Annotated in this window: 105 protein-coding genes, 1 pseudogene and 1 other annotated feature (1 of these 107 only partly in view); of the genes and pseudogenes, 70 read left to right on the top strand and 36 right to left on the bottom strand. The window is 36.5% G+C overall.

Annotated features, from left to right (window positions below):
• The first annotated feature begins 758 nt into the window (after positions 1 to 758).
• The 3 genes from croR to serS all read left to right on the top strand — a co-directional run bounded on the left by croR (position 759) and on the right by serS (position 4,214).
• Positions 759 to 1,448, top strand: a complete 690-nt coding sequence (gene croR / locus FGQ66_RS02210) for a response regulator transcription factor CroR (protein WP_005875751.1) — start codon at positions 759 to 761, stop codon at positions 1,446 to 1,448.
• Positions 1,438 to 2,622: a sensor histidine kinase gene (locus FGQ66_RS02205; RefSeq protein ID WP_005875753.1), complete on the top strand. Its 1,185-nt coding sequence runs from the start codon at positions 1,438 to 1,440 to the stop codon at positions 2,620 to 2,622. The genes croR and FGQ66_RS02205 overlap by 11 nt, the downstream gene beginning before the upstream one ends.
• Before the next feature lie 57 nt (positions 2,623 to 2,679).
• Positions 2,680 to 2,892: a binding site (T-box leader), on the top strand.
• 50 nt (positions 2,893 to 2,942) lie between these two features.
• Complete coding sequence (serS, locus tag FGQ66_RS02200) at positions 2,943 to 4,214, top strand: serine--tRNA ligase (protein ID WP_138301543.1); 1,272 nt, start codon at positions 2,943 to 2,945, stop codon at positions 4,212 to 4,214.
• Between the two features lie 316 nt (positions 4,215 to 4,530).
• Here serS and guaB read toward each other — a convergent pair whose 3' ends face one another.
• The 12 genes and pseudogenes from guaB to FGQ66_RS02145 form a co-directional block, all read right to left on the bottom strand.
• A complete protein-coding gene (gene guaB / locus FGQ66_RS02195) occupies positions 4,531 to 6,015 on the bottom strand; it encodes an IMP dehydrogenase (RefSeq protein WP_005875762.1) in 1,485 nt (494 codons plus the stop codon).
• A gap of 232 nt (positions 6,016 to 6,247) precedes the next feature.
• Complete coding sequence (locus tag FGQ66_RS02190) at positions 6,248 to 6,943, bottom strand: DUF1129 domain-containing protein (RefSeq protein WP_005875764.1); 696 nt, start codon at positions 6,941 to 6,943, stop codon at positions 6,248 to 6,250.
• 85 nt (positions 6,944 to 7,028) lie between these two features.
• Positions 7,029 to 8,129 (bottom strand): redox-regulated ATPase YchF, encoded by a 1,101-nt coding sequence (ychF, locus tag FGQ66_RS02185; RefSeq protein WP_005875768.1) that lies wholly within the window; start codon positions 8,127 to 8,129, stop codon positions 7,029 to 7,031.
• An 8-nt stretch (positions 8,130 to 8,137) separates the two neighbouring features.
• Positions 8,138 to 8,329, bottom strand: coding sequence for a DUF951 domain-containing protein (locus FGQ66_RS02180; RefSeq protein WP_104660237.1), 192 nt, complete (start codon positions 8,327 to 8,329; stop codon positions 8,138 to 8,140).
• Between the two features lie 119 nt (positions 8,330 to 8,448).
• The gene (locus FGQ66_RS02175) at positions 8,449 to 9,336 is read right to left on the bottom strand and encodes a ParB/RepB/Spo0J family partition protein (protein WP_005875770.1); all 888 of its coding nucleotides are present in this window, start codon (positions 9,334 to 9,336) and stop codon (positions 8,449 to 8,451) included.
• Positions 9,323 to 10,090 (bottom strand): ParA family protein, encoded by a 768-nt coding sequence (locus FGQ66_RS02170; RefSeq protein WP_005875771.1) that lies wholly within the window; start codon positions 10,088 to 10,090, stop codon positions 9,323 to 9,325. The genes FGQ66_RS02175 and FGQ66_RS02170 overlap by 14 nt, the downstream gene beginning before the upstream one ends.
• An 11-nt stretch (positions 10,091 to 10,101) precedes the next feature.
• Entirely contained in the window at positions 10,102 to 10,815 is a 714-nt protein-coding gene (gene rsmG / locus FGQ66_RS02165) for a 16S rRNA (guanine(527)-N(7))-methyltransferase RsmG (RefSeq protein WP_005875772.1), read from the bottom strand.
• 462 nt (positions 10,816 to 11,277) lie between these two features.
• Positions 11,278 to 12,018 (bottom strand): hypothetical protein, encoded by a 741-nt coding sequence (locus FGQ66_RS02160; protein ID WP_138301541.1) that lies wholly within the window; start codon positions 12,016 to 12,018, stop codon positions 11,278 to 11,280.
• 421 nt (positions 12,019 to 12,439) lie between these two features.
• Positions 12,440 to 12,568: pseudogene (locus FGQ66_RS15765) on the bottom strand (DUF3788 family protein); the annotation flags it as partial.
• Between the two features lie 7 nt (positions 12,569 to 12,575).
• The gene (gene mnmG, locus FGQ66_RS02155; protein ID WP_138301539.1) at positions 12,576 to 14,471 is read right to left on the bottom strand and encodes a tRNA uridine-5-carboxymethylaminomethyl(34) synthesis enzyme MnmG; all 1,896 of its coding nucleotides are present in this window, start codon (positions 14,469 to 14,471) and stop codon (positions 12,576 to 12,578) included.
• 13 nt (positions 14,472 to 14,484) lie between these two features.
• Positions 14,485 to 15,882 (bottom strand): tRNA uridine-5-carboxymethylaminomethyl(34) synthesis GTPase MnmE, encoded by a 1,398-nt coding sequence (gene mnmE, locus FGQ66_RS02150; RefSeq protein WP_005875777.1) that lies wholly within the window; start codon positions 15,880 to 15,882, stop codon positions 14,485 to 14,487.
• A gap of 280 nt (positions 15,883 to 16,162) precedes the next feature.
• Positions 16,163 to 17,167, bottom strand: a complete 1,005-nt coding sequence (locus tag FGQ66_RS02145; RefSeq protein ID WP_249361091.1) for a hypothetical protein — start codon at positions 17,165 to 17,167, stop codon at positions 16,163 to 16,165.
• A 472-nt stretch (positions 17,168 to 17,639) separates the two neighbouring features.
• Here FGQ66_RS02145 and FGQ66_RS02140 point away from each other — a divergent pair, with 472 nt between their 5' ends.
• Positions 17,640 to 17,978 carry a heavy metal-binding domain-containing protein gene (locus FGQ66_RS02140; RefSeq protein WP_005875781.1) on the top strand — a complete coding sequence of 113 codons (339 nt, stop codon included), beginning with the start codon at positions 17,640 to 17,642 and terminating at the stop codon, positions 17,976 to 17,978.
• A 187-nt stretch (positions 17,979 to 18,165) separates the two neighbouring features.
• Here the strand turns inward: FGQ66_RS02140 and jag are convergent, their stop codons facing one another.
• From jag to rpmH, 4 genes are all read right to left on the bottom strand, one after another.
• Positions 18,166 to 18,924, bottom strand: a complete 759-nt coding sequence (gene jag / locus FGQ66_RS02135; RefSeq protein ID WP_005875783.1) for an RNA-binding cell elongation regulator Jag/EloR — start codon at positions 18,922 to 18,924, stop codon at positions 18,166 to 18,168.
• A 14-nt stretch (positions 18,925 to 18,938) separates the two neighbouring features.
• Positions 18,939 to 19,760, bottom strand: coding sequence for a YidC/Oxa1 family membrane protein insertase (locus FGQ66_RS02130; protein WP_005875785.1), 822 nt, complete (start codon positions 19,758 to 19,760; stop codon positions 18,939 to 18,941).
• Positions 19,757 to 20,113, bottom strand: coding sequence for a ribonuclease P protein component (rnpA, locus tag FGQ66_RS02125; protein WP_005875793.1), 357 nt, complete (start codon positions 20,111 to 20,113; stop codon positions 19,757 to 19,759). The genes FGQ66_RS02130 and rnpA overlap by 4 nt, the downstream gene beginning before the upstream one ends.
• 117 nt (positions 20,114 to 20,230) lie before the next feature.
• Positions 20,231 to 20,365, bottom strand: coding sequence for a 50S ribosomal protein L34 (gene rpmH, locus FGQ66_RS02120; RefSeq protein WP_002293121.1), 135 nt, complete (start codon positions 20,363 to 20,365; stop codon positions 20,231 to 20,233).
• Positions 20,366 to 20,896: 531 nt separating this feature from the next.
• Between rpmH and dnaA the strand changes: the two genes are divergently transcribed.
• From dnaA to FGQ66_RS02045, 14 genes are all read left to right on the top strand, one after another.
• Positions 20,897 to 22,231: a chromosomal replication initiator protein DnaA gene (dnaA, locus tag FGQ66_RS02115; RefSeq protein WP_005875795.1), complete on the top strand. Its 1,335-nt coding sequence runs from the start codon at positions 20,897 to 20,899 to the stop codon at positions 22,229 to 22,231.
• Positions 22,232 to 22,419: 188 nt separating this feature from the next.
• Positions 22,420 to 23,550, top strand: a complete 1,131-nt coding sequence (gene dnaN / locus FGQ66_RS02110) for a DNA polymerase III subunit beta (RefSeq protein ID WP_081133663.1) — start codon at positions 22,420 to 22,422, stop codon at positions 23,548 to 23,550.
• 216 nt (positions 23,551 to 23,766) lie between these two features.
• The gene (gene yaaA, locus FGQ66_RS02105; protein WP_005875799.1) at positions 23,767 to 24,009 is read left to right on the top strand and encodes a S4 domain-containing protein YaaA; all 243 of its coding nucleotides are present in this window, start codon (positions 23,767 to 23,769) and stop codon (positions 24,007 to 24,009) included.
• Positions 23,996 to 25,117: a DNA replication/repair protein RecF gene (recF, locus tag FGQ66_RS02100; protein ID WP_138301535.1), complete on the top strand. Its 1,122-nt coding sequence runs from the start codon at positions 23,996 to 23,998 to the stop codon at positions 25,115 to 25,117. Before yaaA ends, recF begins: the two co-directional genes overlap by 14 nt.
• Positions 25,118 to 27,064 (top strand): DNA topoisomerase (ATP-hydrolyzing) subunit B, encoded by a 1,947-nt coding sequence (gyrB, locus tag FGQ66_RS02095; RefSeq protein ID WP_005875803.1) that lies wholly within the window; start codon positions 25,118 to 25,120, stop codon positions 27,062 to 27,064.
• Positions 27,065 to 27,083: 19 nt separating this feature from the next.
• Positions 27,084 to 29,585, top strand: a complete 2,502-nt coding sequence (gene gyrA / locus FGQ66_RS02090) for a DNA gyrase subunit A (RefSeq protein ID WP_138301534.1) — start codon at positions 27,084 to 27,086, stop codon at positions 29,583 to 29,585.
• 174 nt (positions 29,586 to 29,759) lie between these two features.
• Positions 29,760 to 30,059: a 30S ribosomal protein S6 gene (gene rpsF, locus FGQ66_RS02085; RefSeq protein ID WP_005875806.1), complete on the top strand. Its 300-nt coding sequence runs from the start codon at positions 29,760 to 29,762 to the stop codon at positions 30,057 to 30,059.
• A 49-nt stretch (positions 30,060 to 30,108) separates the two neighbouring features.
• Positions 30,109 to 30,621: a single-stranded DNA-binding protein gene (gene ssb, locus FGQ66_RS02080; protein ID WP_005875808.1), complete on the top strand. Its 513-nt coding sequence runs from the start codon at positions 30,109 to 30,111 to the stop codon at positions 30,619 to 30,621.
• Positions 30,622 to 30,646: 25 nt separating this feature from the next.
• Positions 30,647 to 30,883: a 30S ribosomal protein S18 gene (rpsR, locus tag FGQ66_RS02075; protein ID WP_005875810.1), complete on the top strand. Its 237-nt coding sequence runs from the start codon at positions 30,647 to 30,649 to the stop codon at positions 30,881 to 30,883.
• A gap of 247 nt (positions 30,884 to 31,130) precedes the next feature.
• The gene (locus FGQ66_RS02070) at positions 31,131 to 33,104 is read left to right on the top strand and encodes a DHH family phosphoesterase (RefSeq protein WP_016177140.1); all 1,974 of its coding nucleotides are present in this window, start codon (positions 31,131 to 31,133) and stop codon (positions 33,102 to 33,104) included.
• A gap of 5 nt (positions 33,105 to 33,109) precedes the next feature.
• A complete protein-coding gene (gene rplI / locus FGQ66_RS02065; protein ID WP_138301533.1) occupies positions 33,110 to 33,562 on the top strand; it encodes a 50S ribosomal protein L9 in 453 nt (150 codons plus the stop codon).
• A 626-nt stretch (positions 33,563 to 34,188) separates the two neighbouring features.
• Positions 34,189 to 35,556 (top strand): replicative DNA helicase, encoded by a 1,368-nt coding sequence (dnaB, locus tag FGQ66_RS02060; RefSeq protein WP_005875816.1) that lies wholly within the window; start codon positions 34,189 to 34,191, stop codon positions 35,554 to 35,556.
• Between the two features lie 561 nt (positions 35,557 to 36,117).
• Positions 36,118 to 37,410 (top strand): adenylosuccinate synthase, encoded by a 1,293-nt coding sequence (locus FGQ66_RS02050; RefSeq protein ID WP_113845067.1) that lies wholly within the window; start codon positions 36,118 to 36,120, stop codon positions 37,408 to 37,410.
• Between the two features lie 283 nt (positions 37,411 to 37,693).
• A complete protein-coding gene (locus FGQ66_RS02045; protein WP_005877537.1) occupies positions 37,694 to 38,557 on the top strand; it encodes a DegV family protein in 864 nt (287 codons plus the stop codon).
• Positions 38,558 to 38,917: 360 nt separating this feature from the next.
• Here FGQ66_RS02045 and FGQ66_RS02040 read toward each other — a convergent pair whose 3' ends face one another.
• A complete protein-coding gene (locus FGQ66_RS02040) occupies positions 38,918 to 40,540 on the bottom strand; it encodes an ABC-F family ATP-binding cassette domain-containing protein (RefSeq protein WP_113845069.1) in 1,623 nt (540 codons plus the stop codon).
• A gap of 386 nt (positions 40,541 to 40,926) precedes the next feature.
• On the opposite strand from FGQ66_RS02040, the gene FGQ66_RS02035 reads away from it, so the two are divergent.
• On the top strand, positions 40,927 to 41,448 hold the full coding sequence (locus FGQ66_RS02035) for an HdeD family acid-resistance protein (RefSeq protein WP_081133668.1): 522 nt from the start codon (positions 40,927 to 40,929) through the stop codon (positions 41,446 to 41,448).
• A gap of 101 nt (positions 41,449 to 41,549) precedes the next feature.
• On the opposite strand, the gene spxB is transcribed toward FGQ66_RS02035, so the two are convergent.
• Entirely contained in the window at positions 41,550 to 43,280 is a 1,731-nt protein-coding gene (gene spxB, locus FGQ66_RS02030; protein ID WP_005877532.1) for a pyruvate oxidase, read from the bottom strand.
• A gap of 149 nt (positions 43,281 to 43,429) precedes the next feature.
• Between spxB and FGQ66_RS02025 the strand changes: the two genes are divergently transcribed.
• Positions 43,430 to 44,248: a ZIP family metal transporter gene (locus tag FGQ66_RS02025; protein ID WP_081133670.1), complete on the top strand. Its 819-nt coding sequence runs from the start codon at positions 43,430 to 43,432 to the stop codon at positions 44,246 to 44,248.
• Between the two features lie 349 nt (positions 44,249 to 44,597).
• Here the strand turns inward: FGQ66_RS02025 and FGQ66_RS02020 are convergent, their stop codons facing one another.
• Positions 44,598 to 44,795 carry a hypothetical protein gene (locus FGQ66_RS02020; RefSeq protein ID WP_113845071.1) on the bottom strand — a complete coding sequence of 66 codons (198 nt, stop codon included), beginning with the start codon at positions 44,793 to 44,795 and terminating at the stop codon, positions 44,598 to 44,600.
• A 245-nt stretch (positions 44,796 to 45,040) separates the two neighbouring features.
• Between FGQ66_RS02020 and FGQ66_RS02015 the strand changes: the two genes are divergently transcribed.
• Together FGQ66_RS02015 and FGQ66_RS15065 are read left to right on the top strand one after the other, a co-directional pair.
• Entirely contained in the window at positions 45,041 to 45,622 is a 582-nt protein-coding gene (locus FGQ66_RS02015) for a TMEM175 family protein (RefSeq protein ID WP_005877526.1), read from the top strand.
• 91 nt (positions 45,623 to 45,713) lie between these two features.
• Positions 45,714 to 45,875 (top strand): hypothetical protein, encoded by a 162-nt coding sequence (locus tag FGQ66_RS15065; RefSeq protein WP_005877524.1) that lies wholly within the window; start codon positions 45,714 to 45,716, stop codon positions 45,873 to 45,875.
• A gap of 697 nt (positions 45,876 to 46,572) precedes the next feature.
• Here the strand turns inward: FGQ66_RS15065 and FGQ66_RS15060 are convergent.
• The gene (locus FGQ66_RS15060; protein WP_171024545.1) at positions 46,573 to 46,986 is read right to left on the bottom strand and encodes a hypothetical protein; all 414 of its coding nucleotides are present in this window, start codon (positions 46,984 to 46,986) and stop codon (positions 46,573 to 46,575) included.
• Positions 46,987 to 47,374: 388 nt separating this feature from the next.
• A complete protein-coding gene (locus FGQ66_RS02005) occupies positions 47,375 to 49,156 on the bottom strand; it encodes a sensor histidine kinase (RefSeq protein ID WP_138301529.1) in 1,782 nt (593 codons plus the stop codon).
• Positions 49,157 to 49,213: 57 nt separating this feature from the next.
• Between FGQ66_RS02005 and FGQ66_RS02000 the strand changes: the two genes are divergently transcribed.
• A complete protein-coding gene (locus FGQ66_RS02000; RefSeq protein ID WP_016177146.1) occupies positions 49,214 to 49,948 on the top strand; it encodes a response regulator transcription factor in 735 nt (244 codons plus the stop codon).
• On the opposite strand, the gene citG is transcribed toward FGQ66_RS02000, so the two are convergent.
• The 3 genes from citG to FGQ66_RS01985 form a co-directional block, all read right to left on the bottom strand.
• Entirely contained in the window at positions 49,897 to 50,775 is an 879-nt protein-coding gene (gene citG / locus FGQ66_RS01995) for a triphosphoribosyl-dephospho-CoA synthase CitG (protein WP_138301527.1), read from the bottom strand. The two genes, FGQ66_RS02000 and citG, sit on opposite strands and share 52 nt — an antisense overlap.
• Positions 50,768 to 51,463, bottom strand: coding sequence for a GntR family transcriptional regulator (locus FGQ66_RS01990; RefSeq protein WP_016177148.1), 696 nt, complete (start codon positions 51,461 to 51,463; stop codon positions 50,768 to 50,770). The genes citG and FGQ66_RS01990 overlap by 8 nt, the downstream gene beginning before the upstream one ends.
• Before the next feature lie 223 nt (positions 51,464 to 51,686).
• The gene (locus FGQ66_RS01985) at positions 51,687 to 53,033 is read right to left on the bottom strand and encodes a CitMHS family transporter (protein WP_138301526.1); all 1,347 of its coding nucleotides are present in this window, start codon (positions 53,031 to 53,033) and stop codon (positions 51,687 to 51,689) included.
• 412 nt (positions 53,034 to 53,445) lie between these two features.
• On the opposite strand from FGQ66_RS01985, the gene FGQ66_RS01980 reads away from it, so the two are divergent.
• From FGQ66_RS01980 to FGQ66_RS01925, 13 genes are all read left to right on the top strand, one after another.
• Positions 53,446 to 53,778 carry a hypothetical protein gene (locus tag FGQ66_RS01980; protein ID WP_113845075.1) on the top strand — a complete coding sequence of 111 codons (333 nt, stop codon included), beginning with the start codon at positions 53,446 to 53,448 and terminating at the stop codon, positions 53,776 to 53,778.
• A gap of 13 nt (positions 53,779 to 53,791) precedes the next feature.
• Entirely contained in the window at positions 53,792 to 54,184 is a 393-nt protein-coding gene (locus FGQ66_RS01975; protein ID WP_081133675.1) for an acetyl-CoA carboxylase biotin carboxyl carrier protein subunit, read from the top strand.
• Between the two features lie 26 nt (positions 54,185 to 54,210).
• A complete protein-coding gene (locus FGQ66_RS01970) occupies positions 54,211 to 55,326 on the top strand; it encodes a sodium ion-translocating decarboxylase subunit beta (RefSeq protein ID WP_081133676.1) in 1,116 nt (371 codons plus the stop codon).
• Positions 55,327 to 55,341: 15 nt separating this feature from the next.
• Complete coding sequence (locus FGQ66_RS15545; RefSeq protein WP_016177153.1) at positions 55,342 to 55,467, top strand: OadG-related small transporter subunit; 126 nt, start codon at positions 55,342 to 55,344, stop codon at positions 55,465 to 55,467.
• A gap of 12 nt (positions 55,468 to 55,479) precedes the next feature.
• The gene (gene citC / locus FGQ66_RS01965; RefSeq protein ID WP_016177154.1) at positions 55,480 to 56,484 is read left to right on the top strand and encodes a [citrate (pro-3S)-lyase] ligase; all 1,005 of its coding nucleotides are present in this window, start codon (positions 55,480 to 55,482) and stop codon (positions 56,482 to 56,484) included.
• A gap of 5 nt (positions 56,485 to 56,489) precedes the next feature.
• On the top strand, positions 56,490 to 56,798 hold the full coding sequence (citD, locus tag FGQ66_RS01960; RefSeq protein WP_113845076.1) for a citrate lyase acyl carrier protein: 309 nt from the start codon (positions 56,490 to 56,492) through the stop codon (positions 56,796 to 56,798).
• Complete coding sequence (citE, locus tag FGQ66_RS01955; protein ID WP_138301524.1) at positions 56,786 to 57,673, top strand: citrate (pro-3S)-lyase subunit beta; 888 nt, start codon at positions 56,786 to 56,788, stop codon at positions 57,671 to 57,673. Before citD ends, citE begins: the two co-directional genes overlap by 13 nt.
• 2 nt (positions 57,674 to 57,675) lie before the next feature.
• Positions 57,676 to 59,208 carry a citrate lyase subunit alpha gene (gene citF, locus FGQ66_RS01950; RefSeq protein ID WP_081133680.1) on the top strand — a complete coding sequence of 511 codons (1,533 nt, stop codon included), beginning with the start codon at positions 57,676 to 57,678 and terminating at the stop codon, positions 59,206 to 59,208.
• The gene (citX, locus tag FGQ66_RS01945) at positions 59,174 to 59,779 is read left to right on the top strand and encodes a citrate lyase holo-[acyl-carrier protein] synthase (RefSeq protein ID WP_249361090.1); all 606 of its coding nucleotides are present in this window, start codon (positions 59,174 to 59,176) and stop codon (positions 59,777 to 59,779) included. Before citF ends, citX begins: the two co-directional genes overlap by 35 nt.
• Entirely contained in the window at positions 59,742 to 61,136 is a 1,395-nt protein-coding gene (locus FGQ66_RS01940; protein ID WP_113845079.1) for an oxaloacetate decarboxylase subunit alpha, read from the top strand. The genes citX and FGQ66_RS01940 overlap by 38 nt, the downstream gene beginning before the upstream one ends.
• A gap of 663 nt (positions 61,137 to 61,799) precedes the next feature.
• Positions 61,800 to 62,645, top strand: a complete 846-nt coding sequence (locus tag FGQ66_RS01935) for an aldo/keto reductase (protein ID WP_113845080.1) — start codon at positions 61,800 to 61,802, stop codon at positions 62,643 to 62,645.
• Between the two features lie 37 nt (positions 62,646 to 62,682).
• Complete coding sequence (locus FGQ66_RS01930; RefSeq protein WP_113845081.1) at positions 62,683 to 63,477, top strand: SDR family NAD(P)-dependent oxidoreductase; 795 nt, start codon at positions 62,683 to 62,685, stop codon at positions 63,475 to 63,477.
• 330 nt (positions 63,478 to 63,807) lie between these two features.
• On the top strand, positions 63,808 to 64,836 hold the full coding sequence (locus FGQ66_RS01925) for an FUSC family protein (protein ID WP_138301522.1): 1,029 nt from the start codon (positions 63,808 to 63,810) through the stop codon (positions 64,834 to 64,836).
• Positions 64,837 to 65,042: 206 nt separating this feature from the next.
• Here FGQ66_RS01925 and FGQ66_RS01920 read toward each other — a convergent pair whose 3' ends face one another.
• A complete protein-coding gene (locus FGQ66_RS01920; RefSeq protein WP_138301520.1) occupies positions 65,043 to 65,885 on the bottom strand; it encodes a helix-turn-helix domain-containing protein in 843 nt (280 codons plus the stop codon).
• Positions 65,886 to 66,089: 204 nt separating this feature from the next.
• Here FGQ66_RS01920 and FGQ66_RS01915 point away from each other — a divergent pair, with 204 nt between their 5' ends.
• Complete coding sequence (locus tag FGQ66_RS01915) at positions 66,090 to 67,715, top strand: ATP-binding cassette domain-containing protein (RefSeq protein WP_113845084.1); 1,626 nt, start codon at positions 66,090 to 66,092, stop codon at positions 67,713 to 67,715.
• 63 nt (positions 67,716 to 67,778) lie between these two features.
• Here FGQ66_RS01915 and FGQ66_RS01910 read toward each other — a convergent pair whose 3' ends face one another.
• From FGQ66_RS01910 to FGQ66_RS01900, 3 genes are all read right to left on the bottom strand, one after another.
• Positions 67,779 to 68,843, bottom strand: a complete 1,065-nt coding sequence (locus tag FGQ66_RS01910; protein ID WP_138301518.1) for a hypothetical protein — start codon at positions 68,841 to 68,843, stop codon at positions 67,779 to 67,781.
• 165 nt (positions 68,844 to 69,008) lie between these two features.
• Positions 69,009 to 70,076 carry a YycP family beta-propeller protein gene (locus FGQ66_RS01905; RefSeq protein ID WP_138301517.1) on the bottom strand — a complete coding sequence of 356 codons (1,068 nt, stop codon included), beginning with the start codon at positions 70,074 to 70,076 and terminating at the stop codon, positions 69,009 to 69,011.
• Complete coding sequence (locus FGQ66_RS01900) at positions 70,073 to 70,783, bottom strand: hypothetical protein (protein ID WP_138301515.1); 711 nt, start codon at positions 70,781 to 70,783, stop codon at positions 70,073 to 70,075. Before FGQ66_RS01900 ends, FGQ66_RS01905 begins: the two co-directional genes overlap by 4 nt.
• A 160-nt stretch (positions 70,784 to 70,943) precedes the next feature.
• On the opposite strand from FGQ66_RS01900, the gene FGQ66_RS01895 reads away from it, so the two are divergent.
• Complete coding sequence (locus tag FGQ66_RS01895; protein WP_130095940.1) at positions 70,944 to 71,165, top strand: helix-turn-helix domain-containing protein; 222 nt, start codon at positions 70,944 to 70,946, stop codon at positions 71,163 to 71,165.
• Positions 71,166 to 71,270: 105 nt separating this feature from the next.
• Here FGQ66_RS01895 and FGQ66_RS01890 read toward each other — a convergent pair whose 3' ends face one another.
• The 5 genes from FGQ66_RS01890 to FGQ66_RS01875 all read right to left on the bottom strand — a co-directional run bounded on the left by FGQ66_RS01890 (position 71,271) and on the right by FGQ66_RS01875 (position 77,326).
• A complete protein-coding gene (locus FGQ66_RS01890; protein ID WP_138301514.1) occupies positions 71,271 to 73,106 on the bottom strand; it encodes a beta-glucoside-specific PTS transporter subunit IIABC in 1,836 nt (611 codons plus the stop codon).
• A gap of 137 nt (positions 73,107 to 73,243) precedes the next feature.
• Positions 73,244 to 74,695 (bottom strand): glycoside hydrolase family 1 protein, encoded by a 1,452-nt coding sequence (locus FGQ66_RS01885; RefSeq protein WP_138301512.1) that lies wholly within the window; start codon positions 74,693 to 74,695, stop codon positions 73,244 to 73,246.
• Position 74,696: 1 nt separating this feature from the next.
• On the bottom strand, positions 74,697 to 75,491 hold the full coding sequence (locus FGQ66_RS01880; protein WP_138301511.1) for a MurR/RpiR family transcriptional regulator: 795 nt from the start codon (positions 75,489 to 75,491) through the stop codon (positions 74,697 to 74,699).
• 898 nt (positions 75,492 to 76,389) lie between these two features.
• Positions 76,390 to 76,863 carry a DUF6568 family protein gene (locus tag FGQ66_RS15055; RefSeq protein ID WP_161116342.1) on the bottom strand — a complete coding sequence of 158 codons (474 nt, stop codon included), beginning with the start codon at positions 76,861 to 76,863 and terminating at the stop codon, positions 76,390 to 76,392.
• The gene (locus FGQ66_RS01875) at positions 76,850 to 77,326 is read right to left on the bottom strand and encodes a hypothetical protein (protein WP_171024544.1); all 477 of its coding nucleotides are present in this window, start codon (positions 77,324 to 77,326) and stop codon (positions 76,850 to 76,852) included. The genes FGQ66_RS15055 and FGQ66_RS01875 overlap by 14 nt, the downstream gene beginning before the upstream one ends.
• A 249-nt stretch (positions 77,327 to 77,575) precedes the next feature.
• Here FGQ66_RS01875 and FGQ66_RS01870 point away from each other — a divergent pair, with 249 nt between their 5' ends.
• The 7 genes from FGQ66_RS01870 to FGQ66_RS01840 all read left to right on the top strand — a co-directional run bounded on the left by FGQ66_RS01870 (position 77,576) and on the right by FGQ66_RS01840 (position 83,554).
• Complete coding sequence (locus FGQ66_RS01870; RefSeq protein ID WP_130095935.1) at positions 77,576 to 78,034, top strand: helix-turn-helix domain-containing protein; 459 nt, start codon at positions 77,576 to 77,578, stop codon at positions 78,032 to 78,034.
• A 562-nt stretch (positions 78,035 to 78,596) separates the two neighbouring features.
• Positions 78,597 to 78,854, top strand: a complete 258-nt coding sequence (locus FGQ66_RS01865; RefSeq protein WP_138301508.1) for a hypothetical protein — start codon at positions 78,597 to 78,599, stop codon at positions 78,852 to 78,854.
• A gap of 122 nt (positions 78,855 to 78,976) precedes the next feature.
• Complete coding sequence (locus FGQ66_RS01860; protein ID WP_130095933.1) at positions 78,977 to 79,663, top strand: cell division ATP-binding protein FtsE; 687 nt, start codon at positions 78,977 to 78,979, stop codon at positions 79,661 to 79,663.
• Entirely contained in the window at positions 79,632 to 80,282 is a 651-nt protein-coding gene (locus FGQ66_RS01855) for a hypothetical protein (RefSeq protein WP_138301507.1), read from the top strand. The genes FGQ66_RS01860 and FGQ66_RS01855 overlap by 32 nt, the downstream gene beginning before the upstream one ends.
• A 1,095-nt stretch (positions 80,283 to 81,377) precedes the next feature.
• Entirely contained in the window at positions 81,378 to 81,659 is a 282-nt protein-coding gene (locus FGQ66_RS01850) for a hypothetical protein (RefSeq protein ID WP_138301505.1), read from the top strand.
• Between the two features lie 1,015 nt (positions 81,660 to 82,674).
• On the top strand, positions 82,675 to 83,220 hold the full coding sequence (locus tag FGQ66_RS01845; RefSeq protein ID WP_138301503.1) for an NUDIX hydrolase: 546 nt from the start codon (positions 82,675 to 82,677) through the stop codon (positions 83,218 to 83,220).
• Entirely contained in the window at positions 83,204 to 83,554 is a 351-nt protein-coding gene (locus FGQ66_RS01840; RefSeq protein WP_249361089.1) for a hypothetical protein, read from the top strand. Before FGQ66_RS01845 ends, FGQ66_RS01840 begins: the two co-directional genes overlap by 17 nt.
• Before the next feature lie 1,079 nt (positions 83,555 to 84,633).
• Here the strand turns inward: FGQ66_RS01840 and FGQ66_RS01835 are convergent.
• Positions 84,634 to 86,085, bottom strand: coding sequence for an ATP-binding protein (locus FGQ66_RS01835; protein WP_138301501.1), 1,452 nt, complete (start codon positions 86,083 to 86,085; stop codon positions 84,634 to 84,636).
• A gap of 208 nt (positions 86,086 to 86,293) precedes the next feature.
• Between FGQ66_RS01835 and FGQ66_RS01830 the strand changes: the two genes are divergently transcribed.
• Positions 86,294 to 88,144, top strand: coding sequence for a hypothetical protein (locus FGQ66_RS01830; RefSeq protein WP_138301499.1), 1,851 nt, complete (start codon positions 86,294 to 86,296; stop codon positions 88,142 to 88,144).
• Positions 88,145 to 88,214: 70 nt separating this feature from the next.
• Here FGQ66_RS01830 and FGQ66_RS01825 read toward each other — a convergent pair whose 3' ends face one another.
• Both FGQ66_RS01825 and FGQ66_RS01820 read right to left on the bottom strand, forming a co-directional pair.
• Complete coding sequence (locus tag FGQ66_RS01825; protein WP_171024543.1) at positions 88,215 to 88,844, bottom strand: ImmA/IrrE family metallo-endopeptidase; 630 nt, start codon at positions 88,842 to 88,844, stop codon at positions 88,215 to 88,217.
• A gap of 17 nt (positions 88,845 to 88,861) precedes the next feature.
• Positions 88,862 to 89,230: a helix-turn-helix domain-containing protein gene (locus FGQ66_RS01820; protein WP_086327796.1), complete on the bottom strand. Its 369-nt coding sequence runs from the start codon at positions 89,228 to 89,230 to the stop codon at positions 88,862 to 88,864.
• A gap of 932 nt (positions 89,231 to 90,162) precedes the next feature.
• On the opposite strand from FGQ66_RS01820, the gene FGQ66_RS01815 reads away from it, so the two are divergent.
• The 24 genes from FGQ66_RS01815 to FGQ66_RS01700 form a co-directional block, all read left to right on the top strand.
• Positions 90,163 to 90,489 carry a hypothetical protein gene (locus tag FGQ66_RS01815; protein WP_016623926.1) on the top strand — a complete coding sequence of 109 codons (327 nt, stop codon included), beginning with the start codon at positions 90,163 to 90,165 and terminating at the stop codon, positions 90,487 to 90,489.
• Between the two features lie 2 nt (positions 90,490 to 90,491).
• Positions 90,492 to 90,896 carry a DUF961 family protein gene (locus tag FGQ66_RS01810; protein ID WP_048340583.1) on the top strand — a complete coding sequence of 135 codons (405 nt, stop codon included), beginning with the start codon at positions 90,492 to 90,494 and terminating at the stop codon, positions 90,894 to 90,896.
• 223 nt (positions 90,897 to 91,119) lie between these two features.
• On the top strand, positions 91,120 to 91,350 hold the full coding sequence (locus FGQ66_RS01805; protein ID WP_138301498.1) for a DUF6906 family protein: 231 nt from the start codon (positions 91,120 to 91,122) through the stop codon (positions 91,348 to 91,350).
• Positions 91,351 to 91,363: 13 nt separating this feature from the next.
• A complete protein-coding gene (locus FGQ66_RS01800; protein WP_086327799.1) occupies positions 91,364 to 91,561 on the top strand; it encodes a hypothetical protein in 198 nt (65 codons plus the stop codon).
• 119 nt (positions 91,562 to 91,680) lie between these two features.
• Positions 91,681 to 92,736: a C39 family peptidase gene (locus FGQ66_RS01795; protein WP_138301497.1), complete on the top strand. Its 1,056-nt coding sequence runs from the start codon at positions 91,681 to 91,683 to the stop codon at positions 92,734 to 92,736.
• A gap of 90 nt (positions 92,737 to 92,826) precedes the next feature.
• Positions 92,827 to 95,016, top strand: a complete 2,190-nt coding sequence (locus FGQ66_RS01790; RefSeq protein WP_138301495.1) for a VaFE repeat-containing surface-anchored protein — start codon at positions 92,827 to 92,829, stop codon at positions 95,014 to 95,016.
• Between the two features lie 57 nt (positions 95,017 to 95,073).
• Positions 95,074 to 95,808 (top strand): class A sortase, encoded by a 735-nt coding sequence (locus tag FGQ66_RS01785; protein ID WP_230315184.1) that lies wholly within the window; start codon positions 95,074 to 95,076, stop codon positions 95,806 to 95,808.
• A 141-nt stretch (positions 95,809 to 95,949) separates the two neighbouring features.
• Complete coding sequence (locus FGQ66_RS01780; RefSeq protein WP_138301492.1) at positions 95,950 to 96,534, top strand: hypothetical protein; 585 nt, start codon at positions 95,950 to 95,952, stop codon at positions 96,532 to 96,534.
• Positions 96,515 to 97,243 carry a hypothetical protein gene (locus FGQ66_RS01775; protein ID WP_138301491.1) on the top strand — a complete coding sequence of 243 codons (729 nt, stop codon included), beginning with the start codon at positions 96,515 to 96,517 and terminating at the stop codon, positions 97,241 to 97,243. Before FGQ66_RS01780 ends, FGQ66_RS01775 begins: the two co-directional genes overlap by 20 nt.
• Positions 97,240 to 97,677, top strand: coding sequence for a hypothetical protein (locus FGQ66_RS01770; RefSeq protein ID WP_138301490.1), 438 nt, complete (start codon positions 97,240 to 97,242; stop codon positions 97,675 to 97,677). The genes FGQ66_RS01775 and FGQ66_RS01770 overlap by 4 nt, the downstream gene beginning before the upstream one ends.
• A 110-nt stretch (positions 97,678 to 97,787) precedes the next feature.
• The gene (locus FGQ66_RS01765) at positions 97,788 to 98,336 is read left to right on the top strand and encodes an antirestriction protein ArdA (protein WP_138301488.1); all 549 of its coding nucleotides are present in this window, start codon (positions 97,788 to 97,790) and stop codon (positions 98,334 to 98,336) included.
• On the top strand, positions 98,336 to 99,844 hold the full coding sequence (locus FGQ66_RS01760) for a cell division protein FtsK (RefSeq protein WP_138301487.1): 1,509 nt from the start codon (positions 98,336 to 98,338) through the stop codon (positions 99,842 to 99,844). The genes FGQ66_RS01765 and FGQ66_RS01760 overlap by 1 nt, the downstream gene beginning before the upstream one ends.
• 24 nt (positions 99,845 to 99,868) lie before the next feature.
• A complete protein-coding gene (locus FGQ66_RS01755) occupies positions 99,869 to 100,300 on the top strand; it encodes a hypothetical protein (protein WP_138301486.1) in 432 nt (143 codons plus the stop codon).
• A 291-nt stretch (positions 100,301 to 100,591) separates the two neighbouring features.
• Positions 100,592 to 101,875, top strand: coding sequence for an XRE family transcriptional regulator (locus FGQ66_RS01750; protein WP_138301484.1), 1,284 nt, complete (start codon positions 100,592 to 100,594; stop codon positions 101,873 to 101,875).
• An 18-nt stretch (positions 101,876 to 101,893) separates the two neighbouring features.
• Complete coding sequence (locus FGQ66_RS01745; protein ID WP_138301482.1) at positions 101,894 to 102,511, top strand: Phi-29-like late activator; 618 nt, start codon at positions 101,894 to 101,896, stop codon at positions 102,509 to 102,511.
• 58 nt (positions 102,512 to 102,569) lie between these two features.
• Complete coding sequence (locus FGQ66_RS01740) at positions 102,570 to 102,998, top strand: hypothetical protein (RefSeq protein ID WP_171024542.1); 429 nt, start codon at positions 102,570 to 102,572, stop codon at positions 102,996 to 102,998.
• A 132-nt stretch (positions 102,999 to 103,130) separates the two neighbouring features.
• The gene (locus FGQ66_RS01735) at positions 103,131 to 104,156 is read left to right on the top strand and encodes a conjugal transfer protein (protein ID WP_138301478.1); all 1,026 of its coding nucleotides are present in this window, start codon (positions 103,131 to 103,133) and stop codon (positions 104,154 to 104,156) included.
• Between the two features lie 3 nt (positions 104,157 to 104,159).
• Positions 104,160 to 104,378, top strand: a complete 219-nt coding sequence (locus FGQ66_RS01730) for a TcpD family membrane protein (RefSeq protein ID WP_138301565.1) — start codon at positions 104,160 to 104,162, stop codon at positions 104,376 to 104,378.
• A gap of 1 nt (position 104,379) precedes the next feature.
• Positions 104,380 to 104,769 (top strand): TcpE family conjugal transfer membrane protein, encoded by a 390-nt coding sequence (locus FGQ66_RS01725; RefSeq protein WP_138301476.1) that lies wholly within the window; start codon positions 104,380 to 104,382, stop codon positions 104,767 to 104,769.
• Positions 104,770 to 104,837: 68 nt separating this feature from the next.
• The gene (locus FGQ66_RS01720; protein WP_138301474.1) at positions 104,838 to 107,357 is read left to right on the top strand and encodes an ATP-binding protein; all 2,520 of its coding nucleotides are present in this window, start codon (positions 104,838 to 104,840) and stop codon (positions 107,355 to 107,357) included.
• 11 nt (positions 107,358 to 107,368) lie between these two features.
• Complete coding sequence (locus tag FGQ66_RS01715; RefSeq protein ID WP_138301472.1) at positions 107,369 to 109,471, top strand: CD3337/EF1877 family mobilome membrane protein; 2,103 nt, start codon at positions 107,369 to 107,371, stop codon at positions 109,469 to 109,471.
• Between the two features lie 49 nt (positions 109,472 to 109,520).
• Complete coding sequence (locus FGQ66_RS01710) at positions 109,521 to 110,600, top strand: glucosaminidase domain-containing protein (protein WP_412766603.1); 1,080 nt, start codon at positions 109,521 to 109,523, stop codon at positions 110,598 to 110,600.
• Between the two features lie 111 nt (positions 110,601 to 110,711).
• Entirely contained in the window at positions 110,712 to 111,218 is a 507-nt protein-coding gene (locus tag FGQ66_RS01705) for an EF0163 family protein (RefSeq protein ID WP_138301468.1), read from the top strand.
• 39 nt (positions 111,219 to 111,257) lie between these two features.
• Positions 111,258 to 111,296 carry the 5' end (the start) of a hypothetical protein gene (locus FGQ66_RS01700; protein ID WP_138301466.1) on the top strand. 378 nt of this gene lie beyond the right edge of the window, so 39 of the gene's 417 nt are visible here — the first part of the coding sequence; it begins with the start codon at positions 111,258 to 111,260; its stop codon lies off the right edge, out of view.

Below are 111,296 nucleotides of genomic sequence, written 5' to 3'. Positions count from 1 at the left end.
GCGTTCGTCCTGAGCCAGGATCAAACTCTCATAATAAAAGTTAGAACAATCTTGCGATTGTTAAGCTCAATTTGTTTGCTAGCATATTGCTTGCTTGTTAAAAATGTTTGTTGTCTTGAATCAATCAAGACGCCCTACACATTTGGTTTGTCTTACTTTGTTCAGTTTTCAAAGGTCTACTTGAATTGCCGTAGCAACTTTTATATCATATCAGAGTGACAAGTGAATGTCAACTGTTTTTTAAAAGTTATTTTCGATTTCGTTTTTAGAAATCTTCCAGCAACTCGTATATCATAACTTATCTTTTGTTATTTGTCAAGAACTTTTTTGAAGTTTTTCTTGATTAGATCAAGCTTTTCAATAGGTTCTTTTCAAACGACTTAGTTATCTTATCATGTGGTCACCCACACGTCAAGAACTTTTTTAAGTTATTTGTGAAGTGTTTCGCGCTCTTTCGAACACATAATAATATACCAACATCAAAATAGAAAGTCAATAAGAAAATGCTGTTTTATCAACATTTATAGCATATTCGACCATTCCCCTCTAATTGCTTTTCAATGTTCGTATTTTCGTTTTTTTTAGCCTTTATTTACCTTGATTTCCATTAAATGTTCAGGTTTTGTTTTCTTTGGTACATAGTTATTTCCTGAACCTTCTAAAATTTTTGTTAACAAAGTGTTGCTTTTATCTATTTACGCTTTTTTTTGCTAATATATATAGTAAATAGCTACATTATAATCTTGGAGGAACGATCGATGAAAATATTAATTGCTGATGACGATAAAGAAATCGTTGAATTACTAAGTATCTATATTCACAACGAAGGCTATGAAGCTGTGAAAGCTTATGACGGAAAAGAAGCCTTATCAAAAATCCGTACCATTCCCGATATCGAACTGCTTATCTTGGATATCATGATGCCTGAAATGGATGGAATGCAAGTAGTAAAAGAATTGCGTAAAGAATCACAGATCCCGATCATCATGCTTACAGCTAAAACTACAGATATGGATAAAATCAAAGGTCTGGTAGCAGGTGCTGATGATTATGTAACTAAACCATTCAATCCTTTGGAAGTAATGGCTCGTGTAAAATCATTACTTCGTCGGACAAAAATGCAAGTTACCCCTGACCAACCAGATATATTAGAAGTAAATTCTTTGATCATCAATAAAGATTCACATGAAGTAAAAACGATTGATGGTACAGAGATCCAATTAACAGCATTAGAATTTGGAATCCTCTATTTATTAGCAAGTCACCCAAACCGCGTATTCAGCGCAGATGAGATTTTTGAACGTGTGTGGAAACAGGAAAGTATTGTTTCTGCTAAAACAGTCATGGTACACGTAAGTCACTTAAGAGATAAAATTGAAGAAGCAACTGGTGGAGAAAAAGTCATTCAAACCGTTTGGGGAGTGGGCTATAAAATTGATGCACGATAAAACAAGAGGTACAGAAAAGCGTCGGCGGATCAACTTGACTTCTAAAGAAATCAGCGAATTATTAGCAGAAGGAATCATCACAGTTATCTTACTTCTTCTATTAAATGTCGCAATATTGGTTGTTCTTAGTTCAGTAATCAGTAGTTCCCCTTCATTGACAAATGCCATTTGGGATTCAAAAAACATTTTTGCTGAACGTTTGAATAGCGATTTATTTTGGAATGGCCGAAACTTTATCTTTCCTCTCTTCTTTCTTTTAGATATTGGTGTCTTATATTGGCGACTGATTCGTCGGTATCGTCAAATGCAGCTGCGACACATCATCAGTGAACTGCATTATATCGCAAATGGTAACTATGACCACCGAATTCCTTTTGAACTGAGCGGTGACCTTAGTCGGGTAGTCACTAGTATCAATGGTTTAGTAGACAGTACTGTCGCAGCCATTGAGGATGAACGTAAGATCGAAAAATCAAAAGATGAATTGATCACCAACGTCAGTCACGATATACGCACTCCTCTAACATCGATTATTGGTTATCTTGGTCTGATCGAAGACGGGCAATATCAAACAGAAGAAGATATTTTAAAATATACACACACAGCTTACATCAAAGCGAAACAAATGAAATCACTGGTAGACGACCTCTTTGAGTACACAAAGGTTCGGCAACCAGCCGTCCCTATTAATTTTTCTGCTTTTGATTTGATCCAACTAATCGAGCAATTAGCAGCTGATTTTGAATTAGAGGCTTCCAAAAAACATATTCAAATCGTTGTGACAAGCCAAGTGGATTCTCTGATCATGGATGGAGATACTGAAAAATTAGTCCGCGTCTTCAATAATTTACTGACGAACGCTTTAAAGTACGGAAAAGGTGCAACAAAAATCGTGATCGAGGTTGAAAAAATCGGTTCAGAAGTAGTTGCAACTGTAAAAAACAATGGGGCGATGATTCCTCAACAAGCGATCGATAACCTTTTTGACCGCTTTTACCGTGTTGAAGAATCACGTTCGCAAGAAACTGGCGGAACAGGATTAGGTCTTGCAATCGCCCAGAGCATCGTTGCTCTACATGGTGGGTACATCTATGCCAAATCAGATGAACATTGGACCTCTTTTATCATGCACTTGCCACTAAGAAAAAATGAAAAGTTACCCATTGAAAGCTAGGAAACCATTGACGAACGCTAAAATATCCGATATTCTTATTACAATCATGGATAATCGATGAAACACAGAACCCAGTACATTTTATTTTTTTCAAGAGAGCTGATGGCTGCTGAAAATCAGTAAAAAATAATTTGGAAGTTCCAGTTCTATGACGTGTACCTTTCGAAATAAGAAAGGTCGGCAAACAGCCGTTATCTGTTAGCAAGAGCAACACTGATCATGTGTTGAACTCGGGTGGTACCGCGAATGTTAGACTGATTCGTCCCAAGAATACATTGGGATGGATCGGTCTTTTTTATTTATACTAAGGAGGAATAGGAATGTTAGATGTAAAAATGATGCGCCAAAATTTTGACTATGTACAAGAAAAACTAATGACTCGTGGCGTGAAAAAAGAAACGTTAGCTGAATTTATGGAACTTGACGAAAATCGTAGAAAATTACTTGTCAAAAGTGAAGAACTGAAGAAATACCGTAATGATGTTTCTGGTGAAATTGCACAACTAAAAAGAAACAAAGAAGATGCTACCGCTAAAATCAATGAAATGAAAGAAGTTGGGGGAAATATCAAAGCCCTTGACGAAGAAGTCGCACAAGTAGATGAAAAATTAAAAGAAATTGCAACTACTTTGCCAAACTTACCAAATGATTCTGTCCCTATCGGAAAAGATGAAGACGACAACGTCGAAGTGCGTCGTTGGAATGAACCTCGTAACTTCTCTTTTGAACCTAAACCTCATTGGGAAATCGCTGAAAATCTTAGCATCTTAGATTTTGAACGTGGAGCAAAAGTATCAGGTAGCCGTTTTGTTTATTACAAGGGATTGGGCGCTCGTTTAGAACGTGCCGTCTATAACTTTATGCTAGATCAACATATTTATGAACATGGTTATACTGAAATGATCACTCCTTACATGGTAAACAGTCGTGCAATGTTTGGTACAGGACAATTCCCTAAATTCAAAGAGGATGTTTTCCAATTAGAGGATACAGATTTGACACTGATCCCGACTGCAGAAGTTCCGTTAACAAACTATTACAATGACGAAATTTTAGACGGTCAAGACCTGCCGATCTATTTCACTGCCCTTAGTCCAGCTTTTCGTTCTGAAGCAGGAAGTGCTGGTCGAGATACTCGTGGATTGATTCGCCTACACCAATTCAATAAAGTTGAAATGGTCAAATTCTCTGATGCAGAACATTCATATGAAGAACTTGAAAAAATGACAGCTGATGCAGAAGATATTCTTAAAAAATTGCATTTACCTTATCGTGTAGTTGCTTTATCAACTGGAGATATGGGCTTCTCAGCTGCCAAAACTTATGACTTAGAAGTTTGGATCCCAGCCCAAGATACGTATCGTGAAATCAGCTCATGTTCAAACTGCGAAGATTTCCAAGCACGTCGCGCAATGATCCGTTACCGTGATGAAGATGGAAAAATCCATTACGCACACACACTAAACGGTTCTGGTTTAGCTGTTGGCCGAACAGTGGCAGCTATTCTTGAAAATTATCAAAATGAAGATGGTTCTGTCACAGTTCCTGAAGCACTTGTTCCTTACATGGGGAATTTGAAAATCATCAAATAAAATTAGCCTTTAAGACAACTATTCAAGCTTGCACGTTCGTGTGCTACGCAAAAACTGATACACACTACGTGATCTCAAAACTACAGACAAAAAACGTCCCGCAAAAATCAGACCAAAAATCTAACTTTTGCGGGGCGTTTTAAATTATTTTCGAATGACTCACTTTTTTATTCAATTTAAGCAGTCGAACTGACTCAAGATAACAGTCTCCTACAAGTAGCTTCTCTGAAAACAAAGTCGAGATTTCACAGAAATTCAAGAGCAACGTCTGGGAAATCCTTTCTTATGTCTTGTAGCCAATCTGTTCTGTTACGACTTAAGATTCAACTGAATAGTTCGGTGCTTCTTTTGTGATCTGTACGTCATGTGGATGTGATTCTTTCAATCCGCTACCACTCATTTGGATAAATTGTGCTTCATCACGTAATTGTTTCAAATTACCTGCTCCTACATAACCCATACCAGATTTTAACCCACCGATCATTTGGAAAATGATGTCTGCAACGCTTCCTTTATAAGCTACGCGCCCTTCGATTCCTTCTGGAACCAATTTATTGGCTTCGTTGACGCTTCCTTGGAAGTAACGATCTTTCGAACCTTTTTCCATTGCGCCTAATGAACCCATACCACGATAAGTCTTGAAACGACGTCCTTGGAAAATTTCAAATTCACCTGGTGACTCATCTGTACCAGCCAACATACTTCCTAACATCACCGCATGTCCGCCAGCAGCCAATGCTTTGACGATATCGCCAGAATATTTGATACCACCATCTGCAATAATTGCTTTTCCGTATTGACGAGCCACAGAAGCAGCATCATAAATCGCTGTTAATTGTGGTACACCCACACCAGCTACGACACGTGTCGTACAAATCGAACCAGGTCCGATCCCTACTTTTACAACATCCACACCAGCATCATACAATGCCTTTGTTGCTTCGGCTGTTGCCACATTCCCTGCAATTAGCGTTGCATCTTTGAAGGTTGAACGGATTTCTTGGATTTTACGAATGACACCAGCACTATGTCCATGTGCTGTATCAATAACGATTGCATCTACACCAGCTTCTAACAATGCGCCGGCACGTTCGAAAGTATCACTTGTCACACCTACAGCAGCAGCAACTAATAAACGTCCATGTTCATCTTTCGCTGCGTTAGGAAATTCAATCACTTTTTCAATATCTTTGATGGTGATCAGACCACTCAAGCGACCTTCATCGTCAACGATCGGTAATTTTTCGATTTTATGTTTTTGCAGAATTTTTTCTGCATCTTTTAGAGAAGTACCTACTGGGGCTGTTACTAAGTTTTCTTTTGTCATCACATCATTGATTGCTATATGATAGTCAGTCACAAAGCGCATATCACGGTTCGTAATAATACCAACCAATTTTCTGTTTTCTAAAGTTTCAACGATTGGCACTCCGCTAATACGGTATTTGCTCATTAGTTCTTCTGCATCTGCTACTAGATGTTGTGGCGTTAAGAAGAAAGGATCAATGATCACACCACTTTCAGAACGTTTTACTTTACGTACTTCATCGGCTTGCTGACTGATCGTCATATTTTTGTGAATAACACCTAATCCGCCTTGTCTTGCCATGGCAATTGCCATTTTACTATCAGTAACAGTATCCATACTTGCACTGATGATCGGAATATTCAACTTAATATTTTTTGTTAATTGTACGCTCATATCCACTTCGTTTGGTAACACGTGACTTTCTGCTGGTATCAATAAGACATCGTCGAAAGTAAACCCTTTTTTCGTGAACTTTGTTTCCCAGTTGGACATTTTTAGTACCACTCCTCTGTTTTAGTTTATCTACTAAAATAATCGATTTTCTTTATTAAGTCAACAGTCTATCCGTAATCCCTAACTTTTCTAAGAAGATATTCATTATAAGCGTTTACATACCGATGGTTTATTGCTTATCTCTCAGCAGTCGGCTCTAAAAAAAACAGCCAGAATTTTCTATCCTCCCAAAAGAGGATTCAAAAATTCTGACTGATGGAATATTTTTTGTTTATCTTCTAGGTGCTGATAAACTGCCAATAATACCGTATTTCTTCTTCAAGTAGTAACGTAACGCAAGAGCGACCCCACCGATGATCACGATAACTACTGGATCTAGTAGTGGGTTCAGTACTGGTGGAAGCAACGTTGTAGCGGAAAAGGCGATAACCCAGATCAGCGTTGTTCCTCCTAAAATAAGCAATGTTTTACCCATACCTGGTTTTTTACTGCGATCTGCTCCAGGATATTCATACTGATAAATGTATTTATACATCAGATAAAATACCCAACCACCGACTGCAGAACCTAAAATAAGAGTTGAAATTCCATAAGCCGGCGTTGTTCCACGTGAAAACAATCCAGTGATCGCAACCATGATACTCAACAGACCAAGTAGTAATAATGCGTTATCTAGCCACATCAAGACTGGTTTGGCATTTACTTTTACTTCAGCTGGTTTATTGATGATTGCTTCTGTTCGTTCAGAAACAGTACCGAATAGTTGTCTCGCTGTTCTTCCGCCTTTTTGCTCAGAAACTAAAGTCGGAAGGATGTCATGAAGGGCTGTGACTTTTTCCTCTTCGGATAAGTTAGCCGCTTCTAAAGATTTTTTCAAATCAAAAATATATTGTTGGTTTCTTTTCGTCAACTTTTCTTCTAAACTATTGTTTTCTTTTACGATCTCACGTAATTGTTCTGGTTCCATGATCTAATAGTCCTCCTTAGCCGTTACTCTAACGGTTGTCACAAAAGACATTCTAACATACTATACGTACAGTTTGATAGCCCTTTTATACATTAAAACGGAATAACATAACGTCGCCATCTTGGACTACATAATCTTTACCTTCTAGACGAACGCGACCTGCTTCTTTTGCGGCATGCATGTTGCCATAATGATCCAAATCTTCAAAAGAGACTGTTTCTGCACGGATGAAGCCTCGTTCAAAATCTGAATGGATGATTCCAGCTGCTTGAGGAGCTTTGATTCCTTTTTTGAACGTCCAAGCTCGTACTTCTTGTTCTCCAGCAGTAAAGTAAGTAGCTAATCCCAATAAATCATAGGCTGCACGGATCAATTGATCTAAGCCAGATTCTTCAATTCCCAATGCTTCTAAGAATTCAGCCTTATCTTCATCATCTAACTCGGCGATTTCTTCCTCTGCACGCGCGCTAACAACGATGACTTCTGCTTTTTCTTCTGCCGCAAAGTTACGTACTTCTTGAACGTAGTGATTGGATTCTGCTTCTGCTACTTCGTCTTCCGCAACATTTGCTACATATAAGATTGGTTTTGTTGTTAATAAGAACAATGATTTAACGATCTTTTGTTCTTCTTCTGTAAACTCGATCGAACGGGCGGAACGGCCGTCTTCTAAAACAGGTTTGATTTTATCTAGTACTGCTAATTCTGCTACAGCATCTTTATCCTTTGTTTTAGCAACTTTTGCCACTCGTGTATAGCGTTTGTTGATTGAGTCAAGGTCAGCTAACACAAGCTCCAAATTGATCGTATCAATATCAGCTAAAGGATCAACTCGTCCTTCCACGTGAGTGATGTTGTCGTCATCAAAACAACGGACGACATGACAGATTGCATCTACTTGGCGGATATGACTCAAAAATTGGTTACCTAAGCCCTCACCTTTACTTGCACCTTTTACGATACCAGCGATATCTGTAAATTCAAAAGTAGTTGGAACAGTTTTCTTTGGATGAACTAATTCCGTCAACCGTTGTAAGCGCCAGTCTGGTACTTCTACCATTCCTACATTTGGATCAATCGTTGCAAAAGGATAGTTTGCTGCTTCTGCTCCAGCTTTAGTAATTGCATTAAATAAAGTCGATTTTCCGACATTGGGTAAACCTACGATTCCAGCAGTTAATGCCATAAATTTATTCACTCTTTCTCTGCATTTTTTTCAAGTATTTTTTTTAGTTTTTTTTCAAATTCTCGACGAGTCATCATCACGATATGTCCACAATTCACACATTTGATTTTGATGTCAGCACCCATTCGAATGATCTCCCAACGGTTCGTCTGACACGCATGAGGTTTTTTCATTTCAACGATATCATGTAAGTCGTACATAAAAGTCCCCTCCTTTTTGAAAAAAATATCTGAACGCTTGCTTTATTAATCGAAGCGCAATGATGGATTCTCTATTATTGAAAGAATAGGACAAAGCCTAAGATTTTTGTTTCTCAGTTTTATTCGTCAAATTGAATATTAAGAATATCCAGGATTCTTGTCAAATCATTTTGTGACAGATATTCAATTTCGATTTTTCCTTTTCCATCTTTTTCTTGGATAGCGACACTTGTGCCGAACTTATCCATTAAACGATCTTCGCTTTCACGGATATAGTAAGGTTTTTCTTTTGCTAAACGTGGAATTTTTTTCTTTTCTTTTCCATCATTTTCATTTAATTGTGACACAATTTGTTCTAATTGACGAACAGTCAGATTCTCCGTTACTGCTCGATTTGCTAATTTTAGTATCAAGCTTTTATTTTTCAAGCCTAAGAGCGTACGTGCTTGTCCCATCGAAAGGCGTTGATCTTGGACCATTTCTTTGACAAGATCGGGTAACGTCAACAAACGCAAGTAATTCGCAATATAAGGCCGACTCTTGCCTAAGCGGTTTGCCACTTCTGCTTGTGTCAATTTGAGATTTTTCATCAGCATATCATACGCTTCTGCCTCTTCTAGCGGATTTAAATCTTCACGCTGCAGATTCTCTAGAACGGCAACTTGCATCATTGCTTCTTCATCAAAGTCTCTAACGATTGCTGGGATGGTTTCTTTTTTAGCTAATTTAGAAGCTCGAAAACGGCGTTCTCCGGCAATGATCTCATAGCCTTTTACTGATGATCGGCGAACAATTATGGGTTGAAAAACACCTGATTGCTCAATTGAATTCGCTAATTCTTGTAAAGAGACCTCTTCAAAAGTTTTCCGTGGTTGATACGGATTGGGACGTAATTCATTCAATGGCAACTGGATCACGGTCTCATCTGTTACATCTACAGTTTCTAAATTTTCTAAGTCTTGGAACAATGCATCGATTCCTCGACCTAATCCTTTATTTTTCTTCACGATTAACCACTTCCTTTGCCAATGCTTGGTAGACTTCAGCTCCTCTAGAACGTGGATCATAATCGATAATAGGCATTCCATGACTTGGCGCTTCTGAAAGACGGATATTTCTTGGAATAATCGTTTCATACACTTTTTCACGGAAATATTTACGAACTTCTGCCACTACTTCATTCCCTAAGTTTGTACGGGCATCGTACATCGTAAGTAGCACTCCTTCGATCTCTAACTCAGGATTGAAATGCTTTTGGACAAGACGAACAGTATTCAATAATTGGCTTAATCCCTCTAGTGCATAATACTCACATTGAACAGGGATCAAAATCGAATCACTAGCTGTAAATGAATTGATTGTCAGATGTCCTAAAGAAGGTGGACAATCGATCAAGATATAATCATATAAGTCAGTGACTTCCGCTAATGAACCTTTTAAGCGAGATTCTCTGGCCATCATTGAGGTTAACTCGATTTCAGCTCCTGCTAATTGGAGAGTTGCTGGCACAATACTTAGATTTTCGTGTTCCGTGACAAGTGTTGCGTCAGCGATAGGTAACTCGTTGACTAACACATCATAGATATCTTGTGTCACATCAGGTTTGCGGATACCTACGCCACTTGTCGCATTTCCTTGCGCGTCCATATCTACTAATAGAACTTTTTTCCCAAGACTAGCTAGACATGCGCCTAAATTTACCGTTGTCGTTGTTTTACCGACTCCGCCTTTTTGATTTGCAACAGATATTATTTGTGCCATCTCTTCTCCTCCTACTTGATTGGTTGCTTGTTAGGCAATCCAGGTTTTCTTGGATATTTTTTCGGTGTGACCTTCTTTTTCTGAATCATAAGAATGTGCCGTTTATCCGTTACGTTAGGTAATTCAACCGTGTATTCTTTGATGAATTTACCGCCTAAAAGAGCAATTGCCTGTTTTGCTTCCATTAACTCTTCTTCACTTTTAGCTGCTTTTAACGCATAAAAATAGCCTTCTTGTTTTACTAAGGGTAAACACAATTCAGCTAGGACGTTCAATCGAGCTACTGCACGCGCCGTTACGTAATCGAAAGACGCACGAAATTGCGGATTTTGTCCAAATGTTTCAGCTCGATCATGGTAAAGATTTGCGGTAATACCTAACTCTTTCGTTAATTCCGTTAAAAAAGTAATCCGTTTATTCAAAGAGTCAACAATCGTGATCTGCAATTCTGGAAATACGATTTTTAATGGAATACTTGGAAAGCCGGCGCCAGAGCCAACATCACAAAGTGTACCATCTTTTGAAAAGTCCCCATCAAACGCTAGAGTCAATGAATCATAAAAATGTTTCAAATAAACATCTTTCTTTTCTGTGATTGCTGTTAAATTCATTTTTTCGTTCCACTCAACTAATAGTTGATAATAGCGTTCAAATTGAGTCATTTGTTGATCCGTCAACTGGATACCTTTTTCTGCCAAAATCTGATGAAATTCTTCTGGTGTCATAGTTTGTCCTTTCATTGTGAAACAGTTACATTGTTTCACGAAATCTCTTCTTACTTTAACGCAAAATGTCAGGAGTTGCAATCTTTCCAATAGAAATTTAAACAGAAAAAGGGATAGGGAAGAAAGGGGCGAGAAAAGATAAGATGCGACAAAAAAGAGTGAGATGAACGAATCCTTTAAGTAATAACATTACTTAAACGTTATACATAACTGCTCTATTACATATCCTCTTATTGCTATACTACTATTTTAGTAATAAAGATTATCCTCTTTTCCCCTAAAATATTGGTGTCTACCGATATTTAATGCAACTAAACCCTTACACGTTCCATAAAACTCCCTTATTCTTATTTCAGATACAAGTCATTTAAATAGATTCTACAAATCGAAAAAATACCTTAGATAGCTTACACTAGCTGAAGGTATTTTTCCTAAAACACGGGCAATTTATTAACAGAATAACTAGTTGCCCTTATCCATGGTTTCTAATTGCTTAATAATATCATTGGAAAGTTGTTGCCATTGCTCATCTGAGACGTTCTGATCACTGGCATTTTCTAGAGTTTTTTGAGCTAAATTTGCAACTTCTGGATTATTCCATGATCTTTGGGGCAAAGAAGCCACTAAATCATTTCTTGTGGAATTTTGTAGTGAGCTTTTAAGAGATAAAATCTCAAGCTCTTTAGTAGGCTTAACGGTGCCACTATATAAAGTATTGCCGTTTGAATCTGTGATCTGGGCTGTACCATCATGGTTAGTATACAAGTCAGCATTGTAGGTACCACTACTATCGGTTACTGTTATAGGGCTTCTTGTAAAGTGTTCTGACATATGGCTCAATTCGCCTTCTCGTGATGTAATGGTTCCATTAAACCCATCAAAATAATAATTTTGGCTAAATAATTCTATGGCTTTACTAGTGCCAGTTGCTTCTTGAGAGCTACTTTCTGAATTTGTACTACTTACTGTACCTTCGACAGCAGAATTATCCATGGAGTGATTAGAAACGCTTGTAGCGGTTTTCTTCGTCTCCGTACTATTTGGGGAACTAGATCCCTCTAGTTTTTTCTGATATTGTTCGTTACTGATTGCTAGGCTCTCCCGCTGACGGTCAAGGCTGTTCCTTTCTGCAATAGTATAAATCAGCGCTCCAGCTAACGCTACGTTCGCCAACAAGCTAACTATAAGCAGTACCTTTTTCATTCTTTCTTCTCTTCTTTCATGTTAATCAATACAATAAACTAAATAACCTTCTAAAAAACTCCTTATTGCTATCTAAAATAAAAATACTTGTACATAAACTATTATAACATTTATCCCAAATACAATTCAGACATATCTGACTTAAATGAATTCCTAAAAACGAAAAAGAAACCCGGTCTTTCTTCGAAGAATTCTCAATATCAAAATTAACAGACTCCTCATAATCTAGCAGAACTCTAAACGTACTTAAACCGTCATAAAAAGAATCTTTCAAAAGGTATCAGAATCGACAAGATGAAACAGTCCAATTATTCGATTCTTATATGAATGCCTGATAGTCGGAGTCAAAAACGGAGTCAGCGTATACTAAAAGAGCATTAGACAAAAGTGAGAAATACTTTTGTCTAATGCTTTAAAAACAAATAAACGGTGGGAGCAGAAGCAACTCCTTCGGAAATAAGCCGAAATTCACAAAAATTTGAAAAGCAATTTTCGTGAATTTCTTCTTATTTCTCGGAGTTAAACACTTCTGTCCCAACCTCTTTCGTATCAACACTTTAAGCTTCGACTTTCGCAATCTTCCCTTGTTCGATGTAGACCATCAAAATACTTAAATCAGTTGGGTTTACGCCGCTGATTCGACTTGCTTGAGCAATTGTTTCAGGTTGGATTTTTTGTAATTTTTGTTTTGCTTCGGTTGCCAAGCCATTGATGGCTGCATAATCAATATTATCTGGTATCTTTTTGGCTTCCATCCGTTTTAATTTTTCTACTTTTTCAAGTGCCTTTTTGATATATCCTTCATATTTGATCTGGATTTCTGCTTGTTCGATTTCTTTGCGTGTCAACGCTTCATTCGCAGGAATAAATTGCAATAGATCTTGGTAGCTGATCTCTGGACGTCTTAAGAAGTCACTTGCTAAAACACCATCTTTTAAGGGGGCTGCATTGATTGTTGCTAAGAAAGCTTGAACTTCTTCTGTTGGTTTGATACGAACGCTCATCAAACGTTTGATTTCTTCTTCAACAGCGGCTTTCTTTTTCAAATATGCATTGTATTGGTCTTCTTTGACCAAACCTACTTGGTGGCCCATTTCAGTAAGACGTAGATCCGCGTTATCATGACGTAAGAGCAAACGGTATTCTGCGCGAGAAGTCAATAAACGGTAAGGTTCATTTGTTCCTTTTGTGACTAGATCATCGATCATCACACCGATATAACCATCGCTTCGTTTGATTACCAACGGCTCTTTTCCTTGCACCTTCAATGCGGCATTGATCCCAGCGATCAAACCTTGCCCAGCAGCTTCTTCGTAGCCGCTTGTTCCATTTGTTTGTCCAGCAGTATAAAGATTTTCAACAACTTTTGTTTCTAGTGTTGGACGCAATTGGTGTGGTTCAACGACATCATATTCGATCGCATAACCTGTTCGCATCATCTCTACTTTTTCCAAACCAGCAATCGAGTGTAAAACATCGACTTGCACATCTTCTGGTAATGAGGTGGATAATCCTTGCACATAGACTTCTTCGGTGTGCAGTCCTTCTGGTTCCAAGAATAGTTGATGACGTGGTTTGTCAGCAAAACGAACGATCTTATCTTCGATTGATGGGCAATAGCGTGCACCCACACCCTCTACGATCCCAGTAAACATCGGCGCGCGATGTAAGTTGTCACGGATGATTTGGTGGGTCGTTTCTCCAGTATAAGTTAGCCAGCAAGATTCTTGGTCTAAATTATATGCACTGTCAGGTGTACTGAAACTAAAATGATTGGGTTCTTTGTCACCTGGTTGTTCTTCTGTGACTGAATAATCGATCGTGCTTGATTTGACACGTGGCGGTGTTCCTGTTTTGAACCGCTCAATGGCAAAACCAAGCTCTTTCAAATTGTTCGCTAAGCCAACAGAAGGTTGGGAGTTATTAGGACCAGAAGAATATTTCAATTCTCCGATGATGATTTCGCCACGTAGTGCTGTTCCGGCAGTGATGACAACAGCTTTCGCACGATAACTCGCTCCAGTAGAGGTGATCACACCGCAGCAAACACCATCTTCAACGATCAATTCTTCGACAATTCCTTGACGCAAAGTCAAATTTGGTTCTTTTTCGATCGTATGTTTCATTTCTGCGGAATAGGCATGTTTGTCTGCTTGCGCACGTAATGCTCTGACAGCTGGGCCTTTCCCAGTATTCAACATACGCATTTGAATATAGGTCTTATCGATATTTTTACCCATTTCTCCGCCTAATGCGTCGATTTCTCGGACAACGACTCCTTTGGCAGGTCCGCCAACGGACGGATTACATGGCATAAAAGCAACCATATCCAAATTGATGGTTAATAGTAATGTTTTTGAGCCCATTCTTGCTGCGGCTAATGCGGCTTCAGACCCCGCATGTCCGGCACCGACGACGATCACGTCATAGGCATCTGCTTGATAATGATTCAAAAGATTTTCCTCCTTATTTTCCTAAACAAAATTGACTAAATAATTGAGTGATCAGTTCATCTTGTACACTGTCTCCAACCACTTCACCTAAGTAATCCCAACAGCGAGTCATGTCGATTTGCACTAAATCTACAGGCATACCAGCAGCAATGCCCTCGATGACTTCCTCTAATGAAATAGCTGCTTTTTCAAGCAAAGCGATGTGACGCGTATTTGACACGTATGTCGCATCACGTTCTCCTGTTTGACCACCAAAGAATAAATCTGAAATTGCTGTTTCTAAACGATCCAAACCATCATTTTTAGTCACAGAGACAGCAAAGACTGGTTCATTTTCTACCCATTGTTCAAGTTTTTCTGTTTCTAATTTTGGTGGTAGATCTGTTTTATTTAAAAGAATGATTCGCTTCAAGCCCTTTGTGGCCTCTAGCAATTGTTCATCTTCACTCGTTAAAGGTTCACTTTGATTCAAAACTAATAAAATCAAATCTGATTCAGCGAGTGCTTTGCGGCTTCGTTCTACGCCGATTCGTTCCACCACATCTTCTGTTTCACGGATTCCTGCTGTATCGATCAATTTCAATGGTACTCCGCGGACATTGACGTATTCTTCGATGACGTCTCGCGTCGTTCCTGCGATGTCAGTGACAATTGCTTTTTCTTCTCGTAATAAGTGATTCAAGAGACTTGATTTTCCTACATTGGGGCGTCCAATGATTGCTGTGCTCAGACCTTCTCGAAGAACTTTTCCTTGTTTTGAAGTAGCTAATAACGCTTGGATTCTTTCTTGGATCATCGTGGCTTTTTCTAATAATAATTTTGTTGTCAATTCTTCTACATCATCATATTCAGGATAATCAATATTGACTTCGACTTGTGCTAATGTTTCTAAAATTTCTTGTCGTAACGAACGGATCAATGCAGACAGATTCCCATCCAACTGGTTCAATGCTAAGCCCATTGCCTTGTCGGTTTTCGCACGAATCAGATCCATCACTGCTTCAGCTTGGGATAGATCTACACGTCCATTTAAGAAGGCCCGTTTTGTAAATTCACCAGGTTCTGCCAACCTTGCGCCTTCACGCAATAATAATTGTAAGATTTGGTTTACTACAACGATTCCGCCATGGCAATTGATTTCTACTACATCTTCACGAGTAAATGTTTTGGGTGCTAACATGACAGAAACCATGACTTCATCTACTAACTGTTCATTTTTAGGATCAACGATATGTCCATAATGGATCGTATGACTTGGAACTTCAAGTAAACTTTTCTTTCCACAACTGTATACTTTATCAGCTAACGCTACTGCTTGATCTCCGCTGAGGCGGACAATACTGATGGCGCCTTCTCCAGGTGGAGTCGAAATTGCAGCAATCGTATCAAATTCTAAAGTAATTTCAGCCATTTTCTCACTTCCTCTTTCATTTTACGCACAAAAAAAGCGCCCACTTCACCCTTTGTAATAAATGGTGAACTTAGCACTTTGACTGCTTGTTCTCGATTAAATTCTGGTCATAGGTTATCACATCTAATAGAAGGAATCAAGGGTTTTTAATCGGAGACTGGCTTTATCTTTACTAGGACTTTCATGTTTTTGGGTAAAATTTACCTGATTTATCTTAGCTGATTCTTTTCATTTTTTTCGCAACGTGGAAGTGGGCTATTTCTTGAGTCGTTCTCTTTTATTACCGAGATTGCTTTATCTTTAAATCTTGTGACCTTAGTGTTTTTTGTAGCCACGCATGGTGCGTCTCTTTTCCTTTTTTTAGTTTATAAGAAATTTTTTCTTGCTGAGATACATCAGTACGTTTACCTTTTTCATCTAGGTATGTCACTAGTGCCTGTTGCAGTATTTTTAATGTTTTACTAGAAGCTCCACTGTTTTTCAAATGAACTATCGCTAACTGAGTCAATTCTTTTTTGAAATCTCCATTAGATAAATTAGGAATACTTGATTTATAAAATATTTGATTTTTTATTTTGACCTGTTTCTTGACCCCTAAAATATATTTCATTGCACCATTTAAATTATTGACCATACAATTGTCTTGGACATATTGTGAGGTTGCCAGATCATTGGAATAATATTCTTTCTTTGCACAACGACTGAACAAATGAAGCGGACGATATTCTTCAAATGGTCCTTTTATTAATTCGTTTCGTTCAAACCAATTCAGATGCAGCCGTCCTATACGCAATGCCTGAGTGATTGCCTTGACTTTTTGTGGTGAATTTTTGATTTTATAGATATAAATCGGTGTAATCTGTTTCTTTTGGTCATCTATGTAAACAGCTGCCCTTAATTTTTTTTGAATGGATTGGCTATCGGGACTAATGATGCGTATCTGTGCTTTGTCATAAGTAGCAACTTCAAAATCTCCCCTGACCTTTCTGATAATCACATCCATTCCATGATACCCATCTTCTCCATTTTGCAGTTTCATACAGACATTTATCGGGAGAAGCAAAAAGCTGTCAGGATGATCTTCTTTCAACTCATTTAGATAAAAAGGTAATAATTTTGTCTCAACGGAGCTATGCAGGCTTTTTTGTAAGGATTCTTTTAACAGAGGGATGTTTCTATCTGGAAACTTATCTGAGTGTAGATCAAGCATTTGTTGATAGATTGACATCAATTCAATCACGGCATTAGGCACTTTTTTCATTTTTTCCTGGATCGGATTTCCCATTAGATTTAAATTCTGAATAATTGTGCTGCACATGTTTTTCACGTACTCTTCACTGTTTAGGTACCTTTGACGTTTTCGCGTAACTAATCGTACAAGTTTCGCCTGCTTTCTTTCTCTAAATAAATCGTAAATACTCAATGATCATCACCTCGATCCAGTAAGAGTGTGGGACAAATCTAAAAATCAGTTTTGCTACAAGACCCACGAATAAACGGTGGGAGCAGAAGCAACTCCTTCTTAAATAAACGGCGTCCAAAAGTCAGGCTTTTCGGAAATCTCAAACCTAAACGACTTTTGTCTCGACCTCTTCTCAAGTGTAGCAGTATTATTTTTAGTTTAAAATCTGTCTTTTCCCTAACTAGAAATAATCGTTGCTCTTTCTTACATACTTCTTTATCTTTCTTTAAAAAAAAGGTACACTGAAATGGTAGCGCTATCTACATACACTTTGTTTTATCGAAAGGAGAAACTTATGGGCCAGTTTAATCCTGTTTCATTTGACGGTGAAGACGACCCGCGCATCAATGATGTCGTGTTGTCCACGGGAAATATCAACCAAAAATATATTGTACGTGATATTGTTTTTGTGGTGGAATGCTTTGAAGCTGACTTGTTTGACCCAAATTTTAATACTGAGGATCTGTTTTTAACAACGAAACGAAAGTTAAAAAAGAAAGTGCTGGAATACGGGGCAAACGCAGTGATCAATTGTCATTTTGACTATCAGCAGCGCTCACGTGGCGAAAAACAGTGCTTGGAATTATTTGCCTACGGAACGGTCATCCAGTTTGTCCAAACTACGATTGGCTGATTACCTGATACAATTAGTACATCTTAATGAAAAAAAAGCACATGAAGCGAGGCTTCATGTGCTTTTTCTATCAAAGTAAGACTACTTGAACATCGTATACTCCGATAAGAATGATTTCTAATAAAATATACTTGGTTTAAAAAAGTTTGTCAACGAGTATTCATTATTTCTAGAAATCATCCTTCTGTTACAAGCGTTTTTTCACTGGCTCAACGACCAAATAACGATAAGGTTCATCACCTTCTGAATGAGTTTGGACAGCTTCATTTTTACTCAATACCGCATGGATCTGTTTTCGTTCAAAAGCAGGCATTGGTTCTAAAAATACCGGTTGTCCCGTACGACTGACTTTATCCGCTGTACGTTCTGCAAGTCGTTGGATGATCTCTTGGCGTTTCTCCCGATAATTGCCTACATTCACTACCACAGAAAGCTTATTTTCAGCTACACGATGAATAAATACTTGGGCTAAATATTGTAAGGCATTCAGCGTTTTTCCATGTTTCCCGATCAATAGCCCTTGTTTTTGAGTATCCAATTGAAAAACGATCATGTTTGCTTCTCGTTTGATTTTTACTACAGCTGGTGCATCCAATTGTTTCGTAATTTCAGTGAGATAAACTGCTAATTCCGTTAAAGCTGCTTCATCACCTAATTCACTTAGTTCTTTTTTAGGCACTTCTGCTTGAGATTCTTCTTCGTAAACAATTTCTGTTATTTCAGGTTTTTCTTCTAAAACTTCTTCCACTGTTTCTTCGATCGTCTCTGAAACAGTTTCACTGATTGAAGGCTTGATCATCAAACGGGCATTCTTTTTTCCTAGACCTAAGAATCCTTTTTTACCTTCATCAAGTATCTCGATCTCTACGTTGTCTTTTGATAGACCCAAATCATCCAGTCCGAGTTGGACCGCTTCATCTATTGTCGCAGCTTCATAAATTGGCATTAGCATTACCTCCCTTATTTTCTACGTTTTTTCTTAGGATTCATTGCTTTCTTCATTGCTCGTTCTTTTTCACGAATACGTTGTGCTTCTTCTTCACGTTCTTTTCTGATTTTAAATGGATTGTTGATCAATAGCGTTTGTAGTACTTGGAACGCATTTGAGACTACCCAGTATAATGAAAGACCACTGGCTAAATTGACACCCATCACTAAAATCATCACAGGCATCACGAAGTTCATGATCTTCATTGACGCATTCGACTCAAGTTGGCTCATACTACTTAAATAAGTACTTGCGAACGTAAAGATAGCCGCTAGAATCGGCAAAATAAATGTTGGATCAGCAGTTCCTAGGTTCAACCATAAAAAGTGTCCTTGTTTTAATTCTGGTACACGTGAAATGGATTGCCACAACGCCATCAAGATTGGCATTTGTACTAATAATGGTAAACAACCTGCATATGGGTTCACATTATTCTCTGCATATAGACGTTGTTGCTCTTCACGTAATTTTCTTTGTGTATCTGGATCTTTTGCACTATATTCTTGTTGTAATGCTTTTAGTTTAGGTTGAAGCTCTTGCGTTTTACGCATGCTCTTTGTCTGAAAATGCATCAAAGGCATCAATATCACACGGATGATCAAGGTGAATAAAATGATCCCGATCCCCACGTTACCAAATGACAATGCCTTGATCGCTTCTGCAAAATAATAAACGATGTAGCGATCCCAAATTCCTGTGCTTTGCGCACTCACTTCTCCAGTTCCACAACCGGATAAGACGACGGCAAGACCTACGATACCTGCCATCAAAAGTAAACGTTTGTATTTCTTCACTTACTCTTTTCCTCTCTATCGATTATTTTTGCAAGTTTTAAGACATGGACTAGATTGGAACGAATCTCATCGTAAGTCAACCCTTTGACACTTGGTCTGGCAATCACAATAAAATCCAATTCCGGGTCGATCTCTTCTTTTAAAGAATAAATCGCTGCACGGAGCTTGCGCTTTACATCATTGCGACATACGGCATTACCTACTTTTTTACCTACGGAAAGCCCCACACGAAAATGTGGTTGGTCCTTTTTCTCTAAGCGGTAGATGACAAATTTACGATTAGCAAATGATGCTCCTGTTTGGAACACAGCTTGAAATTCTCGTTCTTTTTTAACACGATACGCTTTTTTCATTCGTTTTCTTTCCTTTTCTATCTCTCACTTACGTCAATAATCATACCATATTTCATGTCACTCTTTTACCCTTTCGCAAAAAAAGGGCATAAAAAAAACCACTGAAACCCCAGTGGCTTAAGCTGAAAGAACTTTTCTTCCTTTACGACGACGGCTTGCTAAAACACGACGACCATTTTTAGTACTCATACGTTTACGGAATCCGTGAACTTTTTGACGTTTACGTTTATTTGGTTGGTATGTTCTTTTCATGTATTCCACCTCCAAAATTTCTTATCTACTGATTAAACACAGACATACTTTGATAGTATAACGACAACTAAGGTATTTTGTCAATATAAAATAGAACGATTCTTGTTAAAATACGTGATCTATTTTTCCACAGAACTATTTTTTGCAATGTGTTTTATATGTGGAAAAAGTTATGCACACGAATTATCCACAGCATTTTTCATGCCCTTTTTACACAGAATAAACACCTGTAAAAAAATAATCCACAGATAGAGCAAAACTTGTGAATTGATTGCTGAACAAATTGATAAATATAGATTTATTATCCACAGATGCTTCTGGAGAATTTCTCCAAAACACCACTTATCCACCTGTTGATTACTCATGTGGATAACTAATTTTCCCACTTGTGTTTTTTTCTTCTCATTCACCTCTTGATTTTGTGGATAAACGTAAAATAAAAATTTTTTCTTTTCTTTCTGTGGAAAACTTCAGCGAAAAATGATAAATTAGTACTAGTTATTCACTTTTTAATGAAGGAGGAGGCCTTATATGGTATCCCTCGATGCTTTATGGAACGAATTAAAAACCACTTACCAAAAAGATTTATCGCCTGCAAGTTATAATACTTGGATCGAAACCGCGCAACCAAGATCGTTGGATCAAAGCCAGCTAGTTGTAGAGGTTCCTAGTAAAATTCATAAAGAATATTGGGAAAAAAACCTAGCGACAAAGATCGTCGAAGTCGGTTATATGCTGACAGGTAAAGAGATCATCCCGCGTTTTGTTACCGGGGAAGAAGCAGAACAAGAAATCATTGAAGAAGTCCAAAGTCCAAAAATACCTGTAGCAAATCCCATAAAAAAAGCGATGTTGAATCCTAAATATACCTTTGACACGTTTGTTATTGGGAAAGGAAACCAAATGGCGCATGCTGCGGCATTAGTCGTTGCAGAAGATCCGGGCTCTATTTACAACCCGTTATTCTTTTATGGAGGCGTTGGTCTTGGTAAGACCCATTTGATGCATGCAATTGGTCATCAGATGCTGTTGAGCCAACCTGATGCGAAGGTCAAATATGTTAGTAGTGAAACATTTGCGAATGATTTCATCAACTCGATCCAGAACAAAACAGCAGAAGAGTTTCGTCAAGAATACCGAAACGTTGATCTTTTATTAGTTGATGACATTCAATTCTTTGCAGAAAAAGAAGCTACACAGGAAGAATTTTTCCATACATTCAATGCACTTTACAATGAAGGAAAGCAGATCGTTCTAACAAGTGATCGCTTGCCAAACGAGATACCAAAACTGCAAGAACGTTTAGTATCACGCTTTGCATGGGGGCTTTCCGTTGACATCACGCCACCTGATCTAGAAACACGAACAGCGATTTTGAGAAAGAAAGCCGCTGCTGAGCGGTTAGAGATCCCCGACGATACGTTAAGTTATATCGCGGGCCAAATCGATTCGAATATCCGTGAATTAGAAGGAGCTTTGGTACGTGTCCAAGCATTTGCTGCGATGAATAGTGAAGATATTTCAACAAGTCTAGCTGCTGATGCACTGAAAACACTGAAATCTGGCAAAGGACACCCGCAACTTTCGATCCTACAGATCCAAGAAGAGGTTGCAAAGTATTACCATATTCAATTAAAGGATCTAAAAGGGAAAAAACGAGTGAAATCGATCGTTGTCCCACGTCAAATCGCAATGTATCTAGCAAGAGAGTTGACTGACAGTTCGTTGCCAAAAATCGGAGCCGAATTTGGCGGAAAAGATCACACCACAGTCATCCATGCGCATGAAAAAATCCAACACTTAGTTGATTCAAGCGTAAGCATGCAGAATGAAGTATCGGAAATCAAAAATTTTCTTTTAAATTAATCAAACCAAAGGAAAAAACGCTTTGTGGATAAAAGTGAAAAAAACAAAAAAGTTATGCACACCTTTTCCACAACTGTTTTTTCTTTTCTTTCTTGCATTTTTTTAGTTTTCCACAGAATCAACAGTACCTAATACTTTTATTATTTTATATTAACTAATAATAAATACATGTCTAAAGGAGAAACATCATGAAAGTTACCTTAAATCGAGCAAGTTTTATGCAAGAGTTGCAAACTGTTCAACGAGCTATATCAAGTAAAACAACTATTCCCATTTTGACAGGGGTCAAAATCACTCTGACACAAGAAGGATTGACGTTAACTGGTAGCAATGCAGATATTTCAATCGAAACACTTTTATCGGTCGAAAATGAAAAAGCACAAATGCAAATTGAATCTACTGGATCAATTGTTTTACAAGCTCGTTTCTTTAGTGAGATTATTCGCCGTTTACCAGAAGAGACATTCACTTTAGAAGTTTTAGAAAATAAACAAGTGGCGATCACTTCAGGTAAAGCCAACTTTTTAGTGAATGGGCTAGATGCAGACAATTACCCACATCTACCGGTAGTAGAAAGTCATAACCAAATGAAATTACCTGTGCATGTCTTGACGAAACTGATCAACGAAACAGTTTTTGCTGTCTCACAACACGAGAGCCGTCCAATTCTTACTGGAGTCCACTTTGTTTTAAAAGACAATTCTTTACTAGCTGTCGCAACAGACTCACATCGGTTGAGTCAACGAGTGATCCCAGTTGAACAAGCAGTAGATCAATTCGATATTGTCATTCCTGGTAAAAGTTTGACGGAACTTTCTCGTTCACTAACAAATGAAGAGGAAATCGTTGAAATCAGCATCATGGAAAATCAAGTATTGTTCAAAACAGAAAATATGTACTTTTATTCACGCTTGTTAGAAGGGAACTACCCTGATACGAATCGTTTGATCCCTTCAAGTTTCAATACAGAAGTTGAATTTTCAGTGCCTAGTTTCTTAGCAGCAATCGAACGTGCTTCTTTATTATCACATGAAGGACGTAACAACATCGTTCGTCTATCTATCACTTCAGATTCTGTTGTTCTTTACGGAAATTCTCCTGAAATTGGTAAAGTCGAAGAAAGTTTGAACTATGTGACAAGTAGTGGCGATCCTTTAGAAATCTCTTTCAACCCTGATTACATGAAAGCTGCATTGCGTGCTTTTGGCGATATGAGTATCAAAGTGAAATTTATTTCTTCTATTCGTCCATTTACTTTAGAACCAACAGAAGACGGTGTGCAATTTATCCAATTGATCACACCTGTACGTACAAATTAAGCAAATTTCTTGATAGATTGAAAAATTAGATGAAAAGAAATAGAAAAGAAGCAAAAAGCCCTAAAATCAATTTTAAGGCTTTTTGTTTCTTTTTGTTTAAAACACCTTTTTTTGCTTAAATCGTCTTATATGGAAAAATATATGGATAAATTTGTTTTATTGATCAAAAAAAGGTATAATAGAGTATACATTTATAATGAAAATGAGGGATGAAGAGTGAAACAACAAGTCATTCTAAAAACAGAATTTATGACGTTGGGTCAAATGCTAAAAGAAGTCACGGTGATCAGCAGTGGTGGGCAAGCAAAATGGTATTTAGCTGAGAACACTGTCTTAGTAGATGGCGAACCTGAGAATCGCCGCGGACGAAAACTTTATCCCGGTATGATGGTTGAAGTTCCAGAAGTAGGAACTTTTTTTATGGTAAAAAAAGGAAAAAAAGATAATGAGGCTGAATAAGCTCTATTTAAAAAATTATCGTAACTATAAGGAATTACAAATAGAGTTTTCGAAAAATCTCGTCATTTTCTTAGGTGAAAATGCGCAAGGAAAGACGAATCTTTTGGAAAGTATTTATGTTTTAGCTATGACTAGAAGTCATCGTACAAATAGTGAACAAGAATTGATCGGTTGGAATGATGACCAAGCATTGATTCAAGGAGAAATCACGAAAGGTACATCTAAAATCCCTCTAGAAATCTTACTTTCAAAAAAAGGGCGCAAAACAAAAATCAATCATATCGAGCAAAAGAAGTTAAGCAGTTATGTTGGACAATTGAACGTCATCTTATTTGCACCGGAAGACCTTTCTCTAGTCAAAGGTAGTCCTCAGATAAGACGAAAATTTCTTGATATGGAATTAGGCCAAATCAATCCGATCTATCTTTATGATCTGGTTCAATATCAAGGAATCTTAAAACAAAGAAACCAATATTTAAAACAATTGAACGAAAAAAAGCAAACAGATCTACTTTACTTAGATATTTTATCTGAGCAGTTAGCCGAATTTGGCAGTAAAATCTTGAAAGCTCGTGCGCAATTTGTTCAGCGATTAGAGTTTTGGGCAAACACTTTGCATCAACAGATCACACATCAAAAAGAACAATTAGAGATTGAATACGTAACAGCGATTTCTTCTTTGCATTCACAAACACAAGAAGAGATCCAAACACAGTTTTTGGCATTGCTAGATCAGAATAAAAAGAAAGATTTGTTTCGAGGGACAACAACGATAGGGCCCCATCGTGATGACCTTTCTTTTTTCGTCAATCAAAAAAACGTGCAGAATTATGGGTCTCAAGGACAACAGCGAACCACAGCTTTGAGCGTCAAATTAGCTGAAATCGACTTGATCAAAGAAGAAACAGGGGAATATCCAATTCTCTTGCTTGATGATGTGATGAGTGAATTAGATGATAATCGCCAACTGCACTTGCTAGAAACGATTGAAGGTAAAGTCCAGACTTTCTTGACAACAACCACACTTGATCATGTAAAAAATAAAATGACCGTTGAACCTGAGATTTTTTATGTTCAGCAAGGAAAAATAGAAGGAGAAGAAAGTTAAATGACAGATGAGAGAAGTTTAATTGAACGCGCTAAAGAATATGATGCCAGTCAGATTCAAGTCCTTGAAGGATTAGAAGCCGTTCGAAAACGTCCAGGAATGTACATCGGATCTACTAGTTCTGAAGGATTACATCACTTGGTATGGGAAATCGTCGATAATTCGATCGATGAAGTGTTAGCAGGATTTGCTACTAAGATCCAAGTCGTAATTGAAGAGGATAACAGTATCACTGTAGTCGATGATGGCCGTGGGATTCCCGTAGATATCCAAGCAAAAACTGGTCGTCCAGCTGTAGAAACTGTTTTTACCGTGCTTCATGCAGGGGGGAAATTCGGCGGAGGCGGATATAAAGTATCTGGTGGACTGCATGGTGTTGGTTCATCCGTCGTTAATGCGTTATCGTCACAATTAGATGTAAAAGTTTATAAAGACGGCAATGTTTATTACCAACAATATCGTCGTGGTGCCGTCGTTGATGATTTAAAAATCATTGAACAAAGTGACCGCCACGGAACAACTGTCCATTTTATTCCAGATCCAGAAATTTTTACAGAGACAACCGTTTTTGATTTCAATAAATTAGCGACTCGTATTCGTGAATTGGCTTTCTTGAATCGCGGCATGCACATCTCGATCGAGGACAGACGTGAAGAAAAAACAGTAGTAAAAGAATACCATTATGACGGCGGGATCAAGAGCTATGTCGAGTATTTAAATGCAAACAAGGCAGTACTTTTCCCAGAGCCAGTTTATTTAGAAGGCGAACAGCAAGATATCGCGGTCGAAGTTTCGATGCAATATACTGATGGTTACCATTCAAACATCATGAGTTTTGCGAACAACATCCACACATATGAAGGTGGGACACATGAGTCTGGATTCAAAACAGCATTGACTCGTGTCATCAATGATTATGCGCGTAAACAAAAGCTGATGAAAGAAAACGATGATAATTTGACAGGGGAAGATGTAAGAGAAGGCTTGACAGCAGTCATTTCTATCAAGCATCCCGATCCTCAATTTGAAGGACAAACCAAAACAAAACTGGGAAATTCAGAAGTTCGTACTGTAACTGACCGTTTATTCAGCGAGCACTTCATGAAGTTCTTGTTAGAAAATCCAAGTGTCGGACGCCAAATCATCGAAAAAGGATTATTGGCTTCTAAAGCCCGCTTAGCTGCCAAACGTGCAAGAGAAGTGACAAGACGAAAAGGTGCGTTGGAAATCAGTAATCTGCCAGGTAAATTGGCCGATTGCTCAAGCAATGATCCTGAAAAATGTGAATTATTCATCGTCGAAGGAGATTCTGCCGGTGGTTCTGCAAAACAAGGACGAAATCGTGAATTCCAAGCGATTTTACCGATCCGCGGGAAAATCCTGAATGTTGAAAAAGCCAGCATGGACAAAATTTTAGCGAATGAAGAAATCCGTTCTTTATTTACAGCGATGGGTACCGGTTTTGGGGAAGATTTTGATGTTTCTAAAGCCCGTTACCATAAATTAGTTATCATGACAGATGCCGATGTCGATGGCGCACATATTCGGACATTGCTGTTGACACTATTTTATCGTTATATGCGACCTATCGTGGAAGCAGGGTATGTTTATATTGCGCAACCACCATTGTATGGCGTAAAACAAGGGAAAAAAATCACGTACGTTCAGCCAGGTAAAACTGCTGAAGAAGATTTGAAAGAAGTTGTTGCTTCTTTACCAGCGACACCAAAACCTAGTGTACAGCGTTACAAAGGGTTGGGAGAAATGGACGATCATCAATTATGGGAAACAACGATGGACCCTAGCAATCGAATGATGGCTCGCGTCAGCGTGGATGATGCAATTGCAGCCGATCAGATTTTCGAAATGCTGATGGGTGATCGTGTTGAACCACGCCGTGCGTTCATTGAAGAAAATGCCCATTACGTGAAAAACTTAGATATTTAATCATGAAGGAGGAATAAAGATGAGTGAAGAAATCAGAGAGAACATCCATGATGTCAATCTAACTAGCGAAATGAAAGACTCCTTCATCGATTATGCGATGAGTGTTATTGTAGCTCGTGCACTACCGGATGTTCGAGACGGCTTGAAGCCTGTTCACCGCCGTATCTTATACGGAATGAATGAATTAGGTGTGACGCCAGATAAAGCACATAAAAAATCAGCCAGAATCGTTGGGGATGTCATGGGTAAATACCATCCTCACGGTGATAGTGCGATCTATGAATCCATGGTCCGTATGGCACAGCCATTTAGTTACCGCTACATGTTAGTAGACGGTCACGGAAACTTTGGTTCAGTCGATGGAGATGGGGCTGCTGCGATGCGTTATACCGAAGCGCGTATGAGCAAAATCGCCACAGAGATGCTCCGTGATATCAATAAAAATACAGTCGATTTCCAAAGCAACTATGATGATACAGAAAAAGAACCTGTTGTGTTACCAGCCCGTTTCCCTAACCTTTTAGTGAACGGCACAACTGGTATTGCTGTAGGGATGGCAACAAATATTCCACCTCATAACTTGTCAGAGGTCGTGGCGGCTATTGACCTGTTGATGGAAAATCCAGATGTAACAACGAATGAATTGATGGAAGTACTTCCTGGACCAGATTTCCCAACAGGCGGTTTAGTTATGGGTAAATCAGGTATTCGTCGTGCCTACGAAACAGGTAAAGGATCAATTACAGTTCGTGCGAAAGTGGAAATCACAGAGATGCCAAACGGTAAAGAACGTATCCTTGTGACGGAACTACCATATATGGTCAATAAAGCCAAATTGATCGAACGTATCTCTGAATTACACAGAGATAAACGGATCGAAGGAATCACTGATTTGCGTGATGAATCTTCTCGTGAAGGCATGCGGATCGTCATCGATGTTCGTCGTGATGCAAGTGCATCAGTTATTCTAAATAATTTGTATAAATTGACTTCTTTACAAAATTCATTTGGTTTCAATATGTTAGCCATCGAAAAAGGTGTTCCTAAAGTATTAAGCTTGAAGCAAATCCTTGAAAACTATGTTGAACATCAACGTGAAGTGATTACACGTCGTACGATTTTCGAAAAAGAAAAAGCCGAAGCACGTGCCCACATTCTAGAAGGTTTACGTATTGCTTTAGACCATATTGACGAAATCATTGCAATCATCCGTGGCTCTAAATCAGATGATGAAGCAAAAACAACGATGATCGAACGATTCAAACTTTCAGATCGCCAAGCACAAGCGATTTTAGACATGCGTTTACGCCGCTTGACCGGTTTGGAACGTGAAAAAATCGAAAATGAATACCAGGAATTGTTAAAACTGATTACTGATTTAACAGATATTCTTGCTCGTCCAGAACGGGTAACTGATATTATTAAAACAGAATTGGCAGACTTGAACCAACGTTTTGGTGACAAACGCCGTACGGAATTATTGGTAGGCGAAGTATTGAGTCTGGAAGACGAAGACTTGATCGAAGAAGAAGAAATCGTGATCACACTAACAAATAATGGGTATATCAAACGATTAGCAAATAACGAATTCAGAGCACAACGTCGTGGCGGTCGCGGTGTCCAAGGGATGGGTGTCCACAATGACGACTTCGTCAAGAATCTGGTTTCTTGTTCGACCCATGATACGTTGCTTTTCTTCACAAACAACGGAAAAGTATATCGTGCAAAAGGCTATGAAATCCCAGAATATGGCCGTACAGCCAAAGGGATTCCAATCATCAATCTATTGGGAATCGATTCAAGCGAAAAGATCCAAGCAATCATCGCTGTAACTGGGCAAGCAGAAGAAGGACATTATCTATTCTTTACAACGCGCCAAGGAACGGTAAAACGAACCACTGTGACGGCATTCGCTAATATCAGAAGCAATGGCTTGATTGCGATCGGTTTGAAAGAAGATGATGAATTAGTCAATGTTCTGCTAACGGATGGTCGATCCAATATCATCATTGGTACACATAATGGGTATTCTGTAACATTCTCTGAAGAAGCCGTTCGCGATATGGGACGTACAGCTTCAGGTGTGAGAGGGATTCGTTTACGTGAAGAAGATTATGTAGTCGGTGCAGCTTTGATGAATGAAGATCACGAAGTACTGATCATCACAGAAAAAGGATACGGCAAACGAACAAAAGTTTCTGAGTATCCAGTAAAAGGCCGTGGTGGTAAAGGAATCAAAACCGCCAATATCACAGAAAAAAATGGTCCACTAGCTGGTCTAGCGACTGTTGTTGGAGATGAAGACATCATGTTGATCACTGATAAAGGGGTCATCATTCGTTTCAACGTGGCAACTGTTTCTCAAACAGGACGTGCAACTTTAGGGGTACGCTTGATCAAGATGGAAGCTGATACGAAAGTAGTAACGATGGCGACAGTCGAACCTGAAAGTCCAGAAGAGCCTACAAGTGAAGAAGTAGATGCCTCAACGGAAACAACGAACGATCAGTCGGAAGAATGATCACTGAGATGAAAAAGCAGCCAAGAGAAATCTTGTCTGCTTTTTCTTTTTGTCCTCTTGCTTTAACTGTTTATTTCGTGTATAATCAAGGATTGTGAGTAGTCTAATTTATTAGAAAACTCTCCTTGCTCTTGGGAACCTAAGAGCCGAAAGTCCATAGGGAGGTGAATATCAATGGAAAATACGAAATATGAAATCATGTATATTATTCGTCCAAACATTGATGAAGAAGCAAAAACTGCTTTAATCGAACGTTTCGATACAATCTTAAAAGATAACGGAGCTGAAGTTATCGAATCTAAAGATTGGGAAAAACGCCGTTTAGCGTATGAAATGAACGGTTACCGTGAAGGTATCTATCACATCGTTAAAGTAACTTCTCCATCATCAGCAGCTGCTGTCAATGAATTTGACCGTCTTGCTAAAATCAACGACGATATTATTCGTCACATGATTGTTAAAGAAGAAGCTTAATCATTGTTTCATGTGGAACAATGGAAAACGATGAGAGGAGATGACAATTTTGATTAATAATGTTGTACTAGTTGGACGTCTAACGAAAGATCCAGATTTACGATATACATCAAGTGGCACTGCAGTTGCAACGTTCACTTTAGCTGTCAATCGTAATTTTACTAGCCAAAACGGCAATCGTGAGGCTGACTTTATCAACTGTGTGATTTGGCGTAAATCAGCAGAAACATTAGCAAACTATGCTCGCAAAGGTACCCTTTTAGGTGTTACCGGACGTATCCAAACTCGTTCTTATGATAATCAACAAGGACAACGTGTATATGTAACAGAAGTAGTTGCTGAAAATTTCCAATTATTGGAAAGTCGTTCTGCATCTGAAAATCGTCAACAAAGCGGCGGTTCTCAAAGTTCTGGTCAATCGGCAAATAATTTTGGCGGAAGTAATAACTATAATCAAACATCTCAATCATCCAACGGTATGCCTGATTTTGATCGTGACAATTCTGATCCATTTGGCTCAAGTTCAACGATCGACATTTCAGACGATGATTTACCATTCTAAACGAATTTGATAGGAGGGAAATAGAATGGCACAACAAAGAAGAGGCGGACGTAAACGTCGTAAAGTAGACTATATCGCTGCTAACCATATTGAATATATCGATTATAAAGATATTGAATTACTAAAAAGATTTATCTCAGAACGCGGTAAAATTTTGCCACGTCGTGTAACAGGTACTGGCGCTAAGAACCAACGTAAAATTACGATTGCTATCAAACGCGCACGTATCATGGGCTTACTACCTTTCGTAAGCGAAGACTAAGAATAAAAATCAGACGACAGTCGCTAAGACTGTTGTCTTTTTTTACCCCTGAAATTTTGGTAAAGAGCCTCGATTCAACTACAAAGGATCGATTTTCTGTAAACTTTTTCCTTAAAAGGACAAGGGACATAAAAATAAGATCGTTTAAACATACTAAAATTAGAAAAAAATCCTTACCCATTTGTTTAATCGCTTGAATGACGAAAGTTATGGTAAAATTAAACTAATCAAGTATGGGAGGAAGACGATGGAAAAAGAAAATACAAACTTAACCCCTAGACCTCTCTTCATTATTTTATTTATATTAATCGAAGTACTGGTTATCTTATTTATGCCATTTCGGTTTGTTAGCGCTTTGGTTGTTTTAGTTTTGAATATCTTGTGGCTTCGCTACTGGCTGAAGGTGAAACGCTGGCTGACACTGCGAAATCGTGAAAAGATCCAACAAGCTTCAACGGTTGCCGAAACACACTTAGCTTATGTTTCAGAGATCATGCCAGTCGGGATCATTTCTTACCAGCCGATGACTCAAAAAATCGATTGGATGAATCCTTTTGCATTAGGGATCAAGGATCAAAGTGCGTTATCAGAAGATGAACTACTGGATGCGTTTTTTGCTGCAAAAGAAAAGAAAAAGAATCAGCTGTACTTAGCGGATAAAACATTTCAATTCGATCTAGATACTGTTAAGGGCGTAGTCTATTTTAGTGATGTCACGCAAACACAATTACTGAAACTGCACCAAACCAACAGCCAGCCGGTAATTGGCATACTATCGATCGACAACTACGCCGATGCGATCGATAAACTGGATGACAAAGAAATTTCTTACCTGAATTCTTTTGTGACAACGTTGGTTTCAGATTGGATGAATGAGTACCATGTTTTCTTCAAACGAATCAATTCAGAACGTTTTTTCTTTTTCACTCAATTGAATGTGCTAAAGAAAATGATGGATAAGAAATTTGATTTGCTGGATCGCTTACGTGAAGAAGCGGAGAAACAAAATCTGCCGATCACTCTTAGTATGGGGATTGCCTATGGTCAAGATCCACTCGATGAAATTGGTGCAGAAGCACAAAACAATCTGGATGTAGCGCTAGTTAGAGGGGGCGACCAAGTTGTCGTCAAAGAGATGCGTGAAGGAGCGAAACCGGTCTATTACGGTGGAAGATCAGCAAAAACAGTGAAGCGGACACGGGTGAGATCCAGAGCAATGAGTACGGCTTTACGAAGAATTTTTGATGAAACAGGCGATGTATTTATCATGGGTCATAAGTTTCCAGATATGGATGCGATTGGCTCAGCATTTGGCGTAAGTTGTTTAGCACGCTTTAATCAGAAAAAAGCGTATGTGGTCATAGATGAAACAGAAATTATTCCAGACGTTGAACGTTGTTTGGAAGAAATCCATAAACATCCAGATTTGGAAGCACAATTGATCTCGCCTAAACGAGCGATGGAGCTGAAAAAAGACGAGGACTTACTTGTGATGGTCGACTACCATAAACCTTCACTATCGATCTCTCAGAGCCTTTATGAGCAGTTTGATAAGATCGTGATCATCGATCATCATCGACGTGGGGAAGAATTCCCAAGTAAACCATTATTGACGTACATTGAATCCTCAGCTTCTTCAGCTTCAGAATTAGTCACAGAGCTAATTCAGTATCAAAGCAGTCGAGCCAATCGTTTAGATCGGTTTGAGGCTACATTGTTGCTTGCTGGGATGACGGTCGATACGAATAGTTTCAATGTTCGGACGACCGCTCGAACTTTTGATGTAGCAAGCTATTTAAAGGCTTGTGGAGCTGACGCTTCCCTAGTACAATATTTATTGAGTTCAGATTTAGAAACTTACTTGGAGATTAGTGATTTGATTGCCCAAAGTGAGTATGTGACATCAGATATTGTGGTAGCGACAGGGACAGATGAAAAAGAGTATAATAGTGTCATAGCCGCAAAAACAGCGGACACACTCTTATCAATGATCAATATCAATGGTGCATTCGTCATTACGAAACGAACGGATGGATTAGTCGGTATCAGTGCACGCAGTACGGGCACGATCAACGTACAATTGATCATGGAGTCGCTAGGTGGCGGTGGACATTTCACGAATGCTGCTACGCAATTGGAAAATGTCACAGTTGAAGAAACCAAACAGCGTTTATTAGCTGTAATCAACGAGAACATGAATCAACTATATGATAAGGAGTAATTGCTATGAAAGTCATTTTCTTACAAGATGTAAAAGGTAAAGGAAAAAAAGGTGATGTAAAAGAAGTTCCGACAGGATATGCTCAAAATTACCTATTAAAAAACAATCTAGCAAAAGAAGCAACAAAAAGCAGCATCAGCCAATTAGCTGGTCAGAAAAAAGCACAAGAAAAATATGAAGCAGAAATTTTAGAAGAAGCAAAAAAACTGAAAGAGTTTTTAGAAAAAGAAGATACGGTTGTTGAATTAAAAGCAAAAGCCGGAGAAGACAGCCGCTTATTCGGCTCAATTCCTTCTAAACAAATCGCAGAAGGATTGAACAAACAGTACAAAGTGAAACTAGATAAACGTAAGATCGAACTAGAAAATCCAATCCGTACATTAGGTTACACGAATGTACCAGTCAAATTGCATCATAAAGTGACAGCAACGATCAAAGTACACGTCGTACAAGAATAAGTTAGTAAGATCAATTATGAGAGAGTTCGAAACAAAAGTCGTTTAGGTTTGAGAAATTGGAGAAAAAAACGAGGTTGGGACAGAAGTGTTTAACTCCGAGAAATAAGAAGAAATTCACGAAAATTGCTTTTCAAATTTTTGTGAATTTCGGCTTATTTAAGAAGGAGTTGCTTCTGCTCCCACCGTTTATTCGTTTTTAAAGAATGGGACAAAAGTGTTTCTTACTTTTGTCCCATGCTCGTTTTTTTTGAAATTTCCGAAAAACCTGGCTTTTGGACGCCGTTTATTCAGAATTAGAGTCTGTAGCAAAACTGATTGTTAGATTTGTCCCACATTCTCTAAACATGGATAAACAAGAAGTAGTATCTTCAAAAATAATCTGAAATCACAAAAATTTGAAAAAACATTTCCATAAATCTCTAGTTATTTCCCGGAGTGAAAGACTTCTGTACTAAACTTTTATATTTGGATAGGGAAAAAGGCAATGTTTTTGAACGATAGAGCCAACGTACAAATACAATGGAATGATTTTCTGCGTTCAGACACAATGACTTTTCCACTTTTTAGGATGACTTTTTGACTATTTTCTTGTAAAATGAAGCAATTGAAGACAAGGAGCGATATGTATGAATGAAGTGTGGCAGGATCGAATTCCACCGCAAAATATTGAAGCCGAACAAGCGGTTTTAGGGTCAGTTTTTTTAGATGCTGAAACGATCATTGATGCCATGGAGTACATAGAACCGAAAGACTTTTATCGTCGGGGACATCAAATCATTTTTGAAACAATGATCGAATTGAATGATCGCAGTGAAGCAATCGATGTGGTCACTGTCAAAGATCGTTTGGAACAAGGAAACCTATTAGAAGATGCTGGGGGCTTGAGCTATCTTTCCGATTTAGCATTAGCTGTTCCTACAGCGGCGAACATCGTTTATTATGCAAAGATCGTAGAAGAAAAATCGTTGTTGCGTAATTTGATCCAAACAGCGACAGGAATTGTTACTCGTGGATTTGAACAAGGAGAAGAAGTCCAATCGATATTAGATGATGCAGAACGTAGCATCCTTGAAGTATCCGAAAAAAGAAACCGGAGCGGATTTTTATCGATCGCAGAAGTCTTGAATTCAACGATCGAAAATATTGACCAGTTAGCACAAAACAACGAAGAAATCACAGGACTTCCTACTGGCTATCAAGGATTAGATAAGATGACAGCAGGTTTCCAACCAGAAGAATTGATCATCTTAGCAGCTCGACCAGCTGTCGGGAAGACGGCTTTTGCATTGAATATCGCACAAAATGTCGGTACCAAAACGGATCGTTCCGTAGCTATCTTCAGTTTGGAAATGGGGGCAGAATCCCTGGTTAATCGTATGCTTTGTGCGGAAGGATCGATTGAAGCGAGCCATTTGCGTACAGGTCAGCTTTCTGAAGAAGAATGGTCCAATCTGATCGTTGCGATGGGGAGCTTGTCACGGGCAAATATCTTTATTGACGATACCCCTGGGATCAAAATCTCTGAAATACGCGCAAAGTGCCGCAAACTCGCACAAGAAAAAGGCAATCTCGGCTTGATCTTGATCGACTATCTCCAATTGATTGAAGGGAATGGCAGAGAAAATCGCCAACAAGAAGTTTCTGATATTTCCCGTCAGTTAAAGAAACTGGCGAAAGAATTGAAAGTGCCTGTTATCGCATTATCACAGCTTTCTCGTGGTGTTGAACAGCGGCAAGATAAACGTCCTGTTTTAAGTGATATCCGGGAATCAGGTTCTATCGAACAAGATGCAGATATCGTTGCGTTCTTGTATCGTGATGATTATTATGAAAGAGAAGGCGGCGAAGACAATGACGGCGCTGAACCGCAAAATGACAACGTGATCGAAGTCATCATCGAAAAAAACCGTAGTGGTGCCCGAGGAACTGTTGAATTACTGTTCATCAAAGAATACAACAAGTTTTCGTCGTTATCACCAAGAGAAGAATACTAGAAGAGACGGAAGTATTTTACTCTGAGAATAAGCAGTTATAGCAGATAATGTTCATCTTGATCCTATCTCCAGCCAATGAGCATCATTTATGAAGAGAATGATCTATGATGAAGCAGTCTGCGATGTCAGTAGTTGCTGCAAAATAGCGAAATAAATCAGACAAAATGAGGTCGAGACAAAAGTCGTTTAGGTTTGAGAAATTGGAGAGAAAAAAGAACAATACGTTTTTTGTATTGTTCTTTTTTTTTTTGAAATTTCCGAAAAGCCGGACTTGTGGACACCGTTTATTTCCGAAGGAGTTGCTTCTGCTCCCGCCGTTTATTCGAGAGTCTGTAGCAAAACCGATTTTTAAATTTGTCCTACATTCTTTGTTCATCTTCTAAGTCAAGCCTTTGTTATTCCCTATACTCTTTTGAGGGAATAATTTTCCAAGCACGTTTATTGTTCGCTTTTTAAGCGTTTTTATAAAATAAATAAAAGTATCATTCGATTTTAGTTGAATAAATAGCGAGTTATTGATACAATAATTCAGGATTAAATAATATAAAACGAGGTGTTCAGATGTCATCTGTAGTAGTAGTAGGTACACAATGGGGCGACGAAGGGAAAGGAAAGATTACTGACTTTCTTAGTGAAAATGCTGAGGTGATCGCACGGTACCAAGGTGGCGACAATGCAGGACACACAATCAAATTCAATGGTGTTACTTATAAACTGCATTTGATTCCTTCTGGGATTTTTTATAAAGATAAAATCAGTGTGATCGGAAATGGCGTAGTGGTGAATCCTAAATCATTAGTGACGGAATTAGCGTATTTGCACGAAAAAGGTGTAGAAACAGATAATTTACGTATTTCAGATCGTGCGCATGTCATTTTGCCTTACCATATCAAATTGGATCAATTACAAGAAGATTCAAAAGGTGAAAACAAGATTGGTACAACGATCAAAGGGATCGGACCAGCATATATGGATAAAGCTGCTCGCGTCGGCATCCGTATTGCAGATTTATTAGATAAAGAGATTTTTGAAGAACGTTTGCGTTTGAACTTAGAAGATAAAAATCGTCAATTTGTGAAGATGTTCGATTCTGAACCATTGGTATTTGAGGATATTTTCGAAGAATACTATGAATATGGCCAACAAATCAAACAATATGTCACTGATACATCAGTCATCTTAAATGATGCTCTAGATGCAGGAAAACGTGTCTTGTTTGAAGGTGCCCAAGGTGTGATGTTGGATATCGATCAAGGAACGTATCCATTTGTGACTTCTTCTAATCCAGTAGCTGGTGGTGTAACGATCGGTAGTGGCGTTGGCCCTTCAAAGATCAATAAAGTCGTTGGTGTATGTAAAGCTTATACTTCTCGTGTAGGAGATGGTCCATTCCCAACAGAACTATTTGACGAAACAGGTCAACAAATCCGTGAAGTCGGTCGTGAATATGGTACGACAACAGGTCGACCTCGCCGTGTCGGCTGGTTTGATACAGTCGTGATGCGCCATTCAAAACGTGTATCAGGAATCACTAACCTATCATTGAATTCAATCGATGTATTAAGCGGACTAGAAACAGTAAAAATCTGTACAGCGTATGAATTAGATGGAGAAATGATCTACCATTATCCAGCAAGCCTGAAAGAATTGAAACGTTGCAAACCAGTATACGAAGAACTTCCTGGTTGGTCTGAAGATATTACAGCATGTAAAACACTTGCTGAACTACCAGAAAATGCCCGTAACTATGTTAGACGTATCTCAGAGCTTGTAGGAGTCCGTATTTCAACATTCTCAGTTGGACCTGACCGAACACAAACAAACATCTTAGAAAGCGTCTGGGCGCAAATCTAAGTCATTTTAGTAACATTCGTTGAGACAGGACATTCTTGTGCCTTAAAGAGTGAACGAATGTGCTAGAGAGTCGAACACCATGAAAGCAGGAAAGAACCTGTTGTCCTTTTGTGGTGTTCGCCTTTTTTTTGCCGTTTTCTTCACTGTGAACACCGGTAGATGGCCAAAAAGAGTGGGTGAATATTAATTATTTTCTTTTTAGATAGCTAAAGATATTTTGAACGCAAGAGATTTGCTATAATAGGGGTTAAGGGTAAAATGAATGGTGAAGGAGTTGAAGTAGGTGTATCAAATAGTAACAGACTCATGTTGTGATCTTCCTTATCAAGTACTCGCAGCGGCGAATGTAGACTTTTTGTCAATGAAGATCCAGTTAGATGAACAAGAATTAGTAGATGATCTGGGGAAAACATTTAACTATGACAAATATATGGAACAATTGAGAAACGGAGCAACGCCAACCACCTCACAGATCAATGTGGGACAATACCTTGAATTCTTCCGTACGTATGCTGAAAGAAAAATCCCAGTTTTATACGTTGCTTTTTCAAGTGCATTGAGTGGCTCTTATAGTAGTGCATTGCAAGCTGTCGAATTACTAAAAGAAGAGTATCCTGATCCTCAAATACATGTATTCGACACGAAAGCTGCTAGTGTGGGTGAAGGCGTGTTGGTATTAGAAGCTGTGCGATTGAAAGATGAAGGAAAAACATTAGAAGAAACGTTAGAGTGGTTAAAAAATAATTATTTAAAAGTACACTCTTGGGTAACCGTCGATGATTTGAAACATCTTGAACGTGGCGGACGTATTTCAAAGGCTAGCGCTACACTAGGAAGTATTCTGAGTGTCAAACCAATTATTACAGTAGATGAAGAAGGGCGTCTGACGAATGTCGATAAAGTGCGTGGCAGAAATAAATCGATCCAAAAAGTCGTAGAAGAAACGATTAAAACGATCGTCGCTCCTTTAGAACAAATCGTCTATATTGCCTATGCAGGGGACTTAGAAAGTGCCGAAAAAGCGAAACGCCTGCTAGAAGAGAACATCAAGATGAAAGAAGTGAAACTTTATCCGTTGGGTCCTACGATCGCTAGTCATACTGGCTATGGCTGTATCGCCATTTTTTCAATGGGGATCAAACGATAGAAGTGTACGATCACTAATCCAATAGAAAAAATAGGTCGCAACAGAAGTATTTCATTCTGAGAAAGAACCAGAGAATCATGGAAATTGTTTTGCAAATCCTGCGAATCTCGGCTTATCTCAAGGAGTTGTTTCTGTTCCGACGTTGTGTTTAGAAGAGGTCGAGACAAAAGTCGTTTCGTTTTTAAAGCATGAGACAAAAGTGTTTCTTACTTTTGTCCCATGCTTCTTTGTTGAGGAATTTCAGAATTATGGGTCTTGTATGTGCCCAGACAATATAAAAAGATGCTATTCGTTAGACATGTCTAACGAACAGCACCAGTAGGATTCAACGATCAATCAGTCACGAAACAATTGATCCGTTTACTTCCATAACTCATTTAATTGTTTTTGGATATCTTTGTTTTCTAAAAACTCATCATACGTTGTGTCTGCGCGATCGATGACCCCTTTATCAGAAACAGCAATGATGCGGTTTGCAAGAGTTTGGATAAACTGATGATCGTGTGAAGCGAAGAGAATAGAACCTGTGAAGGCCATTAGCCCATCATTCAATGCAGTGATCGACTCTAGGTCCAAATGGTTCGTTGGATCGTCTAAAACTAAGACATTTGCTTTAGAAAGCATCATTTTAGAAAGCATACAACGGACTTTTTCGCCCCCAGATAGGACATTTACAGGCTTCAAGACGTCTTCACCAGAAAATAGCATTCTACCTAAGAAGCTGCGTAAGAAAGTATTGTCGTCTTCTTCTTTACCTGCATATTGTCTTAACCAGTCTAAAATCGTTAGATCCGTATCAAATTCTTTCGTCGTATCCTTTGGTAAATAAGCATTGCTTGTTGTGACACCCCAGCGCACTGTACCTGTATCTGGTGTGATCTCACCCATGATTACTTTGAATAGCGTCGTAGTTGTAATATCATTTTCAGCAACGAAAGCTACCTTGTCTTCTTTGCTTAAATTAAATGATATATCATTTAAGATTTTCTTACCATCAATAGTAACACTCACGTTTTCGACTTGTAAAAGGTCGTTGCCGATCTCACGTTCTGGTTTGAAACCAACGAATGGATAGCGACGAGAAGATGGCTGGATGTCATCTAACGTGATTTTTTCTAACATTTTTTTACGAGAAGTCGCTTGTTTTGATTTTGAAGCATTCGCGCTGAAACGAGCAATAAAATCTTGTAATTCTTTGATTTGTTCTTCTTTTTTTGCATTTGCATTTGCTTGCAATTTTGTAGCTAGTTGACTAGATTCTAACCAAAAATCATAGTTACCTACATATAATTTGATTTTTCCAAAGTCTAGATCCGCCATATGTGTACATACTTTATTCAAGAAATGGCGGTCATGGGAAACGACGATAACTGTATTTTCAAATTCGATCAAGAATTCTTCTAACCAATTGATTGATTGGATATCCAATCCGTTTGTTGGTTCATCTAATAGCAATACATCTGGTTTACCAAATAGTGTTTGGGCTAAAAGGACTTTGATTTTTTGACCACCCGTAAGTTCACTCATTTGTTGGTGATGTAATTCTTCAGGGATATTCAATCCTTGTAATAATACTGCTGCTTCTGGTTCAGCTTCCCAACCATTTAGCTCAGCAAATTCGCCTTCTAATTCAGCTGCTCGGATACCGTCTTCATCTGTAAAGTCTTCTTTCATGTAGATGGCATCTTTTTCTTTCATTACTTCGTACAATCGTTTGTGTCCCATAATAACTGTTTCTAAGACTGTATATTCTTCATAGTCGAAGTGATTTTGTTTCAAGACGGCCATACGTTCATCTGGGCCCAAGGAGACAGTACCTGTAGAAGGTTGTAGCTCTCCGGATAATACTTTAAGGAACGTTGATTTACCTGCACCATTTGCACCTATTAAGCCATAGCAATTTCCGGGAGTAAATTTAATATTAACATCATCAAATAGTTTGCGGTCTGAAAAGTGCAAACTTACATCATTTACAGTAATCAATTTTTTTCCTCACTTTATCTTTTAATTGTTTTTGACAAGTCTTCTAGAATTATATAGGGGAAAAGTAAAAGTTTCAAGGTAATCAGCTATTCTTTGTGTTTCACGTGGAACAACGTAACGAAAAAGTAAGAAACAGCTGATGGATAGAAGGTGGATATCTGCATGGATTCCTGTATTTTCTAAAAAAAACACAATGATCTTGGATAGAAAAAGTGGATAAGAAATAAATAGTCTTTTCATATGTAAATTGTTTACACTCGAATGTATCAAAAAGTTCGCAATACAATATCAACAGAGCGATCAATCGTCTTTCAGCATATGTTTTGACGTTATTTAAAGAGAAAGGTAGTATGGATAGTAGATCAAAATGAAAGTAGGTTTGAAAAATGAATGAAAGAAAAACGGTAGATTGGGGTTCTTTGATCTTAGGGATATTATTTGTGATTGTTTCTCTGATGTCTTTCCAAGATCCAGTAGGTAATCTTGTGGCGATCGTGGTCGTATTTGCTATTTTTGCCTTTTTAAAAGGAATTTTTGAATTATTTGTTCGCAATCGCATGAAGGAATTGACTGGCTACAAAGGGAAGACACCATTAGTTGTAGGGATCATCGATATCTTAGTAGGAATCTTTTTCTTATTCAATATTGGAGCCGGTGTAGTGGCATTACCATTCGTATTTGCAGTGTGGTTCATCGCGGATTCCGTATTTGCTTTATTGGCTGCTGATTTGGCTAAAGGGGTAAGTAATGGCTATTATTGGTTCACTGTCATCGTAAATATCTTAGGTATCATTTTGGGGATCATGCTATTATTTAATCCCATCTCATCAGCATTGACCCTAAGTTTCTTAGTTGGATTCTATTTTATGCTATTTGGTATTACTCATATCGTTTACGCATTTAGATAAATATACGACAGTAGTTTATATAAAAAGAGGCAGGACATTATTATGTCCTGCCTCTTTTTTATGAGCTTATTCGTTTTTTTATAGTGTGCTTTTAGGATAACTTAGTCACGTTTTTCATATAGCTCATTTAATACAGGCATATCATGTACTTCATATTTTTCTTTGAAGGCATTGATTTCATCTGCGGAATATTTTCGAGGATCTAAATGCAAGTCTTCTACAGGTAATGGTCGTTTATTTTCGATTTTGACATCAATTACTACAGGACGTGTTGACTTTTGAGCTGCATCAAAGGCTGGTCGTAGTTGATGGTAATCAGTAATCGTGAAACTGTCTGCACCTAATGCTTCACTGGCCTTACCAAAATCTGCATCTTCCAAAAAGACACCGAATTTCTTTTGTTCTGTATCTTCTTGTTCTGCTTCGATAAAACCAAAGGAATCATTTGAGAATACGACGTTGATGATTGGTAATTGATATTTGACTTGTGTGATGATATCTTGCATGACCATCGCAAATCCGCCGTCGCCACTTAGAGTGAACACTTGCTTTTCTGGAAAGCTTAATTGAGCAGCAATTCCTCCAGGAACACCATTCCCCATCGTTGCGAACCAACCAGAAGTAGTATGCTTTTGGTTGCCGTTCATATCTAAAAGACGAATCGAGTGGATCGTGGTATTGCCGACATCCGTGACAAAGATTGCATCGTCTTTCGCAATACGATTGATTTCTTTATAAACTGCTTCTGGGCGGATAGGTTGCTCTTCACGATCTTCAAATGATTTCAACCAGTTGACCCAGTTCTCTTTGTTTTCTTGGTTTGCTAGATACCAACGATCTTCAGGTCGAGGTTGGCCAAGTTCTGCTAATCTTTCTAAAGTGGTGTTGGCATCTCCTAGGATTGAAAGAGAAACGGCATGTCTGCGGCCAAATTTTGATGCATCGATATCTACTTGAATAAAGGCAGCATCAGGATTGAAGAAAGCTCGACCAAATGGAAAGTCACTTCCCACGAATAAAATCAAATCAGCTTCAGCAAGTGCTTCGTTTGCAGGTTTCGTCGCAACTCGTCCAGCAAACCCAAGAAAATTTTTATAACTATCAGGAACGATTCCCTTGGCTAGAACGGAAGCAACGACAGGAACTGAAAAGTGTTCTGAAAAGTGTTTGATCTGTTCGAAGCCATTACGCGTGCCTTGCCCAACATACAATACAGGTTTCTTTGCTTTTTCAATGTAAGGAAGTGCAGCCAACAAATCTTTTTCATCAGGTAAGATATAGCCGGTTTTGTGTGTAGCTGCAGTCGTGAAATCTTGTTCTTCGATTTCAGCAAAACCTAAATCTACAGGAATCGTCACGATCGCAACACCTTTATGTTCGTAAGCAGCTTTGATTGCTTCATCGACTACATGTGGCAAACTTTGTGGCGTCATCACTGTTCGGTTATAGACGCTAACATCTGCAAAAATAGGATTTTCATTTAATTCTTGGAAAGAATTATAATTCATCGCTGCAGAAGCCACTTGTCCTAATAGCGCTACGAGAGGGACATGATCCATTTGGGCATCATATAGTCCATTGATCAAATGGGTCGCGCCAGGACCAGCAGAACCAAACACAGCGCCGACTTTGCCCGTTAGTTTTGCATCGGCAGCTGCGGCTAATGCACCGACTTCTTCATGACGAACTTGGATATATTTGATTTTTTCTTTTTCATGATATAAAGCATCCATGATGGAATTGAATGAACCACCAGGAATTCCGTAAATATGATCGACTCCCCAACTTTCAAGAACTTTTACCATAGCGACACCAGCATTGATTGTTGACATAACTTTCCACTCCCTTAGTGATAAAATTTACTAACTAAAGTATAGTGCTTTGTCAGAAAAACCCCAACTAATACGTCTTTTCGTAAAATAGTAGTCATGCTTTTTTCTATATGCTAGAGTAGTAAGTAAAGGATTGAAAGGAGAAATATATGGCTGAATGGCTATTAAGATTAGAACCATGGCAACAGGCATTGGTAGGGACTGGCTTTACCTATTTCATGACTGCACTGGGAGCTGCATTAGTCTTTTTCTTTAAAGAGATCAAGAAAGACGTTTTGAACTTGATGCTTGGTTTTGCTTCGGGAGTGATGATCGCTGCAAGTTTTTGGTCGTTGCTAGATCCCGCGATCACGAAAGCAGAAGAAAATGGCGACATTGCTTGGTTAGTGGTAAGTATCGGCTTTGGACTAGGTGGACTTTTTCTTTATATTGCGGATAAGACATTGCCCCACATGCATTTTGGGCCACAACATGAAACAGAGGGCTTACCCACCCACTTGAAGCGGACGATTTTATTGGTGTTTTCGATTACACTGCATAATATTCCAGAAGGTCTAGCTGTTGGTGTAGCCTTTGGAGCAGCAACTACCGCAGATAACCCTACAACGGCTGTTTTAGCAGCAATTTCTGTTGCACTAGGAATAGGTATTCAAAACTTTCCAGAAGGAGCTGCCGTTTCTATTCCCTTACGGCAAGAAGGATTGAGCCGTACGAAGGCGTTTATGTATGGACAAGCATCCGGTATCGTTGAACCGATTGCTGGTATCGTTGGTGCGATCTTAGTGACAAAGGTATCGATCTTGTTGCCTTACGCGTTGGCATTTGCAGCTGGAGCAATGATCTATGTCGTTGTCGAAGAACTGATCCCCGAAGCACAGCAAACATTATCAAGCAAGCGGCATTTTGCTGTATTTGGTGTGATGTTAGGATTCATCATCATGATGATCCTTGATGTTGCTTTGGGTTGAGTAAATGATATATCATTTGATAATGGATGGAAAAAACTAAAATGTGTGAAATCATGCTATAATCCATAAGATCTTATTGAAGAACATTTAATAAAGAGGTCGAGATAAAAGTTGTTTAGATTTGAGAAATTGAAGAGAAAAACCTGACTTTTGGACGCCTTTTATTCGGGAGTCTTTAGCAAACCTGATTTTTAGATTTTTCCCTCTTTTTTTTTAGAAGTGTTTCTAGAAGCAGACCTCTTAGCTTTGGATAAAAAAAGGAACAGAAAAGCAACCTCTGAAGGTTGTCTAATCTGTTCCTTTTTTTTTGTAGTAAATGTCCGAGTAATCAACTCATACGAGCATTCGATTAATAGTATTTGCGGTTTCGATTAGCCCCACTAATGGCACGAATCAGCCAAATAATGATAGCTATAGGAATCAGCAATTTGACAGCAAACCATAAGATGCTGCTCAATACACCAACAAAAAGACTGATGGCAAAACCAGCAACAACCAATACCATGATCAACATGAAGATATTTAAGAAACTATTTCTACGTTGCATAACAACCCCTCTTTTCTTATTTGCATCGACTAGCGGTTACGTTGATGTCCTTTACTGCAGCAATTGAATTGACCCGGTGCTCGATGAACAAATATGGTAACTTCTTATTGAAAAAAGTATAACAGAATGAATGAACAGCCACATCCATCGTTAGTCTGATTTTTTATTTGGTATTTAGATGTATAAAACAGTTGCTTTTTTTCGTTCTTTTCTACTAAAATAAGGCAAATAAGGAGGCGGAACTTATGTCGAAAAATCGTTTAGAAGCTTTTACCGATGCCGTGATTGCGATTATCATGACAATTCTCGTTTTAGAGTTACATGAACCAAGTTCAGATACTTGGCAAGCTTTGTCAGCTTTAGGCTCTCGTTTTTTGATCTACATTATCAGTTTTTTTACTTTAGTTATCTATTGGAACAATCATCATCACATGTTCCAAGTCGTCCATAAAGTAAATGGGAAGGTATTATGGGCAAATAGCTTTTTTCTCTTTGCTTTGTCACTTTTTCCATTTGCGACTTCTTGGATCAGCGAATACACATTTAGTTTAGTCCCTGCAATCACATATGGAGGCGTATCTTTAGGTGCCAATATCGCTTATTATTTCCTCGCAAGGGAATTGGTCAATTCTGATACAGCCCATAAGAAAGCGATCAAGGAACTATTAGGTAACTATAAAAAATCCTATTTGACCATCTCATTGAATATCATCGGAATCGTTCTAGGCTATCTAGTGACGCCCCTCGCTGTCTTGATCACTAATGGAATCATGTTATTCGGCTGGTTGATGCCAAGTAAAAAAATCGAATCCCATTACGTAGACTAAATAACAATAAGAAAAATTAAGATAAATATAAACAAAAGATAAAAAAATGATCGAAACTATAGAAGAGAATAGTATCCGAAGAGGGATGCTTATGATAGACAGGAAAAAATTAACGATTGGGTTGATTACTAGCATGGTAACGATCCTCATTTATCTGGATCAACAGAAATGCGGCTCAGTAGTCATCATTTTATCTTTGCTGCTCACGTTTTTTGTTTCACTGAAAACCAAAGACCAAAGAAAAAACAAATGATCATTTCTGAAAAGAGGTCGAGACAAAAGTCGTTTAGGTTTGAGAAATTGAAGAGAAAATAGGCTGGGACAGAAGTGTTTCTTACTTTTGTCCCAGGCTTTTTTTGATATTTCCGAAAAACCTAACTTTTGGACGCTCATGTGGAAAACATTTGGATTGGAAAATTGTTTTCCACATAAAGAGGGAAGAAGGTTAAAGGCATAGCTATAGGGGCGAAATCGATTTATACATAGATAATGTATAAATATTAATAGATTGTATGAGCTAAGAAAAAGCAAATAAAAAAATAACTTGCAGCAATGAAAATGGATGTTATTTTATAAATTTAAAATAACGAATCAAAGAAAATCGTAAAGACGTTTGTAGGAGCTAGAAGTAAATGGAGTAAATTGTGGAGATACATCAATGAGTGGGTAGAACAGATCAGTCCGGAAACTTCAAAGATGGGAAGTAAACAAAAGAAGTGTTTCATTTTGAGAAAGAAGAAGGCTATATGAAAATTGCTTTAAAAATTTTTGGTGAATACTGATTTTTTGAAGGAAATGTCTTTTTCTCCCGCCGTTTATTTGTGGTTGAAGTGGGAGGGCAAAAGAGCCCTTACTTTTGCCTTATGTCCTCTATGTATTGCACAAAAATACCGTTAGGGGGTATATTAATTGGAGGATTTCTCAATAGTGTTGCACTCAGGAGGGGGATGCTATTCTTTGTAAGCAAAATAGCGAGTATCTTTTTTTGCTAAACCAAAGGTATCTGATACATGTAGATTCTGTGGTGCGAATTGGATAGCTGGGATAATGAATGTCTTTTTATCTTTGTCTAAAATAGTGATCGTAAAGCTGATATCCTCGTGTTCTTCATTGCGCAAAGTGATATAAGGGTGATCATCAAAATTGATCTCAACAACTTCATAACTGCCTAATAGACGAAGCTGAGGGCCTTCATTTTTGACTAGTTCATTTTCAGTAGGGACGTAGTCCATCTTTGATGTTTGTGTTGGCTGCATCTGTGCTTTTGAAGAGATATCTTTTATAGGAGAGGTCAAGAAATCAACAATAAAAAATATAGCGACTATTATTAAAATACTACTAACGAGAATAATTGTTTTTTTCATCTTCCACACTCCTATATGGTGATTATGCTATAAAAACAGTTGATCATATTATAAAAAATCTTTGTGAGTGATGTTGTTAGTAATAATAAAAGCTACATTTTTAAAATGCGTTATTAATAAACTACCACAATCAAAGTATAAGTGTATTTATAGAAAAAATAAAGCATAAATTTTATTATTTTATAGTTTATTTTATTGAGGGTTAAATGAAAAATAACTAATAGAACTGTTGATGATAATTATTCTTGTTTTCATTTTGTTAGCGTTTTCGTGATAAGATATAAAAAAGCTTCAAGAAAATTCGTATTGCTTCTCTCATTCAGTAGGGAATAAAATTACAAGTAGCGAATTTTCTTGAAAATTTTTAACAAGGTCTATTTTTTGAAACTTAGTTTAACGGAATACCTAAATAAAAGGTAGTGCCTTGTGACTGGCTGACGAGTTGGATTGACCATCCATTTTTTTTGATGATGGATGAAACGATGAATAACCCTAGGCCGGTTCCGCCGACTTCTTTTTTTGTTGTAAAGAAGGGAGTAAAAATTTTTTCTCTGATTTCTAAAGGAATACCAGGTCCGTTATCAGAAATTTCGATAATTGCGAATTGACTAGGTACATTTGTCTTTTTCTTCGTCTTAGGAAGTAGCGATTGATCAAAATATGCAGATGAATCATCAGCAAAGAGTGTAATTGAAACATGTGCATCTTGTTTGGCTTGGTAAGCATTCGTGATCAAGTTGTAGATGATGATTTGCAGATCTTCTTTTTCAAAGACAGTTTTTCCTATATCTGGCAAATCCGTAGTTAAAGTAAAGCTTTTTGGCACGAGTAAAGAAAGATGATCGATGGCTTCTTGTATTACTTGTGAAAGTGCATAATTACTTTTAGGTGCTGTTTCCACTTTTGAAAAACGTAGAACATTCTTTGAAAGGTTCTGTCCTTTGATCGCAGATTGGTAAACTTCATTAAGGTCATCCACTAATAGTTCGTCTTCATGATGTTCTTCCATCAGCAACTGCAAATTACCAATGATGGGCGTTAAAAAGTTATTCATGTCATGGACGATCGTAGTGGTCAGCAACCCAATTGTTTCGAGTTTCGATTCTTGAAGAATTTGTTTTTCAAGGGCATGCTTCTCTTGGAGCAGCTGTTGATGTTTCTTTAATTGTAAATTTTCAGCATAAGTTTGGTTGCGCTTATGATAATATTTAATTGATAGACCTAATAACACGATGACAACCAATAAGATCATGAGTAAACTGATAATGATCAATCCATCTTGCAGCAACAAGCCGTTTCTTTCGTAGTAGTCTTCATTGCTGGCAAAAATGAGACGGCTATTTCCAATAGTAGTCCATTCGAATGACGTGATTTTCAATACTCTTTTAATTTTTGGTTTAGGCCACCAATAAGAGTAATAGACAGCATCCCCTCTAGATTGTGTCAATTGCTTTTTTTCTAATTTTTTTAGATCAGATAAATCAAGTGTGGGGTATTTTTCTTCTCGCCCATTTACAATAGAAAGACCTACTTGCTCACTTGAAGGATGCATGACGACTTTCATTTCTTGATTTTTGACCATCGTATAACCAGCTTGATCATCTGTATCCAATAATTCAGAATGGTAGAGGGTCTGCAGATCAGCGAGCAATACGAGTAAGGCATGCTGATTATTGTTTAAAGGCACGGTTTGATAGATATTTATGTAGGAGTGGTTATCATTGAAATAAACGGCACCATTCTGCTTGATACTACCCGATAAAGCTTGAGAAAAGTCGGGATCTTTGGCAACAAGTTTAGCTAATCCTGCAGTCGGTTGTGAGGTGTGCAAAGGTTGGCTATTTATTAAGGTTCCATCCTGCGAAAAAAGGAAAAGACCAACGAGCGCTTCTTCATTTTTTAAATTGGAAAGATTCTTTGGTTCCTCAATGAACTGTTCGTTTGTCATTTGTGGTTGGAGCAGGTTCAATGTTTGCTGATAAGAACGAAACTTTGTTTTCACTACGTTGATTGCGGAATGATTGAGGGTCGAGAGCTGATTTTCTGCTAGATCAACCGCATGCTTTTGCAATTGGTAATAGCTAGAGCAGGTAAAAATCATGCCGAGAATCGTCAGTAATGTAACGACTAGGATGAGACTATAAAGTTTCTTGTAAGTTAGCTTTTTCATCATGATCTTCCTTTTTACCGTTTCCATTATTATATAATAAAGCGAGGAGAGTTTCTTTTGCGAAATGAAAAAATATTAATCATAGACGATGAACCAAGTGTACGCCGTTTGATTTGGAAAGCACTTCAGTCAACAGGGATTCTAGTGTATCAAAGTGATTCAGTAGAAAAAGCGCTAGACATCATCACTCGAGTTGAGTTTGATCTATTTTTGTTGGATATCTGTTTGGAGCATGAAAATGATGGGTATCATCTTGCTCAAATGATCCGAGAAGCGAATCCATTTACGCCTATTTTCTTTTTAAGCGGTAAAACAAGTGAGCAAGAAATCATCAATGGCCTTGAAGTTGGCGCAGATCAATATTTGACAAAGCCTTTTTCATTGGATCTTTTACGTGCTCAAGTTGTTGCGGCGTTGGATCGTAACAAAGTGATTCGGAATCATCATTCGACAGCTGAAAAAAAAGAAATCATTGTTGGCGATTTTCGTTTTGATCAAAATCGCTACCAACTTTATAAAAATGGACAGCCTATCAAGCTTTCTTCCAAGGAAATCCAATTGATGCGTTTCTTTATGCTGAATCCGGACCAGGTTTTTTCGAAAGAACAGATCTATAGCAGCGTCTGGGAAGATGGTGAATTTGACGCAAACACGATCATGGTGTTTGTGAATCATCTAAGAAATAAAATTGAAACCGACCCCAAAAACGCGCAGTATATCAAAACGGTTTGGGGGATCGGCTATACCTTTTTACCAGAAGGGGAAAACAACTTTTCTAAAAATGAAAAATAGATCCCTAATGAGAGTAGATCTGCTGAACCACCTGGACTGAGATAGCGGGTGGTCAGTTGCTGATCATATTCTTTTAATTTTTTGACTAGTTGCACATAAGAAAGTCTAGATTTCTGTAAATCTAAGCTTTCTTTTTTTATCTCTTTTAAAGCATCTCGCCCCCCACGATGGAGGATATTGCTGTCTTCCACCTCACTCATTAAATACAGTAATGCACGTAAAAGTAATTCCTCTTGCTTGAGTTCTTGGTGTTTGCGCAAAAAACACATCAATTTTTGCAGTGCCGGATATCCGCTTGCCGCTTCCCCACGAATACCAGATATTTGGTACTTCAAATACAATTCTTCCCCATAAGACAAGTGTTGCTTGGTTGTTAATTGTTGAAAATCTTTGGCGACTACGTCTTGCGTGATATCCTGTGAAAGTGACAGTATCTTTTGAGTATCTTTAGCAGTAAAAGGGAGGTGTGTATTCGACTGCAGATGAAGCCCGGTAGCACCTAGTAAAACAGCAAAAGAAAAGTTGGCTCCTTTATGTGTATTGATCCCTTTTGTTGCTTTCAGCATAGCTGTTTCCGCCATTTTTCCAGTTTCACGTAAAGAGTCGAATAATGAAGAAGGCTGACCGCGATGTGTCAAACCTAAATAGAGATATTCCTTGAAGAATGGGCGCAGGCTTTGGATGCTCACCAGAAACGTTTGGAAATCCATGTCACGGTGGGCCCCGTTTGAAAAGCGATCTACGAGCCCAGGTTTTGGCGACAATGCAACTTCTTCGTATAAAGCCGTTTCCGCATAGCTACTGATTGTAAGTAATTGTTCATCCAATTTTTTGTCGCTCCATTTCCGCTAGTATGAATTGCAATGAATGATCTAAATGTTCCTGCGTGATCATCTTTATCTGTGCAATATTGTTTGTTTTCATCCCTCGATAGATCAACCAATGTTCGGCTAAAGCAACACTGCGTCGTTCAGAAGAACGGATCGAAATATCACGAAAATAAAGTAGATAGGAGCGTAATTCCATCACGATTCCTTTTAAACGTAACATCTGACTTTTTTCATAAATGAAGGTATTGAAATCTGAAAAATTGGCTAGCAATTCATCAACACGGTCTTCTTCGTTCAATTTGTCTCCATATGTCAGTAATTCTTTTAATTCCAGAAAATCTTTCTCATCCATTTTTTCCATTGCTTTGATCGTTGCCAATGTATCAAGAGATTTGCGTATATCAAAAATTTCATATGCATCTTTTTTACTGATTCCTTTGACTACGATCCCGATTTTAGGTACATGTTCGACCAACTGTTCATCAACTAATTGCCTTAACGCATAACGGATGGGTGTTCGACTGATATTCAAGGTATCTGAGAACTCTTTTTCATTGATTCTAGAGCCTGCAGGGATTTGACCTAAAATAATCGTTTTGCGAAATGCTTCATACACAAGAACTTTTAAAGGCTTGTTCTGCGAGAAGTCTAAGTTTTGTCTGACGTTTTCAATCATTGCATTCATTTGTCAACTCCTACTCTGATTCGTTCAAATAAACGGCATTTATTGTAAGGCACCTTTCATCAATCAAGAAGAGATTAGTTACTCAACTTTTTATTGAACAGGAACTTCGTAATAAACGCCGTCTATCTTATCTACTTATAAGGAACTAATCGGTTCATTATCGGAATCATAACGAAAAACACAACTAAATTCAATCATAAATTTTCTACTAGCTATTTTTTGTTTATTGTGGAATATAAAGTGGCATATGGCCTAAAAGTACGATCGTCACTACAAAGATGATGAAGATACCTAAGGCATATTTTGCGGCTTCTTTCTGCCATTGTCCCATGTCTAGCCCAGTCAAGCGTAAAAGCAAGTAAATAAATGCGACAAGTGGGCTTAATAAGTGGAAGGCTTGTCCCATAAGTGAAGCAAGAGCCATCTCCATATTGGTAAATCCATAGGCTCTTCCTGCTTCAGCTAAGACTGGCAAGACCCCAAAGTAGAAACCGTCATTTGAAATAAAGAATGTACCTGGAGCAGAAATCAAGGCGATGACTAATCCCCAGAAGCCTGCCAGTTGTTCTGGAATGATCGTGGTGAAACTATTCGCTAAAGCAGTTGCCATCCCTGAACCTTGGAACAAGCCCATGAAGACACCGGCTGCGAAGACTAAGATAACTACTTGAACAGCGTCCCCACCATTTGCGCCAATACGTGCAGATTGATCTTTTAATATTGGATAGTTGATCATCAACGCGATACATGTACCCACTAAAAACAGCAAAATCGGCGGTAATGCGATCGCATCGATAAACGAGCTTGCTACAAGCCAAGCAATCAAAAGGATCGTTAACAATCCATTGAAAATAAAGTTGTGTGGACAACGAATTTTTAATGTATCAGGATCAGTGATCGTGGTCATCTCTTCGATTTCCTCAGTAGTGAGTTCTGTGATCCCTAAACGTGCCCGTTCTTGTTTTCCCATTCTCCGAGCAACAAAGAAGGTAACATAAAGCAGAGAAAGAACCATACCAGGCAGAAGATAAGTCAAGATATCAGCATCTACTTCTAATACTGCCATCGCACGTGCTGTTGGACCACCCCAAGGCAAAAGATTCATGATGGTGTTTTGTAGGATGATCAGAACACCTAGATTCATCATCTTCATATTCAACTTCTTATAAATCGGAATAAATGCAGAACAGCAAATCAACGTGGTGGTTGTGCCATCGCCATTCAATGAAACGGCTGCTGCAACGACTGCTGTAGCCATCAATACTTTCATCGGATCGCCTTTAGCAAAATAAATCATTTTTTTGGTGATGGGGTCAAATAGACCCGCATCAAGCATGATTGAAAAATACAAAATAGCAAAAAGCAACATGATCCCCGTGTTAGCGGTAGTAGAAATCCCTTCTAAAACAAAATCACCAATCGAACCTTTCTCAGCGACACCTGATACCATCGCAACAAGTGTAAAAATCAACGGGATAAGGACTAAAGAAGTAAAAGGAGACATCTTCTTTTTCATAATAACGAACATAAAAACAATGATCATAGCATAAGATAAAACAGTAAGTAACATGGTGTTCCTTCCTCTCTAACTAAAATAAAAATCTGTAAGCGTTAACAAATAATCGTAAAAAAATAAGTTCTTATTTGTGATGATATAAACAAATTTGGAGCCTCTCCTTTCTTTTTAACTTTCTTTGATGTGGTTAAGAATAGTCAAAATTTTGAGAGAAGAAAAGAGGTTCCTAGAAAAAGAACAGGAAAAAAACAATCCGGAGAAACAAATCTTATCGCTTGCTTAAAAAGTTCTTAATGAAATATTAACGCTATAAAAAACGCTTCATATCAACGTTTTAACTGGTTTTTAGAAAAAATGGATAAAAAGAAACAATGAAAAAACAATTTATCCTACAATTCACACTAGCCGTATCTCGAGTAATTTTTATAATTAAGAGTAAGTCAGAAAAATAGAAAGGAGAGGAGAAATGGGGATCTTCGAAATATTGTTCAAAAAAACACAAAAAGAAGAGGAAATTGTCCAACCGAGCAATCAACAAGAAAAACAACGTATGTTGACCGACGAATGGGAAGCGGTTCCAGAATATATACCGGTTCCCCCAGAGGATTATGACTTAGTTAGTGTGATTGCTACGGCGATCGCCGCGGGTGATCGACCAGATAGTCAATTTATTATCAAAAGTATCAAGCAAAAGAATCCTGAAGTTGTCCTTACTTCCGTGATTGCGGCAAGTATTATGGCAGGGGAATCTCAGCAATCACAATTCATTGTCAAAAATATAAAGAAAAGATCAAAATAATGGAGGAAATAACATGTTGCGAAAATTTAAAATCACAGTAAATGGAACAGAATATTTAGTAGAGATGGAAGAAATCGGCGCACCACAAGTTGCTAGTGTACCGCAACCAACCGCACCAGTTCCGGCAGCAAATCCAGAACCAGTAGTTGAACCAACAGCACCTGCAGCACCAGTTCAAACCAGTGCTGCCACAGCAGATGCGATGACTGCACCAATGCCTGGTACGATTCTTAAAATCTTAGTTAATCCCGGAGAATCCGTTCAAGAAAACCAACCATTGATGATCTTAGAGGCAATGAAGATGGAAAATGAAATCGTTGCTGGAAAATCAGGAGTTGTTGCTGGCATCCATGTTTCAACGGGGGATATGGTCAATCCAGGAGATGCGCTGATTACAATCAATTAATTTAAAGAAAAGAGGAAGTGACGTTTATGGAGACTTTGTTAGAAGGTGTGATGGGGATCGGGGCTGAACCTGGTCGCTTGGTCATGATGATCATCGGTGGCGTGCTGATGTATCTGGGAATCAAAAAAGAATATGAGCCAACTTTATTAGTACCGATGGGCTTAGGAACGATCTTAGTCAATTTTCCGAACTCAGGAGTATTGAGTGCCGGAGGAGAGGCGGGACCATTCCAAGTACTCTTTGATATGGGGATCAATACAGAACTATTTCCATTGCTATTATTTATCGGGATCGGTGCAATGATCGACTTTGGTCCATTGTTGCAAAATCCATTCCTATTGTTATTTGGAGCCGCTGCTCAGTTTGGGATCTTCTTTACGATCATTATGGCGGTGTTGCTAGGATTTGATTTAAATGATGCTGCATCTATCGGGATCATTGGTGCAGCCGATGGACCTACTTCTATTTTTGTAGCGAACACACTGAACTCAAAATACATGGGAGCAATCATGGTTGCCGCTTACTCCTACATGGCGTTAGTGCCAATCATCCAGCCTATAGCCATCAAAGCAGTAACGACTAAAAATGAACGTCGGATCAGAATGAACTATCGTGCAGGTGAAGTCTCACAAACAGCGAAGATTCTTTTTCCAATTGTGATCTCGATCGTTGCTGGGTTGATTGCACCAGTATCGCTGCCACTTGTAGGTTTCTTGATGTTTGGGAATCTGTTAAGAGAATGTGGCGTATTAGATCGACTTTCTATTACTGCGCAAAATGAACTGGTTAACATTATCAGTATCCTTTTAGGGTTATCGATCTCAGTGAAAATGCAATATGAAGAATTCCTGCAAATCGATACGTTGATGGTCATTGCACTAGGATTAGTGGCGTTCATCATGGATTCGATCGGTGGGGTATTGTTTGCGAAGTTATTGAACCTTTTCCGTAAAGAAAAAGTCAATCCAATGATTGGTGCAGCAGGTATCTCTGCATTTCCAATGTCTAGTCGAGTGATCCAAAAAATGGCAACAGATGAAGATCCGCAAAACTTTATTTTGATGCATGCAGCAGGCGCGAATGTTTCGGGACAGATCGCATCAGTTATCGCTGGTGGGCTGTTATTAGCCTTATTAACTTAAGAAGGAGGAAGACAGATGACACATGATTTGTGGGTATCATTAGAACTATTACTTTTCGGTTGGGGCGGTGTTTTTGCAGTTATCTTGATCATCTACTTAGCCTCATTAACTTTAGCAAAGCTTTTCCCAGTAAAAAAATAAAGAAGGGGTCAAATGGAGAATCCAAAACGTTTGTGGTTAGCTCAAGATAAAAAAGCATGGCAACAATGGCGCGCGCTGTTAGAAAAAACAGGATTGCGTACAGATGAACCAGTGGAATACACGGTGGGCATTTATGAACAAGGCCAACTGATTGCTACAGGCTCTTATCAAGGGAAAATCATCAAATGTCTCGCTGTTTGTAAGAACTATCAATCTGAGAATCTTTTAACAAGTATCATCACACATTTAGTGGAACGATTAAGAGCGGTGGACCAAAACCATCTGTTTGTATATACAAAGCCAGAGAATCAAGCGATTTTTCATTCTTTGGGTTTCCAAGAAATCTTAACGACTCAAACAATCAGTTTCATGGAACTCGGAGCGCCTTCCTTCAACCAATATGAAGCATATTTGCGAAGTAGAAAAAAAGAAGGGCAAAACCAAAGTGCAATCGTGATGAATGCCAATCCTTTTACCAAAGGGCATCAATATTTGATTGAGACAGCAGCAGCTGAAAGTGAACAAGTCTATGTTTTTGTTCTATCAGAAGAGCGTTCTGAATTTTCTGCAAGAGATCGATTGGAAATGGTGAAAATGGGGGTTGCACATTTAAAAAATGTGGTGGTGTTGACGACCAACGAATATCTCGTATCGTCTGCCGTATTTCCTGCTTATTTTCTAAAAGAGCGTGCGCCATTAGAACTTGCTCAGCTACAGGCTACCTTTGATGCACAATTGTTCAAGCAAAAGATTGCACCAATCTTAATGATCAAAAGGCGCTATGTCGGTGAAGAACCATTTTCGCCAGTAACGAATAAGTATAACGAAGCAATGAAAGCTGTCTTTTATCCAGAAATAACTTTGACGATCATTCCTCGCTTACAGGTTGATGATTCGATCATCAGTGCGACAAAAGTTCGTGAAGCCATTCAAAAAAATGACTTGCCTCTTTTAAAAAAATTTCTGCCAGAGACGACTTACATGTATTTGCATAAATTGAAAATAATCAAGGAGTGAAACGAATGGAAATCAAAAAAATCGCTTCTGCCGGTACAGTAGAATCAAGTGATATTTTAATTACTATTGCACCAAATGAACAGGAGCAAATCGAACTTTCATTAGAAAGCAGCGTGGAAAAACAATTTGGGAAACAGATTCGTCAGATGATGACCACTACCTTACAACAATTGGGGATTACACGAGCAAAAGTAACAGCAGTGGATAAAGGTGCCTTAGATTGTACGATCGTTGCTCGTTTGATTACTGCTGTCCATCGCGCAGCGGAAGAAGAAAGTTATGACTGGAAGGAGATCGACTCATGGAACGTTTAAGAAGAACGATGATGTTTGTTCCAGGTGCAAATGCGGCAATGCTTCGCGATGCGCCACTATATGGAGCAGATTCAATCATGTTTGATCTAGAAGATGCGGTTTCGTTAAAAGAAAAAGATGCAGCACGGACACTTGTCCATTTTGCTTTAAAGACCTTTGATTATTCAGCGGTTGAAACAGTTGTGCGAATCAATGGATTAGATACTGTCGGAAAACAAGATATTGAAGCAGTCGTTTTAGCAGGTGTCAATGTCATTCGATTACCTAAAACAGAGACAGCCCAAGATATCATTGAGGTGGATGAAGCAATTACACTGGTGGAAGAAAGCAATCAGATCCCAGTTGGTACAACAAAAATGATGGCAGCGATCGAATCTGCAGAAGGTGTGTTAAATGCACGAGAAATCGCGCAAGCATCTACTCGACTGATTGGGATTGCTTTGGGCGCAGAAGATTATGTGACGAATATGAAAACAAAACGATATCCAGATGGGCAAGAACTGTTTTTTGCACGAAATATGATTTTACATGCGGCACGAGCAGCAGGAATCGCAGCAATCGATACCGTTTATTCTGATGTAGACAATGTCGAAGGCTTCCAAGCAGAAACAAACTTGATCAAACAGCTAGGTTTTGATGGGAAATCCGTGATCAATCCTCGACAGATCCCATTAGTCAATGCCATCTATGCACCAACGGAAAAAGAGATCCAACATGCAAAAGAAGTGATTTGGGCAATCAACGAAGCGGAAGCAAAAGGTTCTGGTGTCATTTCACTCAACGGAAAAATGATCGACAAACCAATCGTAGAACGGGCGCAACGAGTGATTGCACTTGCAAAAGCAGCCAAATTAATCTCAGAGGAGGGGATGTAAAGATGGTGAGAAACAAAGCGGGAAAAGAGATTCCTCAAGAAATCGCTGAACATTACGATATTTTCGAAGGAGAATTGGCGCATATCACACCATATGATGAAGCCAGTCGCAGGATCGTGCCAAGAAAACCACGAGAAACAAAATTAGTAGGCAGTCTACGTGAAGCAATCGAAAAAACAGGGTTAAAAGACGGCATGACGATTTCCTTCCATCATCATTTTCGTGAAGGTGATCGAGTGATGAACCAAGTATTGGCAGAAATCGCGCACATGGGCATCAAAAATCTGACGATTGCGCCAAGTTCCATTGCAAATGTACATGAGCCCTTGATTGAGCATATCAAAAACGGAGTAGTCACAAACATTACTTCCAGCGGTCTAAGAGATAAAGTCGGGGCAGCTATCTCTGAAGGAATCATGGAGAATCCAGTGATTATTCGTTCACATGGTGGACGGGCTCGTGCGATTGCCACTGGGGATATCCATATCGATGTGGCATTTCTAGGAGCGCCTAGTTCAGATGCTTATGGAAATGCGAATGGTACGGTAGGGAAGGCCACTTGCGGCTCTCTGGGCTATGCAATGGTTGATGCGAAATATGCAGATCAGGTAGTCATCATCACAGACACGCTTGTTCCTTTCCCGAACACCCCCATCAGCATTCCACAAACGGATGTTGATTTTGTAGTGGAGATTGATGAAATCGGTGATCCAGAAGGAATTGCTAAAGGTGCCACTCGATTTACAAAAAATCCCAAAGAATTATTGATTGCTGAATATGCAGCGAAAGTAATCACGAATTCGCCTTATTACCGTGAAGGTTTCTCCTTCCAAACAGGGACAGGAGGCGCAGCATTAGCTGTTTCACGCTTTTTGCGAGAAGCAATGATCGAAGATGGGATTACTGCAAGTTTTGCTCTTGGCGGAATCACGAATGCCATGGTCGAATTATTAGAAGAAGGCTTAGTTGGAAAAATCATCGATGTCCAAGATTTTGATCATTCTTCTGCGTTGTCGTTAGGGAAAAATGACCAGCATTATGAGATTGATGCCAATATGTATGCATCACCTTTAAGTAAAGGTTCAGTGATCAATCAGCTAGATACGGCTATCTTATCTGCTTTGGAGATCGATACGGATTATAACGTCAACGTGATCACTGGGTCCGATGGGGTGATCCGTGGAGCTTCTGGCGGGCATTCAGATACGAGTATGGCATGTAAAATGAGCCTAGTTATCGCTCCGTTAGTTCGTGGAAGAATCCCTACGATCGTGGATCAAGTCAATACAGTGGTCACACCAGGCTCAAGTATCGACGTCGTAGTCACAGAAGTAGGTATTGCGATCAATCCAAACCGCTCAGACTTATTGGCTCATTTTAATACCGTAGATATCCCACAATTCACGCTGGAAGAACTAAAAGAAAAAGCCTATCAAATCGTTGGCACGCCCGAGTCAATCGAATATGGGGAAAAAGTAGTCGCTTTGATCGAATACCGTGATGGCACGATCATCGATGTGGTCAAAAATGTCTAACGAATTATTTAAAGGGCGCACGATTACTTTAGAGCAAATGCTAACTGCGCGATCCAACAGAGCGGAAAGACAGAAAAAGTTATTAGGGCAAGAAAAAAATCAAAGTCTGGTTTGTTTGACCCTGAATATTCCTGGGCCAATCAAAAATTCATATGAATGGCAGAATGTCTTTCTCGTCTTGGTGAAAGAAATCGAACAGGCTTTTTCAGAAGAAGAAATGGGCGCAAAAGTACTCCATCATGAATGGACAGGTTCAGAGTATTATTTAAAACTCAATGTAGCGCAAAAAGAAGCGAAACAAAAAATGGTCGTGATCGAAGAGGAACATCCATTTGGTCGATTGGCAGATATCGACGTACTCGCATTTACAGAAAATATTCAACCTCTTACCCGTGAAAAATTGGGATATCCTAAGCGAAAATGTTTGCTTTGTACAGAAGAAGCGAAAGTATGCGGCCGTTCAAGAACGCATACGGTGAAAGAAATGCAGTACGCAATCCAAGCAATCGTAGACAAAGAAAGGAGACGATTTTATGAAAAAAATCCAGTTCATGGAAACCGTTTTACGTGATGGCCAACAAAGCTTGATTGCGACACGCATGCCAACAAGTGACATGTTGCCTATCTTAAAAACAATGGATCAGGCAGGGTACCATTCTCTAGAAATGTGGGGAGGGGCGACCTTTGATTCCTGCCTAAGATTTTTGAATGAAGATCCCTGGGAACGATTACGAACGATTCGTAAAGAAGTGAAAAATACAAAATTACAGATGTTGCTGCGGGGACAAAATTTATTAGGGTATAAAAATTATGCGGATGATGTCGTGCGTGATTTTGTTGAAAAATCGATCCAAAATGGGATAGATATCATTCGAGTATTTGATGCATTGAATGATACCCGCAATCTACAAACTGCGATCGTCACAGCAAAAGAAGCAGGCGGGCATTGTCAAGCAGCCATTTCTTATACGACAAGTCCGATCCATACAGTCGATTATTTTGTCCAATTAGCAAAAGAAATGGCGGATACAGGCGCGGATTCTATCTGTATCAAAGATATGGCTGGTGTATTGACACCACACACTGGTTTTGATTTAGTCAGCCGTATCAAAGAAACGATTGATCTACCTTTAGAAGTCCATACACATGCGACCAGTGGGATTGCTGAAATGACGTATCTGAAAGTCGCTGAAGCAGGAGCTGATATCATTGATACGGCCATTTCTTCTTTTGCTGGCGGAACAAGTCAGCCTGCTACGGAATCGGTAGCGATGACGTTAGCCGAAATGGGATTTGACACTGGTTTAGATATGGACAAAGTGGCGCAGATTGCTGAACATTTCAATCCTGTACGCGACCGTTTTAGAGAAGAAGGCCTCTTGAATCCCAAAGTGAAGGACATCGAGCCTAAAACGTTGATCTACCAAGTTCCAGGTGGTATGCTCTCGAACTTACTTAGTCAATTGACCGAACAAGGACTTCAAGACAAATATGAAGATGTTCTGGCAGAAGTACCAAAAGTTCGCGCAGATTTGGGTTACCCGCCACTTGTTACGCCACTTTCTCAAATGGTAGGTACACAAGCACTGATGAATGTGATCTCTGGTGAACGCTATAAATTAGTGCCCAGTGAAATCAAGGATTACGTCAGAGGGCTTTATGGAAAAGCTCCAGTACCGATCAGTGAGGAAATCAAAGAACTCATCATCGGTCAAGAAGCAGTTGTTACTGTTCGACCTGCTGATTTGATTGCACCACAACTACCGGAATTTCGTAAGGAAATTGCAGAATATGCGAAAACAGAAGAAGATGTTTTGATGTATGCTCTATTTCCAAAACAAGCCAAAGATTTTCTTGGGCGCAGAGAAGACCCATTTTACGATGTACCTCTTCAAACAGTAGAAGTGAAGATCGATTTTTCGGCATAAACATAGCACAGACGATCAATTTTCATAAGAGTCCTAAACAGTAGGGGTTCACTGAGAAATATAAAGGGATTCACGAAAAATCACTTTTCAAATTTTTGTGAATTTCGGTTTTCGAAGGTTTCTGCTTCCATCATCTATTCATCTATTCGTGCTTAGAGAGGTCGAGACAAAAGTCGTTTCGGTTTGAGAAATTGGAGAGAAAAACGAACAATACGCTTTTTGTATTGCTCGTTTTTTTTTTGAAATTTCCGAAAAACCTGAATTTTGGACGCCGTTTATTTGAGAGAGGCTGGGACAGAAGTGTTTAACTCCGAGAAATAAGAAGAAATGAACGAAAATTGCTGTTCAAATTTTTGTGAATTTCGGCTTATTTCCGAAGGAGTTGCTTTTTGCTCCCGCCGTTTATTCGAGAGTCTGCAACAAACCTGATGTTTAGATTTGTTCCATATTCTCTTTTTTTATGTATACACATATTAAAGGCATGTACTCGAATTTTCGAAAAGTGCGTGGTGCTGTGAACATCAGTCAAAAGTAAGCTGCTTGATCTCATACTTCTTCTACGGTTACTTTAAAGTGCCTATAGTACTTAAAAGTGCGTACTTCCTAACAAGGTAGATTGTCTTGTATAATTGTCAATCACAGTCCATGAGAGGAGATTCAGTGATGATTAAAAATTTACAAGATACAGTTTTATTGAATAATGGGAAGAAGATGCCTGGACTAGGTTTAGGTGTTTTTCAAATACCCAATGAACAAACAGCTGCTATCGTTTCTGAAGGCATCAAAACTGGGTATCGCTTAATTGATACCGCTGCTGTTTATGGAAATGAAGAAGGAACAGGTCAAGGGATCAAAGAAGGACTAGCTGCCACAGGTTTGAAGAGAGAAGATCTATTCATTACTTCAAAAGTTTGGAATGCTGGTCTTGATTATGAAGAAACACTAATTGCTTTTGAAGATAGCCTAAATAAGTTAGGATTGACCTATATCGATTTATATTTGATTCACTGGCCAGGAACAGATGACCAATATATCGAAGTATATAAAGCCTTAGAACACTTATATGAAGAAGGAAAAATCAAAGCAATCGGTGTAAGTAATTTTGAGATCCATCATTTAGAAAAATTACTTTCAGAAACCACGGTCAAACCCGTTGTCAATCAAGTAGAGTTACATCCTCGGTTGAATCAACAGGAACTACAAGTTTTTTGTGCGGCAAATGATATTTTGATTGAAGCCTGGTCCCCATTGATGCAAGGAAAAATCTTAAAAGAACCAGTCTTACAAGAAATCGCAGAGAATCATCATCGCTCAGTCGCCCAGATCGTCTTGCGTTGGGATATCCAACATGAAATCATCGTATTGACGAAATCAGTAAAAACGGAACGTTTGATCAGCAATGCTGCATTATTTGACTTTGAATTGACAGAAGCAGAGATGCAAATGATCGATGAATTAGACCAACACCTACGTGTCGGTCCAGATCCAGACACATTTGATTTCAAGTAGACTGCACAAGCTATTTTTGAGAAAGGAGTAATCGATCATGGAAATGGGTTTAAGTAAAAAACTGGTACTTGTCACAGGTTCGACGAAAGGAATCGGAAAAGCAATTGCAAAAGAGTTCGCAAGAGAAGGCGCCGATGTAGTCATCAACGGAAGAAAAGCAGAAGATGTCGCAAAAGTCGTTTCAGCACTGAAAGAAGAATTTCCACAGACGAATCCTCAGGCAGCACCATTTGATATAACAGACGAAACTGCACGAAACCAATTATTGGAACAATTTCCAGAAGTAGATGTATTAGTCAATAACATGGGAATATTTCAGCCAATGGAATATGAAGCAATCACTGATGCTATTTGGAATCGATTTTTCCAAACCAATGTTTTGTCTGGAAATGCATTAGCGAAACACTATCTGCCTAAAATGCTAGAGAAAGACTTTGGCCGAATCATTTTTATCGCAAGTGAAGAAGCCATCATGCCTTCAGGGGAGATGCCTCAATACAGCATGACAAAAACAATGAATCTATCACTAGCTAAGAGTCTCTCTAAATTAACAAAAGCCACGCATGTTACGGTCAACACGATCATGCCAGGTTCTACGTTAACCGAAGGGGTAGAAGCTATGCTGGAAGAGATGTACGCACAATCTGATCTGCCGAAAGAAGAATGGGAAGCTGATTTTATGAAGAACCATCGACCATTGTCACAAATCCAACGATTGATACGTCCAGAAGAAGTAGGACGTTTCGTGACATTTGTCGCTAGCCCTTATGCTTCTTCTTTTTCTGGAGAAGCTTTACGGATCGATGGTGGTCTAGTGCCAACGATATTTTAGATGCCTTGTATTTTTGAGAAACTAATCGCGTATTTTTAGGATTTCAAATAGGAGAACAGAAACTTTTTTCCACCATACGCAGAATGTACTGTGGATCCAAAGCTGTTTTGTGCTATGAAAAAGAGGTTTTTGAAACATTTTTTAATGTTTTGAAGACTTCTTTTTTATATTTGTAGCTATCCAAAAATCGTTAAACAATAAGAAGTAAGAACATAAGCAACAAGCAATGTTAAGAAAAAATAAAGAAACGTCTGTTATACTAAAGAAAGCATCTGTTTCAAGATACATAAAGTTACCATTCATTAGTTACCTTAGACAAGGAGTGATTCATTGCTTAAAACGTATTTTCGATTCAACAAAATAAAGGATAACCCTTTTAGGATCATGAATTTGATGATTCTTATTTTTTTGGTGTTATGGCTAGGGTATATCAATCATAATTTTTTGATTTCTAGCTTTTCTTCACTAGGACTTTTTACATTTTTCTATTACCAAAATATTCCATTGAAAGCTTTACTTAAACGAATGTTTCTCATTGGGTGCGGGTTACTCATTGCGTTCATGCTAGGTGTGTTATCCACCTATGTCCTATGGCTTGAACCATTTGTCGTAGCTGCGGTTGCTTTTTCGAGCCGTTTCATTTTACGATTGTTCCATATCTCCAAGCCTGGGGGGTTATTTTTTGCGATGTTGTCTGCAATGGGAACGAGTATGACCTTGCCAATTGCGCAACTTCCTCAAATCTCTCTGTTCTTCTTTATGGGTGTTGTGTTTTCTTTGATTGCGGCGATCATCACAAAATTATTAGATACTCGTCCAGAACAAGTGATCGAAACGACAACATTAAAAGAACGTTTCCACCAAGATCCGCTAGTTATAATCGATTCTGTGTTTTATAGTGCGGCCCTTTTTCTTTCAGTCTATGTTAGCCATGGCTTGAATCTGCACAATCCTTACTGGCTAACACTTTCTTGTGCATCGATCCTACTAGCAGAAAATTTAGATGCGATGAAACACCGGCAAGTCCAATATCTCATTGGTTCGATGCTAGGTTTGATCGTTTCTGCTATTTTGTCATTAATCCCTTTTACACAACTAGAAACGATTTTTTTAGTGACATTTCTTTATGGTATCTCTCAATTTTTAGTTGCAAGGAATTATGCAGTCGCAAATATTTTTCTGAATCCAATGGCACTGATGCTTTCGACCCTCATGCGAAATGTGTATTTATTTTCTTTGATCGAATATCGTTTCTTAGGTATTTTTCTGGGAAGTTTCATCGGACTAGGAACGGCATGGGTGATGAATGTCGGTTTACGCCACTACTTAGCTGTTGTGAAAAATAGCCTGAAAGAATGAAGGTAAGTAAAGGTAGTAGGTTCAAGAAAGAGATTCACGAAAGAATATTTTCGACTCTATGTGAAGGGCGTCTTTGATCCACTACATCAAAATTATTTATAAAAGCAAGAAAAAGCAAAATCTAAAATATTTTGCTTTTTCTTGCTTTTTTTGATTCAATTCAAGAGATATTCATACAGGGACTGTCCACTAAGAAATCTGTTCCATCAAGAGATACCAAAATGGATCGTGGCGCTTTCCTTGATCTTCAGCAAAGTATGACAAGTTTTTGGGTCGTATTTTTTTAAAAAAGTAATAACTTCATTCAATTGTTGCGTTTCATTGGAAAGAAAAGCAGTAAAAAAATCAAAATACAATCGAGTAGTGAGGGAAAGTTGTGCTTCAGTAAACCACTTTTGAAAAGAAAGATGCAAATGACGGGCTGAATGGATATCCTTTTTAACAAGTAAACATTGGATCATGTTTATATAAAGAAAACCAATCAATTCTTTGATTTTAGCTGGGAAGATGCCCCAAAGGTGATGGATTGACTGCCTGATTTTTGTCAACAATTCCTCAGTTACCGCATCTTCATCTTCTAAAAACAAAAATAGAGTAATGATCACTAATTCTAAGTCTGTAAGTGTAAAAAAATCCGACTGAATAAAATATGCTTTAAAGTACTCAAGTGGTGCTCGATCCAAGAATGGTTTGAGTGAGCAAGCGAGGGCATACGCAGTGGAGGCAAGGAACCGCTCATGGTTTAAATCGGATAATTTGTTTTGCTCGTAGACTGTCATCAATTTTTCCAAGGTATGCAAATCAAGTTGATAGTAGACAGATAGAAGGTCATTTAATTCGAGTGTAGAAGACGGTTTACAAAAAAGTAGAAACTCTTCAAAAGTAAGCGTCAATCGTTCCAATATCAGATGAAATTTGGTTATTTCGATGGAATACTCACCACGTTCAAATTTTGCACAAAAGCTTCGAGAAACAATTCCAGAATAGATTTCTTTTTGTGTCAGCCGTTTCTCACAGCGGATTTTCTTGATGATAGGTCCATAATGCATCGAATCCCTCCTTCTTATTTAAAGTATAGTATACTACACAATTTTAAAAATTCTAACGTTGATAGAAATGCTATATTCTTGTGAAGGGGGAATGATTATGAATAAATTCAAGATTGGAACAGAAGTAGCTACACATTTTTTTCAGAACAAATCGGCACGCTGTTTCTTTATTCTAACTGTTTTTGTGACAAGGAGGGATGCTGCATGCGATTGATCCTACAACGATATCCAACCAATGTGATCAAAATGGTTTTTTTAACTGGTATCCTTTCAGGACTGCGAGTCCTACCAAGCTACTTACTCGTCTATGCAACAAATGCTATTTTTAAATTCGATGTGAAAGCTTTTCTTTTTTGGGATGGTTTTATTTTGTTTCTATGGCTCGTCTTTATCTTATTTAACTATTTTATTGCGACATATCAAGAAAAATCGATTCAACAAATCAGTACATCCTTACGCTTAAGTGAAGCAAAGAAAATAACACAACTCTCGCCAAATCAATTTAAAACTATAACAGCCGAGGGATATATTTCTAAATTATCCAATGATATCAACCAAATCGAACTACAAGGATTGACTAGTTTATATGGAATCATCGCCAATCTATGGTTGATCTTCTTTTCTACTTTAGCACTCTGTCTGCTAAATCTGTGGTTGGCAGTTGCAGTTCTTATTTTGTCAGGCTTGGTTTTATATCTACCGAATCGATTTGAAAAGCAATTGGTATTTATTGGGAAAAAACTTTCAACTAGTAATTCACGATTCATGAAAGAAACGACTAATATCTTAAAGGGATATAACGTGTTGCGTTATAGTAACATTCTAAAAATCATCCCCGAAAAAATAAGCATATTTTCAAACAATCTTGCCGAAGATAAGGTTGAAATCGCTAAAGTCAAAAATAAAGTGACAAGTTTTCTAGTATTTTCTAGTTTAGTCAGTCAAGTTTTAGTCGATATATTGACGGGCTATCTAGTTATTATTGGTCAAACTACGCTAGGGGCGATCAGTTCTAGTGGAAATTTAGCTGCGAATATTTTTAATTCCATTTCACTAACAGGACAACAGTTTGTCCAACTGAAATCTGCTAATCCAGTTGTCGCAGATTTTTTTGAAGAGGTTGAGCCGGCAAAAGAAAAAAAGCTTTTACCAGATTTCAATACAGTGAAATTAGAACAAGTTACTTTTGGCTATAAAGAAGACAAGCCCATTTTAAAAGATATCAATCTCGTCATTGAAAAAGGGAAAAAGTATTTATTGATTGGAGAAAGCGGCGGAGGGAAGAGCACATTGCTGAAACTCATTTCTGGAGAATTGACGAACTATCGTGGAAAGATCTTATTGGATGGGAAAGAACTACAAGATGTAGATACTTCTGCTTTTCTACAGTATATTGACCAAAATACGTACTTATTCAATGCTACCTATGAAGAAAATATCACTTTGTGGCAGGATCATCCATCTGCTGCACTTGAAAAGGCAATGAAGCGGGCAGCAATTGACTTTATAACGGAACCAAGTGATTTGATCACAGATAATGGGGAAAATGTATCTGGAGGACAAAAACAGAGAATAAGCTTGGCAAGGGCGTTTATTCAAGAAAAAAACTTCATTTTAATGGACGAAGGCACTTCTTCATTAGACCGGTCGAATGCTTTAATCATCGAAAACCTATTACTAAGTGACCCAAACTTAACGGTGATCATTGTCAGTCATCATCCTTTTCCTGAAAACCAAGATAAATTTGATCAAATAATTACAATTGAACGATGGCAAGATCAACTTAAACATGAAATGACAAATGGTGATCCTAAACCTCAATCTAATTAAAAAATAGAAGCAGCCCAGAAAAGGTGATCTTAAAAGTCATCTTTTCTCGGTTGCTATATAGACTTATTTCTTCACTTGGAAATCATAGAGATGTTCATTATTGCGCCATAAAGTAGAATGAACGGTACGCTCTTTTTTTTCGTTGAAAGTCGTTAAATTCAATGTCCAGATGTCAATGTTATTTTCTTGATCATAGCTTGCAATAGCGATGTTTTGCTCATCTATAGGATCAACAAAGAAGACTCCGGTTAGATCGATAGTGATTCGGTGTTGTTTGCTGATTTTTCCGGTTTCTAAATCAATAAAATAAATGGTGCTATCACTAGCGAGATACACCAACTGATCATTATAGATAAAGCCACCATTTGAGTAAGGAAATCCTGAGTTATCGATAGTTATGTCTGGTGATAAGTCTGTAAAGGTACATTGTTTTTCTTCCATAGAATAATGAAAGAGTTTGCTTTGATAATTTTTAGCGGAATTGAAGGCAATGCCGTATAGTCCATCTTTGTAGACAACCAAGTCATAGACAAAAATGTATTCATGATTTTCATCATGTGGGAAAGAACTAGCGAATTGGGTGGTTAACTCTCCTTCAACTAAGGTATGCTGATAGAGAAGGATAGCTTCTGTGTCTTCATGTAAAGTATATATTTTTTGGGAATCATGACCGAGCCCGATAATGAATTTGTTTCTACTGACGTGTTTATCACCAACATAAAAATGATTGCCATAAGAACCATCGTCTGAATAACCATGATTGAAAATTTTGACAACCGTTTCTTCAATCACCGTTGTTTCAATACCTGTATGCTCTTTTGTGGTGCGTTTTGTTTTCATCACTTCATTTGTTTCCGGTGTATAGATATAGTCATATTGACGGTCAGAGGTGTGGATTTGATGATTCAGTTGCGTAAAGCTGCCTAACTCCAGCCCGCTAGTTTTTAACAGCATCTGATTTTTGTCACCAACTCCGATCAATCTACCAGAGGTCAAATATTTATCCATTGTTGTGGAGAAATATAAAAAGTAGTCATACGTACTATCATTTTTTTGATCGGTAGTATGAAAGGTACAGCTAGATAAAAAAAGAAGAGCACCGGATAGTAGCAGAAGGTATTTTTTCATAGAATCCCACCTTTCTGAAATGCTATTTAAGCTCTTTTGTTTGCAGCAGTGTACAGAAAAAGAAATAAGGAGTAAATTTGTTATTCGCTTCTTTTTATTATTTCCGCTTTAAGCATATTGATTGCTAATCACGTGAGTGGGTATTTTTTAAAGGATGGAGTGTGCTTATTTACTTACTTGGAAATCATATAAGTATTCATTGCTACGCCACAAAGAAGTGTCTATTGTACGTTCCTTTTTTTCTTTGAAAGTTGCTAAATCGAGTGTCCATATATCAATGTTATGTTCTGCATTATAGTTTGCGATTGCAATCATTTGTCCATCAATGGAATCAATAAAAAAGTGTCCAGTTAAATCAATATCAGTGTAATATTTTTTGTTGATCTGTGCGGTTTCTAAGTCAATAAAGTATATGGTGTTGTTTCCAGAAAAATAGACGAGTTGGTCTTTGTAAATAAAGCTACCATTTGCTGAAAAAAATCCTACGTCTTCAAATTTTATCTCTGAAGCTAAATTTTTTAAATTGTGCATATGATCCGTTAGAGAATATTGAAATAAATAGGGATTACCAGAAGACAAATCAAAAACAACAGAGTATAGGGTATTATGGTAAACTGCCAAATAATAAGAAAAATGATAACTTTCTCTTTCGGAATTAGGGAATGTGCCGATGAACTCGCTGATTAATTCGTCTTGATGGAAGTAGTGACGACTAAGAGATAATTCATTTAAGTCTGTTTCACCTAGAGTGTAAATATTGTTTAGGTCATTCCCCACGATGTAGATGTATTCCTTTATAAGATAATTTTTCTGATTCATATATATATGCGTATGATATTGTCCATTCTCCGAATACCCATGATTAAAAAGTTTAATAACTGTCTCTTCAATCGCCATTGTTTTAATGCCGGTATGCTCTTTAGTTGCTCGCTTTACTTTTTTGATTTTCCCAGTTTTAGGCGTATAGATATAATCATATTGTCGATCAGAACAATGAAGTTGCTGGTCCAATTGCGTAAAACCGCCTAGCTCCAAGCCGCTTGTTTTTAACAACACTTGGTCTTTAGCGCCAACTCCGATTAATCTGCCAGAAGTCAGATAGTTGTCCATCGTGGTAGAGAAATACAAGTAGTAGTCATAAGTAGTAGTATTTTTTTGATCGGTAGTATCAAAAGTACAGCTAGATAAAAAGAAAAGAAAAGCACCGAACAGTAGCAGAGGGTACTTTTTCATAGAATCACTTTATAGGTCCTTGTATAACTAGAGTCACGGATATCAATTGGATAAACACCTGTCCCTCCATTTCGGTCGATATCGATTCCCGCCTTTTGGATGTAAGCACTCCAAAGCAGTTTTGAACAATTTTTAGCACCAGTATGCGCAGTTTGCCGGTTAGTCACAAAGTTGTAAGAATAGGCATCTTTCCCAACACGCAAATTTGCCCAATCTGCAGCAGCATTTCTCTTTGCTTGCGTCGTATTCACAAGTTGCATGACTGCATTTTTTTCAACATTTCTACTCTTGTAAAATATTCTTCTCACGCCAGTGGAGGGGATAGATTCAACGATGGAATCTCTTGTATGATAAAGTCCTACATGCCCATGCTGAATACCTAAGGTGGAGGAAGGCGTATAAAAAATATCTCCTTTTCGATCAGCAGGAGTCAAATAACGGTTTCCTGAACTGCCACCGCGTAGTCGTGATTCTCCTTGTTCTTCTGCTATCGTCTGTTCTAATTCATTCAAGGCGAGGTCAATCACCTCTGTCTCTGATTTACCCATGCTTTTTGCTGTTTCTTCGATTCCCTCCATTAATTCTTCTCGGGATAAACCTGGCTGCAATTCCAACAACTGATCGATTTTTGTTGTTTCTGTGGCACTGACGAATGTTCCGCTCAATGCTAGTCCTAAAGTCAAACAAGCAATCAGTAGTTTCTTCATAACTCTTTCCACCTTTCCTAATTATATTTACAAAGGAAGCGTATACTATTTAAAATAAAATAAAAAGAACCAAAGAGTTGCTTTATTCTTTCAATTTCTGTTTTTTCGGTATACTGGTAATAAAAAGGGAGAAGAAAAACAAATAAAGGAGGCAAAAATGATGGAATTTGCACGTTGGTTACGTCAGAAAAGAGAAAAAAACGGCTATACTCAAGCTTTTGTAGCGAAACAATTACATATTTCCAGACAGGGAGTATCAAAATGGGAAAACGGGAATGCTCGACCGTCTTACGAAATGTTACATAAAATTTTTTGCTTGTATCAGTGTACAGAACAAGAAATCAAAGTGTTATTTGATAAAGTTGGTGAGAATAAAAAGTGACACCAATGGAAATGAAACAGGCATTAGTACCAAAAAAGATTATAGAGAACGGTCAGTCAGCCATCTCTCTATAATCTTTTCTTTGTTCTTCATGCCAGTTATTCTCTAATTGACAGAGAATAAATAATCTTCTCGTTGTACTTTTTCTTGTACAGTTTTAGCAAATGGTTCATGATCAGCTGTGTTCGTGACGATAATCGGTGTCGTTAAATCATAACCAGCAGCAGAAACATTCTCTAAATCAACAGTGATCAAAGCATCTCCTGCATGGACGTATTGGTTTTCTGCCACGTGCAGTTCATAGAACCGCCCATTTAATTCAACTGTATCCATCCCGATATGGATGAGTATCTCTACGCCATTATCTCCCCGTAAGCCAATCGCATGTTTGGTTGGAGTGGTCATGATCACATAGCTATCAATAGGGGAGCAAACTTCTCCTTCTGTAGGAAAAACAGCTAACCCATCTCCCATCATTTTATCTGCAAACATTGGATCGTTGACTTGTTGTAAGGGTACGACCTTTCCTGTAAGTGGACTTGAGATTTTTACTGCTTGAGAGGCTTGTTGCAATTTTTCTTTTTTTATCGTCTGCTTTTGTAAAAGGATCGTGACGACAAAGGATAGGAGCATTGAAAGTAGGATCGTAAGGATAGAAAACCAAAAATTACGATTCAAACCTGAACCATCTGTTGGGATAAATGTAGGGATCGCGGCAATCCCTGGCGAAACGACAGCGTATTGTTTTAATTGGACCAGCCCAGCCAAAATGCCTCCAATTCCGCCACCGATGATAGCACCGAAGAAGGCACTACTGTAATTGATCAATACTCCAAAAATCGCAGGTTCTGTTACACCCATGATCCCCGTGATACCAGCAGATAAAGATAAGGAACGTTTATCTGTGTCCTTTTCTTGAAATGAAATGGCTAGTGCAGCTGCACCAACTGCCACATTTGCTGCTAGCATGGCAGGAAGAACGAAAGAATCATAGCCATAATCTCCCATCATGGCAAAAACTAGTGGGAATAATGCTTGATTTGTTCCGGTCATTACTAGTAATGGTGTTACTGCGCCAACGATACCGACAGACAACCATCCTAGATGTTCATACATGAAGCTTAATCCGTCAGCAATGAAGCTACCGACGATGTTACCTAGAGGTCCTAAAACGATCAAAGTGACAGGTACGGTAATCAAAATCACTAGTAGAGGTTTGAGAAAATATTTGATCGCTTGTGGGATGAATCGATCACCAAGTCGGTCAACCAAAGCCATGAACAATACACCAAAGATCACTGGAATAGTGGTTGTATTATAGGTAGTAGTTGGGACAGGAATACTCAAGAAATCTAAATTTGCGATACCATCAATGGAGGCATGGACAAGAATTGCGCCCAAAAACATACCTAGCATTCCATTGATCCCCAATTTTTTCGCCGCACTGTAGCCGATAAAAATCGGTAAATAATAAAAACCAGCATTATTAACAGCATTTAAAATCGTATAAGTGCCACTTTCTGTGCCAATTCCAAAAAAAGTAACACCAATATTCAGAACCGCAGAAACCAAACCAGCTGCAACTAAGATTGGAAGGACAGGAACAAAGGTACCGCTAATAAAGTCAACAATTGCTGATCCATACGCTTTGATACTTTTTTTTGTAGGAATCTCGGCTGATGGTTCTTTTTTTTGATCTAATTGTGCAGAAAACAACGCATAGACTTTTGGAACATCTGGTCCAATCACTAATTGGATCTCATTTTCTCTTTTAACAATTCCCATGATCAACGGATTTGTTTTTAGTTTTTCTTCTTCAAGTTGAGATACATCGGCTAATTTTAAACGTAGTCGGGTTGCGCAGTGGTTGGCGCTGATCACATTATTGATTCCACCGATATTTTCAAGAATAAATTGACTCAGTTCATCATATTTCTTCATTGATTCCACCCTCATTTTCATGGATATTAAACGCTTTCGACATTGGAAGAGAAGAGGGATGGATAGCATAAGGTGTGCGTTAAGGTCTATAGAATTTTTGGACCACACGATATGCTCTCTCATCCTTATCTGTTTTTCTATTCTTGTTCTTTTGATTCACTTACTTTGGCGCCATTCGAAGCAATCACTTCTTTGTACCAATAAAAAGAATCTTTCGGAATACGTTTCAAATCAAGGACTTCTTGGTCCGTTGTATTGATATACACTAATCCATAGCGTTTAGCCATGCCGTTACCGGTACTTAACAGGTCTGTAAATGACCAAGGATTGTAGCCAAATACTTTGGCACCATCTTCAATTGCTAGGCCGATTTGATAAATTTGTTCTTTTAAAAACTTGATTCGTTCAGGATCATGGACTTTGCCATCTGCAGCTACTGATTCATGGGCACCATAGCCATTTTCAGTAATCACCATTGGTAAATGATAATGATCATCCATATAGCGCATCAAGTACCGCATACCAACAGGATCGATTTCCCAATCCCAGTCAGTCGTTTCCACATATGGATTTTGCGCTTGAGCATAGATTCCTGGATAGTTAGGATAAACAAAACCACCTTTTTCTCCAGTTTTATTCAATCCTAATGCTTGAGCCTTTGAATCAAAAGGAGACTCTTTTGCAACGTTACTACGGTAACAATTGATACCAAAGAAATCGATCTTTGCCTTAGCGACTAATTCCATATCTCCAGGGCGGATGTCAGGATCGATGTTGTATTCTTTCCAGTAACGTTTGATAAATCCATTGTACTCGCGATTTGCATTGAAATCATTCCAGATTTTTTCGGTTAATTCCTCCGCATTCATTGCAGCGATTTGATCCTCTGGTTTACAAGTTTCAGGATAGAAAGGCACCATACCAGGTACAGGACCGATTTTGCCATCTTCAACAAGTTCGTGGCAAGCAATCACCGCTTTTGCATGGCAAAGATTCATAATATGATTGACCTTCCACTTGTCTTCGAACCAAGTGTCAGGATATTTACAAACACCTAACCAGTCACCATAGACGATCTGCATATTCTGTTCATTGATCGCTAACCAATATTTCACGCGATCACCAAATTCATTGAAACATGTACGAACATATTGATCGAATGCATCAATGATTCCTCGACCATACCAGCCGTTGAACTCTTCATCTACCCAAACAGGCATATCGTAGTGATACAGTGTGACGATCGGTGTGATACCATTTTCAATTAGTTCGTTGATTAGATTGTTGTAAAAATCGATTCCTAGTTGATTAGGAACGCCAGAATTATCAGGATAGATTCTAGGCCAAGCAATTGAGAAACGATAGGAGGTGAATCCACATTCTTTCATCAAAGCCACATCTTCTTTGTAGTGATGGTAGTGATCTGCAGCAATTGAATTATCCGTAAATGGTTTTTTTGTTTGACTATTCAAATCAATGATTGCCTGAGCTCTGCCATCTTCCGCCACGGCACCTTCTACTTGCCAGGCTGCACTTGAAGCGCCCCATAAAAAGTCTTTAGGAAATGTTGGTTGTTCTTTGTAATGCATACTAGTTTCCTTCTTTCTTATACTTCAATAAGTAACCGTTGAACAATAAATCAAGAACAAAATGAATGCCGTAGGTGTAATAGAGTAGATCATTGATCTCTGCTTCGTGGTGTTGTGCACTTAGATGATACAATTTATCAAAATATTTATTGTATATCGGATTACGGTTATTCGTGAATAAAACTTTTTTTGCCTCGATCTTAGTCAGCTCATCTGCGAGTGTCGAAACGAATAATCCAGAAATCGAAAAAAGAATAAGCAATGATCGATCTTTTGAGAAAGTACTATTCGCAAGTTCTTCTTTCGAAGTAATCAAAGTGATCCGCTTTCCGAAAATAATCATTCGCTGTTGAAAAGTACTTACTGCGCCGGCAATATTACTGGAACAAACGATAACAACTTGCTGGCTTTCATTGATCATTTTAACGAGACGATTGACTTCTTGTGTGTTGAATCGAATGCTCAATTCTTCCATTAGAGAAGTGATATTCATCACTAGTTTATCTAGAAAGTGATCGTAGCCATAAAATTGTTCAAACTCAAGCACGCCATCATCAAACTCTTGTGCGTGCGCTTTCATATCTGAGAAATTTTCATAACCGAGTAATTTTCCAAAACGACGTACTGAAGCTCGGGAAACATGATTTTCTTCAGCGATTTGATAAATGTTCCACTGCTTGACGTATTTGAAATTTTCCAAAAAGTACTTTGCTAGTTCATATTCCACTGACCCTATTTCATTTTCATTCACGATACGGTTTAATTTGTAGATTAGATTCAAACGATTATTATCCATTTTTATGATCTCCCTTGGCCAAGTTAGATTCTGTCTTAACTATAGCGGAATTTATTGAGTAATGGGGTGCAGATTGTGTCCCCAATAGCAGAGGACAGACAGGTCAGACTTATTTGGATTAGTTTATCAAAGAATAATGGAATTTGCTTCTTTTTAGATGAAATTGAAGACTGGGATGGTATAGGTGGCGGGAAGGAAGTAGAGAATGAGTAAAATATAAAAATAGCGTATCATGAAAGTAGGAATCGCTTGCGTATGATAAGCCAGCGTTAGAAAAGTTCGTTCGAAAGAAAATAGTTAGGGAATAGTTTCATTCCAAGTGAGAATAGGCACCAATGGTAAGCAAAATCTGGCTTCGCGGAATAAAGAGATGAGGGAATGATAGGGGAAATGAGCGTGGGACAAAAATCAGTTTCTGTCCTACTTTTTGATTTTAATCTACATAAAAAGCACACTACCTTGCAAAATTAAAGTGTCTAAATTCAATCAAAGTCAGAGGGAGTGATTTGCCTATCATCAACATATTAGTGTTAACACTAGTAATAAGGAACATGTAGATAGCGATGATTAATTGAAGTATTTACGACTTGCGACTGTGGCACAAAAAAGTTTGGCTTAGTTTATTAATGAATATTAAAAGTCTGAGCTAGTGGTATAATGGGTATAGCACTAACTCAGACTTTTTAGTAATTTAAGAATCTGTTTCACTTGATTGAAATATTTTATTTAAAGTATTCTGTTAACGCTTTAAATCCAGTGATAATAAGGACTCCACATAAAAGAAATAATAGAATAATCAATCCCACAAAAAGAATAGTGGCTTTGATTTCTTTTGTCGAGTAAATCATAATGTATGCTAGAAAAGCTAAAATAAATAGTGATATGACTAATTTTAATTTCATTTCATGATCTCTCTTTCAAAATTGCTAATTTTAATCAATTTTATTTCTCCTGATTGATTCAAATGTATCATACTGGGTACTTCAGATACTTTTATTTCAGATAAGTAATTTATTTCTGATTTTGAACATCTGTCTGTATCTATATAATAAATTTTATAATTGGAAGGAATATTATTGTTCAATTTAAGAATAAAATTCCGACAATCTGGACAAGTAGATCGACCAACATATATATATGTTTCTTCTTCAATATTTGAGGGTATGCCCTTTTTAAGTTCTGTTACAGTGACCACAGAAAAATTTTTTGTGATTTTGACATAATTTTCTTTCTCGATATTTTCAAGTGTTCTACTTAATTCTGTATCAGATTTGTGAATTTTTATTTGATCATTTCTGCTACAGCCAGCAATACAAAAGTATAAACAAATGGGGAATACGGTAATCAAGAAAAATTTTTTATAAGAATCCATTAGCTGTACAGAAAGATTTGATCATACTATATTGTTTGTATTTTCTACAACCAGAACTAATGCCCCAAGTTAGGAAGTATTCAGTCATTTTTGTAACCACTACTGTGCCAACTATCACGCCTACAGCTTTGATTGCTAAAATCAGTAATACCGGCAGTACCCGTTTTTGAGGTCCTGTTTTACTGATATAGGTATCTTCCACATTTTTCCATAACCTACCAGCTTTTTCTGCATTTTGAAACTGCTGTTCCGTAAAGTAGCCGTCACTAACAATGTCATGGCTTAATATCCATTGGTTTGTTTCATAATCATACGTTGAATATTCCATTATTTTAGAAAAAGCCTGCTCTATTTCGCTATCATGTTCTAGAATAAGGTTCATTTTTTCGACATTGCCATCTATCTCTGCAGCTAATACTTTTGTAGTAGGGAAAATACAATTAAAGAGTAAAATTCCGGTCATGAAAATCATGAGACTTTTAAAATATTTGATACGATTCGTCATTGTCAACACCATCCTATTATTTTTTGCTTTACGTAAGGCATACTTCAAGTATGTAGATAAATAGGCAGGAAAGTATAGAAATGATTGATTGCATTTCGCAATTATTCATTGCTTTTTCATAATTTAATGAATAATTCAAAGATTAGAGTTGAAGATTATTGTTAGAAAAATAAACTATTTATAAGAGATTAAGAATAGGAGGTTTTTATGGAAATTGGAAGAAAGTTGAAGATGGAACGAAAAAAAGCAGGAAAGTCTCAACAACAAATAGCTGATCATTTATTAGTAACGCGACAAGCTATTTCTAATTGGGAAAATGAAAAATCAAGACCCGATATAGATACATTAATAAAGATTTGTGAATATTATAAAATATCGCTTTCTTACTTTACTTCAGTTGAGGATAGTCAACCGATTCAAGAATCAGAAAATCTAGAGGTAGAAGAAATATCGTCATCCACTGATTCTGAAACTGAAAAAAGTAAGATCTATAAAAAAATGACTCCGTTTATTTTACTTCTGAGCATAATAATTACACTTGTAGCTATGCTCCCAGCGAAAATAAATATTCCATTTCTATTTTTCTTTTCGTTAGGAATTATATTTCTATTGGTATCATTATTTGTATATTATTTAGTGAAACAATTCTTCGATTCAGAAAAATAGGAGTAGGTTACTAATCTTTTTAAGAACACTTAATTTAGTTTGTATTGGAGATAAAAAAGTTAGTTCTAAGAAATATTCAGTAGTAAAAATGAATACATGATGTTTTGTTTTTGTGTTAATAAAAGAATGATATATCAAGAGTTTTTTATAACAATACAAATTAAACAGAAAGCGTTTACGCAATAGGCTTGTAAAGGTATAATTGCATTGTTCAGATTTAAAAACAACGATTGGGTTATTTGTTTTATCTAGGATATTTTACTTTTTATCATTAAGAAATGCTTCTAAGTTTAGGAGGGGAACAGTAAAAGAATAACAAAATGAGAAGTATAAATAAGCTAGCAAATTTACTATTATCTAATATCTTTAAAGATTTGAATAACTGACACTACTATCTATGATAATTTCTTATAAGTGATTTATGAAAAAATTTTCCAACTGAGTTAGGGGGTATGCGCTGTCATCTTTTCTTTTTAAGTGGTACAAATTTTTCTACTTATGTGGCACATGTATAGTCCGTCTCATCCACTGTGAATATATAAAAAGAAAGTAGGAGATTTCTATGAATATAAATATCCATCACTGGTTTGTAGCGAGAAAAGAAAAAAGAAAAGCAGAACTAAGGAAAAAAAATTGGAAATTAAGGCAAGAAGGAAAGGACCCTAACAAGGGTTGGAATACAATGATAGATTCTGGATTAGGTGGAATTAATAATATGAACAGAGATACAGCGGGTACGGCATTTAGGTCAAAGGAAATAGACAACAAAGCTTATTTTTTAGAAGAAGCAAAACGTAAGAGAAAATCAAAAAATGAATAAAAATAATGAACCTGGAACAAAAATCTTTAGAGATTTAAATAGCTGACATTACTATCAATGATAATGTCCTATGAGTGATTTATGAAAAAATTTTCCAACTGAGTTAGGGGGTATGCATAAAGATGAATAATCTAATTTGTATGAGTAATCTTGGTATGGAACAAAAAGGTAATAATATTTTAAAAAATATAAATTTAGAGATTAAAATTGGGGAATTCATTTTTTTAATTGGAGAAAGTGGATCAGGAAAAACAGCGTTACTTGAACTAATTCAAGGAAGGCGAATGTATAATTCTGGTAGTTTAAAAATTAATGACAAAGAGTTAAGTCAATATGACTACAGGGAATTACAGAAATTGAGGAGAACGATGGGGATAATCTTTCAAGATACAAGACTTGTTGAGGAGTGGACCGTATTTGACAATATCACTTACAAGTTAGAATTTTTGGGCTACCCATTTTCGTTAATACAGTCAAATCTTGAGAGAGTCACAGTAGAATTAGGTGTAGACAAAAAAGTAAGAAGTTTACCTAAAAATCTATCTGGTGGTGAAAGACAACGAGCAAATATTGCAAGGGCAATAATAGGAGATCCTCAAATCATTATTGCCGATGAACCCACATCCAATTTAGATAGGGGAAATTCAAAAAAGGTTTTTGAAATACTCAAAAAGCAGAACAAAGCTGGCGCTACAGTCATCATGACCACTCATGACCCTTACTTCATAGAAAAATCAAATTTTAGAGTAGTTAAATTGGCTAAAGGGGAGAAAGTATATGATCAAAGTGGCTCCAACTATTTTGTCTAATTTCTACCTTATCCGAAGGAGTATGAAAAGTGCAAGCAAGATGGGGATTAGAAATATTATCTCCATACTGATTGTTGGAATAATCTATTTAGAATGTATCTTTTTTCAGCAATACATTCAACGGTTTATTCATACTATGGAACAGGAATTAATAGATACCGATCAAATTGGGTTGAATAGCAATACATTTTTGATTATGCAGATATCTGTGGGAAGAGATATTATATCACTTTTAATAATAACTATTACTATTTACATATTATTTGATTTTCGAAATAAATTTCTACTAATGAAAGTAATCAACAAAGAGGATGTCCAAACAAAAATATTTTTAGGAGTTCACCCGAAGTATGTATTAAAAGAACTATTGATGAGAAATTTATTTGTTTATATGGAAGGTTTTCTTCTTAGTTACATAATTTGTATTTGTATAGATTTAAAATTAATTTCATCACTGAACTCTATATTACCTTATGCTGTTTATCCATATGATAGAAGTGCCATATTTTTTTCTATGTTTTTGTTTTTATTAGTAGTTGTGCTAATACTAGCTTTTTTTTCAATCCTAATTGAATGTGTTAGTATTAAGAAGTTTAAGAGAACATATTCACTTTACTGATAATTATTTAGAAGTATTTTATGAAGTAATAACTGCATTTGAAGCTAAGGGAATACATTTTTTTAGTAAAAGTATATGAAAATTAGAACATTTTGATAATCAAAAGCAGTAAAATAGTTTTTATAGTATGAAATACTCAGTGCAAAATGAGTGAGTGAAAAGAAAAATATTTTATGATAGACTAATGGAAAATAATTTATGCTAAAAATAGCCAAACTATGATGGGATGAGTAGGCTATGTAGGAGAGGGTTAAATGGTTTCTAAAGGAACATTTTTGATTTTAAACTTGATAGTACTATTCTTTTTTATTCATAGATTTGGTTTTACAACATATAGTATATCAAGGATTACTATTTGTATTTTTATCTATATCGTATTATATATCGTCACTAAAACAATACGACAAAATAAAAAAGTAGAAGAAAAACAAAATAAATAGAAAATTTTTAGCAAATGAACGTAATTAATATCTAGCAAGCTACTTGCACTTAAAAGGACAGCGATCATTCACAAACCACCCGAAGTCGTGAAAGCTATCGAAGAAAAATTCCATCCCGATGGGTTTAAAATACGAGTCATAACAGCCTAGGAATCTAAAATCGAAGATAGGAATAGAGTTGCTGCTGGTTTAAGTATTGGTATCACTGTATCGGCGTTAATCTTAGATTCAGTAGCTTCAACTTAGCTGTAGTTCTAATAGCACAAAATAGAGGATATGATTGCTTTATGTCTCGGTGTGTCAGATCAAAATAGAATTCCATATGGGGGATATCTCAATGAATAATCTTATATATATAATCTTGTTTGCTATTTCGTTATCGCTTTTACTTTTCTTCGATTATTTCAAAAATAAAAATCCCAAATTTTTTAAGTTCTTACTATTTATCATTACTGTACTAGCTGTTTTATTGATGACAGATTTTATTTAACTTATCTCAAAAAGTAGCGAACCATATTATTTTTCAGTAATATGCTTATTATGCGTATAAACAATACAAAATGAAAAATTATGATTATTCTATTACTTTTTAGAAAGCGCTTTTAAGGCACTCTTAATCTAAAAGGAGGGATATAAAATAAAGAAAATATGTTTTATGATAGTTTTTTGTTGTTTTTGTGTAGGAATCCTGTGGTATATAGTTGGTAATGAAAATGAAAAAAAGGTTCATGGAGTTGTGACAACTATTTCTGCAGATGAGTTCGTATTTGAAGATGAAAAACAGAACGAATATAGTATTCAAAAAAAAGAATTTGATTTTACAAAAAAACAATTGAAAGCAAAAGATAAGATCATAATAAAGTTTGAAGGTGAAATTTTAGAAATCTCTCCTACTAAATTTAAAAAAGTAATAAATATAGAAAAAGAAAAGGATTAATCCTATGTATAAAATGGATTCATTGCTCTTTTTCAAGGCGGTAGGGTTAACATTAAATTACCTATCCACATGGTAGGTCATTTATCCCGTATTTGGCATCTGCAGAAAAAGAGAAAAATACATAATATAATAAACATCCCCTCTTTGATTAGAATAACCAATGAAAAAACTTTTGTATTTTATGATACAAGAAAAGTGAGGATGAATTAGAAATTTTTATGATTAATGATGAGTAAATCTAAGCGTATCAAATGGCTTGCAAACACAAATGAGGTGATTCTTAATTGCGCACTGGAAAAATGATTTATATATTTTATTTATTATTAGTACTTATAGCAGTAAGTCTCTTTTTTCTAAAAAACGCTTTATTGATCAAATGTGGTGCTGCTGCTTGTTTTTGTTTGTTTTGGCTGATCGTTAGTTGGCATAGATATAAAAGTAGTAAATAATCGTGTATCACTTCATTACTGTTTTCGTCATAAAAAGTTGCGTCGGTAAAAATCTACTCGGATACTTTCTAAGTCACTTGTTTCTTTAGCCGTATCTGGTTTCATAGTTTTAAATACATATGTACTAATGCTCGTTGTATTTTTTCCAAAATTTAAAGGATCTTGCTATTTTTGGATATTAGTTTCTAATGCTTAAATTTATCTTCAAAAACGTTCGCAAATGTAATTAAAGTTTCTTAATTTAGGAGATGATTTTATGGGAGATCTATTTTTAAACATATTCTTAGTTGCGAAGTTTATTTTTATATTATTAGTGTTCATTGCTCTTGCGTTGTCTATTATTTATTTGGTTAAAAATGTTTTGCCATGACGAATCATGATCCGTAGTTTGAAAATGTAAAAGCTGCGAAAACGTTTTTACTTATTTCAGCAAGAATAAAGAAGTACGAAGCAGTAGTAGGATGGTAGCGTAATTGGACGGAAGGGAATCGTAGGTGCTTAAAAGTAGTGTGAAGGTGGAACATAGTCAGATGCTAAGAAAGTGACTAACGATAGGAGAGATTGCATTGGATAGATACATACTAATTTCAAGGGAACCTGTGTTACAAAACCACTGGTATAAGATCTATTTAGATAAGTTAAACGTGGTTGGAAAAGTGCTAGAACAGGACTATTTTTTCATAGATTTTTTTAACGATTCGGTTGCAGTAATCATAGAAAATGAAAATGAGGAAGTTCTGTTTGTCAGCGCATATAGATATATTTTGAATAAAATTTGTTTAGAAATTCCAGCTGGAAGTGTAGAGCAAGGAGAAGATCTATCAGAGGCAGGAGTTAGAGAGTGCTTGGAAGAAACTGGGTACTCTATTTATTTAAAAAAAGAGCATTTTGACTTTTATGCAAGTAATGGAGTAAGTAATCAAAAATTTCATGTTCTATTTGCAGAAGTAGATAAAAATAGTTTTCAAAGGGGCATTGATGAAGAGGAAATTCAAAAAATAGAATGGATAGATAAGAAGAAAGTTAAGTCCATGATTGCAAGTAATAAGTTTGATGATGGATTGTCTCTAACAGCATTATTACTCTATTTCTTTAATGAAAAAGGTAGCTAAAATGAGAACTGACATTCTAAAAGAAATGGAAATTTCAACTCAATTGTTGAACGCTGATGAAGTAGTATTTCCTAGAGTAGTTGATATACATCCTGTAAATGGAAGATGTAATTTAAATTGTGCATGGTGTATAGGGAAGAAAGGATACAAAAAAAATAATCCATTAGTGGATCATTTTAGTATTCGAGGCGTTGATACAATCATTGAAAATGTATTAAACCCTAAACACCAAAAATACTGGCCGCTAGAGTTTCATATTTGTGGATGTGATTCTGAACCGCTGCTCAAATCAAAAGAAATTTTTGATGAAGCGTTGTTGAAAATTATTTTTTAACATAGATACTTGTAGACGTTCAGGATTATTTTTGGTTACGAATTCATTAAATTCAGCAAAACACATTCAAAGTATTCTAGGTGAAAAGCCTGATATGATAGGATTTTCACATTTTTTCAAAAATAATAAAAGAATAGGACTGATAACCATGTCTTGAAAAATAGCGAACAAAAGAAAAATCCCTTGTCAAACGTTAATCTGACAAGGGATTTTTAGTAGGAAACCATATCATTTTTAATGAAAATCAAGCATTTCATAAGTTGAAAAACAATGATTTATCGGCATTCCCCATCCATATTGTATTAGTTCTTTATTCCCACTCAATAGCCTATTAGGAAGTAAGAAAATTCAACACTGATTTGTTGGGATTTTTAACGGTATAGCTAGCGTGATTAGATTTGAATTGAATTAAACTGTGACCAAAAGTGTGACCAGAATATATTGGAATAAAGAGTTTTTTTGATTAATCAAAGTATTGTTAGTTAAAGATATAAGGAGTATGATTATAAGTCTAGTAGTACTATTTATAACTAAATAGTTTATTTTCCTAATTATTAATATGTAAAAATTTTACATTTGCAATTTAACAACAAGTTAAAAGTAAGATGATCTGAAAGAAAAGTAGCCTGTAAATAGGTGAAAGAAAAAGTATAAAGTATTAAAAAGTTTTACATTTGCAATTTAGCAACAAGTTAAAAGTAAGATGATCTGAAAGAAAAGTAGCCTGTAAATAGGTGAAAGAAAAAGTATAAAGTATTAAAAAGTTTTACATTTGCAATTTAGCAACAAGTTAAAAGTAAGATGATTTGAAAGAAAAGTAGCCTGTAAATAGGTGAAAGAAAAAGTATAAAGTATTAAAAAGTTTTACATTTGCAATTTAGCGACAAGTTAAAAGTAAGATGATCTGAAAGAGAAGTAGCCTGTAAATAGGTGAAAGAAAAAGTATAAAGTATTAAAAAGTTTTACATTTGCAATTTAGCAACAAGTTAAAAGTAAGAAATTATGAAAGAAAAAAGTGCCCGATAAAACAAAAAAACTAATTATGTTTTACTGGACAACTTTTTTAAAAGAATATTTTATTATGCCCAAAATGGAATATATTTCATATATCTTGGGGCAGTAGAAGGATCAAGAGGCTTGATTTTCTCAGCTTCTACTGCATCTCTGATTATACGAGAAGCTATAGAATTCTTTTGTTGAGGTAAACCAAATCTTGTTCGTAATGTTGGGTTTGACATGGGGGCTTGTTCAACATATTTTAAACAAGCATGCATATATGTTGCTTCAATTTTTTCTTCCTTAGTCATATCAGTTAGATTTTTTTGTGCAAATAGACTTACTTTTAAGTGACCATCATAAACGTTAATTTTAGGAGCAGGAAGCTGTTTTTTTTCTGTTATATCGACAACTTTATCTATTCCGCTACCTCGCTCTTCGCAAATACGCATTCTTCTCATAATGGAAGCTAACGCTTCATTCCTTGATCTTGGTGGAGAATCTAAAAATCTTTCTACTTGTATGAGTGGCAGGCCAGGGTTAGTTATTTCTATTCTGTTATCAAAAATCTCTATAGTAGGTCCTGTACCACTAATAGATAAGTCTTGATGAATCAGAGCATTAGCTACAAGTTCCCGAATCGCTAATTCAGGATACATAGAATTTTCTTGTCTGAAAGCTCCCTGAATATTCTCTTCACTAGGTAAGGACTCCATCACATATTGTATTAATCCTTCAAAGCCTGAGGCATATCCTTTTCCACCTATTTGTTCTTTTCTAGTTTCAATTTTACTGTTTCCCTTGTATAAAATTACTCTTACTGCTTTTCGAGAAAGCTTATTGAAATCAGATAAACGATTTGCCAATAAAATACCGCCTAAATTTGTTATTTCCCAAGTTCCGTTATTTTTTTTAATAAGACCGTCACTTAAAAAGTCTTCTATTATTAAATCTTTATTTGAGGGAACGGATCTCCCAAGGAGTTTATAGTAGCTTTCAAAATCGAGTAAAGAAAAAATTGTTTCTTTATGCTCTAATACCTTGGCAATATTATATTCAAAAGGTGTGTTTGAAAAAATATTCCATAATTTTTTTTCTTGATCGGGATGATCCTTAAGTTTCTTTTTTAATGAGCCGATTCGTATATACTCTTCTCCCAAAAACTTAATTGGTTGAAACATTGCTGAGTCTATTAGTAAGACTACCAAATGTTTTTCTTCATACGTAAATTCATGAAACTCAAAACTAATTTTTGGTGATAAGTTTCTAGATAACCAGTTTTCTAATTCCTCATTCCCTTTTTTACAAGTACTAGGATAAAAATCAGTACCAACAATATCATGTGTTTCGTCTTCAATTCCCCATATCATAGTAGCTTGAGGAATGTTAGCAATAGCTGCAGAATTACTGAGGGCCGATATATATTCCCCTATTAATTCAGGTTTGCTATTATTATGTTTAAATTCATTGACTGTAGTTTCACCGGTATTGTTTATTTTATCACGTACTAAATTGTGCAAATAATTGAAATCCATCGTTTCACCTCGTATCCATATTAACTTTATTTTATGATGTATATATGTGAAACACAATAACTATATTGGGCAAAAGAGATTATTATATAAAAAACTGCAATTATAAAGGGAGACAAATTTGTTAATGCTATTCATAATAATGATTATTGAGTGTTAAATTAGTAGTTGATATAATAGACTTAGTATGTTTATTAGAGAGGAGTTAGTAATGGTAACAATTCTTGATTTATCTAGTTATAGATTAATACAATTTAGTGAGCATAATGAATTTTTGAATAACAAATCTCGAATGCGTGAGTTATTTCAAGAGAATAGAAATACTGGATTAACCGATAAAGATATATTATTAAAGGGATTTAGCTTACAAGATATAGAATATATTAAAGATAATAAAGATATTTGGTTAAATCTTGCAAGAAAACAATGGAAACACATAAACACACGAAAGAAGGCTAAAAAAGAGTCTTGTGATTTGTGTAATACTAAACATAATCTCATGTGTTATATTCGTAATAAAAAAAACGGAAAGATAATTAACGTAGGTGGCATTTGTGTTGAAACTTTAGGGGACGATATTTCTAAAGAACATGGTGGTCTGATAAAAAACGCACAAGAAGCATATAATTTTCAAAAAATTCAAGAAACATTACCGAAAATCAGAAGTACCGCTGAAAAATGGAATGATTATCTTAAAACAACGTCATTAATTGCTCCTAATTTTCTTACAAGTGAGTATATGTCTATAGGTCGGAAAATTAAAGATATTTTGAGAAAAGCCATTAAAACTACTAATAATGATCATTATATAAAAGAATTACGTTCTTTAGTTGGTAGAGGAACAAATATAAAAATTAAAATTAAAAATTATTGTGAAAGTTATAAAGATGAAAAATATATAATTACTCGTGAATTATATGAAGATATGAAAAAAAATCAGCCCCAACAGTGCAATAAGATTATTGAAATATTGTCAAAAGAACCGGTAGTTAAAGTTAATTATCAAACAGCTCATAGAATTAACAGTGAAATATTTTTAAATCTGGTACAACAAGAGTTTAATTCTTTGCTAAAAACTTTAAATATAGATTATGTTCAAAATGGCCAGTTTTATCTAAGTTTTCATAGAATAAAAGGAATTATTTTTAAGGTAAGCTCATCTAATTTTTTACAAGTATTTGGTGAACTAATTTTTAAAAATATAGATAAAAATTTCTCAGAAGAAAATGCTGTAAAAGAAATTGTTGAATATGTAAGTTTTGATATGGGTAAAAGCAAAATTGATGTATATGAACAGATTGATAAAAAATTAACTAACCAATATTTTCAATATAAAAGATATCATCCAGAAACAGATTATAAATTAAATGGAGTAATTAAGCAGAAAATAGAAGAAATAGGCAAAAAGCAACATGCCAAAAAAGAACTTGAGAGACTAAGTAGTTTAATTTATTCACAATGGGAAAATACACAAAAAAACAATGATGTTTTAGATAATATTTTTTATTCTATTATGTTATTTTCTGGGTTATCTTTAAAAATAAGTCTGCTTTCACAATTTAAGGTAGAATTTATTAAATCAAGGATGAAGTTCTTTCTTAAATATAACAATTTTACACGTGCATTAGAAAAAATAGCTGAGCTGTATGACATACTAGATCAACCAGTATTCTCAAACAAAATAAGAGATTTGAACAGAAATAGTAATTTAGAGAAAGATAGTGAGGCGCGTTACGAAATAGAGAGACTTTTAACTTACGAAGTGTATCTTAGTGATAAAAAAGTAAATAAAGAGTTAGAGGAGTTAAAAGATAAAATTTTAGATTATCATCAATATAAACATGATTATGTTGACTATGTAAATACTAGTATGAATGAAGATAAGATATACAGAGTGAGAAAAGAAGACTATCTAAATATAGGTAAATATTTGTTACTGTTTGACGAAGAAATTTATAGTATTAAATTATTGAATGAAATAAAGGCATCTGAGAAGGTTAATAGAGATAATTATAGAAAGCATGCAATGATTTCTTTGGAATCTTCGAAAATAGCATATTAACATTTATGGAACTTGGCTTAAAAATAACATTTTTAAGTCAAGTTTTTTTATAGATAATTTTACGTGAAAGTTAATAAAAGAAATCTAAAATTTCTTTTTCTTTTTTATATCTATATTCATTTACAAGGCAACGAGCATAAACTGGGTGACAATTTTTTATAAAAATCAAATATTCTGTTAACCGGTTGAATAATGCTGCTTTACTCATGAAAAAATATTTTGCTACTTCTTCAAAAGAAGAAAATTTATTGAGAGCGTATTTTAAAGCTAAATCGTTTGCCATTAAGACACTTGCCCCAACATTAGCGCGATATTCTTTAGGTAAGTCTTCTGAAAAATAACCATTTTCTGAAATCATGTCAGAAAACGTATGTCCTTCCCCAGCGTAGGGAATGTCTTTATAAAGATGAACAATTTCATGCATTTCGGTGAAATTTCTTCTTTCACACATTAGATTTCTATTTATCGTAATAAGAACTTCGTTTAGTATTTTAGTTGTAGATCCTAGCATTTTGTCTCTAAGTTGTTTTTTGAAATCATAGTATATAACTTCTGCAATATCTTTTTCTATTATATAGTCTTCTATATCAAAACATTTTATTTTCTCAATGTTTTTTGAGTAATAGAGACTGACTTCGTGTGCTAGTTTATTTGCAAAATCTACGGCTTCAAAATAAAGTTCTTCACGAATAAAATCCAACGTAATAACCACCTGACTTATTTTTTCTTTTTTCTAGCTTTTGCTTTTTGGATCAGAAATTCCATATACTCGTTTAATTCTTCCTCGAGTTCTTCTATGTCTTCTGTTTCCATATTTGCAGTGTTTAGCCGAAAATGGGAAATAATATTGTCGCCAGTTTGAGTTTTTACATTTGGATTAGGGGAGCTATCAGAGATCCTTCCAGTAAGATAATCTGTTGTTGTATTTAGAACATTAGCTAATTCATTAATCATAGGAATGGACGGCTCAGTTCTGCCTCTTTCCCAACTCCCAACAGTTTGTTTTGAAACGTTCAGTAAATTTGCTAATTCTTGTTGGGTTAAGTTTTGTAGCTTCCGTAGTTCTATTAAACGATCAGGAAACATATGTGCGCTCCTTCCTATATCAAGATTAAAAGTAAAAATATTATAGCAAAAAAAGACAACAAAATGTTGATAAACTACAAAATGTAGTTTATATTAAGAGCATAAGACTACGTTTTGTAGTTTTTAATTAAATAAACAAAAAAGCGTTCACGAGAAGAAAATAAATTTCTATTTCGCAAACACTCAGAATAAATCTAGACAATTTCATTCTAAGCGATTTGACGGAATAATACAAGAAGGATATTTTCCTTTACGGTTATAAGTCTTGTTGAGGTGGAGCAACCCAGCCGTTGAATGGTTTGCAAGGTGGCAATGGAATCTGTAAATAGAGCCATGTCAAAGAGGATTTGAGATAGAAGGTTTCTAGCTATTATTAAGGACTAGGTTTTCCGTTTTGACTACAAGTAAGTGGTAGGGCATTGAAAACATTGGAGTAATTTCCGCTTAATGATAGAAGGGTGGCTATTCTTAAAGACTCTGATTATTTTCTATAACCATGTCGTGATGACACGTTGAAAGTAATTGCTGAAACAGATTAAATGAGAAAATTTGTTGAAGCTTGGCAAAAGGAGGTGTGTTGTACACCGTATGTGGTAGGTCTAGTAACGTGTCGTGATACGATCAAATAATCGTTAGCACGTTGAAGAATTGATTCTATGAAACGAATGGATAATGGCCTATTTCATAGCGTAAGCGAACTTTTAAGTTATTATCAGCAGTATGCACATTCTACTACCATGAATAAAGAATCACTAAAATTTTAAAGTTAGTGTTTTAAAATAATGGAAAATAATTTTTCTGAAAGAAACAGTTAACTTTAATTTGAATCATACCTTTTAAGTAGCATGACTAGAAACTTCTAGTTGTGCTTTTTTATTTGCAAAGAAATACAAACAAAATTAATTATAAAAAATTGAAAGAAGGAAATTATTTTGGCAAATCGTATTCAAGAAGTAGCTTTGAATGAAAAACAATTAGGTAAGAAAATTAAAGCAGTGTTTCGTATGGAACGGGATATGTATGTTAACGGTAGTCCAGTGAGAGGACGTGTATTTTCTGCGTCTAGCGCAGAACAACGTGATTTTGAAATTTTTGTTCCGGGGTTAAGAAATTCTCAATCCTTTAATGGTCGTGAAGAAATTCGTTTGACAGATCCAGTTGTTCGCATTAGTGCAAAACGAAATAATATTGGAAATAGCCGATCATTGGATCTAGTTGTTTATGCAAAACGCTTAGAGGTAGTAGGAGGGAACAAGTAATTATGAGCTTAACATTTAAAGATAATATTATTGAAAATTTTGACGTTGTAGGTACTTTTGGCAAAATGAACTTTTTAGAAGTTGAAACAATTTTTGAACGTGATACAGAAAATAAAGTTACTGATGTCGCAAGAGAAAAACGTGTGACAATCTATTCTGAAAAATTAAACGATCAAGTAGAAATAGCAATTGCACCAGATTATGAAGTAAAAGGCATTGAATATGATGATGAAATTGAATTAACAGGACATGTCACTGCAAGAGCTTGGTTAAGTACGTATGAAGGTTATAACAACTCAGTACAATCAGAACAAGCTTTCAAAATTCGTGCTGCTGGAATTAAAAAAGTGGGCGCTACTAACGTGCCACCAATTCAACCAGCAAAAGAAAAACAAGAAAATAAATAATTATTGTCACATACAATGACAGAGTTTTGAAATGATAAACTACTTATTCGGACGAACGTTGGTTACGTTTAATAACCATTTAGGGCATTCTAATGAGTGCCCTTTTATTATTAATTTGTGTCAGTAATTGTTCTATTGATAGACATTAGTAATAAATATAAAGGAGGGAAAAGTACGAAAAAAGGAAGTACATTTCTATATAGGGGGAGTTTAGAAAGAGAATTTGAAAAATCGTAAAAGAGTATTAAAAGATTTTATTCTTCTTGGAGAAGAGGAATTAAAGAAGGAGAGGGAAAAAATGAAACAGGGGAAACGCCCCACTAGAAAAGAAAAAGAGTTATTGAAAAATAAACACTTGAATCCAGTTAATTGGCTAGTAGAAAGACGTTATTCTACTAGTATTATTTTTTTTCATAGAGAAAGTAAAAATTTGAGAAAGATTTCTCTAGTGTGAGGAGTGGTATTCTTTGGAAGAGCAAGTACTTGATTATTTAAAGAAACAACATAAAAAAAGAATTAAAATCAATGAGTTAATTTCAGCTTTAAGGATGACTAGAGTTGAAAAGTTACAATTTCTAGGATCAATAAAACACTTTGAACGACTAGAAAAAACCTATATAAAATTAAATCAGCGAGTTTATTGTTGCTTGCAGATCATACCGTAACAAAAATGACTTAAAATTGATCGTTTATGACGTTGTTATTTTTAGTGTTATCTAACATGATATACTTTTAAGTGTATGTCTTATTGATCTATATATTCATAATGAAAAGAGGATAAAAGATGAAAAAAGCGACAATAAAAGGCTTAGTACTAGGCGCAATGGTGATTGGAGGCTTCGCAATCGGTCAAGCAACTTTTGCTGATAGTTCCATTCCAATGTATCGAGTTTATAATCCATATAGTGGAGAGCATTTGTACACTCGAACGACTGCTGAACGAGATAGTTTAACTAGGATTGGTTGGCGTTATGAGGGCGTAGCTTGGAATGCTCCTACTAGCGGAACGCCTGTTTATCGTTTGTATAACCGTTATAATGGCGAACATTTTTACACGATTGATGCAGGCGAACGAGACAAAATTTCGCACACTGGTTGGACTTATGAAGGAGTTGCATTTTACTCCTATAATGGGGCAAATGGTACTCCTGTGACACGATTGTATAATCGTTATGTGAATTGGCACCATTACACGTTAGATCAAAATGAAAAAAATGTGATCAGTAAACAAGGCTGGAAGATTGAAGGTACAGGTTGGTATGCAATGCCAAACAGCACACCAAATCCGACACCAGCGCCAGTCAATAGCAAAGTATTGAATGTACCTGTTGTTTGGCAAGGTAACACTATGTTATGTGAAGGGGCTTCATTATTAGAAGGATTACATTATAAAGGCGTTGCGACAAATCAAAACTTAACGACTTTCGTTAACTCTATGCCGAAAGCTTCAGATGGCAACCCATACCATGGCTATTCTGGCGAATGGCGCCACAACGTAAGCGGTACGTATCAAGGGATGATGGCTGATCCAGTTGTACAATGGGCGAAAAATGTAGGTGGAAATGCTGTCAATATCACAGGTTCTGGAACGAATGGAATCAAGAATGAAATCCGCAATGGTAACCCAGTGGTTACGTGGATCACTTACAACTATGCTTCTCCACAATTTAAACAAATGCCATGGGGACGAGCAGTATGGAATGGTCATGTGGTCTTAGTTGATGGTTTTAGAGATGGTGCTTATCATGTTGTCGATCCTGTCTTTGGGGCAAAATGGATCAATGCGTCTACGTATGAAAATGCCTTTAACGTTACAGGTATGGCAGTAGCAGTACGATAGAAAAAATTTAAATAGATATTTAAAAAGACTTCTAAAGGATTATTTTAGAAGTCTTTTTTTGTATATAAAAATTTGAAAAGAGGGAAAAAGATGATTCATAAAAAGGTATTTTTGTATTCAGCAGTAGTGTTAAGTATGGCTAGTTTAGGTGTTGGTGCTGGGAAAAGCGTAGCGAATGCAAGTGAAACAAAAGCTTCTATCAATTATACAGCGCCAAAAGATATGGGTTATACCCCAATTGGTGGCGAGATTAAAGGGTATATGCGTGTCAAACGTTCAGATGGATCGCTCGAATATATGGTTACTCATGATTTTGTCGATAAAAACGGTATCGAAGCTTATTGTATGGACTCTGAGAAGCCTTCTCCAACTGGATATACCTTAGCTTTACAAGGGAAACTTGGTGACGAATTTTATCGGATGTATGAAGCAGGTTATGCTAAAAAAGGCGATTTAAATGGTTTGCCAGTAGCAAATGTTCAGGAAGCGCGATATGCTACACAAGCTGTTTCTTGGCTATTATCAAATAACTATAAAAAAGAAGATATGGTATGGTCTACTCCTGAACGTTCACAAGAAGAAATTGATCGAGTACACAAAGCATTTGATATTATTTGGGATCATGTTCAAAATGGTAAAACGTCTACTGATACAACCTATGATTTGAAAAAGGTCAATGAATCAGAAGATGATATTTACTATAACTATAAGTTCAAATCAGAAGCAAATAAAACGGACGGTAAAGCAAGTGTCAGCTTTGACAAAAAAATTCCCGGCATGCGGATTTTGAACAAAGACGGAAAAGAAATTTCAAAAGACAATTTACCACTTAATCAAGAAATTACCATTCAAATCCCTAAAGGAACACCAACAGGCGAATTGAAAATCACGTCCGAAGGAGATATTAAAGCCGTTCATGTCTTTAAATATGGTGGAGTTTCTGCGGTTCAACCAGCAACTTCTTTACTTAGTGTTGATGATGAGCATAAGACAGATGAGCAGAAAATCAATTGGAAATTAAAAGATATTGTGATTGGAACAACAGCTACCGATAAAGCCGATAATGATAAAGTACTTGCGCCAGATACAACGGCTACGGTTGTTGATGAAGTGTCTTATCAAAATCTGATTGTCGGTAAAGAGTATACTGTTACAGGAAAAGTAATGGATAAGGAAACAGGAAAACCATTAGTAATTAACGGAAAAGAAGTGACTGCTAGCGGTAAATTTACAGCAAAAACACCAAATGGAAAACAGGACGTAGAATTTACGTTTAATACAGCTGGGCTAGATGGTAAAAAGTTAGTTGTCTTTGAAAGTATGTCAACTGATAATAAAGAAGTAGCCACTCATGCGGATATTAACGACGAAGGGCAAACGGTAGAAGTCGATAAAAAGACACCGAAAATTGGTACGACAGCAACGGATAAAGCCGATAAAGATAAAACATTGGCGACCGATCAAAAAGTAACAGTTGTTGATGAAGTATCATATAGTGGTTTGATTGCTGGTAAAGAGTACACTGTCACAGGAATATTAATGGATAAAGAAACAGGAAAACCATTAATGATTGACGGAAAAGAAGTAACTAAAAGTGCTAAATTTACAGCAAAAACTGCGAATGGAAAACAAAATGTCGAATTTACTTTTGATACTGCAGGTTTAGATGATAAAGAGCTAGTTGTTTTTGAAAATCTTTATTTTGGCACGAAAGTAATTGCTACGCATGCGGATATCAATGATAAAGGGCAAACTGTCAAAGTGGATAAGAAAACGCCGAAGATCGGTACAACAGCTACCGATAAAGCGGATAAAGATAAAACACTAGCAAACGATCAAAAAGTAACAGTCAATGATGAAGTTGCCTGTAAAGGATTGGTTGTTGGTAAAGAGTACACTGTTACAGGAAAACTAATGGATAAAGAAACAGGAAAAGCTCTATTAGTGGACGGAAAAGAAGTGACTGGAACAGCCAAATTTGTTGCCAAAACGCCTGACGGCAAGGTAAACGTTGAATTTACGTTTAATACCGCTGGACTAGAAAATAAAGAACTTGTAGCCTTTGAAAGTGTCAAAATTGGCGAAAAAGTGATCGCTACTCATGCGGATTTAAACGATAAAGGACAAACTGTCAAAGTAAATAAACCAGAAACACCATTGCCACAAACTGGATCAGAAAACTATCAATCAAAAGGATTGCTTGGTCTAGCTTTAGCTGGGGTGTCTGCTTTTCTAGTGTCTGCTTATTCCATTATTAAACGCAAAAATACAGCTAAATAAGAGTAAAAAAGGAGTATCGAAAAAATCGGTACTCCTTTTTTATATAAGGAGAAGATGATGAAAAAATTATTTGTACATTGGAAATTGATTGTTGTTTCACTGACTATTTTTTTGATTGCTGGACTTAGTTCTTATTTTTATTTTGGACACCAGCAACAAGAATTAGATAAAACGACTCAAAGCGTTCAAAGTACCGCTATTCAAGCAATGGAGAAAAAGGAGAAACAGCAGAAAAAAACGAACAGTAGTCAGACAACAGGATCAGATTCAACAGACGCAAAACAGAGCAATGAGATCAAAATTAGTGATCCTAAAAAACAACCTGATTATGTTGGTAAAGATGTTGAGCCATTGACTGCGGAAGCAATGAAGAAAGTGAATGCTGAAAAAGTCGTTTCTACTTTTGGAGCTGGCATGATTCAAATTCCTAGTATCAATATGAATCTTCCAATTTTAGAAGGAATGAGCCAAGAAAATTTAAGTGTTGGTGCTGGAACAATGAAACCTAATCAAGAATTGGGAAAAGGCAACTTCACTTTAGCGGGTCATTATATGACAAATGCTGGCTTGCTGTTTGGTGGCATTAAAAACGTGAAAAAAAATGATCTTGTACAAGTTACTTATAAAAATAAAACCATGAATTTCAAGGTCACAAAAGTAAAACAGATTACAGCAGAAGATAATCAAGTGATTTTTGATTCAGAAGGAAATGGGATTTTGACGCTAATTACTTGTGATAGTTCAGTTGCTGGCACTGATGGTCGATTAATGGTTCGTTGTGAGCCAGTTTAGGAGGGTATAGCATGATTTTATTTGTAGGTGGCTATTTATCGGTATTTCGTTTGGAATCGCTGTGACGGCTATTTTATCGGTTGGAAAGTATGAAGACATACGAATGGAAAGAAAAAGTCATTCATAAAGGAATGAGATTAGATGAATATTACTTATTTAGGTTCAGAAATTAAACTTTCTGAGTATCTCTATCGTTATGAAGAAATGGTGCGGTATATTTTGCAAAACTCGAGTTTTGCGGATTTATCGTCTGATCGCTCGAAAGCTTTGTTAAAAGCAGAATTGCGTAAAGCAGAAACAGGTTGGTATGAATTTTATAGTGCTAATCGACGTGGACCCGATTATGCGTATTTGCAGGAACAGATCATTGACTTTGGAACGTCTCGTTCAGATTTATTTGATTGTCGGGACGAAGAATTGACCGAAGATAATTTTGTTCATTATCATATTGAATCCTTAAAATCGGAAAAGCTATTGTCGATTTTCCAATTTGAGGAAGCAGATTTACAGTTTGTTGAGGAATACGAACGAAAACGGGCTTCTGAATATTTCAATGAACGAAATCAATATCTGAAGGGATACGAAAATGATCGGATTTCAGTGAACGAAACCATGCAACGGATCGGTTACCAGCAATTAAGAAAAACCTTTTTATCAGATGAGTTGATTGCTTCTTACCGTAAGAGTGCCAATAAAGGAGGAGCATATGGAACAAAAAGACAATAGGGTAAAGAATAAAATAATTGATTTAATGAAGAAACCGAAATACTGGCAAATTCAAGGGTTAAACATTGTATATATTTTTCAGTATATTAGTTTTTATATTATATCGGCTTTTAGCATAGTCTACTTTTTGGATTTGTATAATGAGGTATTGCTTTCTTATGTGGGCGAAAAATCCGCTCAGATTTTGGTGGAAACGATTATTTACTCCATATTAATTTTTCAATTTGTATTATTAGGTAGTTCATTGTTGAAATCTTCTTCTTGGACAAAAATTATGAGTCGTTTAATCAAGGTAATTGTTTTTTGGCACTTCCCTTATTTTAGAAAGTCATGTCTAATGAACTTAGATTCTGTTTTTTCAGATCGTTTTATTATGTCAGTTGGTGTATGGCTACTGATTTATTTTGTTTGTACTTTATCATTTCACATTTTGTGGAAAAAAATGGAAAAGCAGATTCAAGTTGATATGAGGATAAATAGAGAAGATTTCCATTCTGATGAAAGACCTTTTGAAATTTCAATAGCTGATAAATGGGCTTCGTTTCTAGAAATTAAAAGAATTAGATTGAATTACCTGAATGATGATACTAAGCATAGTGTGCTAGATGGTTATGATATAGATGTGAAAGTGAAGTATTCATTGCTACGTGTTACCTATAACCACAAACTGGCACTGTATATAGAAAACGCTCATAGGAGGATGGCATGAGTGATTTTAAGCAGAAAATGGAGAGGCAACTCGCAGAAGAAAAAAAAGCTAAAATCCAGCGGAAAATCAATGATTATGAATCAGATATAAAAGTGTTAGAGAAAATTGGGAATACTGAAAATACGTTTTTGAAGCTTTCTAAATTCTTTTTTTCTGGAGAGAGAGGATTTAAAGAGTTTTATTACTTTATAGCAGTTTCTCAATTTATTGTATTTCTTTTATTTCGATATATTCATTCTGTTTTTTTCTCAGAAGTTTTAGTATCTAGTCTTATTTTGGTTGGTTTGATTGTATTGATATATTGGAATGTCTCTATTCAAGTTCTTAACCAGTATCTAAATAAATTGATCTATAAAGAGCTTCAAGAATTAGAGACCACTCTGGAAGGTGTAAAAGAACAACTTAGGAGGGAAATAGACAATCAAGGAGGGTAAGATTGATTAGATGAAAATTCGATTTAGCGTTCTTTTATATTGTATTTTATGTGATAAATAAGTTTTTTTAGTATTAATTGATATTTCTTAATAGTTACGGAGGTAATAATTTGAATAGAAAGGTAAGACTTTATTTAGCTAATGCTAAAGAATATAAGCAAGGAAATCGTATATCAAAATGGTTTGATCTACCGATTGCTAAGGAAAAAATCTTTGGAGAACTAGAAATACAAGATGGTGACTTACAGGAAGTATGCCTTCTTTTAGCCTATGAAGCTCCTTTTAAAATTACATTAAGTTATTCACTGAATGATTTGAACTATTTTGCAGAGAGTTTGAAAAATTTGCCTAGCTGGATTTCTAATAATTTAGATGAATTAGTAGGGGGGCGAGGAGATGAGTTTTTATTTGATGTTTTACTATTTGGAGGTAGATGTTTTCAAAAAATAGAAGGAGTGAATAACTATACGAGCTTAGGGAAATATTTAGTTAAAAAATATTTTGATAGTGTAACTAGTTCTGGATTTACTCCTTTTTTAGAAAGACATTTTGATTATGCAGGATTTGCTAAAGAATGTAATGAGTGGAGTTTTGAAGGAGAAAATTATTACTTTATAGATGGTATGTGTATTCAATTCAGTCAAAGTAGGTTGATGTAATGAAAAAACTATTTCAATACCGAGGTAGACGTATTCGCTATTCTAGTAGAAACTTATTGAATTTCTATAGATTTCTTCTTCTGTCACCTGTACTAGTTCTTTTAGGATATTTTGTGGGATACAAACAAATTTATCTTTTGGTGATAGAAAGTGTACAGAAGTGGCAAGCTTATGTGATGCCTGTAGTATTTATTATAGCTTGTTTAATTGGTTCTTTATTATTAATTAATTTACTGATTAAGTGGTCAATTATTCGGTCTGGATATTTCTCAAAAGTGGAACAACGCCAAACCCTTTCTCGTATGTTGATTGATAACAACTATTACACAAAAAAACAAGTCAAAACTAGTGATGGTAAGTTGAAGGAAAAAATCAAATTTCCTAAAGTTTATTTCAAAGCTTCAAAAGAGAGTATATTTGTTTCATTTGAAACTTCTGGAAATAAATTTCAAGAAAAGTTTGAATCTATAGGCGGTTTCCTAGAAACAGCTTTTCATGCTGATAATATTGCTACTGTCGATGAAAAAGGTTTTATTATCTATGAGTTGGTTGTTGATGTTTATGAAAAACGTATATCTATTATAGATATGAAAGCCGATAAAGGAAAAGTACAACTGATGAAGGGGTTGTATTGGTATTTCGACAAAGACCCGCATTTACTTTTAGGAGGCGGAACAGGCGGAGGAAAGACGTTTACTTTACTGTCTTTAATTTATGCTCTTTGCGGAATTGCGGATATTGAGATTTGTGATCCTAAAAATAGTGATTTGATGGCTTTAGGCAAATTACCCTTATTTTCTGGAAAAGTTCACACTGGGAAGGAAGCTATTACCAATTGTTTAAAAACGGGTGTTGAGTTAATGAATAGTCGTTTTGAAATGATGAACAATAGTCCAAAGTATAGTATGGGGAAAAATTATGCCTATTATGGATTAAAGCCTAAATTCATTGTTATTGATGAATTGGCTGCTTTCAAAGCTGAATTAGCAGGAGATTATAAAACTGAGGGAGAATTTGACGAACATTTGTCTCAATTAGTTTTGAAAGGACGTCAATGTGGGATCTTTTTAATTGTTGCTATGCAACGTCCAGATGGAGAATTTATTAAAACAGCTTTACGTGATAATTTCATGTTTCGCATGTCCGTGGGGCGTTTGTCCGAAACAGGCTTATTTATGATTTTTGGAGACGAAAATAAAAATAAGAAATTCAAATTTGTTGAAAAAATTAATGGATTGAAAGTTTATGGTCGTGGTTATGTGGCTCGTGGAGGGGAAATTGCACGTGAATTTTATAGTCCACAAGTCCCTGACTCGTTCGATTTTATCAATGAATTTATCACAATTAGCGATAAATTAGGTTATGAAAGAGTGCCAGAAGATGTGAAAGTAGAGGTATCGAAAAAAATAACTGAGCATTTGGAAAAAGAAGCGCAAGAGGATATTGACAATGTTTTAAACGCAGAAAATGAACTTCTTAATGAATTAAGTAATAAATTTGCTGATTAATTTTTTAGTGAAGGAGGTATTCAAATGTACGATTTTAATGATATTTTGTCTGAACTTGATTATTCTATTTCATTAAAAACTTTAAAATCTTGGTGTATTAAGATTGAAAAAATGACTGATACAAAATTTCAGCGTAGATACGCTAAAAATAGAAACGGAAAGAATTATAGTTACAAAGTTTTTGATAGTTCTCAGCTTGTGCAATTGAAACAGTTATCAGATTTAAGATCAGAAAATAAGCCATTAGATGAAGCTATTTATCAGATTTTCATGTCGGAAGACGGGAAAAGAAAACAAGAAGAAATTGCTTTGTCGAAAATGGAGTTTGAAGAAAGTAAAGCTGATACTAAGAAATTAATTGAATTGACTAAAAAAGCATTACAAGAGAATGCGGATTTAAAAAAACGCATTCTACGGTTAGAAAATTTAGCGAACGTGGAGACTAGTAACCGCTGAAATTGTCGCTGACTTCGTAGTAGGAAAAGGGGTGGCGCCATAAGGCGCACACCTCTTTTCCTACGTGAAACGTAAGTAGTGACGTATATTTCAAGTGTTGCTAGGCGTGCGTGTGGTGGGCTTGTCCCGCCACACGCGATCTACCCCCGTTTTATAACATGGGGGTAGAAATTACAAACCTATTAAAAAAAGTCGCTTACTTGCCTTGTCCCGCAAGGGATTGAGCGCTTTTAAATTTGTCACATTTTTTATTAGCGTTTGTCACATTTTTAAGAAAGAAGGTTTTGATGTTTGAGATGTATTGATTTAAAACGATTCAGAAAGGAGTTGGGCCTAAAACAAAAAGAATTAGCTGATAAATTAGAAATTGAACGTAGTTTGATTTCTAAAATTGAATCGGGGAAGCGAACGATTTCTAAAGAACTGGAAATGAAAATTATTGATAGTCTTCACCTTGATGGTGGCCGAGCTTCTGTTGAAGCGAAAATTGATTTCTTAAGGATTCGTTTTAAGACTTTAGATATAAAGACGATTATTGAAAAACTTTTGCATATGGATATGAATTGGTTTACTCATGAAGAACGTGGTTTTTACCATTACACTGAAACTTTTTCATATGGTTCTATTCGATTATTTAGAAATCCTGAGGATATGAATATGGGAATCATGTTAGATTTGTCGGGTGAAGGTTGCCGTCAACTAGAAGATATTTTTGAGGAAGATAACAACCGTAGCTGGACAGAATTTTTTAGATCATTGTATGATGATGATATTTTTGGAAAAAATATTATCGTTGATACAAAAATTACTCGTATTGATATTGCTCTTGATGAATTGATTGTTGAAGGGAAACCTAATTTTAATCTATATAAATTAAAGGAAAAAATGGAACAGGGGTTAGTAAGTACCACTTTTAAAAATTTTGATTTTAATGGTGGTTTTTCTTTTGAAAAAAATAAGCTGATTAATAAGGGATTGTCTCTGTACTTTGGTAGTCGGCAATCTCCGCTTTATTTTAATTTTTATCAAAAAGATTATGAACTAGCCCGTAAAGAAGGACTTTCAGTCGAAGAAGCGAGAGAAAAATATGAAATAAAAAATAGGTATGAGATAAGGCTTTCTGATGAGAAAGCCTTTTTGTTTGTTGAATACTTTTTATCAAGCGGTGAAAGTTTAGATTGGTTAGTGAAAGAAATTGTTAATGCGTCACTTACTGTTTTTGATATAGAAGATGGTACGAAAGTTTATTGTAAAGAGTGGTATGACGTGATCGATAAATTAGAAGGACTTCGATTATCAGTTCATGCTGAAAAGCCGTCAATTGAAAAAACGTTAAGGTGGCTATCCAATTATTTAGCTCCGTCTCTAAAAATGATTAAGTTAATTGATTTAAGATTAGGAACTAACGAATTGATGGAACGGATTGATTTTGCAGAATTAAAGGAAAAACATGAGGAGTTAATCGATCAAGTCTGTGTTAGTGCAAAAGACTTACTCTTCACTACAGATCAAAATAGCGAAGTACGTAACTACATGGAACAAGAATTTAATTTAGAAGAAGAATATCCATTTTAAAATTGGGAGGTAAAAAAATTGGACGTAAGCAGAGAATTTATTTTAAGGATCACGAGACAATGTGGTTTTGTTAGTGAAAAACTAGAGAAAACAATAGCCACTTTAAATAGGATCATGAAACAGATTGAAGAGCTAGATAAGGAAGGTAATTTAACAATTCCATATCTAAAAAAACGTACAGCAACGGGTATGTCTGAAATTAGTGATCGGCAACATGAAATGAAAAGAAGTGATTATTTATATCCGGAATATGAGGAATTTATGAAGCCAGTAGATAAACTTAGTTGGAGTGATTATTTTTTATCTATTAAAAAATTTAATTTAACCGTTGCTGATTTTAATGATTTTATAGATAGATATAAATATTTCGTTCCTAAAAATAGGGAAAAGATTGAAAACTTAGTAAGAAATGAGCTTCGTAAAAAAGGTTTTATTGTTGATAGTTATTTTGAGGGTGATTACGATACGTGGATTGGTGTTTATGCACGTCCAAAAGATAAACCAACCTATCTTGATCCTGCGACTGCGGAGGAAGCCCGTCTACAGGATAAATATAGAGTAGATGGTTTCAAACAGGATTTTTCGGAATGGTTTGAATGGAAAATAAAAAATGGTGAAATAATTAATCAATTGTAATGTTAGGCAAGTGATACTAAAAGACTTTTGAATTTTAATTTAACAGGAGGTGGTACTAATGCCTATTGTACCTATCTTTAGAGAACAAAGTGACTTTTACAAAAAATATGGTAAGTACTCTATTCCAGATATGCTTAGGCTGCATGGATTTAGTGTATTTGAGAATGATATTGATGATGAAGATATTGTTTATATTGAACAATATAAGCAATTTTTAATGACTAAAGGCATTATTGATGTCCCTATTTATTTTAAGAAAGAGTTTGTGGCTGAATTTCCTTTAGAACATACTAGTCTTTTTGCAGAAGGTTATTATCGTCGGAAACCTACTGGAGAAAAGATGTATAACAGTTATTCCTATTATTTTTATACAGGAGGTTATTACTCACATAAAGGAGTGACGAGGAAAAGAATTTATGCTGAAAGAGTAAATAAAATTACTTTTCTTAAAATATTTGAAGAACATTTAGAAAAAGGTTATTCGTAACTAATATCAAAATCCATAAACAAAAAGGCATGTGAAAAATAACCATGTCTTTTTATTTATTTTGATAATGGAAAAAAATTTAATATTTTTAATGAATTATACCGCAAAAAAGTTATCGGAAAGGAAACTAAGATGGATTTTAAATTTAAAAAGAAGGAAAAAGAGAAAACAGAAAGTGTGCCTAAGAAAAAAGGAATCCAAACAAAAGGAGTGAAACGTGTCGTCATGGGTGGGTTAGTGCTGGTTTTGTTTTCGGGTGTGGGCGCATATATCAAAGCTGGTGCAGTGAGTAACCATATTTCCAAAGTAGAAAAATCAGTTGTGCTATTAAAAAATGACGTTGACGGTTCGAATCAGAAACAAATTTCATTTACTCCAGAATTACAGTTCTTTATGGATCGTTTTGTGGACGAGTACATGAATATTTCCAATGATAATGAAGCCTTTAAGGAACGAGCCCAAAATCTTGAGAAAAATTTCTATGCTGACGGATTAGCAGAAGATGAAGTTTCTTTTTCTGCCAAACGTTCTTTGAAAGAAGCGACGCTGGTGTCATTAAAAAATGTGGACGGTGTGTCAGTTGCCAGCTATCAAGTCAATTATGAGATTGAAACGCCAGTAACAAAGAAGATTGAAGAAAAGCACAAAGACAGTAAAGGAAAAGAAACGACGACGACAAAAGAAGTGACAGATACTAAAAAAGTAGAAGCAACGCAAGTGTTGAATATTCCTTTTAGTACAAAGAACCATGCGTTTTGTGTGGTTGCCTATCCTTATTTTACTGAACCAGTCACAACTAAAGCAAAAGTAAAATCTATTACTTATGATATGGAAAAATTAAAAGCGGTTGATGATGAAACAGACAAAGACGCACAGAAATTTGTTTCTGACTTTCTAACGAAATATTGTGAAAGTTCGTCTGTGGATATGGCGTACATGATGGATAGCCCTGAGGGATTAAATGGGAATTTTACATTAGATAAAGTGGAATCAAAAGTTTATCAAGCGAGTGATGGTTTCATTGTGAAAGCTGATGTCTCTTTGAAAGATAAAGATACGTCGATTTTGCAGAAAGAACAACTAACACTCCATTTAGTGAAAAAATCCGATAAATATTATGTGAAAAAATTAAGTCATACATGGAAGGACAGTGAATAATTGATGGATTTGAAAGGTTTATCAACTTTTATTTTGGAACAGGGAAAATATGTGGTGATTGGAATTATCGTTTTTAACGTAGCCAAACATTTTTCTAAGTCAAAAGTGGCAGGAATCGTGACAGCTTTAGTTCTTGGTGGTTTAGCGTGGTACTTTTTAGGAAATCCTGATAAAGTGCTAGACGCTATTGGAAATGTGCTAAGTAAAGTGTTCGGTGGATAGTATGGATTGGGAAGCTTACAACTATACGTCCATTTTCAAAGAACCTTACCGCATTCAAGATATTCCGAATGTGGTTCGTTTGCCTTTTTCGATTGTTGTAGTAGACGCTGTGACGGCGTGTGTCGTTGCCTTATTGATAAAACTATTTTTAGGCTCTGTGATCGCCACAATGGCAGGAACATTTCAATTTATGTATATGTTGTGCTATGTCGGTATTCCGATTGGGTCAGTGATGTTAATGAATAAAATTCAGCCCGATGGCAAGAAAATTTATTATTTTCTGCTGGATTCACTGATTTATTATTTCACAGTACAATTGCCCGATATTGTTATTTGTGAAGGAAAAAAGTGTAAACGAGAAGAGATTATAGAGTCGATTCAATTTAAATAATTTTCAGGTCGTATGTTGTCGAAGGCATACGACTTTTTCATTAAATAAATTTAGAAAGAAGGAAAAGTATGATTACTGTGGAAAGCCCGCTTAAAGCGTTAAAAGATCATTTAATGTTAAACAATGAAGGGGATATTTGGGGGTATTACGAGGTCACTCCTAAAACAATTTCTCAAAATAATCCCAAAGCCATGCAAGACAATAAAGAAATGATGGCAAGTTTATTGAATCTTTTACGGACGTATGAAGATATTGATTTAACCATGTATCCTAGAACCCTAAATTTAAGAAGTCGATTTGATAAATTAGCCGAAGGATTTGATCCTAAAAGCCGAGAAATTGGCGAGTATTACGCCAATGAAACCATTCATGTGTTAGAACAAGAACTAGGCAATGTTTATCGTCCGTCCTTTTTGCTAGGGGTAAAAATCAAAGATGCTTATATTGCAGAAGATGTAAAGGAATTGGCGAAAAAAATGTCAGACGCTGTTGTTCAAGAAGTTGTTTCTCTGATTGGTTATGAATTGGCTGATCCTAGCACTTTATTTGAACAAGTGAAGCTGGCAGAACAAGAACTGACGCAAATTTTATTTTCTTACTCGATTCGTCCATTGTCTAAAAATGAAATGATCTATGCGAACCGCATGCAATATATCCGAGGAATGAAACATAAGATTGAAGACGAGAATTGTATTACGAATGTACAGAATATCCAGTCTGCTGTTTTAAGTCCTTTGAAAAGGGGAAAAGGGATTTTAAAAATGGAAGATGAATTAGGCGAAAGTTATGTGTCGTTTTTACCTATTGGAAAATTTCCTGACAATATGAAAAATATCAATCTGTTTCAATTTGTGCAGGATTTGCGTTTTCCAGTGGAATTGAGAGTCAAACTACATTATCCCGAAGTCAAAGGGGTAAATGGCGTGTCTACCAAATTAGGGTGGTTAACGAATCGGTTTAAAGAAGAACAACAAGTACAAGAAGCAGAAGGCGGAGAGGCTTCCAGTCGTACGAAGTCCATTCGTTTTTTAGCCAGTACGTTGCGTGAAAAGTTAGAACAAAATCAACCAGTGATGGATTGGCTGGCTTGCTTAGTTGTTTACGGTCAAACAAAAGAAGAAGTAAGAGAACGTTCCTTACAGATTATTAAGTCGTTAGATGATGTAATCAAGGTATACAAAGGAAAAAAGGATCAGTTTTCGTTGTTTTATAAAATGGCAATGGGTCAAGAATTGGGGGCGCAAAAGCATTGGGTACAGCGTACGACGTGTGAAGCAGTCGCAGAATTGTTGTTTGCGACAATTGAAGAGCTAGGAATGAGTTCAGGAAATTACATTGGGCGATTAGATGTATTGGGTACAGAAGGCTCTAGGGGCGAAAAAACGCCATTAGAAGAGTTTATCTATGCGTCTAATAAATATGTCTTTCTGAATCCTTTAGCGATCGCAGAGGGGATCACAGGGGCATTATATGACGCTCCCCATATTGCGGTAACTGGTAAAACAGGGAAAGGAAAATCGTTTTTAGTTGGCTTGCTCTTTCTATATAGTTCCTTTTTAGACGTGCAAAGTTTGTTTGTAGATCCAAAAGGTGAAAAAAGAAAATGGTTTAAGAAAGTGATCCATGATCCCTACTATCAAGAAAACTATCCTTTATTTGTGAAGCACTTGGAAAGCTTTAACTATGTGACGTTAGACGCTTCAAAGAAAAGTAATTATGGGGTACTTGATCCAATGATTTATCTTGATCGGAACAATGCGAAACAAGTAGCGCAAGATATGATTGACGAATTAAGCCCATTGAAAAATAATTTTTTGTTAAAAGGGGCGGTACTTAGTTCTATTGAACAAGTGCTAAACCAGCGAGATCAACATGAAACAGTGGGGTTAATGAATGTGATTGACTTGTTACGTTCGCACGAGAACAAAACAGTCAAGGAATATGGCGATTTTCTTTACTTAACGATTAATGATTCCATTTTACGATTAGGCTTCTCCTATGGCGAAAACGCTGGACTGAGTTTCCATGAGAAAGTCACGATTTTAGAAATTCAAGATTTAAAATTGCCAAAAGATGGGCTTGATCCTTCGTTGTATAGTGACGCTGACAGGAAATCTTTGTGCTTAATGATTAGTCTAGGACGTTTTTGTGAAATGTTTGGAAAACGAGATATCTCGCATAAAACAGCGATTTATTTTACAGAAGCTTGGGTCTTTAACAAGTCAAACTCTGGACGTGCGATTATTAGTGCAATGGCTCGTGTCGGTCGTTCACAGATGAATCAATTGGTTTTAGATACGCAGTTTATTGATGACTTAGGGTCTGATGATGAAAAAGGGAATTTTGGTGTGGTTTTTGCTTTTGATGAAGATAGCGAACGAGAAAAAATTCTCCACCATTTAGGACTTGAAGTGAATGAGAAAAACTTGAAAGAAATGAAACGAATGATTAAAGGGCAGTGTTGGATGCGTGATCCCTATGGACGGTTTGGCAAACTGAATGTTCATTGTCCGTTTGAAGAAATGGCAGCCGCACTCAAAACAACAGAAAAAACAAGTAATAGTGAAGCAGAAGAACAGGTGGCATAGGAGGTGCTTTTGTGAAGTTCTTAAAAAAACTGAATATAGGTAAAAGGAAAGCTTTGTTTCTGACTGGAACAGGGCTTTTTTACTTATTGATTCGCACAGTGCCAGCGTTGGCAGTAGGAAAGAATTTAACAGATATTTACAAGGTAGGAACGTATCATATTGATACGTTTTCTTCTTACATGGTAGATGCTGATTTTTCTTTAACCAGTGTGATCTTTGGCGATACTGGGGTTGCTTTCTTCAAAATGATTTCTAATGGTGGTTTTTATGTAGACAAATTGATGTGGCAAGTAAACGACGCGATTATTGAGAAATTATATAAAGGAGCAGAGATGGATAGTATTATCCATAATTTTTTCACTTTCTCCCAAAATATCTATAATAGTTTATTTAATGTGTTCGGGTTAACTTTAATTGGTGTTTATGTGTTGTACGTGTTTTATTTAAAGATGTTTAAGTCGCCACAACGTGCAACAAGTGCGTTTGTAAAAATGTGTCTGGTGGTTGGATTTTCAGTTGTTTGGTTCGGTCATGGAAATGTGGCGAGTCAAGGCGAAAAATTTACCAAAAATATTGATACTTGTTCGACTTCTGTAGAAGGACTGATTTTTCAGGCAACGAACGGTGTAGAAGGGCTGGAAGTTGCGACAAATAGTGATGATGCCATTAAACAAATTCGGAATATGTATTATCAAAAAGCGGTGGTTGATCCGTATTTGTTGTTAAACTACGGAACCACTAATTTACAAGAATTAGATAATGCTGGGATTGATCCAGCAGAGTTTTTGAGTAAAAAATATACAGATAAAGATAAAAAAACTATTGATACGAATCTGGGTGAAGCTAAAAAAGAGGACAAAAATGAAACCTATCGTCAGTATATCAAGCCTGAAATGGGTCTGTATAAAGCAGTAATCGGTGTGGCTACACCAGTGTTAAATATGACAATTGGTAATCCTATTTTAATGATTGGAATGGTTCGTTTTATCTTCCAATTAGGAGCTATGCTGATGTTGATTGCTCTTCCTTTTCTTCTCCTTCTGTCTTTTTTCCCAACCTTAGATTATTTGCTTTTTAAAGGGGTTCGTTCATTTGTTGGATTTATGTTTCAGAAATCCATTTATAGTGTATTAATCTTAGTCGCATTTTTAGTGTTCAATGTCGTGGATACGTTGATTCCTATGGGGACGATCGTTTCCTTTATTGTCAATATGATGATTAAAGGAATCATTGGATTGATTGCTTTCTTTAAACGAAAAGCTATTTTACAAAAGCTAGGACTAGGTCAAGCAGATGCGACGCTTCGTTCGGTGAAGCATGGTGCTAAACAAGCGAAACAGGAAACAAAAGAGCGAGTTCGTTCGGGGATTGATCGGACGCAAAAATTAGCGTTAAAAACAGCGTCAGTCGCTGGTTATGGCTATCGTGGGGGAAAAGCTACGATTAATGGGATTCAATCCTTGAATCGTAACTTGCAGAACCTTAAAAATCGTCCAAATGAAGCTAAGTCGACTAATGGTCGCGTCATTAATCCTATGGAAATTGGTATGCGAAATAAACAACAAATTCCATATTCAGGTAAGAAAGTGATTTATGGGAATCACATAAAAGGACAACCTTCTAATTTAAACAAAGAAGGTGTGATTGCTCCTGTAGAGTTACCATTTAATCCGATGAAAAATCGAACGGTGCAAAATGGAGAACAAAGTCAAAAAATGAGTCCGCCAAGATTAATGACGTTAACTCGTAACCCTATCAATTATGCAGGACAAAAAATTCCATTGATTAATCGAACGATACCACGTGTAACATTGGATTCTAGTTATAGTCAGCCACGTGAAAATGTGCGTCGTTTGAATCATAGCAACGTCAGAATAACACGAATACCAATTGATCGCACAGGGCAAAAAATTCCTTTAACCAATCCATATACGCCACATTTAATATTGGATAAAAAAGTCCATTCAGATGTCAAACAAATTCAAAATGTAACGAATCAATACCGAAAAGAAGTTCAGCCGATAGAGGAAAAAGTGATAAAGAAAAAACAAGTCCGAACTTTGCCGAGCGGACGTACACCACAAAGAAAGCTAGGTGGCGTTTATGAAAAATAAAGGCTGTTTTGGTTGCTTCGGTTGTCTCGGGTTACTTGTTCTTCTTGTCATGTCGTTTTTGTTGTTTTTCTTAGGTATAGATGATTCTGATACAAGTGGATCAACTGCTGGTGGGACAGAATTTAATGGTGTATATACGGAAGATTTACCTTCTTATCCTAAAATCAAAGGAGTTGGGAATGTACCTGATGAAATCGCACAATTAGCGGTAGGATCGGCTGTAAAGTATCACTTATTGCCGAGTGTCATAATTAGTCAATGGGCTTATGAAAGCGAATGGGGTCATTCTGCGTCTGCTAAAAACGACAATAATTTTTTCGGAATCACTTGGTTTGAAGGGTGTCCTTTTCCGAAAGGGACAGCTCGTGGTGTCGGCGGTTCAGAAGGTGGAAATTACATGAAATTTCCGAATAAAAAATCAGCCTTTAGTTATTATGGCTACATGGTCGCTTCTCAAACTAATTTTAATGCGTGTGTAGGAAACAAAAGTCCAGAACAATGCTTGTTGACGTTAGGGCGCGGGGGATATGCTTCGGCTGGAATTTCAATCAATAGTCCTTACTTTACAGGGTGCATGTCCATTATTAAGTCGAATAATCTGACCCAGTATGATGATTTTGCGATCAAAAATTGGAAAGACTTTGGTGGGAATACAGGTGGTACAGTTGGTGGTGGCTGGGGATGGCCATTTCCAGACGTTGGTCAAGGATCATTTTCTGGCGGACAACTGTTCGGAAAAAATGCAGGTGGAGAGTTTCGAGAAAATGGGTGGCACGATGGACTTGATTTTGGTTCAGTCGATCACCCGGGAGCTGAAATTCATGCGGTGCACGGCGGAACCGTTACGTATGTTGGCAATCCTAATATTGGGGGACTGGGTGCGTGTGTAATCGTCATTAACGACAGTGGTTTAAATATGGTTTACCAAGAATTCGCTACAAGTACCAGCAATGCGAAGGTTAAAGTAGGCGATAAGGTCAAATTGGGAGACGTAATCGGCATACGTGATACAGAACATTTGCATTTAGGAATCACGAAAAAAGATTGGTTACAAGCGGAATCGAGTGCGTTTACTGATGATGGGACGTGGCTTGATCCATTAAAAATTATCACTACTGGTAAATATTAATTGTTCGCTTTTTGTGTTTGATTTTTTCTATTTTTCTTGACTACAGTTGGAAAATAAATGCAAAAAGCGAATATTATTTTTGAAGTCAAATTTTTGGAAAAGAGGGAAATAATGAAACGAATTACTTGTATCATTTTATTGTTGATCGGTCTTCTATTTGTTGGAGTGAAGTATCATGAATTACAAGAAAAGTATCACGATCAAGAAGCTACAATTACGAAGTTAAAAAAAGAAAAAAGTGAGAAGTCAATTGTCATATCTGAGCCACAAACTGATAGTAACAGAGAAAAAGATGGTAAAACAAAAGAAAAAGAAGTTCTGGAATCTTTTGTGGACGCTTATGTTAATTTCCAGTCTATAGATGATCGAAATCAATCAGTGATGGATTTTGTAACAAAAGATTGTCAAAAAGAAAATGCGCTTGATATAAAAGTTCATGCGGATTTTGATAGTAAGGGAACGATTGAAAGTAGCTATCAAAGTATATCTGATCCAGATAGTTTTATTGTGTTAGGAAAAGAAGAAAGTCGTGGAGCGTCTCATGCCTTCTTGATGAATGTTCATTTTACCAATGACAAAATAGATTCTTATACTTACAAATATATGGCACAAAACTAAATGAGGTTTGTTATAATAAGATAAAAAGGAGTTTTTTCAATGAAACGTTTCGTAGGTGTTGCTTTGTTATTAATCTCT

The organism is Enterococcus sp. BSD2780061688st2 D3 (assembly GCF_005844145.1).
In the GTDB taxonomy this organism is placed as follows: Bacteria; Bacillota; Bacilli; order Lactobacillales; family Enterococcaceae; genus Enterococcus_B; species Enterococcus_B durans.
This window is presented reverse-complemented; position numbering and strand designations above follow the sequence as displayed.

Bases quoted from the DNA above. Each gene is read 5' to 3' on its own strand.
- croR (WP_005875751.1), top strand. From the start codon at position 759: ATGAAAATATTAATTGCTGATGACGATAAAGAAATCGTTGAATTACTA.
- FGQ66_RS02205 (WP_005875753.1), top strand. From the start codon at position 1,438: ATGCACGATAAAACAAGAGGTACAGAAAAGCGTCGGCGGATCAACTTG.
- serS (WP_138301543.1), top strand. From the start codon at position 2,943: ATGTTAGATGTAAAAATGATGCGCCAAAATTTTGACTATGTACAAGAA.
- guaB (WP_005875762.1), bottom strand. From the start codon at position 6,015: ATGTCCAACTGGGAAACAAAGTTCACGAAAAAAGGGTTTACTTTCGAC.
- FGQ66_RS02190 (WP_005875764.1), bottom strand. From the start codon at position 6,943: ATGGAACCAGAACAATTACGTGAGATCGTAAAAGAAAACAATAGTTTA.
- ychF (WP_005875768.1), bottom strand. From the start codon at position 8,129: ATGGCATTAACTGCTGGAATCGTAGGTTTACCCAATGTCGGAAAATCG.
- FGQ66_RS02180 (WP_104660237.1), bottom strand. From the start codon at position 8,329: ATGTACGACTTACATGATATCGTTGAAATGAAAAAACCTCATGCGTGT.
- FGQ66_RS02170 (WP_005875771.1), bottom strand. From the start codon at position 10,090: ATGGCACAAATAATATCTGTTGCAAATCAAAAAGGCGGAGTCGGTAAA.
- rsmG (WP_005875772.1), bottom strand. From the start codon at position 10,815: ATGACACCAGAAGAATTTCATCAGATTTTGGCAGAAAAAGGTATCCAG.
- FGQ66_RS02160 (WP_138301541.1), bottom strand. From the start codon at position 12,018: ATGAAAAAGGTACTGCTTATAGTTAGCTTGTTGGCGAACGTAGCGTTA.
- mnmE (WP_005875777.1), bottom strand. From the start codon at position 15,882: ATGGCTGAAATTACTTTAGAATTTGATACGATTGCTGCAATTTCGACT.
- FGQ66_RS02145 (WP_249361091.1), bottom strand. From the start codon at position 17,167: ATGGGAAATCCGATCCAGGAAAAAATGAAAAAAGTGCCTAATGCCGTG.
- FGQ66_RS02140 (WP_005875781.1), top strand. From the start codon at position 17,640: ATGGGCCAGTTTAATCCTGTTTCATTTGACGGTGAAGACGACCCGCGC.
- jag (WP_005875783.1), bottom strand. From the start codon at position 18,924: ATGCCAATTTATGAAGCTGCGACAATAGATGAAGCGGTCCAACTCGGA.
- rnpA (WP_005875793.1), bottom strand. From the start codon at position 20,113: ATGAAAAAAGCGTATCGTGTTAAAAAAGAACGAGAATTTCAAGCTGTG.
- rpmH (WP_002293121.1), bottom strand. From the start codon at position 20,365: ATGAAAAGAACATACCAACCAAATAAACGTAAACGTCAAAAAGTTCAC.
- dnaA (WP_005875795.1), top strand. From the start codon at position 20,897: ATGGTATCCCTCGATGCTTTATGGAACGAATTAAAAACCACTTACCAA.
- dnaN (WP_081133663.1), top strand. From the start codon at position 22,420: ATGAAAGTTACCTTAAATCGAGCAAGTTTTATGCAAGAGTTGCAAACT.
- recF (WP_138301535.1), top strand. From the start codon at position 23,996: ATGAGGCTGAATAAGCTCTATTTAAAAAATTATCGTAACTATAAGGAA.
- gyrB (WP_005875803.1), top strand. From the start codon at position 25,118: ATGACAGATGAGAGAAGTTTAATTGAACGCGCTAAAGAATATGATGCC.
- gyrA (WP_138301534.1), top strand. From the start codon at position 27,084: ATGAGTGAAGAAATCAGAGAGAACATCCATGATGTCAATCTAACTAGC.
- rpsF (WP_005875806.1), top strand. From the start codon at position 29,760: ATGGAAAATACGAAATATGAAATCATGTATATTATTCGTCCAAACATT.
- rpsR (WP_005875810.1), top strand. From the start codon at position 30,647: ATGGCACAACAAAGAAGAGGCGGACGTAAACGTCGTAAAGTAGACTAT.
- FGQ66_RS02070 (WP_016177140.1), top strand. From the start codon at position 31,131: ATGGAAAAAGAAAATACAAACTTAACCCCTAGACCTCTCTTCATTATT.
- rplI (WP_138301533.1), top strand. From the start codon at position 33,110: ATGAAAGTCATTTTCTTACAAGATGTAAAAGGTAAAGGAAAAAAAGGT.
- dnaB (WP_005875816.1), top strand. From the start codon at position 34,189: ATGAATGAAGTGTGGCAGGATCGAATTCCACCGCAAAATATTGAAGCC.
- FGQ66_RS02050 (WP_113845067.1), top strand. From the start codon at position 36,118: ATGTCATCTGTAGTAGTAGTAGGTACACAATGGGGCGACGAAGGGAAA.
- FGQ66_RS02035 (WP_081133668.1), top strand. From the start codon at position 40,927: ATGAATGAAAGAAAAACGGTAGATTGGGGTTCTTTGATCTTAGGGATA.
- spxB (WP_005877532.1), bottom strand. From the start codon at position 43,280: ATGTCAACAATCAATGCTGGTGTCGCTATGGTAAAAGTTCTTGAAAGT.
- FGQ66_RS02025 (WP_081133670.1), top strand. From the start codon at position 43,430: ATGGCTGAATGGCTATTAAGATTAGAACCATGGCAACAGGCATTGGTA.
- FGQ66_RS02020 (WP_113845071.1), bottom strand. From the start codon at position 44,795: ATGCAACGTAGAAATAGTTTCTTAAATATCTTCATGTTGATCATGGTA.
- FGQ66_RS02015 (WP_005877526.1), top strand. From the start codon at position 45,041: ATGTCGAAAAATCGTTTAGAAGCTTTTACCGATGCCGTGATTGCGATT.
- FGQ66_RS15065 (WP_005877524.1), top strand. From the start codon at position 45,714: ATGATAGACAGGAAAAAATTAACGATTGGGTTGATTACTAGCATGGTA.
- FGQ66_RS15060 (WP_171024545.1), bottom strand. From the start codon at position 46,986: ATGAAAAAAACAATTATTCTCGTTAGTAGTATTTTAATAATAGTCGCT.
- FGQ66_RS02005 (WP_138301529.1), bottom strand. From the start codon at position 49,156: ATGAAAAAGCTAACTTACAAGAAACTTTATAGTCTCATCCTAGTCGTT.
- FGQ66_RS01990 (WP_016177148.1), bottom strand. From the start codon at position 51,463: ATGAATGCAATGATTGAAAACGTCAGACAAAACTTAGACTTCTCGCAG.
- FGQ66_RS01985 (WP_138301526.1), bottom strand. From the start codon at position 53,033: ATGTTACTTACTGTTTTATCTTATGCTATGATCATTGTTTTTATGTTC.
- FGQ66_RS01980 (WP_113845075.1), top strand. From the start codon at position 53,446: ATGGGGATCTTCGAAATATTGTTCAAAAAAACACAAAAAGAAGAGGAA.
- FGQ66_RS01975 (WP_081133675.1), top strand. From the start codon at position 53,792: ATGTTGCGAAAATTTAAAATCACAGTAAATGGAACAGAATATTTAGTA.
- FGQ66_RS01970 (WP_081133676.1), top strand. From the start codon at position 54,211: ATGGAGACTTTGTTAGAAGGTGTGATGGGGATCGGGGCTGAACCTGGT.
- FGQ66_RS15545 (WP_016177153.1), top strand. From the start codon at position 55,342: ATGACACATGATTTGTGGGTATCATTAGAACTATTACTTTTCGGTTGG.
- citC (WP_016177154.1), top strand. From the start codon at position 55,480: ATGGAGAATCCAAAACGTTTGTGGTTAGCTCAAGATAAAAAAGCATGG.
- citD (WP_113845076.1), top strand. From the start codon at position 56,490: ATGGAAATCAAAAAAATCGCTTCTGCCGGTACAGTAGAATCAAGTGAT.
- citE (WP_138301524.1), top strand. From the start codon at position 56,786: ATGGAACGTTTAAGAAGAACGATGATGTTTGTTCCAGGTGCAAATGCG.
- citF (WP_081133680.1), top strand. From the start codon at position 57,676: ATGGTGAGAAACAAAGCGGGAAAAGAGATTCCTCAAGAAATCGCTGAA.
- citX (WP_249361090.1), top strand. From the start codon at position 59,174: ATGGCACGATCATCGATGTGGTCAAAAATGTCTAACGAATTATTTAAA.
- FGQ66_RS01940 (WP_113845079.1), top strand. From the start codon at position 59,742: ATGAAAAAAATCCAGTTCATGGAAACCGTTTTACGTGATGGCCAACAA.
- FGQ66_RS01935 (WP_113845080.1), top strand. From the start codon at position 61,800: ATGATTAAAAATTTACAAGATACAGTTTTATTGAATAATGGGAAGAAG.
- FGQ66_RS01930 (WP_113845081.1), top strand. From the start codon at position 62,683: ATGGAAATGGGTTTAAGTAAAAAACTGGTACTTGTCACAGGTTCGACG.
- FGQ66_RS01920 (WP_138301520.1), bottom strand. From the start codon at position 65,885: ATGCATTATGGACCTATCATCAAGAAAATCCGCTGTGAGAAACGGCTG.
- FGQ66_RS01915 (WP_113845084.1), top strand. From the start codon at position 66,090: ATGCGATTGATCCTACAACGATATCCAACCAATGTGATCAAAATGGTT.
- FGQ66_RS01910 (WP_138301518.1), bottom strand. From the start codon at position 68,843: ATGAAAAAATACCTTCTGCTACTATCCGGTGCTCTTCTTTTTTTATCT.
- FGQ66_RS01905 (WP_138301517.1), bottom strand. From the start codon at position 70,076: ATGAAAAAGTACCCTCTGCTACTGTTCGGTGCTTTTCTTTTCTTTTTA.
- FGQ66_RS01900 (WP_138301515.1), bottom strand. From the start codon at position 70,783: ATGAAGAAACTACTGATTGCTTGTTTGACTTTAGGACTAGCATTGAGC.
- FGQ66_RS01895 (WP_130095940.1), top strand. From the start codon at position 70,944: ATGGAATTTGCACGTTGGTTACGTCAGAAAAGAGAAAAAAACGGCTAT.
- FGQ66_RS01890 (WP_138301514.1), bottom strand. From the start codon at position 73,106: ATGAAGAAATATGATGAACTGAGTCAATTTATTCTTGAAAATATCGGT.
- FGQ66_RS01885 (WP_138301512.1), bottom strand. From the start codon at position 74,695: ATGCATTACAAAGAACAACCAACATTTCCTAAAGACTTTTTATGGGGC.
- FGQ66_RS01880 (WP_138301511.1), bottom strand. From the start codon at position 75,491: ATGGATAATAATCGTTTGAATCTAATCTACAAATTAAACCGTATCGTG.
- FGQ66_RS15055 (WP_161116342.1), bottom strand. From the start codon at position 76,863: ATGGATTCTTATAAAAAATTTTTCTTGATTACCGTATTCCCCATTTGT.
- FGQ66_RS01875 (WP_171024544.1), bottom strand. From the start codon at position 77,326: ATGACCGGAATTTTACTCTTTAATTGTATTTTCCCTACTACAAAAGTA.
- FGQ66_RS01870 (WP_130095935.1), top strand. From the start codon at position 77,576: ATGGAAATTGGAAGAAAGTTGAAGATGGAACGAAAAAAAGCAGGAAAG.
- FGQ66_RS01865 (WP_138301508.1), top strand. From the start codon at position 78,597: ATGAATATAAATATCCATCACTGGTTTGTAGCGAGAAAAGAAAAAAGA.
- FGQ66_RS01860 (WP_130095933.1), top strand. From the start codon at position 78,977: ATGAATAATCTAATTTGTATGAGTAATCTTGGTATGGAACAAAAAGGT.
- FGQ66_RS01855 (WP_138301507.1), top strand. From the start codon at position 79,632: ATGATCAAAGTGGCTCCAACTATTTTGTCTAATTTCTACCTTATCCGA.
- FGQ66_RS01850 (WP_138301505.1), top strand. From the start codon at position 81,378: ATGATAGTTTTTTGTTGTTTTTGTGTAGGAATCCTGTGGTATATAGTT.
- FGQ66_RS01840 (WP_249361089.1), top strand. From the start codon at position 83,204: ATGAAAAAGGTAGCTAAAATGAGAACTGACATTCTAAAAGAAATGGAA.
- FGQ66_RS01835 (WP_138301501.1), bottom strand. From the start codon at position 86,085: ATGGATTTCAATTATTTGCACAATTTAGTACGTGATAAAATAAACAAT.
- FGQ66_RS01830 (WP_138301499.1), top strand. From the start codon at position 86,294: ATGGTAACAATTCTTGATTTATCTAGTTATAGATTAATACAATTTAGT.
- FGQ66_RS01820 (WP_086327796.1), bottom strand. From the start codon at position 89,230: ATGTTTCCTGATCGTTTAATAGAACTACGGAAGCTACAAAACTTAACC.
- FGQ66_RS01810 (WP_048340583.1), top strand. From the start codon at position 90,492: ATGAGCTTAACATTTAAAGATAATATTATTGAAAATTTTGACGTTGTA.
- FGQ66_RS01795 (WP_138301497.1), top strand. From the start codon at position 91,681: ATGAAAAAAGCGACAATAAAAGGCTTAGTACTAGGCGCAATGGTGATT.
- FGQ66_RS01790 (WP_138301495.1), top strand. From the start codon at position 92,827: ATGATTCATAAAAAGGTATTTTTGTATTCAGCAGTAGTGTTAAGTATG.
- FGQ66_RS01785 (WP_230315184.1), top strand. From the start codon at position 95,074: ATGAAAAAATTATTTGTACATTGGAAATTGATTGTTGTTTCACTGACT.
- FGQ66_RS01780 (WP_138301492.1), top strand. From the start codon at position 95,950: ATGAATATTACTTATTTAGGTTCAGAAATTAAACTTTCTGAGTATCTC.
- FGQ66_RS01775 (WP_138301491.1), top strand. From the start codon at position 96,515: ATGGAACAAAAAGACAATAGGGTAAAGAATAAAATAATTGATTTAATG.
- FGQ66_RS01770 (WP_138301490.1), top strand. From the start codon at position 97,240: ATGAGTGATTTTAAGCAGAAAATGGAGAGGCAACTCGCAGAAGAAAAA.
- FGQ66_RS01760 (WP_138301487.1), top strand. From the start codon at position 98,336: ATGAAAAAACTATTTCAATACCGAGGTAGACGTATTCGCTATTCTAGT.
- FGQ66_RS01755 (WP_138301486.1), top strand. From the start codon at position 99,869: ATGTACGATTTTAATGATATTTTGTCTGAACTTGATTATTCTATTTCA.
- FGQ66_RS01740 (WP_171024542.1), top strand. From the start codon at position 102,570: ATGCCTATTGTACCTATCTTTAGAGAACAAAGTGACTTTTACAAAAAA.
- FGQ66_RS01735 (WP_138301478.1), top strand. From the start codon at position 103,131: ATGGATTTTAAATTTAAAAAGAAGGAAAAAGAGAAAACAGAAAGTGTG.
- FGQ66_RS01730 (WP_138301565.1), top strand. From the start codon at position 104,160: ATGGATTTGAAAGGTTTATCAACTTTTATTTTGGAACAGGGAAAATAT.
- FGQ66_RS01725 (WP_138301476.1), top strand. From the start codon at position 104,380: ATGGATTGGGAAGCTTACAACTATACGTCCATTTTCAAAGAACCTTAC.
- FGQ66_RS01720 (WP_138301474.1), top strand. From the start codon at position 104,838: ATGATTACTGTGGAAAGCCCGCTTAAAGCGTTAAAAGATCATTTAATG.
- FGQ66_RS01710 (WP_412766603.1), top strand. From the start codon at position 109,521: ATGTCGTTTTTGTTGTTTTTCTTAGGTATAGATGATTCTGATACAAGT.
- FGQ66_RS01705 (WP_138301468.1), top strand. From the start codon at position 110,712: ATGAAACGAATTACTTGTATCATTTTATTGTTGATCGGTCTTCTATTT.